Below are 95,330 nucleotides of genomic sequence, written 5' to 3'. Positions count from 1 at the left end.
ACACTGACGCCGAGACCGACTGCGCGCCGGCGCCATTGAAGGACACCGGGCTGGCGCTGCTGCCCGGGCTCACGGTGATGCCCACTGCGGCGTTGGCGGACGCGATCCGCGCCGGGGCGAAGGTCAACCCGCTGTGGCTGCCCGGGCCCGACCCCGAGTCAAACTACCGCCCGTCGGCGCGGCTGGCCCAGTTCGTGCGGCTGCGCGACATGTTCTGCCGCTTCCCGGGCTGTGACGTCCCCGCCGAGCGCTGCGACATCGACCACAGCGAGCCTTGGCCCTACGGACCGACCCACCCGTCGAACATGAACTGCAAATGCCGCACCCACCATCTCGGCAAGACCTTCGCCGAGGGCTGGCGGGAAGTGCAATCACCCGACGGCACNCGACCCACCCGTCGAACATGAACTGCAAATGCCGCACCCACCATCTCGGCAAGACCTTCGCCGAGGGCTGGCGGGAAGTGCAATCACCCGACGGCACGATCACCTTCACAGCACCCGGCGGCCGCACCTACACCACCCGGCCCGGCTGCGCGCTGTTCTTTCCGACCTTCCCCGCCACCACCGCCGACCTGCCGCTCCCGCCACCGATACCCCCACCCAACCCTCAACGTATCGCCAAGATGCCCACNTCCCCGCCACCACCGCCGACCTGCCGCTCCCGCCACCGATACCCCCACCCAACCCTCAACGTATCGCCAAGATGCCCACCCGCCGACGCCTACGCAGCGCGGACGATGCCGCGCGCATCAAAGCCGAACGCGCACACAACAAACAAGTCCGCGCAGCAGCCGACGACGCCCACCGGGCAGCTGGGGATGCCGCGCCACCGGATCACCCGCCCGGCCGTGACGATCCACCGTTCTGACGCCTCAGAGCTCGCCGAGATAGAACCGGGTGCCCTGATCGTCAGTGCACAGCGCGGACTTCCCGTACGCCTGCTGCGTCGGCTCGTCGATCACCGCACCCCCCGCCTCCCGGACCCGCACGACGGCAGCGTCGATATCGGTGACCGTCCACATGGGTACCGTCACCGCGGCGTCGCAGCCGCCGGCCGCACCCGACATCGGGTGGCAGTCCCGGACAGCCCAGCCGTCGGAGATCCGGCCCGGTTCGAAGGTCCAGGACAGCACGTGGCCGTAGAACGACCGGAAGCCGGCGGACTCCGTCGCCTCGTACGTGATGTAGGACAGGTCTGCGGGCCCCGATCCGTTCAGCGCTGGACGACCCTCGCCCGGCAGGGGAACGAACACACCGAACCGGCGTCCCTGCGGATCCACGGCCGTGAGCACTGCGCCGAAATCGAACTGTTCGACGTCGCCGATCGTGCCGCCGCCGTCGGTGATGGCCGCCCGCGCTGCGGCCAGATCGTCCACCGCGTAGCAGCAGAACAGCGTGTGCTCGTCCGGGACCGAGGAGAAGCCGATGCGCAGCCCGGGCTTCCGAACCCTCCCTGTCGCCGGTTCGTGCTGCCACCCCAGCACGTGTCCGTAGAACGCGGCCGCCCGCTGCGCGTCCGGCGTCCACACCGCCACGTACCCGGCATCGCCGTGCCGCATCGGCACCGCCGCGCCGGGCACCGGTCCGGTCAGCATCCACCGGTGCCCGAACGGGTCGACGATCGTGGCGTTGCGCCCACCATGGGCGTCATAGGGCTCACGCTGAACCTGGGCGCCGAGGTCGCGAGCGCGTCGCAGTGCCGCATCCACATTGGGCACCGCGAGCATCAGGCTCACCGAGACCTCCTGCGCCGCAGGTGCTTTCAGCCCGATCTCCGGGTACTCGTCGGCGAGGTAGAACACCCCGCCTGCGATCGCCAGCTCGGCATGGCCGATCCGGCTGTCGTCCATCACGATCGGGTCGCCGACGATGGCGGCCCCCAGCGCGTCGCCGTACCAGGCGAGGGCACGGCGAGCGTCGGTGACCGCGAGATACGGGATCGCCGCGGCCCGGGGCGTCGACGGGGCAGCCAGTTCTGCCAGGACGGTGTCGGTTCCGCTCATGCTCACTCCTCGGGTTCGCTCCGGTTGACGATCGAACAGGTCCGCGGCCGCCTCCAGTCGCGACCTCAGGCGTGCGGCGAAGGCCGGATCGGGGGCGACGGGAAGGTCGCCACCGCGCAGCACGTGCAACGGATCGAGGGATTCGCTCACGGCCTTTCTCCTTCCCGGTGGGGGTAGTTCTCCCGGAACGCGCGCCGGGCGCGCACCAGCAGCGCCTCGGTGGCGTGCACCGTGCGGCCCATCAACTCGGCGCACTCGCCGACCGAGCAGTCGTCCATGTAGCGCAGCGCCAACACGGTGCGGTGCTGCTCGTTGAGCCGCGCCAGCACCTGCTGGGCGACGATGCGGTCCAGTTCGGCGTCCCACTCGTCGGGTGGGTCGGCCGGTTCGGGCGCCTCGGCCACCGACACGGTGAACCGTCCGTGCCCCCGGCGGTAGTGGTCAGCCAGCTTGTGGCGCGCCACCCCGATCAGCCACCGCACCGTCACCGGCGGCGGCGTCGGCTTGCGGGCAGCGTCCATCGCGGCCAGGAAGGTCTCCGACGTCAGGTCTTCCGCCGTTCCGCGGTCACCGCAGCGCCGGACGAAGTACCCGTAGACGGCGGGTAGAGCCTCGTCGTACAGCGCGAGCAGCGCCCGTGGAGCGGGGTCGGCCTCGGGTTCGGCGCTCACACCTTCATCGTCGCCGTGGGCGGGCAGATTCCGACACCCGAGTTTCCAGCCCGGCCAGCCCGCCGGCCAGCAGATCGAACGCGTCACCCAGCGCCGCGGCCAGCGACACCGACTCGTCGGCCAGCCACTGCTCGTAGGCGGCCAGCGCCACCGCGAGCATCGTCCAGGCCGCGGTCTGCGGAATCAGATCCGCGGGGGAGATGCGCAGCCGAGCCGCCACGAACGACGCCACCACCGCCCGCCATCCCGCATACATCGTCATCGAATATGCCTGCAGTGCCTCGGTTTCCAGGATGAGCCGCATGCGCTGACGGTGCCGGTCGGCATCGTCGAAGTCGTTGAAGGCCAGCAGCGCCGCGCGCAGCGCCTCGTGCACCGGCGCCTCCGCATCGGTCGCGGCCAGCAGGCCCTTCATCAGGCCGAGATGGGCGTCGAAATCGCCCCACGGCAGGGCGTTCTTCGAGGGGTAGTACCGGAACAGCGTCCGGCGGGCGATGCCCGCCGCCGCCGCGACGTCGTCGACGCTGACATCGTCGAAGCCGCGCTCGGAGAACAGGTCGATCGCGACCGCGCTGATGTGCTCCCAGCTCGTGGACCGACGGCGGCCCACGCGTGCCCTGGCGGGCTGCATCGGCATCCCCCTTCCATTTAGGCACCCGGTGCCTTATTGTTGCGATCTGCGTCACAAATGTCGAGCCCATCCAACAGAAAGGCGAGTGCCATGGAGCCGAGTCAGCACACCGAGAACGACGAGCTCGTGACCGAGAGCCTGGTCGAAGAGGTCTCCATCGACGGGATGTGCGGGGTCTACTGATCATGACCGCGCCGACCTTCGATCCGGACCAGCGCTGGCGGCTGCATCCGCAGGTGGCCGTCCGGCCCGAGCCGTTCGGCGCGCTGCTCTACCACTTCGGGACCCGCAAGCTGTCGTTCCTGAAGAACCGGACGATCGTCGAGGTGATCAACTCGCTGGGTGATCACCCCGACGTTCGATCCGCTTGTCGCGCAGCAGGAGTCGAGGATTCCCAGCTGTCGCCCTACCTGCACGCGATGAGCGTGCTGGTCGCCTCGAACATGTTGATCGCAGGAGAGGACCGATGACCGTCACCGCCCCCGTGCCCCGCCTGGTCGACCAGTTCGAACGCGGCCTGGACGCACCGATCTGCCTGACGTGGGAGCTGACCTACGCCTGCAACCTGTCCTGCGTGCACTGCCTGTCCTCGTCGGGCAAGCGCGATCCGCGCGAGCTGACCACCCGCCAGTGCATGGACATCATCGACGAGCTCGAACGCATGCAGGTGTTCTACGTGAACATCGGCGGCGGCGAGCCGACCGTGCGCTCGGACTTCTGGGAGCTCGTCGACTATGCGACGGCCCACCACGTCGGGGTCAAGTTCTCCACCAACGGCGTGCGCATCACTGAAGAGGTCGCCGCCAAGCTGGCGGCCAGCGACTACGTCGACGTGCAGATCTCGCTGGACGGCGCCACCGCGGAGGTCAACGACGCGGTGCGTGGACCGGGGTCGTTCGCGATGGCGACGCGCGCGCTGGAGAACCTGCGCGCGGCGGGTTTCACGGACGCCAAGATCTCGGTCGTCGTGACGCGCCACAACGTGGACCAGCTCGACGATTTCAAGGCGCTCGCCGACGCCTACGGGGCGACGCTGCGCATCACCCGGCTGCGCCCCTCGGGCCGCGGTGCCGACGTCTGGGACGAACTGCATCCCACGCCGGCTCAGCAGGTGCAGCTCTACGACTGGCTGGTCGCCCACGGCGAACGCGTGCTGACCGGCGACTCGTTCTTCCACCTGTCGGGGCTGGGTGAACCCGGCGCGCTCGCCGGGCTCAATCTGTGCGGCGCCGGTCGGGTGGTCTGCCTGATCGACCCCGTCGGGGACGTCTATGCCTGCCCGTTCGCCATCCACGACACATTCCTCGCCGGAAACATTCTCACCGACAACGGTTTCCAGAGCGTCTGGCAGAACTCCGAGCTGTTCCGGGAGCTGCGCGAGCCGCAGTCGGCCGGGGCGTGCGGCAGCTGCGGGCACTACGACGCCTGCCGCGGCGGTTGCATGGCGGCGAAGTTCTTCACCGGTCTGCCGCTGGACGGTCCGGATCCCGAATGCGTGCAGGGGTACGGCGAACCTGCGCTGGCCCTGGACCGGGACAAGCCCAAGCCCAGCGTCGACCACTCCCGCAGCGGCGGCCGCACCCCCAAGGGCCCCGTCCCGCTCACCCTGCTGAGCGCCCCTCCGAAGAAATTCTGCAACGAAAGTCCTGTGTAGTCCCATGGCACGTGATACCTGGTTCGAAACCGTCGCCATCGCCCAGCAGCGGGCGAAGAAGCGGCTGCCGAAGTCGGCCTACTCCTCTCTGATCTCGGCCAGTGAGAAGGGCGTGACGGTCTCCGACAACGTCGAGTCGTTCGCCGAGCTCGGCTTCGCGCCGCACGTCATCGGGGCCACCGAGAAGCGCGACATGGCGACAACGGTGCTGGGACAGGACATTTCACTGCCCGTCATCATCTCGCCCACCGGCGTGCAGGCCGTCGACCCCGACGGTGAGGTGGCCGTCGCGCGCGCCGCCGCGGCCCGCGGCACCGCGATGGGGCTGTCCTCCTTCGCGAGCAAGCCCATCGAAGAGGTCACCGCGGTCAACGACAAGATCTTCTTCCAGATCTACTGGCTCGGCAGCCGCGACGACATCCTGGCGCGGATGGAGCGGGCCCGGGCGGCCGGGGCCAAGGGCCTGATCCTGACCACCGACTGGAGCTTCTCGCACGGTCGCGACTGGGGCAGCCCGAAGATCCCCGAGCAGATGGACCTCAAGACCATGATCCGGATGTCTCCGGAGGTCATCACCAAGCCGCGGTGGTTCTTCAGTTTCGCCAAGCAGCTGCGCCCGCCCGACCTGCGGGTTCCCAACCAGGGACGGCGCGGAGAGACCGGCCCGACGTTCTTCGAGGCCTACGGCCAGTGGATGGGCACCCCGCCGCCGACCTGGGAAGACGTCGCGTGGCTGCGCGAACAGTGGGGCGGCCCGTTCCTCCTCAAGGGCATGGTGCGTGTCGACGACGCGAAACGTGCTGTCGATGCCGGTGTTTCGGCGATCACGGTGTCCAACCACGGCGGCAACAACCTGGACGGGACGCCGGCGGCGATTAGGTGCCTGCCGGCCATCGCCGATGCGGTGGGCGATCAGGTGGAGGTTTTGCTGGACGGCGGCATCCGGCGCGGCAGCGACGTCGTCAAGGCGGTTGCTCTGGGCGCGCGTGCGGTGATGATCGGCCGGGCCTACCTGTGGGGTCTGGCCGCCAACGGACAGGCCGGTGTGGAGAACGTCCTGGACATCATGCGCGGTGGCGTCGACTCGGCGCTGATGGCGCTGGGCAAGTCCTCGATCCACGATCTGACCCGCGAGGACATCCTGATTCCCGACGGTTTCACCCGCACCCTGGGGGCGTGAGCGCCGCTTCCTCGGGCCTGGTACGTGCGGGGCAGAGGGGGCTGACGTGAAACCGTCGTCCGCCGGTGTGACGAACTGCGGGAAATCAACGGCCACGCATGCGCCAACAACTGGCGCACACCAGGTGAATTCGGCCTACCATGCTCGCGTGGCTTTTCCCCGCGAGCTCGGGAACTCAACGTCGAGGCAGCTGCAGAATTCGTCGCCCGCGCTGGTCGTCCCGGTTGGTTCCACCGAGCAGCACGGACCTCATCTGCCGCTGGACACCGACACTCGCATCGCGACCGCCGTGGCCGATGCGCTCGTGGCGCTGCTGCATGAGCGGACGTCCGACCCGTGGATGGTTGCTCCGGCAATCGGTTACGGCGCCAGTGGTGAGCACGAGGGATTCGCCGGAACCGTCTCGATCGGCACACCGGCACTGGCGGAACTGCTCGTCGAGTTCGCGCGATCGGCGTGCCGGTGGGCGTCGCGGGTGGTGTTCGTCAACGGCCACGGCGGCAACGTGGAGGCGCTGCGCCGGGCCGTGACGCTGCTGCGGTACGAGGGGCGCGACGCGGGCTGGTGCTCCTGCGTCGCTGCGCAGGCCGACGCGCACGCGGGCCACACCGAAACTTCTGTATTGCTACATATTTCGCCGCACGTCGTGCGCGATGACCTCCTGGTGGCCGGTAACCTTTTGCCGCTGACGGACTTGATGCCACAATTGCGCCGCGGGGGAGTCGCCGCCGTCAGTTCGCTGGGGATCCTGGGGGACCCCACGACGGCGACGGCGGAAGAAGGGGGCAGGATCTTTGCTGAGATGCTCGACGCGTGTCTGGGCCGCGTCACTCGGTGGGCACCTGACCGCGAGGGGATGTTGAGGTGAGCGGGCCGCGCCTGCCCGACGGCTTCGCCGTCCAGGTGGATCGACGCGTGCGCGTCCTCGGGGAGGGTGCCGCGCTGCTCGGCGGTTCGCCGACGCGCCTGCTGCGGCTGGCGCCGGCCGCGCAGACGATGCTCACCGGCGGCAGGCTCGAGGTGCACGACGCGGTCAGCGCACAGCTGGCCCGCACCCTGCTCGATGCCACCGTCGCCCACCCGCGGCCGTTGAGCGGGCCGTCGCACCGTGACGTCACGGTCGTGATCCCGGTGCGGGACAACCCAACTGGGCTCACCCGGCTGCTCACTGCGCTGCGCGGGCTGCGGGTGGTGGTCGTCGACGACGGCTCGGCGACACCGGTCAGCGACACCGACTTCCAGGACGTGCACTGCGACCTGAAGATCCTGCGGCTGGAGCGCAGCAGAGGCCCTGCCGCCGCGCGCAATGCCGGACTGGCGGCCTGCGACACCGACTTCGTGGCGTTCCTGGACTCCGACGTCGTGCCGCGCCGGGGCTGGCTCGAGGCGTTGCTGGGCCACTTCTGTGATCCGGCCGTCGCGCTCGCCGCGCCGCGGATCGTCGCGCTGCATCCCTCCGACAGTGTGGTGGCCCGCTACGAGGCCGTCCGCTCGTCGCTGGACCTCGGGCTCCGGGAGGCGCCGGTGGTGCCGTTCGGCACCGTGTCCTACGTGCCCAGCGCCGCCATCATCTGCCGGCGCAGTGCGCTGATCGAGGTCGGCGGCTTCGACGAGACCCTGACCTCCGGGGAGGACGTCGACCTGTGCTGGCGGCTCAACGAAGCCGGTGCCCGGCTGCGCTACGAGCCGATCGCGCTGGTCGCCCACGACCATCGCACCGAACTCCGAAAATGGTTCGCGCGCAAGTCTTTCTACGGGGGTTCGGCAGCCCCGCTGTCCATCCGCCATCCCGGCAAGACCGCCCCGCTGGTGATCTCGGGGTGGACGCTGGTGGTCTGGATGCTGGTCGCGCTGGGCTCGTGCTTCGGGTATCTGGCGTCGGCGGCGGTCGCTGCGATCACCGGCCGGCGGATCGCCAAGTCGCTGTCCAGCGTGCAGACCGAGCCCCTGGAGGTCGCCGTCGTCGCCGCGCAGGGGCTGTGGTCGGCGGCGCTGCAGCTGGCGTCGGCGATCTGTCGGCACTACTGGCCGGTGGCGCTGATCGCGGCGGTGCTCTCACGACGGTGCCGCCAGGTGGTGCTGGTGGCCGCGGTCCTCGACGGGGTGTTCGACTGGGCCACCCGCAGCCACGGCAGCGCCGACGACGACACCAAGCGGGTCGGGGTGCTCACCTACCTGCTGCTCAAGCGTCTCGACGACATCGCCTACGGACTCGGGCTGTGGACCGGGGTGGTGCGGGAGCGCCACGCCGGGGCGCTCAAGCCGCAGATCCGAACCTGAGGCCCGTTGGCTGACGTCCTGATCATCGGCGCCGGCAGCGCCGGATCCGTCCTGGCGGAGCGGCTCTCCGTCGACGAGCGCTGCCACGTCATCGTCGTCGAATCGGGACCCGCGCCCACCGATCCGCGCGTCCGCGACCAGATCACCGACGGACTGCGGCTGCCGCTGGGGCAGGCGAGCGCGGTCGCGCGGCGCTACACCGCCGTCCTCACCGAGGATCCCCGCCGCTCGGTGCAGATCATGCGCGGCGCGGTCGTCGGCGGATCCGGGGCGATCAACGGCGGATACTTCTGCCGGGCGCTGCCCGCCGACATCGACGGGTGGGCCTTGCCGGGGTGGGCCTGGGCCGACGTGTTGCCGCACTTCAAGGCCATCGAGCGCGACCTCGACTTCGAGGGAGAGCCGCACGGTACGGCGGGACCCATCACGGTGCGCCGGGTTGCCGAATTCGACGGCTGTACAGCGGCGTTCGTCCGCTCGGCCCGGGAAGCGGGCTTTGCGTGGGTCGAGGACCTGAACGGCTCGACCCGGCAGCGGACGGTGCCGCCGGGGGTCGGGGCGGTGCCGCTGAACATCGACCGCGGCACGCGGGTCGGACCCGGTGGGGCGTTCCTCGAACCGGCGATGCACCGGCCCAACCTCACGGTGCTCACCGACACCCGCGTGGGTCGGATCCGGTTCGACGGCCGCCGGGCGGTCGGGGCGGACGTCGTGGGACCGGATGGGCTCGCCACGCTGCGCGCCGATCGGGTGGTGCTGTGCGCCGGGGCCATCGGCTCGGCGCATCTGCTGATGCTGTCGGGCATCGGCCCCGCCGCCGTGCTGCGCGCCGCCGGGGTGCCGGTCGCGGTCGATCTGCCGGTGGGGGTCGACACGGTCGACCACCCGGAGTGGGTGCTCCCCGTCAGCTGGCCGGCCACCCATGGGGTCCCGCCGCTGGAGGCCGTGCTCACCACTGCCGACGGGGTGGAGATCCGGCCGTACACGGCGGGCTTCGGCGCGATGACCACGGGCCGTCGCGACGACCCGACCGATCAGCCCCACCTCGGGGTGACGTTGATGCGGCCGGCTTCGCGAGGGCGGATCACGCTCGCGTCGGACGATCCCGACCGCGACCCGGTGATCGAGCAGCGCTACGACAGCGCGCCCGCCGACGTCCGCCTGCTGCGCGACGGCACCGCCATCGCCCACGAAATCGCCGGTGACACAGTGCAATCAGAGCCCTCCTGGGCGACATCGCAGCATCTGTGTGGCAGCGCACGGATGGGTCTGGACACCGACGCGAGCGCCGTCGTGGACACCCGGTGCCGGGTGCGCGGCGTGGAGGGGCTGTGGGTGGTCGACGGGTCGGTGCTGCCGGCGATCCCCAGCCGCGGCCCGCATGCCACGATCGTGATGGCCGCGCACCGGGCTGCGGAGTTCATCGCCTGAACAGCTGTCTGCCGTCGCGGCCCGGCGCCCAGGCGGCGACGAACACGGCGCCGACGACCAGCAGGATCGACAGCACCAGCAGCGCCTGATCGGTGGCGTGCAAGAAGGCCGCCCGCGCGACCTCGGCCAGAGGTCCGCCCTGCGGGCCCAGGTGCTCGGCCAGTGCGAGCGCCGAGGCCAGCGAATCGGTGGCGGTGTGGCGGATCTGCTCGCCGAAGCCGGCGACCTGCGGCGTCAGCGAATTGCGGTAGGACGCGGCGAGAATCGAGCCCGCCACGGCGATCCCGACCGCGGCGCCGACCTCCCGCGTCGCGTCGTTGACCGCCGACGCGACGCCCTGCTTCTCGTCGGGCACCGCGTTCATGATCGCCGATGTCGTTGGGGCCGTGCACAATCCGATGCCGGCGGCGATGATCAGCATCGGCCACATCAGATCGAGGAACGTGGCGTCCACCTCGAGGAAACGCATGCAGAACAGTCCGACGGCCATCAGCAGCAGGCCGACGGTGACCGACAGCCGCAGGCCCACCTTCGGGAGGTAGAGGTGCATGGTGGCGCCGAGGATCAGCACCGGGACCGCCAGCGGGGACAGCGCGAACGCGGTCTGCAGCGCGGTGTAGCCCATCACCAGCTGCATGAACTGCATCTCGATGAAGAAGAAGCCGAAGTTGGCGATGAACAGGAACGTGATCCCGACGGCGCCGGTGGCGAAATCCGGCCGACGGAACAGCCGCACGTCGAGCAGCGGGTGGCGGCGCCGCAGCTGCACGATGGTGAACAGGACGGTCAGCACCACGCCGCCGGCCAGGGTGCCCAGCACCAGGGGATCGGTCCAGCCGCGGGCGGGCGCCTCCACGACCCCGAGCACGAACACCGCGATCCCGGTGCCGATCAGTGCGGCGCCCAGCCAATCGATGGGGGTGCGCGTCTGGTCGCGTGAACTGCCGATGGTGCAGGTGAGCGCGAACATCACCAGCGCCGCGGCGGCGAACGCGACGAAGATCGACTGCCACGAAAAGTGCTGCAGCAGAACGCCGGTACCGAGGAAACCGAAGATCGCCCCCGATCCGGCGACCCCGGCCCAGATACCGACGGCCTTGTTGCGCTCGGCCTTGCCGAACGCGGCCGTGAGCAGGGACAGGGTCGCCGGCATGATGAACGCCGCGCCGACGCCCGCCACGGCGCGGGCGGCGATCAGCTGGGTCGGACTGTTCAGCAGGATCGGAGCCGCCGAGGCCAGCGCGAAGATCGCGAGCCCCACCAGCAGCGCCCCGCGCCGGCCGTAGCGGTCCCCGAGCGCGCCGGCGGGCAGCAACAGGCAGGCCAGCGCCAGCGTGTAGCCGTCCACGATCCAGGTGAGTTGGCTCTGCGTCGCCGACGTCTGGACCGCGATGTCGGGCAGGGCCGCGTTGAGGGCGACCATCGACGAGATGACCATCAGCACGTCGACGCTCGCGACCGCCAGCAGCCAGCGACGTGCGCGTGGTGACAGGCGGGCGATCTCGGCGTCGATATCCTGATCTGACTGCGTGAGGGTGTCGGCCATGGGCTCTCTCTCGCCGGAGACTTTCGAGACTAACAGTCTCGTTGGGAGACCGATAGTCTTGTTCTTCCCGCTGTGGAGGTGGAGGAAACCATGACGGCCGCCAGTGGCGACCCGAGGCCGGCCCGGTCCCGCGCCCGTCTGCTCGACGCGGCAACGGCGCTGCTGAGGGCCGGCGGCCCCGGCGCGGTGACCATCGACGCGGTCACCCGGCAGGCCAACGTCGCGCGCGCCACCCTCTACCGCCACTTCCCGAGCGCGAATGATCTTGTGGCAGCGGCGTTCATGAGCCTGATTCCGCCGCCGCCGATGCCGCCGGAGTCGGGCACCCTGCGCGAGCGGCTCATCGCGATCGTCGGCGAATGGGCCACGTCCATCGCCGAGGTGCCGACGACACTGACCGCGATGGCGTGGCTGTCGCTCGGCCCGGACATCGCGGCGGTGCCGTCCGCGGGTCAGGGCGGCGCGCAGGTCCGGTCGCTGCGGGAGCGGATCGCCGAACAATACTCGGCGCCCTTCGACGCGATCTTCGACAGCCCCGAGGCTGTCGCGGAACTCGGGGCGGTGGACCGGGCCACTGCGTTCGCTCTGCTGATCGGCCCGCTTGCGTTCGGCAGGCTCAGCACGCTGATCGACTTCGACTACCGCGCCGTGGCGGTCGCCGCGGTCGACGGCTTCCTGGCGGTCAGCGCAGCGAGTAGCGGATCGGCAGGTGCTTGAGACCGCCGACGAACGTGGTGGCGGCCAGCTCGGGTTCGCCGGCCAGCTCGATCGACTCGAGCCGCGGCACCAACTCGGTGAAGAGGCTGTTCATCTCCATCCGGGCCAGCGCCGCGCCGAGGCAGAAGTGCACGCCGTAACCGAACGACACATGCCGGTTGGGGTCACGGGCGATGTCGAAGCGGAACGGTTCGTCGAAGATCTCCTCGTCGCGGTTGCCTGACACGTACGCCAGGTAGACGTTCTCGCCTTTGGCGATGGGCACCCCGCGCACCGTGGTGTCCTCGGCCGCGGTGCGCATGAACTCCTTGACCGGGGTGGTCCAGCGGATCATCTCCTCGACCGCGGTCGGCATCAGGTCGAGGTTGTCGCGCAGCCGGGCCAGCTCGTCCTGGTTCTCGATCAGCGCGAGCAGGCCGCCGGAGATCGCGTCCTTGGTGGTGTCATGGCCGGCGCTGGCGACGATCACGTAGTACGACGCGGTGTCGATGTCCGACATCGGCTCACCGTCGATCTTGCCGTTGGCGATCGCCGAGGCCAGATCGTCGGTCGGGTTCTCCCGGCGCGACGCGGTCAGCTTGGCGAAATAGGCGAAGAAGTCCAGCAGCACCGCCATCTGGTCTTCCGGGCTGACCCCGCGCTTGTACTCGTCGTCGTCGCCGCCGAACATCTCCTGGGTCAGCGAGTGCATGCGCCCGTAGTCCTCCTCGGGCAGCCCCAGCAGCGACATGATCACGTAGAGGGGGAACTGCACCGCGATGTCGGTGACGAAGTCGCACTCGGGGCCGATGTCCCGCATCCGGTCGACGTAGCGCTTGGCCAGTTCGTCGACGCGAATCTTCAAGTCCCGCATCGCTTTCGGGCGGAACCAGTCGGCGCCGATCGCGCGCACCTTGCGGTGGTGCGGATCGTCCATGTGGATCAGCGTGCGGATGCCCATGCCGGCCTCCATCTGGGCGGCCATGTAGTCGTCGGCGGCCGCCGTCGCCAGCAGCGGGCGCGGCTCGGACAGGAACAGGTCGTTGGCCCGTTCGATGGCCATGATGTCGGCGTGCTTGGTGATCGCCCAGAACGGACGGTACGGCGGGTTGTCCACCCACGCGACGGGCTCGTTGGCCCGCAGATGGGCGAGTGCTGCGTGCAGTCGGGCGTCGTCGGCATATGCCGTGGGGTCGGCCAGGACTTTGGCGGCGTCGTCCATCGTGCGTGGGGTCATGAAGTTCTCCTCCGAGGTACTTGACGCGTGTCAACTCCCACCATCTTATGTGACGGGCGCCACGTAGCGGAAGCACTTCGGCGACACGGCTAAGCTCGGATCTCGTGACGCCCGCAACGGTTCTTCGCCGGGTGCTGTGCGTCTGGTTCGCCGTCGCACTGGTCGCCGGATGCGCCGGTGGACGTGGTGAGTCGCCCCCGCCGCCACCGGCCGACCCGGCGCTGGCGCAGATCACGACGGGGACGCTGCGCGGCGTGGTCGCCCAGGATCATCGGCTGTTCGCCGGAATCCCTTATGCCGCACCGCCTGTCGGGCCCCTCCGGTTCGCCGATCCGCAGCCCGCCGCGCCGTGGCCGGGCGTGCGCGATGCGACGACGTTCGGGCCGCGATGCATGCAGAGCCTCAGCGGGGACATCGAACTCGGCCGCCAGACCGACGAGGACTGCCTCAGTCTCAACGTGTGGACCCCGACGGCCGCGTCGGCGAAGCCACGCCCGGTGATGGTGTGGATCCACGGCGGGGCCTTCGTCAACGGCAGCGGCAGGATCTACGACGCCCGGCGGCTGGCCGCGCGCGGCGACATCGTCGTCGTCACCATCAACTACCGCCTCGGCGCGCTGGGCTTCCTGGCCCATCCGGCCCTCGGGGCGCCCGGTCAGGTCGGCAACTACGGCCTGGCCGACCAGCAGGCGGCGTTGCGCTGGGTCCGCGACAACATCTCCGCGTTCGGCGGCGACCCCGGCCGCGTCACGGTCGCGGGGGAGTCCGCGGGCGGCATGTCGGTGTGCGACCACCTCGTCGCACCCGGCTCCCGCGGCCTGTTCTCCGCCGCGATCATCCAGAGCGGGCCGTGCCAGGCCCAGGCCGCATTGCCGGTCGCCCAGGACCGCTCCCTGGCCTACGCGGCCGGCCGCGGGTGCGCCGATCCGGCCCAGGCTGCCCGCTGTCTGCGCGCGCTGCCCGCCGACAAGCTGCGCGAGCCGGCGTGGTTCTACAACATCGGCGACGACGAGCTCACCGGCCCGGTGACCGGCACGGCCGCGCTGCCCCGCGACCCCATGAGCACCATTGGCAGTGCCGACGCCCAGCAGGTGCCGGTGCTGATGGGCACCACCCGCGACGAGTTCACGCTGTTCGTCGGCATGCAGTACGTCCGCGAGGGAGTCCGCTACACGCCGCAGGACTACCCGCGACTGCTGGCCGACGCCTTCGGCCGCAACGCGCCGGCAGTGGCGCAACGCTATCCCCTGGCCGCCTACCCGAGCGTCCCGCTGGCCTACTCCGCGGCCGTCACCGACGGGGTGTTCTCCTGCATCGGCGACCGGCTGGCGCGTGCGATCACCGGCGGTCCCGTCTACTTCTACGAGTTCAACGACCGCGCCGCGCCGGCGCCCGAGCCGCTGCGCACCCTGCCGTTCCCGGTCGGCGCCAGCCACTCGCTGGAGTTGCGGTACCTGTTCGACGTCGGGGGAGCGCTGCCCCTGGACCCGGCGCAGCAGAAACTCTCCGACGAGATGATCGACTACTGGTCGTCGTTCGTGAAGTCGGCGTCGCCCGACATCGACGGCCGGCCGCAGTGGGACGCGTTCGGCGACGGCAACCAGGTCATGTCCCTGCAACCCGACGGCAGCCGGATGATCGACTCCTTCGCCGACGAGCATCAGTGCGCGTTCTGGGCGGGGCTGAAGTAGTCGCAGGCCCCACCTCTTCACGTTCTGTACATAGAGTGCGAGTGAACCCCACCGAAAGGTGACTATGTGGGACGCGTGGTGCTCCACGACGCGGACTGCACCAGCCGAAGAGCCTTCCACCAGGGATTTGGAGCACGCCGGGATCTGAGGCATACTGTTCGGGTTGCCTTGAGCCGGGTTCGCCTGGCCGGGCATGCGACTGGCGCCCCTCGCGGGGCGCATCCGGTCCCCACCTCGATCTCGGGCGACACACCCGACCGCGGGGGCCGGTGAACCACAGACAGGTAAACAGCGGCGGCACAGCCAGGCCCTTCGAGGGCCCGTTAGTAGTGAGGTAGGAGAAGCGTGGCGGGACAAAAGATCCGCATCAGGCTCAAGGCCTACGACCATGAGGCGATCGATGCCTCTGCGCGCAAGATCGTCGAGACGGTCACCCGGACGGGCGCGAGTGTGGTCGGCCCGGTGCCGCTGCCGACCGAAAAGAACGTGTACTGCGTCATCCGCTCCCCGCACAAGTACAAGGACTCGCGGGAGCACTTCGAGATGCGCACTCACAAGCGGCTGATCGACATTCTCGACCCGACGCCGAAGACCGTTGACGCCCTGATGCGCATCGATCTGCCGGCCAGCGTCGACGTCAACATCCAGTAGGAGATTCCAGAAACCATGGCTAGAAAAGGCATTCTGGGCACCAAGCTGGGCATGACGCAGGTGTTCGACGAGAACAACAAGGTCGTGCCGGTGACGGTCGTCAAGGCCGGGCCCAACGTCGTGACGCGCATCCGCACCCCGGAGCGTGACGGCTACAGCGCCGTGCAGCTCGCCTACGGCGAGATCAGCCCCCGCAAGGTCACCAAGCCGGTGACGGGGCAGTTCGCCGCCGCCGGTGTCAATCCGCGCCGCCACCTCGCCGAGCTCCGGCTCGAGGACGAGGCCGCTGCCGCGGAGTACGAGGTGGGTCAGGAACTGACCGCCGAGATCTTCGCCGACGGCGCGTACGTCGACGTGACCGGCACCAGCAAGGGCAAGGGCTTCGCGGGCACCATGAAGCGCCACGGCTTCCGCGGCCAGGGCGCCAGCCACGGCGCGCAGGCCGTGCACCGCCGGCCGGGCTCGATCGGTGGCTGCGCCACCCCGGGCCGCGTGTTCAAGGGCACGCGCATGTCGGGCCGGATGGGTAGCGACCGCGTCACCACGCAGAACCTGAAGGTGCACAAGGTCGACGCCGAGAACGGCGTGCTGTTGATCAAGGGCGCCGTCCCCGGGCGCAACGGTGGACTGGTGGTTGTCCGCAGCGCAATCAAGCGAGGCGAGAAGGCATGACTGTGAATATTGATGTGCTGACACCGGCAGGCAAGAAGGACGGCTCGGTCGAGCTGCCCGCCGAGCTGTTCGATGTCGAGCCCAACATCGCGCTGATGCACCAGGTGGTGACCGCGCAGCTCGCGGCCAAGCGCCAGGGCACGCACGCGACCAAGACGCGCGGCGAGGTCTCCGGCGGTGGCAAGAAGCCGTACCGCCAGAAGGGCACCGGCCGCGCCCGTCAGGGTTCGACGCGTGCGCCGCAGTTCACCGGCGGTGGCGTCGTGCACGGCCCGCAGCCGCGCGACTACAGCCAGCGCACCCCGAAGAAGATGATCGCCGCCGCGCTGCGCAGTGCGCTGTCGGACCGGGCGCGCAACGAGCGCATCCACGCGGTCACCGAGTTGGTCGAGGGCCAGAAGCCGTCGACCAAGAGCGCCAAGTCGTTCCTGGCGACGCTGACCGATCGCAAGCAGGTGCTGGTGGTCATCGGCCGCGCCGACGAGACCAGCGCGCTGAGCGTGCGCAATCTGCCTGGCGTGCATGTGATCTCGCCGGACCAGTTGAACACCTACGACGTGCTCAAGGCCGACGACGTGGTGTTCAGCGTCGAGGCGCTCAACGCGTACATCGCGAGCGCGACCAAGAAAGACGAGGTGTCGGCCTGATGGCTACCGTGACCGATCCCCGCGACATCATCCTGGCCCCGGTGATCTCTGAGAAGTCCTACGGGCTCATCGAGGACAACGTGTACACGTTCGTCGTGCACCCGGACTCGAACAAGACGCAGATCAAGATCGCCGTCGAGAAGATCTTCAAGGTCAAGGTCGCGTCCGTGAACACCGCCAACCGGCAGGGCAAGCGCAAGCGCACCCGCACCGGCTTCGGCAAGCGCAAGGACACCAAGCGCGCCATCGTGACGCTGGCTGCGGGAAGCAAGCCCATCGACCTGTTCGGAGCGCCGGCGTAGCCGGCAGGGAGAACTAGACAATCATGGCAATTCGCAAGTACAAGCCGACGACCCCCGGTCGCCGCGGTGCCAGCGTCTCCGACTTCGCCGAGATCACTCGCGACCACCCGGAGAAGTCGCTGGTCCGTCCGCTGCACGGCAAGGGTGGCCGTAACGCCCACGGCCGCATCACCACTCGGCACAAGGGTGGCGGCCACAAGCGCGCCTACCGCGTGATCGACTTCCGTCGCCACGACAAGGACGGCGTCGACGCCAAGGTCGCGCACATCGAGTACGACCCGAACCGCACCGCGAACATCGCGCTGCTGCACTACCTGGACGGCGAGAAGCGCTACATCATCGCGCCGCAGGGTCTCAAGCAGGGTGCGGTCGTCGAGTCGGGCGCCAACGCCGACATCAAGCCGGGCAACAACCTGCCGCTGCGCAACATCCCTGCCGGCACCGTGATCCACGCTGTGGAGCTGCGGCCCGGTGGCGGCGCGAAGCTGGCCCGCTCGGCCGGCGTCAGCATCCAGCTGCTGGGCAAGGAGGGCACCTACGCCTCCCTGCGTATGCCCAGCGGTGAGATCCGCCGCGTCGACGTGCGCTGCCGCGCCACCGTCGGCGAGGTCGGCAACGCCGAGCAGGCCAACATCAACTGGGGCAAGGCCGGCCGCATGCGGTGGAAGGGCAAGCGCCCCACCGTCCGTGGTGTCGTGATGAACCCGGTCGACCACCCGCACGGCGGTGGTGAGGGCAAGACCTCCGGCGGTCGCCATCCGGTGAGCCCGTGGGGCAAGCCCGAGGGCCGCACCCGCAAGCCGAACAAGGCGAGCGACAAGCTCATCGTCCGTCGCCGGCGCACCGGCAAGAAGCGCTAGGGAGTAAAGCGATGCCACGCAGCCTGAAGAAGGGCCCGTTCGTCGACGACCATCTGCTCAAGAAGGTCGACGTACAGAACGAGAAGAACACCAAGCAGGTCATCAAGACCTGGTCGCGCCGGTCCACCATCATCCCGGACTTCATCGGCCACACCTTCGCCGTCCACGACGGTCGCAAGCACGTGCCGGTGTTCGTCACCGAGTCGATGGTCGGGCACAAGCTGGGCGAGTTCGCGCCCACCCGCACCTTCAAGGGTCACATCAAGGACGACCGGAAGTCCAAGAGGCGGTAATGACTACAGCGATTGAATATCCGTTCGCGACCGCGAAGGCACGGTTCGTGCGCGTGTCGGCCACCAAGGCCCGGCGCGTCATCGACCTGGTCCGCGGCAAGAGCGTCGAGGAAGCCCTCGACATCCTCCGCTGGGCGCCGCAGGCCGCCAGCGAGCCGGTCGCCAAGGTGATCGCCAGTGCTGCGGCCAACGCGCAGAACAACGAGGGGCTGGACCCGTCCACGCTCGTGGTCGCCACCATCCACGCCGACGAGGGCCCGACCGCCAAGCGGATCCGGCCCCGTGCGCAGGGTCGCGCATACCGGATCCGTAAGCGCACCAGCCACATCACCGTGATCGTCGAGAGCCGGCCGCCCAGGAACACGGGCAAGCAGGGTGCGTCCGCGTCTGCCGCGCGCGCACGTCGCGCGCAGGCCAGCAAGGCATCCAGCAACAAGGGAGGCTCGGAGTAGTGGGTCAGAAGATCAATCCGCACGGCTTCCGGCTCGGCATCACTACCGAGTGGAAGTCCCGGTGGTTCGCCGACAAGCAGTACGCCGACTACATCAAGGAAGATGTGGCGATCCGCAAGCTGCTGGCCACGGGCCTCGAGCGCGCCGGCATCGCCGACGTCGAGATCGAGCGCACCCGCGATCGCGTCCGGGTGGACATCCACACCGCGCGTCCGGGCATCGTGATCGGCCGTCGCGGCACCGAGGCCGACCGCATCCGCGCCGACCTGGAGAAGCTCACCAAGAAGCAGGTGCAGCTCAACATCCTCGAGGTCAAGAACCCCGAGTCGGTGGCCCAGCTGGTCGCCCAGGGTGTTGCCGAGCAGCTGAGCAACCGCGTGGCGTTCCGCCGTGCGATGCGCAAGGCGATCCAGTCGGCGATGCGCCAGCCCAACGTCAAGGGCATCCGGGTGCAGTGCTCGGGCCGCCTCGGCGGTGCCGAGATGAGCCGCTCGGAGTTCTACCGTGAGGGTCGGGTGCCGCTGCACACGCTGCGCGCCGACATCGACTACGGCCTGTACGAGGCCAAGACCACCTTCGGCCGGATCGGCGTGAAGGTGTGGATCTATAAGGGCGACATCGTGGGCGGCAAGCGCGAGCTGACCGCCGCGGCTCCGGCAGGTGCCGATCGGCCCCGCCGCGAGCGTCCGTCGGGCACCCGCCCGCGCCGTAGCGGCGCGTCGGGCACCACGGCGACGAGCACCGACGCTGGTCGAGCTGCCACGGAGAGCCCAGCAGAAGCACCCGCCGTCGCCGAGGCCACTATTGGCACCGAGGCTGCCGCGGGCGCATCCGCCCCGGAGAACACGGAGAGCTAGTCATGTTGATTCCCCGCAAGGTCAAGCACCGTAAGCAGCACCACCCCCGGCAGCGCGGCATCGCCAGCGGCGGCACCACGGTGAGCTTCGGTGACTACGGCATCCAGGCTCTGGAGCACGCGTACATCACCAACCGGCAGATCGAGTCCGCTCGTATCGCCATCAACCGGCACATCAAGCGTGGCGGCAAGGTGTGGATCAACATCTTCCCGGACCGTCCGCTGACCAAGAAGCCCGCCGAGACCCGGATGGGTTCGGGTAAGGGCTCGCCGGAGTGGTGGGTGGCCAACGTCAAGCCCGGCCGCGTGCTGTTCGAGCTGAGCTACCCCGACGAGGCGACCGCACGGGCCGCGCTGACCCGTGCCATCCACAAGCTGCCGATCAAGGCTCGCATCGTCACCAGAGAGGAGACCTTCTGATGGCAGTAGGAGTTTCGACGGGAGAGCTCCGTGAGCTCACCGACGAGGAACTGACCGACAAGCTCCGCGAATCCAAGGAAGAGCTGTTCAACCTGCGCTTCCAGATGGCGACGGGCCAGCTTGCCAACAACCGCCGGCTGCGGGTCGTCCGGCAGGAGATCGCACGGGTGTACACCGTGCTGCGCGAACGTGAGTTGGGTCTGGCCGCCGGACCCGGAGGTGAGGATTCCTAATGGCAGATACGCAGGCAGACGGCAAGCACACGCCGCGCACCGAGCAGCCGCGCGGCCGTCGCAAGACGGCCATCGGTTACGTCGTGTCGGACAAGATGCAGAAGACGATCGTGGTCGAGCTCGAGTCCCGCAAGTCGCATCCGTTGTACGGCAAGATCATCCGGACCACGACGAAGGTCAAGGCCCACGACGAGAACGAGGCCGCCGGTGTCGGCGACCGCGTTTCGCTGATGGAGACCCGCCCGCTGTCGGCCACCAAGCGCTGGCGCCTGGTCGAGGTGCTCGAGAAAGCCAAGTAGCACCGCCGATCGGACGACGATCGCGACAGCCCCCGCACGCCACCCGGCGGCGGGGGTTTTTGCGTGTCCGCAGCGTTCGCGGGGTGTACTGTCCGGCGCTATGACCACGGAGTTCAACGGCAAGATCGAGCTCGACATCCGGGATTCCGAGCCGGACTGGGGGCCGTTCGCGGCGCCGGTGGCCCAGCCCGACGCGCCCAATGTGCTCTATCTGGTGTGGGACGACATCGGGATCGCGACCTGGGACTGCTTCGGCGGTCTGGTGAACATGCCGGCGATGAGCCGCATCGCCGAGCGCGGCATACGTCTCACCCAGTTCCACACCACCGCGCTGTGTTCACCGACCCGCGCGTCGCTGCTGACCGGGCGCAACGCCACGACCGTGGGCATGGCGACCATCGAGGAGTTCACGGACGGTTTCCCCAACTCCAACGGGCGGATTCCGTTCGACACGGCGCTGCTGTCAGAGGTGCTCACCGAGAACGGATACAACACCTACTGCGTCGGCAAGTGGCATCTGACCCCGCTGGAGGAGTCGAATCTCGCGGCGACCAAACGGCACTGGCCGCTGGGCCGCGGCTTCGAGCGGTTCTACGGGTTCATGGGCGGCGAAACCGATCAGTGGTATCCCGAACTCGTCTACGACAACCACCCCGTGCCGCCGCCGGCGACACCCGAGCAGGGTTATCACCTGTCCAAGGACCTGGCCGACAAGACCATCGAATTCATCAGGGACACCAAGGTCATCGCCCCGGACAAGCCGTGGTTCACCTACCTGTGCCCGGGTGCCGGGCATGCGCCGCACCACGTGTTCGCCGAGTGGGCCGACCGCTACGCCGGCGTCTTCGACATGGGCTACGAGCGTTACCGCGAGATCGTGCTGGAGAACCAGAAGCGGCTCGGCATCGTGCCGCCCGACACCGAACTCTCGCCGGTGAATCCGTATTCCGACGTCTCCGGACCCAACGGGGAGCCGTGGCCGCCGCAGGACACCGTGCGCCCCTGGGACTCGCTCGGCGACGACGAGAAGCGGTTGTTCAGCCGGATGGCCGAGGTGTTCGCCGGGTTCCTGTCCTACACCGACGACCAGATCGGCCGTGTACTGGACTATCTCGAGGAGTCCGGCCAGCTCGACAACACGATCATCGTGGTGATCTCCGACAACGGGGCCAGCGGTGAGGGCGGACCCAACGGATCGGTCAACGAGGTCAAGTTCTTCAACGGCTACATCGATTCCGTCGAGGAGAGCCTGAAGCACTTCGATGATCTCGGCGGCCCGCAGACCTACAACCATTACCCGATCGGCTGGGCGATGGCGTTCAACACTCCGTACAAACTTTTCAAGCGCTACGCCTCCCACGAAGGCGGTATCGCCGACACCGCAATCATCTCCTGGCCCAACGGGATCAGCGCTCACGGCGAGGTGCGGGACAACTACGTCAACGTCGCCGACATCACGCCGACGGTGTACGACCTGCTGGACATCACCCCGCCCGCGACCGTGCGCGGGGTGGCGCAGAAGCCGTTGGACGGCGTGAGTTTCAAGGTGGCGCTGGAGAATCCGCATGCGCCCACCGGCAAGGAGACGCAGTTCTACACGATGCTGGGCACCCGCGGCATCTGGCACAAGGGCTGGTTCGCCAGTGCGGTGCACGCCGCGTCGCCGGCGGGCTGGTCGCATTTCGACGACGACCGCTGGGAACTGTTCCACATCGAGTCCGACCGCAGCCAGTGTCACGATCTGGCCGGCGAACACCCCGAGAAGCTCGCCGAACTGATCGATCTGTGGTTCGCCGAAGCAGGCAAGTACAACGGACTCCCGCTGGGTGATCTGAACATCATCGAGACGATGTCGCGGTGGCGGCCGTACCTCGCCGGGGAACGCTCGTCCTACGTCTACTATCCCGGCACCGCCGACGTGGGCATCGGCGCCGTGGTGGAACTGCGCGGCCGGTCGTTCGCCGTCCTCGCCGAGGTCGCCGTCGACGCGGACGGTGCCGAGGGTGTCATCGTCAAACATGGTGGTGCGCACGGTGGTTACGTGATGTACGTGCAGGGGAACCGGCTGCATTTCTGTTACAACTTCCTCGGCGAACAGGAGCAGACGCTGGCGGCGTCGGAGCCCCTCACCGCCGGCCTGCACACGCTGGGCTTCGCGTTCACGCTCACGGGGACCGCGGAGGGCAGTCACACCCCGATCGGTGACGCCGCGCTCTACGTCGACGAAACTCCGGTGGCCGACTACGGCGGGATGCGCGTGCACCCGGGCACTTTCGGCCTGGCCAGTGCGAGCCTGAGCGTCGGGGTCAACAACGGCTCGCCGGTCTCGCGGGCGTTCGCGGCGCCGTTCCCGTTCACCGGCGGCAGCATCGCCCAGGTGAAGATCGACGTCTCCGGTACGCCGTACGCCGACCTCGAACGCGACTTCGCCCGCGCCTTCGCCAGGGACTGACGTGATTCGCGGCATCCTGCCCGCTCTGCTGGTGTGCACCGTGATGCTCGCGCCGGCCTGCACCCGCAGCAGCGACGGTGCGGCCACCGCGCAGAGCGGTCAATCCAGCACGCCCGCAACATCTTCGACCACCACGGCGTCGGCCGCACCGCCGGTCGCCCCGGCCGACGACGTGCCCGGCGTGGTCCCGACGCCGGGAGCGTCACCCACCGACGAGGACTGCGCACCAGCGGCTCCGCCGGCCGTCCCGGTGGACGTGCGCATCGACGACCCGGCGGCGCCCACCGTGGTGGTCGGAGCGCCCCAAGAGTGGACCACCACACCGTCTCCGGACGGCGCGACGCTGACCGGACCCGAGAACATGTCGGCCACGGTCACGATCACCGCGACCCCGCTCGATGCCGCCGCCGCGTTCCGCGGCTACGCCGACGACCTGACCGCCAAGACCGAAATGAGCACGCTGAGCCTGCTTCCGGCCGAGACCTGCGGGTTCAGCGGACAGAAGCTGATGGGCATGCTGGGCGGGACGACGCCGGAGAATGTGGTGTACCAGGCCCGCATCGTGCACGTGCCCGGCTACCTGATCGCGGTGTACGTCGAGGCGCCGACCGATACCGCCGGCTTCGACGACGCCGCGGCGGTGCTGACGCAGGGACTGCGGATCGGCCTACCCTGAGCAGCATGCTGACCGACCTCGTCGACCTCGACGGCGGCCGGTACCGGATGGGATCGACCCAGTTCTATCCCGAGGAGGCGCCGGTGCACACGGTCACCGTCGCGCCGTTCGCGATCGAACGGCACCCCGTCACCAACACCCAGTTCGCGGCGTTCGTCGCCGACACCGGGTACCGCACGGTCGCCGAGATCCCGCCCGACCCGGCGCAGTTTCCCGGGGCTGCACCGGCCGACCTCGTGGCCGGCGCACTGGTGTTCCGGCCCACCCGCGGACCGGTCGATCTGCGGGACTGGCGGCAGTGGTGGGAATGGGTGCCCGGCGCGGACTGGCGGCACCCCTACGGGCCGGACAGCTCGGTCGAGGACAAGGCCGACCACCCGGTGGTGCAGGTCTGTTACACCGACGCACTGGCCTACGCCCGGTGGGCGGGCCGGCGGCTGCCCACCGAGGCGGAGTGGGAGTTCGCCGCGCGCGGAGGTGCGACGACGACGTATCCGTGGGGCGACGACACGGCCCCGGGCGGGCAGGTGATGGCCAACACCTGGCAGGGCGCCTTCCCGTACCGCAACACCGGCTGGGCCGGCACCTCGCCGGTCGGGACGTTCCCGCCCAACGGCTACGGCTTGGTCGACATGATCGGCAACGTGTGGGAATGGACCACCACCCGCTTCGCCGGCCATCACGCGCTCGCCGGCGACACCGAGTCGTGCTGCGGACCGTCCGGACCCGACCCCGCGGTGAGTCAGGTGCTCAAAGGCGGGTCGCACCTGTGCGCGCCGGAGTACTGCCACCGCTACCGGCCGGCCGCCCGGTCGCCCCAGTCACAGGACAGCGCGACCACGCACATCGGCTTCCGCTGCGCGCTCTGAGCCCGCCCTGACCAGCGATTTGGCGCATTCGCCGAGCTCACCTAGTATGTAGGGGTTGCCTAGGGCAGACCTCGGTTATCTCTGGATCTCGCATGTCAGAGAAAACCCTGCGTGCTCTTAGGGAACAAAGACCGCGCACGTCAGGGTCGGTAATCCTGCGTGCATACGAAAACCCAGGTCGAGGAGATCGAGTGATTCAGCAGGAATCGCGGCTGAAGGTCGCCGACAACACGGGCGCCAAGGAGATCTTGTGCATCCGCGTTCTCGGTGGCTCGTCGCGGCGCTACGCGGGCATCGGTGATGTCATCGTGGCCACCGTCAAGGACGCCATCCCCGGCGGCAACGTCAAGCGCGGCGACGTCGTCAAGGCCGTCGTCGTGCGCACCGTCAAGGAGCGCCGTCGCGCCGACGGCAGCTACATCAAGTTCGACGAGAACGCCGCCGTCATCATCAAGGCCGACAACGACCCGCGCGGTACGCGCATCTTCGGGCCGGTCGGTCGCGAACTGCGCGAGAAGCGCTTCATGAAGATCGTCTCGCTCGCCCCGGAGGTGTTGTAGATGAAGGTCCGTAAGGGCGACACGGTGCTCGTCATCTCCGGTAAGGACAAGGGCGCCAAGGGCAAGGTCCTGGTGGCCTACCCCGAGCGCAACAAGGTCCTCGTCGAGGGCGTGAACCGGATCAAGAAGCACACCGCACAGTCGGCCAACGAGCGCGGCGCGTCCTCGGGCGGCATCGTCACGCAGGAAGCGGCGATCGCGGTGTCCAACGTGATGCTGCTCGATTCCGACGGCAAGCCGACCCGCGTCACGTACCGCATCGATGACGAGACCGGCAAGAAGGTCCGCATCGCCAAGACCAACGGCAAGGACATCTGAGATGACGACTGCTGAGAAGACCCTGCCTCGCCTGAAGCAGCGCTACCGCGAAGAGATCCGCGACGCCCTGCAGAAGGAGTTCGGCTACGCCAACGTGATGCAGATCCCGGGTGTGGTCAAGGTCGTCGTCAACATGGGAGTCGGCGACGCCGCCCGTGACGCGAAGCTGATCAACGGTGCGGTCAACGACCTCGCCCTGATCACCGGCCAGAAGCCCGAGATCCGCCGGGCCCGTAAGTCGATCGCGCAGTTCAAGCTCCGCGAGGGCATGCCGATCGGCGCCCGCGTGACGCTCCGCGGCGACCGGATGTGGGAGTTCCTGGATCGCCTGATCTCGATCTCGCTGCCCCGTATCCGCGACTTCCGCGGTCTGAACGGCAAGCAGTTCGACGGCACCGGCAACTACACCTTCGGGCTGACGGAGCAGTCGGTGTTCCACGAGATCGACGTGGACAGCATCGACCGTCCGCGCGGCATGGACATCACCGTCGTCACCACGGCGACCAACGACGACGAAGGACGAGCGCTGTTGCGGGCGCTGGGCTTTCCGTTCAAGGAGAACTGAGCAATGGCAAAGAAGGCTCTGGTCAACAAGGCCAACAAGAAGCCGAAGTTCAAGGTGCGGGGCTACACGCGCTGCAACCGCTGCGGCCGGCCGCACGCGGTGTTCCGCAAGTTCGGCCTGTGCCGCATCTGCCTTCGCGAAATGGCGCACGCCGGCGAGCTGCCCGGCGTGCAGAAGTCCAGCTGGTAAGCCAGCCAACCACTACTAAAACAGTTGCGGCAGGCCCCGTTCGGGGAACCGCCGCGAGAAAGGTGAACCGGCTGTCATGACCATGACGGATCCGATCGCAGACTTCTTGACACGTCTGCGCAACGCCAACTCGGCGTACCACGACGAAGTGACCCTGCCCCACAGCAAGATCAAGGCCAACATCGCCGAGATCCTGAAGTCGGAGGGTTACATCACCGACTACCGCACCGAGGACGCCCGCGTCGGCAAGTCCCTCGTCGTGCAGCTCAAGTACGGCCCCAGCCGGGAGCGAAGCATCGCCGGCCTGCGCCGCGTGAGCAAGCCCGGTCTGCGGGTGTACGCGAAGTCCACCAACCTGCCCCGCGTTCTCGGCGGGCTGGGCGTGGCGATCATTTCTACGTCGTCCGGCTTGAGGACCGACCGCCAGGCTTCCCGCGAGGGTGTCGGCGGCGAAGTCCTCGCGTACGTGTGGTGAGGGGTAGATAAGACATGTCTCGCATTGGAAAGCAGCCGGTCCCGGTTCCTGCCGGGGTCGATGTCACGATCGACGGACGCAATGTGGCCGTCAAAGGCCCCAAGGGCACGCTGACCCTCGATGTCGCCGAGCCGATCGAGGTCTCGCGCGACGACGACGGCGCCATCGTGGTGACCCGCCCCAACGACGAACGGCGCAACCGCTCGCTGCACGGGCTGTCCCGCACACTGATCGCCAACCTGGTCGACGGTGTGACCCAGGGCTACACCACCAAGATGGAGATCTTCGGCGTCGGCTACCGCGTGGTGGCCAAGGGCAACGACCTCGAGTTCGCGCTCGGCTACAGCCACCCGGTGCTGATCACCGCTCCGGAGGGCGTCACCTTCGCGGTCGAGACGCCCACCAAGTTCTCGATCTCCGGTATCGACAAGCAAAAGGTCGGCCAGATTGCGGCCAACATCCGCCGCCTGCGGAAGAGCGATCCCTACAAGGGCAAGGGAATCCGCTACGAAGGCGAGCAGATCCGTCGCAAGGTCGGAAAGACGGGTAAGTAGCAAATGGCCACGAACACCAAAGAGAACGCCGGGCACACCCCGGTCGGCAAGAACATCTCCGAGACGCGGCGTACCTCGCGGCTGCGCCGGCATGCGCGCCTGCGCAAGAAGGTCTCCGGTACGGCCGAGCGTCCGCGCCTGGTGGTCAACCGCTCCGCGCGGCACATCCACGTGCAGCTGGTCGACGACCTGGAGGGCGTGACACTCGCCGCGGCGTCCTCGATCGAGGCCGACGTGCGGGCCGTGGAGGGCGACAAGAAAGCCGCCAGCGCGCGGGTGGGTCAGCTGATCGCCGAGCGCGCCAAGGCCGCCGGCATCGACGAGGTCGTGTTCGACCGCGGTGGGTACACCTACGGCGGACGGATCGCGGCCCTGGCCGACGCGGCACGCGAGAGTGGGCTGAAGTTCTGATGACTGTCAACGAGAGGACTGCATGATGGCCGAGCAGGCTGGCGCCGGTTCGGCGCAGGACAATCGCGGCGGTGGCCGTGACGGTGGCCGGGGCCGCCGTGACGACCGCGGCGGCCGGGGCGGACGCGACGACCGCGAGAAGAGCCAGTACCTGGAGCGCGTCGTCGCGATCAACCGCGTCTCCAAGGTCGTCAAGGGCGGCCGCCGGTTCAGCTTCACCGCGCTGGTGATCGTCGGCGACGGTAAGGGCATGGTCGGCGTCGGCTACGGCAAGGCCAAAGAGGTGCCCGCCGCGATCGCCAAGGGCGTCGAGGAAGCACGCAAGAACTTCTTCCGGGTTCCGCTGATCGGCGGCACCGTGACCCACCCGGTCCAGGGTGAGGCCGCGGCCGGTGTGGTCATGCTGCGCCCGGCCAGCCCCGGTACCGGTGTCATCGCCGGTGGCGCGTGCCGCGCGGTGCTGGAGTGCGCCGGCGTGCACGACGTGCTGGCCAAGTCGCTGGGCAGTGACAACGCGATCAACGTGGTGCACGCCACCGTCGCCGCGCTGAAGCTGTTGCAGCGCCCCGAAGAGGTCGCGGCCCGCCGCGGTCTGCCGATCGAAGATGTAGCGCCCGCCGGCATGCTCAAGGCCCGTCGTGAGGCTGAGGCCCTGGCCGCCGGCGCCGCGCGTGAGGGAACGGCGTAAGGAACATGGCAGAGCTCAAGATCACCCAGGTGCGCAGCACCATCGGTGCGCGCTGGAAGCAGCGCGAGACCCTGCGCACGCTCGGGTTGCGCAAGATCCGCCAGTCCGTGGTGCGCGAGGACAACTCGCAGACCCGCGGATTGATCAAGACCGTGCACCACCTCGTCACGGTCGAGGAGGTATAGCGACATGGCACCCATCAAGCTGCACGATCTCAAGCCGGCTCCCGGCGAGAAGACCGCCAAGACCCGCGTGGGTCGCGGTGAGGGCTCCAAGGGCAAGACCGCCGGTCGCGGCACCAAGGGCACCGGCGCCCGCAAGAACGTCCCGGTGGGCTTCGAGGGCGGCCAGATGCCGATCCACATGCGGCTGCCCAAGCTCAAGGGCTTCCGCAACCGGTTCCGCACCGAGTACGGCGTCGTCAACATCGGCGACCTCGGCAAGGCGTTCCCCGAGGGCGGCACCGTGGGCGTCGACGAGCTGGTGGCCAAGGGCCTGGTGCGCAAGAACGTTCTGGTGAAGGTTCTGGGCGACGGCAAGCTGTCGGCCAAGGTCGACGTCACCGCGCACAAGTTCAGCGGCAGCGCCCGCGAGGCGATCACCGCCGCGGGTGGCACCGCCACCGAACTGTAAGTCGTTCCACAGCTGAGAACCCCCGCTCCGGCGGGGGTTTTTGGTTGGTGGCCGGTAACGTCGGAGCCGTCCCGGGCGATGACCCACCCGACGGGGGAGAACAAGGAGCAGTCTCGATGAATCACCGGCGCACCGTTGTCACGGCGATTGTCGCCACCGGGATCGCCCTCGGTATGGCAGCACCGGCGCAGGCGCAGACGGCCGATCAGTGGTTCACCGACACCGTCGGCAAGATGAACATCCCCTTCGCGCCGGACACCGATCTTCCGCAGGTCGGCAAGCAGGTGTGCGAGATGCTGACCACATCGCTGTCGAGCAACTCCGTCAACCCGGTGCCCGCCGTGCGCGGCGTGCTCACCACGTTGACGAGCCGGGGCCTGGATCGCGCGCAGGCCGGCGGACTGCTCAAGGCGTCGGTGCAGGCCTACTGTCCGCAGCACGCGCGTTTCGTCGGGCGCTGACCCCCACCCGGGCGTCGGTACGCTCGGTGCCATGATCTCTGTGCTCTCCGGCGTGCCCGGATTCCTGCCCGGCCCGGATGACTTCCGCGAGCTGGCCCGCAAGGTCGACACCGCCCGCCACCAAGGGGTGCCCGCCGGCTGCATCCTCGAGATCGATCTGCAGCAGATGCCCCCGGAGACCGCCGGTTTCGACCCGGTCGCCGTGGTCTCCGGGATCCTCGGAGCCAGCCGCCCGCTGCTGCTGCGTGAGACCATCGCCGCCATCCACCGGGCCGCCGAGGATCCCCGGGTCGCCGGGTTGATCGCGCGGGTCCAGCTCGACGCCGCCCCGCCGGGACCGGTGCAGGAACTGCGCGCGGCGATCGCCGCGTTCACCGAACGCAAGCCGTCGCTGGCCTGGGCCGAGACCTACCCCGGCACGCTGTCGTACTACCTCGCCTCGGCGTTCGGCGAGGTGTGGATGCAGCCGTCGGGCACGGTCGGGCTGGTCGGCTTCGCCACCAGCGCGCTGTTCCTGCGCGACGCCCTCGACAAGCTCGGCGTCGAAGCTCAGTTCACCGCCCGCGGCGAGTACAAGTCCGCGGCGAACCTGTTCACCCAGGACGGCTACACCGAGGCGCACCGCGAGGCCGACACGGCGCTGGTGAACAGCCTGCGCGCCCAGGTGTGGGAGGCGGTGGCGGCGGCACGGAAGATCGATCCCACCGCGATCGACGGGCTCGCCGACCGTGCGCCCCTGCTGCGCGAGGACGCGGTGACCGCGGGACTGGTCGACCGGATCGGCTTCCGCGACGAGGCCTATGCGCGGATCGCGGACATGACGGGCGCCGCGGCGGACGGGGACGCCGACGGCGACGACGCACCGCCGCGGCTCTTCCTGTCCCGGTACGCGCGGACCAGCCGGCCATCGATGCCGACCCCGACGCTGCCGGGCCGCAAGGGCAAGCAGACGATCGCCGTCGTCACGTTGGCGGGGCCCATCGTGAGCGGCCGGGGCCGGCCGGTGTCGCCGTTCGGCGGCGCCAGCGCCGGCGGTGACACGATCGCCGCGGCGCTGCGGCAGGCCGGCGCCGATGACGATGTGGCCGCGGTGGTGCTGCGCGTCGACAGCCCCGGCGGCTCGGTCACCGGATCGGAGACGATCTGGCGGGAGGTGGTGCGGCTGCGCGAGCGCGGCACGCCGGTGGTGGCGTCGATGGGCGCCGTCGCAGCCTCCGGCGGTTATTACGTGTCGATGGCCGCCGACGCCATCGTGGCCAATCCGGGCACCATCACCGGGTCGATCGGTGTCGTGACGGGCAAGCTCGTCGCCCGTGACCTCAAGGACAGGCTCGGCGTCGGCTCAGGAACCGTGCGCACCAACGCCAACGCCGATGCGTGGTCGGTCAACGCGCCGTTCACCGAGGAGCAGCAGGCGCACGTGGAGGCCGAGGCCGACCTGTTCTACACCGACTTCGTCCACCGGGTCGCCGACGGTCGCCGGATGACCGCCGAGGCGGTCGACCAGGTGGCCCGCGGCCGGGTGTGGACGGGCGCCGACGCGCTCGAGCGCGGTCTGGTCGACGAGCTCGGCGGGCTCCGCACCGCCATCACCCGGGCCAAGGCGCTCGCGGGGATCGACGAGGACACCAAGGTGCACATCGCTCACCTGCCCGGCTCGTCGCTGCGGGACATGTTGCGGCCCAAGGCGTCGTCGCAGCCTGCCGCCGCATCGGTCTCGGAGATGGTGAGCGCGTTGGCCGTTCGCTCGCTGACCGACGTGGTCGATCAGTCCCGGCGTTCGCTCACCGGCGTCAACGTGCTGTGGCTGGGGGCGTCCCGGTACTGAGTTCGGCGCTCACGTAGACGATCTCACCGAGAGGGCCGTCCGGCGCGGCATCGCCGGGCGCGGGCAGCCCGAAACGGGCGAACAGTTCGTCGCGCGGCGTGCCACTGACCTGCCAGCCGACCGACCGCAGATAGTCCATCACCGGGGTGCGCTGCCCGGTGTAGACCAGCGAGGGCATGTCGATGTCCAGGCCGTGGTCGCGCAGCGGCGCCGACATGGCCCGCGCCTTCTCGGCGTCGAGGTCGACGATGCCCGGCGCCCACTCGGTGGCGATCGTGGATCCGGGCGCCGACAGCGCGGTGATCCGATCGAACAACTGATCCTGTGCCTCGGGCGGCAGGTAGATCAGCAGTCCCTCGGCCAGCCATGCGGTGCGGGCTGTCGGGTCGAAACCGTTGTCGCGCAACGCTGCCGGCCAGTCGTCGCGCAGATCGATCGGGATCGCGCAGCGCGTCGCGGTGGGCTGCGCGCCGAGCGCGGCCAGCGTGGAGGTCTTGAACGAGATCACCTCGGGCTGGTCGAGTTCGAACACGCAAACACCGTCCGGCCACGGAAGACGGTAGGCACGGGCGTCCAGACCCGAGGCCAGGATCACCACCTGCCGTGCGCCCGCGGCCGTCGACGCCAGCGCGCAGTCGTCGAAGAACCTGGTGCGCACCGCCATTCCGTTGACCATCGCCTCGGCCCGCTCGGGAGAGGCGTCGCCGAACACCGACAGGTCGAGTTCGCCGTCGATCATCATGGTGAAGAACTCGACGCCGACCGCCCGCACCAGGGGCGCGGCGAACGGATCGTCGATCAGGGCGCCGGGAGCCGCGCTCGCCATCGCCCGGCCCGCGGCGACCATCGTCGCCGTCGTGCCGACGCTGGACGCCAGATCCCACGAATCATCGCTGCTGCGTGCCATGTGCTACTCCCGGTGAGCTGACAGGTATCCGGAATCGCCGACCATCGCGATCAGCGAGTCGGTCGGCGGGTCGAAACCGTGGGCCGCGTACGCCTGGGTGTTGGGCAGCACGGTCACCTGCCAGCCGAGCTCACGCAGATGGTCGCCCGCCGCGGTGCGCGGGCCGGTGTAGAACAGCGAGGACAGGTCGATGTCGCTGCCGTGGCGGCGGCTCAGGGCGCTGAGCTGCTTCGCCCACTCGCCGGTGAGCGCTTTCGGGTCCATGTGCTCGGTGGCCAGCACGCTGCCCGGCGCGGACAGGGCACTGACGTGGTCCAGCAGCCGGTCCTGGGCCTCGGGCGGCAGGTAGATCAGCAGGCCCTCGGCGATCCACGCGGTGGGCGCATCGGCGTCGAAACCGTTGTCCTGCAACGCTGTGGGCCAGTCGTCGCGCAGGTCGACGCCGACGGCAATCCGGGTCGCCGTGGGCGTCACCCCGGCGTCTGCGAGCACCCGGGTCTTGAACTCGATAACGCTGGGCTGATCGAGTTCGAACACGCATGTGCCTGCCGGCCAGGGCAGTCGGTAGGCCCGGGTGTCCAGGCCGGAGGCCAGGATCACGACCTGCCGGACGCCGGCGTCGGCCGCGTCGGTCAGCACGTCGTCGAAGAACCGGGTGCGTACGGCGATGTGCTCGCGCATCTCCTCGGGGATGTCGGTCTTCCCGCGGGCCACCTCGACGAAGTGGGGGACGCCGACGGCCTCGACCAGCAGGTCGGCGTAGGGGTCGTCGATCAGCGGGCGGGGGCCGCGGCTCGCGAACGCCCGCGACGCCGCGACGGAGGTGGCGGTCGCCCCGACGCTGGAGGCGAGATCCCAGGTGTCGCCGTCGGTGCGGCTCACGACTTCACCGCCGTGAGCGCCAGCGAGTTCCGCAGCGGTGCCAGCGCCTCGCCGGTGCCGAACGTGCGCCCGTACCCGGCGAAGACCTCGGGGCGGGTCCGCGTGCTCACCTGCCAGCCCTGCCCGGACAGGTAGTCGGTCGGGGGAGTGCGCTCCCCGGGATAGAACAGATCGGCCACGTTCACGTCGAACCCGTGATCGGACCACTGCGCGCTCAGCGCGCGGGCTCGCTCACCGATGGAGGCGCCGGCGTCGGGATGGTATTCGGTGGCCAGCCGGCTGCCGGGCGCCGAGAGTGCGGTGATGTGGTCGAACAGGCGGTCCTGTGCGTCCGGTGGCAGGTAGACCAGCAGACCCTCGGCGCTCCACGCGGTCGGGACGGTCTCGTCGAAACCGTGGGCGCGCAGAGCGGCCGGCCAGTCGTCGCGCAGGTCCACGGCCACGGCCCGGTGGTGCGCCGACGGCGCGGCGCCGAGGTCGGCCAGGGCGGCGGCCTTGAATTCGAGGACCTGAGGCTGGTCGATCTCGAACACCGTCGTGCCGTCCGGCCAGGGCAGCCGGTACGCCCGTGAGTCCAGCCCCGAGGCCAGGATGACCGCCTGCCGGACCCCGGCCGCGGCGGCGTCGAGGAAGAAGTCGTCGAAGAACCGGGTCCGCACGGCCATCACGTCGGTCATCAGCCGCGCTGCCCCGGAGTCGTCGGAGTCGGCGAACGTGAGCGTCCCGTCGACCACCTTGGTGAAGAAGTCGATGCCGACCGCGCGCACCAGGGGAGCGGCGTACGGGTCGTCGATCAGCGGGTCGGGTTCCACGCTGGCGACGGCCCGCGCCGCGGCGACCATCGTCGCCGTCGACCCGACACTGGACGCCAGATCCCACCGGTCCCCTTCGGCGCGCGCCACGGCGGGGCTACTTCGCCGCGCTGACGTAGACGACGTCGGCGAAGCCCTCGTCCGGGTTCATCGGCGGGAGGCCGTAGCGGACCAGCAGGTCGGTGGTGGGCGCGCCGTCGGCGGTCCAGCCGTGCCCGCGCAGGTATTCGGCGACCTCCGCACGCTCGCCGAGGAAAACCAGCTCGGAGAAGTCGAGGTCGAAGCCGTGGCTGCGCCACTGATCGGTCGACTCCTTCATCTTCTCCCGCAGCTCCTCGGAGTCCCCTTCGTGGTGGGACGGCACGCCCTCGGCGGCCAGCCGGCTACCCGGCGCGCTGAGCTCGTCGATCTGGTCCAGTAGCCGGTCCTGCGCGTCGGGCGGCAGGTAGCCGAACAGTCCCTCGGCGATCCATGCGCTCGGGCGGCTCGGGTCGAAGCCCGCCTCGGCCAGGGCGGCCGGCCAGTCCTGGCGGAGATCGATCGCGACGGTGCGCAGCTCGGTGGTCGGCTGGGCGCCGAGCCCGGCCAGGGTCTGCTGCTTGAAGGCGATGACCTCGGGCTGGTCGATCTCGTAGAGCACCATGTCGGCCGGCCAGTCCAGCCGGTAGGCGCGGGCGTCGAGGCCGGAGGCCAGGATGACGGCCTGGCGGACGCCGGCGGCCACCGCGTCGGCGAAGAAGTCGTCGAAGAAGCGGGTGCGGGCGGCCATCCCGTCGGCGAAGCGGGTGATGCCGACGGGGGACTGGCCGCCATCGCCCGCGTCGAGGTCGGCCGGGGTGAGTTCGCCGGAGGCCAGCTTGGTGAAGAAGTCCACGCCCACCGCGCGGACCAGGGGTTCGGCGAAGGGGTCGCTGATCACCGGCTCGTCGGCCCGCGACGCCACGGCGCGCGCCGCGGCGACCATAGTGGCCGTTGCGCCGACGCTGGACGCGAGGTCCCAGGTGTCGTTGTCACTGCGTGCCATCGTCTGCTCCTCTCGGGAAGATCAAATTACTTAGCTGGGTTAACCAAGCTTCGGTGGCGACTGTACTCCTCGAACCTGACCGCAGGCTTTCGCATTCCTGCGCTCCCGGGATTCGGGCCAACCAAGATGCAACTGTTAGTCTCGTAGACTGTTCCAATCGCGTGACCTGCGCAGGCCCGTTGCCTGCCGGGGCCGTCGCGCACAAGACTTAACCGACGCTGGTCACGCCAGCCAAAGAGCACGCCGCGATCGACCCGGCCGTGCAGGAGGAAAGAGTGCTCTCGGCTTTCATCTCATCCCTGCGGACAGTCGACCTGAGGCGAAAGATCCTGTTCACGCTGGGCATCGTGATCCTCTATCGGGTCGGTGCCACGGTCCCGTCGCCCGGGGTCAACTACCCCAACGTGCAGCAGTGCATCGCCCAGGTCAGTGGCGGCGACTCCGCGCAGATCTACTCGCTGATCAACCTGTTCTCCGGCGGCGCGCTGTTGCAGCTGTCGGTCTTCGCCGTCGGCGTGATGCCCTACATCACGGCGAGCATCATCGTGCAGCTGCTCGGTGTGGTGATCCCGCGCTTCGAGCAGCTGCGTAAAGAGGGCCAGGCGGGTCAGGCGAAACTCACGCAGTACACCCGCTACCTGGCGGTCGCGCTGGCGATCCTGCAGTCCACCTCGATCGTGGCGCTGGCCGCCAACGGCGGGCTGCTGCAGGGCTGCACGCTCGACATCATCCAGGGCCAGAGCGAGGGCATGAACCTCTTCCGCCTGGTCATCATCGTGCTGGTGATGACCGCGGGCTCGGCGCTGGTGATGTGGATGGGCGAGCTGGTCACCGAGCGCGGCGTCGGCAACGGCATGTCGCTGCTGATCTTCGCCGGCATCGCGGCCCGCATCCCCAGTGAGGGCAAGACGATCCTGGACAGCCGCGGCGGCATGGTGTTCACGCTGGTCTGCATCGCGGCGCTGATCATCATCGTCGGCGTCGTGTTCGTCGAGCAGGGTCAGCGCCGCATCCCGGTGCAGTACGCCAAGCGGATGGTCGGCCGGCGCATGTACGGCGGCACGTCGACGTACCTGCCGCTGAAGGTCAACCAGGCGGGCGTCATCCCGGTGATCTTCGCGTCGTCGCTGATCTACATCCCGCACCTGATCACCCAGCTGATCCAGAGCGCCAGCGACAATCCCGGAAACGGCTGGTGGCAGACGTTCGTCGCCGACTACCTGACCAATCCGGCCGACCCGGTCTACATCGCGCTGTACTTCGGGCTGATCGTGTTCTTCACGTACTTCTACGTCTCGGTCACGTTCAACCCCGACGAACGCGCCGACGAGATGAAGAAGTACGGCGGGTTCATCCCGGGCATCCGGCCGGGCAAGCCCACCGCGGACTATCTGCGCTTCGTGCTGTCCCGCATCACGCTGCCGGGCTCGATCTACCTGGGCATCATCGCGGTCCTGCCGAACCTGTTCCTGGAGATCGGCAACACCGGTTCGGTGCAGAACCTGCCGTTCGGCGGTACCGCGGTGCTGATCGCGATCGGCGTCGCGCTGGACACCATCAAGCAGATCGAAAGCCAGCTCATGCAGCGCAACTACGAAGGGTTCCTCAAATGAGAATCGTGTTGTTGGGACCGCCCGGCGCGGGCAAGGGGACGCAGGCGCAGAAGCTGGCCGACAAGCTCGGGGTGCCGCACGTGTCGACCGGTGACCTCTTCCGCTACAACATCAGCAACAACACCGAGCTCGGGGTGGAAGCCAAGAAGTACCTCGACGCCGGAGATCTGGTCCCCGCGTCGCTGACCAACGCCCTGGTGGACGACCGCCTCGACGACGAGGACGCCAAGGCCGGGTTCATCCTCGACGGGTTCCCGCGCTCGGTCGAGCAGGCCGAGGCGCTGGACCAGATGCTGGCCAAGCGCAATCTGTCGCTCGACGCCGTGCTCGAGTTCCGGGTTCCCGAGGAGGAGCTGGTGTCCCGGCTCCAGGGCCGCGGCCGTGCCGACGACACCGAGGACGTCATCCGCAACCGGTTCAAGGTCTACCGCGACGAGACCGCACCGCTGCTGGACTACTACAGCGAGACCCTCACGACCGTCGACGCCGTCGGCGAGCTCGACGAGGTCTTCACCCGGGCGCTCAAGGCGCTCGGCCGCTAGATGGTCTCTCTACCCGGCTTGCGGGGCCGCAAGGTCGTTCCCCAGCGCACCGCCGGGGAGCTCGACGCGATGGCCGCCGCGGGCGCGCTGGTCGCCGCGGCGCTGCGGGCGGTCCGCGAGACCGCCGCACCCGGAGTGTCGACGCTCGAGCTCGACGCCGTCGCCGAGGCGGTGATCCGCGACGGTGGCGGCATCCCGTCGTTCCTCGGGTACCACGGCTTTCCCGCCACCATCTGCTCCTCGGTCAACGAGCGCGTCGTGCACGGCATCCCGTCGGCCGACGAACTCCTGGCCACCGGCGACCTGGTGTCGATCGACTGCGGCGCCATCCTGGACGGCTGGCACGGCGACTCCGCGGTCACGTTCGGTGTCGGCCCGCTGATCCCCGCCGACGAGGCGCTCTCCGCGGCCACTCGGGAATCGATGGAGGCCGGCATCGCCGCGATGGTGCCCGGCAACCGGCTCACCGACGTCTCCCACGCCATCGAGAACGGCACCCGCGCCGCCGAGAAGCGCCACGACCGCGCGTTCGGCATCGTCGCGGGTTATGGCGGGCACGGTATCGGCCGGCAGATGCACATGGACCCGTTCCTGCCCAATGAGGGCGCGCCGGGACGCGGGCCGCATCTGGCGCCCGGCTCGGTGCTCGCGATCGAACCGATGCTGACCCTCGGCACCGCCAAGACGCGTGTTCTCGACGACGAATGGACTGTGGTCACCACGGACGGCTCCCGGGCCGCACACTGGGAGCACACTGTCGCGGTCACCGATGACGGACCGAGAATTCTGACCCTCTGAGTGAACCGGACCGTCGCCGACACCGTGTAGTAGACGGAGGTTGGGGAATGGACGATCCGGAGGCCGCCATGATGCGCGTGCTCTACGACGAACACGCCGCCGCGCTGTGGCGCTACGCGCTGCGGCTGACCGGCGACCGCGCCCGCGCCGAGGACGTCGTGCAGGAGACTCTGCTGCGGGCATGGCGCCACCCCGAGGTCACCGCCGACGCGGACCGCTCGGCGCGGGCCTGGCTGTTCACCGTGGCCCGCAACATGATCATCGACGAGCGCCGCAGCGCCCGCTTCCGCAACGAGGCGTCGGATCCGGTGCCCGACGACGTCGCCGACCGCGCCTCGTCGGACGAGGTGGACGCGGCGCTGAACCGCATCCTGGTGGGCACCGCGCTCGCGCAGCTGTCCGAGGAACACCGCGCTGTCGTCCGGCGGGCCTACTACCAGGGCTGGACGACCGCGCAGATCTCCGCGGACCTCGGCATTCCGGAGGGAACCGTGAAATCGCGACTGCACTACGCCATGCGCGCCCTGAGACTGGGCCTTCAGGAGATGGGGGTGACCCGATGACCGTCGACGACCGCTACCTGACCTGGGACGCCGCGTACGTGCTGGGCGCGTTGAGCAGCGACGAGCGGCTCGAGTACGAGCGCCACCTCGAGAGCTGCACCCGGTGCCGCACCGCCGTCGCCGAACTCGGCGGCATGCCGAGCCTGCTGGGACTGCTCGACCTCGACGACGTGAACGCCCTCGACGACGAACAACCGGACCCGCCGCTGCGGCCCGAGGTGCGCGACGCCGTGCTGGCCAAGGTCCGCTGGCGCCGGCGTCGCTCCCGGTGGGTGAACTCGGCGGTGATCGGATTGGCCGCCGCGGTGCTGGCCGTCGGCGTCCTCCTGGTGGCCCGGCCGCAGATCATCGGGTTGCAGAATCGGCCAGACACCCAGAACACCGCCCAGATGATCGAGATGACGAAGGTGGCCCCCACCCCGATCAACGCGAGCATCGCGCTGACCAACTTCGGCTGGGGCACCCGCGTCGACATGGTGTGCACCTACGGCCAGTGGGGCAACAACGACGCGGCGCCGAAGGATCTCGGCATGGTGGTGCTCACCCGTGACGGGAACCGGTCGCAGATCGCGACGTGGCTCGGCGTACCGGGCGCGACCGCACTGCCCAGCGGCACCACCCCGATCCAGCGCGACGACATCGCCGCCGTGCAGATGGTGTCCGTCTCCGACGGAAAGGTGCTGCTGGAAAAGCAGCTCTGAACCAAACCGCCTCTGCCGTCGTGTCACCGGTGAAGGAAGGTGGTGCGGCATGGGCCAGGGGTATCGCGTCGTCGACGACATCGTCGACCGGTTGGTCGCCCGCGGGGTCCGGCACCTCTTCGGCGTCGACGGCGCGAACATCGAAGACCTCTTCGACGCCGCGGCCGGCCGCGAGGACATCGACATCATCCTGGCCAAACACGAATTCGGCGCTGCCGCAATGGCGGACGGCTACAGCCGCAGCGGAGCCGGGCTCGGCGTGGTCGCCGCCACGTCGGGCGGCGGCTGCCTGAACCTCATCCCCGGCCTCGGCGAGTCGCTGGCCCGCCGGGTGCCCGTTCTGGCGCTCGTCGGACAGGCCCCGACCCGGCTGGACGGCCGCGGCGCCTTCCAGGACACCAGCGGCGCTGACGGCGCTCTCGACGCCGAGGCGCTGTTCTCCGCGGTGTCGCTGTACTGCCGCCGCGTGACCCGGTCCGCCGACATCGTCTGCGCACTGGCCGAGGCATTGACCGCGGCCGCCACCGGTGGCCCCGCAGTGCTGTTGCTGCCCAAAGACATTCAGCAGTCCCTCCTGCCGCCGATCGTCGGGCTGCCGGCACCCCGACATCTGCGCGCGCCGCTTCCCGATCTGGCCGGCATCATCCTCGCGCTGCGCACGGCCGACGGGCCGGTGACCGTGATCGCCGGTGAGCAGGTCGCCCGCGACGACGCCCGCGCGGAACTGCGGATGCTCTGCGAAGCGCTCGGTGCGCACCCTGCGGCGGTGCCCGACGCGAAGGACGTCGCCCCCGGCGCCCCGGTCACCGGCGTGATGGGACACCCCGGCGTCGCGGCCGAACTCGGGCGCAGCGCAGCCTGCCTGCTCGTCGGCACCCGCCTGGACGTCACGGCTCGCGCCGGCCTCGACGACGCGCTGGCCGCGGTCCCCACCCTGTCGATCGGTTCGGCCGTGCCGTTCGTGGCGGCCACCCACTGCCGGGCCGATGACCTGCGCGCCGCCCTTCCCGCGCTCGCCGCCGCTGTCCGTCGGGGATCCGGATCTGCACGAAAACCGTTGCCCTTCAACGAACTGTCACCCCCGGCGACCGACGGTCCCGGAGTGCGGTACCGCGCCGCGCTGCACGCGATCGACGCCGCCCTGCCCGCGGGCGCCGACATCGTCGTCGACGCCGGCAACATCGGCGCGGCGGCCATCTACCACCTGCCCGCGCGCGCCGACGGCAGATTCCTCGTCGCCCTCGGTATGGGCGGCATGGGTTACAGCTTCGGCGCGGCCGTCGGCACCGCGGCGCACCGCGGCCGCCGCACCGTGGTGATCGCCGGCGACGGGTCCTTCTACATGCACGGCATGGAGATCCACACCGCGCTGCGCTATCGGCTGCCGATCACGTTCCTGCTCTTCGACAATCACGCACACGCGATGTGCGTGACCCGCGAGCACCTGTTCTACTCCGGCGGCGACGGCCGGAACCGCTTCGGACCCAGCCGGTTGGGCGCCGGTCTGGCCGCGATGTTCCCCGGGCTGCCCAGTGTCGACGTCGACACGGTGCAGGACCTGCCCGCCGCCCTGCGCACCGCCCTGGCCTGCGACGGCCCGTCGGTGGTCGCCGTTGAATGCTCGCCCGACGAAATCCCGCCGTTCGCGGCGTTTCTCACCCAGAAGGAGTCCCCGCATGTCGCTGCGCACGCTTGACGAGATCGACGGTCTGATCCGCATCGAGACGTCCCCGAAGGAACAGGCCACGCCGATCATCATGGAACGGATGCGGTCGGTGTACCCGCACGACCAGGTGTTCGGCACCTACTGCACGGTCAACGACTACATCGACTGCCCACCCGACGAACTCTTCGACTACCTCACCGACACCCGCTGTCTGGAGGAGTGGACGTACAGCCTGCGCGGCTTCACCCCGACCGACGAGCCCGGACTGTGGCTCGCCCACGACCGGCTGGGCGCGGGCCCTGGCGGTCCGGGCAGCGCGATCTACACCCGCACCGTCGCGCACCCCGAGGCGATGACCGTCGACTACCACTGCGCGTGGGACCAGGGCAAGCACCTGTGGATGATCTACCTGATGCGGGTCGTCGACGCGCAGGTCGTCTTCGACAAGCCCGGGTCGGTGGTGCTGTGGACGAACTGTCACCACCCGTTCTACGACCACAACCCCTATCCGGAGACCGCGCCCGCCGGCCGGCCGGTGTGGGTGGGTGACTTCTGGGACATGTTCGGGCCCGGCCACCAGCTCGAGCTGACGAACCTCAAGGTGATCGCCGAACACCGGCACCGCAACGGCCTTCCGGTCACGCCGGCATGGATGAGATGAGAACGCCGTGACCACAACCGAACCCGTGAGCCTGCTAGACGTGTCCGTGCATCTGCCCGGCGAGCCGATCGACGCCGAGTACTACGCGCAGTTCGCGGAGACCGACGAACTGCGGGAGAACCGGATGTTCCGCGCGCCGCGGCACCGCCACCACGTCGCACCCGGCACCACCGCGGCCGACATGGTCGAACGCGCCGCCGCCGGACTGCTCGAGCGCCACGGTGAGGACCTGGTCCGCGGTGCCGACGTGCTGATCACCCACACCCAGCTGCCCGACATGCCGTTCTACGGTGCGGGCGGGGCGATCGCCCACCGGCTCGGGATGAAGCCGCGGCACGTGATCGACCTGCACAATGGCGGCTGCGCGGCGTTCGTGCTGGGGTTGGGTCTGGCCCGCACGCTGCTCGCCGCCGGCGAGGGCCGCACCGCCCTGATCGCGGTCGTGCAGAACGCGGCGGGGCAGATCTTCGACCAGCCCACCATCCGGACCAAGGCACAGGCCGCGGTGCCCGGAGACGGCGCGGCGGTCGGTCTGGTCACCCGGTCGGAAGCCTCGCCGATCCTCGCCGTCGAATGCCGCACCTACGGCGAATACGCGGGCGACATGACCATCGCGGTCGATCCGCCACGGCTGTGGTGGCAGGCCGGCCCCGGTGAGGGATGCATCGGCTTCACCGAGGCCAAGATCACCAAGGTCCTGGCCCGCGGCAACCGCCAGGTGCCCGAGGTGAGTTACGCCGTCTGCGACCGGCTCGGCCTGGCGCCCGACGACATCGACCTGTTCGTCAGCAACCAGCCCAACCGGGTGTTCCTGCGCAACTGGCGGGAGGCGCTCGAGGTGCCCGCGTCGAGACACGTCGATACGTTCGACGAGTGCGGCAACCTGTTCGCCGCGGGCATCCCGGTGAACCTCGACCGGGCGGTCACCGACGGCCGCGTGCGGGCCGGGGACACCGTGCTGATGGCGGCCTTCGCGCACGCCGGCGACTTCGCCGGTGCGGCCGCCGTGCAGTGGGGCGGACGCCCCTGATGGCCGCGCGCGACACCGCGGCGGTGGCCGTGCTGCCCGACGCGGTGAACCCGTGTGCGTTGTCGCTCAACGAGAGTCCGTTCCCACCGCTGCCCGCGGTACGCGCCGCCGTGCGCGCCTCGTTGGACTCGCTGAACCGCTATCCGGAGTTCCTGCCGCACCGGCTTCGGTCGGTCATCGCGGGCCGCCTCGGGGTGGCTGCCGATCAGGTGGTGATCGGGGAGGGGGCGACGGGCGTGCTGATGCAGGTGCTGCATGCGCTGACCAGTCCCGGCGACACGCTGGTGACGTCGACGCCGACGTTCGATGGCTACCCGATCCTCGCGCGGATGGCTCGGCTGCGGCCGGTGACGGTTCCGCTCGACAGGCACGGCCACCACGACCTCGACGCGATGGCCGACGCCGCGGTCGGCGCACGGGTGGTGGTGGTGTGCCGCCCGCACAACCCGACGGGCACGGTGGAGCAGGTGAGCGCCCTCGAGCGGTTCCTGGGCCGGGTGCCCGCCGACACCGTGGTGCTGCTCGACGAGGCGTACGTGGAGTTCCTGGCTCCCGAACACCGCGTCGACGCCGTCGACCTGGTGCACCGGTTCGGCAACGTCGTGGTGGTGCGCACGTTCTCGAAAGCCTATGGGCTGGCGGGGCTGCGGGTCGGCTACGGCTTCTGCGCGCCGGCGCTGGGGCGGGCACTGTGGGCGATGCAGCTGCCGTTCGGGGTGTCGCTGCCCGCGCTGGTCGCCGTCGTCGCCTCCTATGAAGCGGAAAATCAACTGCGCCAACGGATCCGGACCATCACGGCGGAACGCCGGCGGCTGCAGATGAGGCTGCGCGCGATGGGCGTCTACACCACCGACGCGCAGGCGAACTTCGTGTACCTGCCCGGCGCCGCGGTGCGCTGGAGCGATGCGTTCGACGGCTCGGGCCTGCTGGTCCGACAGTACGACGACGGTGGCGTGCGCATCACCGTCGGTTCTCGGGCGTCGACGCGGGCGGTGATCCGCACCGTCGCAGCAGCGATGCGGTAAGAAGAGGCGTGGCCACCGAATCGGACGGGCGTTCGGAGCGACGGGATCCGATCGCCGCGGCGCGCGCCAACTGGGAGCGTTGCGGGTGGGGCGACGTGGCCGACGGCATGGTCGCGGTGACGTCGGTGATGCGCGCGCATCAGATCCTGCTGGCCCGTGTCGAGAACGCGTTGCGGCCTTACGACCTCAGCTTCTCGCGCTTCGAGCTGCTGCGGCTGCTGGCGTTCAGCCGTGCCGGCGCGCTGCCGATCACCAAGGCTTCCGACCGGCTGCAGGTTCACGTCACCAGCGTCACCCACGCGATCCGCCGACTGGAGACCGACGGGCTGGTCGAGCGGATTCCGCATCCGACCGACGGGCGAACCACGCTGGTGCGGCTGACGGATCTGGGCCGCTCCACCGTCGAGGACGCCACCGTCACGCTCAACAACGACGTCTTCGCCGACATCGGCATCACCGACGCGCAGTCGCGTGCGCTGGCCGAGTCGATCCGCGCGCTGCGCCACAGCGCCGGCGACTTCTAGCGGGGACTGCCACGGTTGAGTTCGCGGGCGACTAGTTGGTCGAGGGTGGCCGTTGGGGGTCGAACGGTTCGTACCACCACCAGTTTGCGCGTTCGCCGGTGGGTCCGCGGCAGGGTGCGACGTGGGGTGGGTCGGTGGTGGGTGGGCGGGCCAGGGATCGGTTGGTCAGGGGTCGGCCGGCGCGGTCGGTGACGACGAGCCGGTCGGCGGGTCCGGTGATGGTGANCGGTGGTGGGTGGGCGGGCCAGGGATCGGTTGGTCAGGGGTCGGCCGGCGCGGTCGGTGACGACGAGCCGGTCGGCGGGTCCGGTGATGGTGAGGGTGCCGCGGTGATGGGCGCGGTGGTGATAGGGGCACAGCAGTACCAGGTTGTCCAGGTCGGTGGGTCCGCCGTCTTCCCAGTGCCGCAGGTGGTGGGCGTGCAGACCGCGGGTGGCGCCGCAGCCGGGGACCGCGCAGCAGCTGTCGCGGTATTCCAGGGCGCGGCGTAGCCGGCGGTTGATCACCCGGGTGGAGCGGCCCGCGCCGAGGATCTGCCCGTCGCGGTGGAACCACACCTCGCAGGTGGCGTCGCAGGTCAGGTATTGCCGGTCGGCGTCGGACAGCAGCGGCCCCAGATGCAGCGCGGCCACCTTGTCTTTGACGTCGACGTGCACGACCACGGTGGTGCGCTGCCCGTGCGGGCGCGCCGCGGCGTCGGCGTCCCAGCCCGCGTCGATCAGCCGGAGGAACGCGTCGCCGGTGGTGGGCATCGGGGGGCGGGTGGCCGTGGGGTCGAGCGCTTTCCACTGCGCGATCAGGGCGTCTTTGTGGGATTGCAGCGCCGCCTCGAACGTCGCGGCCTCGACGTGCGGCAACCGGATCTGCCAGCAGGTGTACTGCTCGTCGGTGGTGTGGCTGATCGTGCACACCGGCTCGGGCTCGGGGACCACCTCAGCCTCGGCCTCAGGCTCGGGTTCCGGCTCGGGTTCCGGCTCGGGGTCGGGCTTGGGTTTCGGTTTGGGGGCGAGGTTGAGGGCGGTACGCAGCTGGCTGACGGTGGCGGTGCGGGCCAGCTCGGCGTAGTGGGCGTCGGAGCCCGTGGCGGCGCGCGCGGCGATGGCGCCGACCTGATCCAGGGAGAGCTGTCCTTGTTGCAGTCCGGCGACGCAGCGGGGGAACTCCTCGATCCGGTGGGCCACCGCGGCGAGGACTGTGGCGCGGGTCGGGGACACCCCGGTCTTCCAGGCCACCAGGTTCTGCACCGAGCGCGCACCCGTGGCGGCCCACAGCCCGTCGCGGTCGATCTCGGCGATGATCGACACGATGCGGCCATCGATCGCGTTGCGCTGCCCGGTCAGCTCGGCCAGCTCGTCGAACAACACGTCCAACCGCTCGTCGATACGCCGGGAGGCGACCAAAGACGTTGCCGGCGAGGACATGCCACCATCATGACAAAGGGGTCCGACAGAAATGGCGACCCAGATGACTGATCGGACGATTGCCGCCAGCCTCCCTATAGTTCCCTATCGTTCCCTCCATATCCCCATCAACGAATGATGCGGTATGGTGCAATCGTGACCCTAGCCGTCTACTCGGCCGAACAGGTGGCCGACATCCTCGGACTCCACGTGCGCACCGTTCGCGGATACGTCCGCAACGGTCGCCTCCCGGCCGTGCGGGTGGGCAAGCAGTACCGGATCGCCGAACGGGACCTGCGCGCCTTCACCGGCATGGGATCCGAGGAACCGGCCACCGCAGGGCCACAGGCCCACGCGTCGACCGTCGTCCACATCGAGAACGTCGACCGTCTGACGATGGACCGCATCACCACGCATGTCACCGCATCGGCGATCGGTGACGGCAGCCGGCCCGGAGCGCTCGACCTCCACTCGACTTACGACGAAACCGGTTGCCGCCTCACGGTTTTCATCACGGGTGATCCCAAATCCGCGGCAGTGGTGCTCGATCTGATCGGCGAGATGACTCGGAAGGAACAGGAGTGAGTACGACGATCTACCGCTCCGCATCCGGCAGGCATGCCGTTGAGCGCAGGTACCGAGAGCTCCTCCAAGACTGGACAGTGCCGCTGCATCATCGCGTCATCCCCACCCGCGAAGGCGAGACCTTCGTGCTGGCCTGCGGTCCCGAGGACGCGCCGCCGGTTGTCCTGCTACACGGTGCGGGGAGCAACAGCGCGATCTGGCGGGACGAGGCGCCGCGCTGGTCCTCCACCCGCAGGCTGTACATGGTCGACATCATCGGCGAGCCGGGCCTGAGCGCCGCGTCCCGTCCGTCCCTCGAGTCCGATGCGTACGCACGATGGCTCGACGACGTGCTCGACGAACTGGGCGTCGCCTCCGCAGCTTTCGTGGGTGTGTCGTTGGGTGGTTGGCTGGCAACCGATTTCGCGATTCGTCGGCCGAACCGCGTGGAACGACTGGCTCTGCGCGCCCCGGGTGGTATCGGCCGGCAACGCCATGCTGCCGTGCTCGCCGCGCTGATACTCATGCCGTTCGGCGACCGCGGCCGGAGTCTGGCGCTGCGGGTCGTTCTCGGGCCCGGAACCGTTCCCGACCCCGTCATGGAGTACATGCTGGTGATCCACCGCAACTACCGCCCTCGCCACGACACTCTTCCCGTCTTCACCGACGATGACCTGAAAGCTGTCACTGCACCGCTTTTCGTCGCGCTCGGGGCGGGTGACCGGATGCTCGACTCGCACGACACCGCTGCCCGACTGACGCGTCTGCAGCCGTCAGCAACCATCATGCTGCTCGACCGCGCGGGTCACGGGTCGTTCGACGATGGGAAGGCCCTGCACGCCTTCCTGAACCGCCAGGCGACACCATGACGACCCCGACGGAACCAGGGCAGTTTCGCGAGCAGCTGCGCCGCGACCTCCGACGCGCACTCGTGGCCCGCGACCAGGACAGGATCTCCGCTCTGCGCACGTTGATCGCAGCAGTCGACAACGCCGAGGCCGTGCCGGTGAACGACGACGCCCTGCGGTGGACCGACGGACCCATCGCCGGGTCCGCCAGTGGAGTCCGGTCGACCGAGGTGCCCCGACGTCAACTCGCGATGACCGACGTCCACGCCGTGCTCCGAGACCTCATCGGCGAGTACGACACCCACACACGGGACTACCGGTCGATGGGCAGGCACGACGCGGCCGATCGACTGCGGCGCAGAGCCGACACGCTGCGCGGCTATCTCGATTCGTGGGCGACTCGCTAGCGGGCCGGGAGCGGGATCGTCGCGGTGACCGTGGTGCCGGCACCGGGACGCGAGCGGATGTTCAACCGGCCACCGACGATCTCGGCGCGCTCGGCCATCGACAGCAGGCCGTAGCCGCCCATCTCGTCGCTGCCCAGCGGACGCTCGAGGGTGTCGAAACCCACGCCGTCGTCGGCGATCTCGAGCCGGGCGATATCGCCGTGCGGGCCGCGGTCCAGCGAGAAGGTCAGCCGGGCCCGCGTCGCGTGTGCGTGCTTGACGACGTTCTGCAGGCACTCCTGGGCGATCCGATACAGCGCGAGCTCGATGTGGTCGGGCAGCCGGGTGTCGGCCAGATTCACGTCGATGCCGATCTGCGGAATGGACCGCGCCAGGCTGGCCAGCCCGCCGGACAGGCCGAGGTCGTCCAGCACGGGTGGCCGCAGCCCGCTGATCGCGGCACGGGCCTCCTGCAGCGTCAGGTCGGCCAGCTCGCGGGCCCGGTCGAGCTGCTCGGTCAGCGCGGCGCGGTCGTCGGGGGACTTCGCCGCCTGCGCCGCCGCGTCCAGCCGGTAGGACAGCGTCACCAGGCGCTGGGAGATGCCGTCGTGGATGTCGCCGGCCAGCCGCCGCCGCTCGATCTCCTGCGCCTCGATCACCTGCTCGACGAAGTTCTCGTGCGCGCGTTCGCGGGCCACCAGCTGGCGGTGCAGCCGCGCCTGGTGCATGGCTCCGGCGATCAGCCGGCCGATCACCAGCAGCAGCTCGACGTCGCGGTCGCCGAAGTCGCGCTCGGCGACGGTGTGCACGTTGAGCACGCCGACCAGCCCACCCGGCGTCGACTCCATCGGCACGGACACCATCGACGTGAAATCCCGCCCGCGCAGCGACTCGAACGGCAGATACCGTGGGTCGGACTCCTTGTCGCGGCGGATCACCACAGGTTCCAGATGGCTGGCCACCCAGCCCGAAATACCTTGTCCCAGAGGCAATCTGATCTTGCCGACCTCTGCGTCGAACGGCGGGGTGGCGCCGGCCAGCGTCAGTGAGCGTTCCGTGTCGTCGAGGACGTGCACAAAACACACGTCGCTGTCGGTGGCCGCGGTGATCATCCGCGCCGCCGCGGCGGCCAACGGCTCGACACCGGGACCGCGCGACGCCGCCTGGATGAGTTCGCGCAGCAGCGCCAACTCCCGGTCGGCGGTCAGCACCGCCCGCGACGGCGTGCTCACTGGTAGATGCCTTCACGGAGGGCGGTCGCCACCGCGCCGGTTCGGTCGCTGACCCCGAGCTTGCGGTAGATGGAGCTGAGGTGGGTCTTGACGGTCTCGTCGCCGATCACCAGCTTGGCCGCGATGGCCCGGTTCGACAGCCCGTTGACCACGAGAGCGAGGATCTCGCTCTCACGCTGGGTGAGGCCCTGGCGCGCGCCCGGCCAGAATTCGTCGCGCTGCAGCCGGGCCGCGGTGTCGACGGCGCGCGCGGCCATACCCGGATCGATCGCGGTCGCGCCGCTGTGCACGAACTCCAGCTGCCGCACCAACTCCTCGCTGCTGATGCTCTTGAGCAGATACCCCGACGCGCCGACCCGCAGCGCCTGGAACAGGTACTGCTCGTCGTCGTAGACCGACAGCATCACCACCCGCCGGTCGGGATCGCGTTTCCGCAGCTGCTGGCAGACGTCGAGCCCGCTGGAGCCCTGCATCCGCACGTCACACAGCACGATGTCGGGGTCGAGGTCGGCGACCACGCTCATCACCTTGTCGGCGCCGACCGCCTGCCCGACGACGGTCACCCTGCTGTCGAACGCGGCGAGCATCGCCTTGAGCCCCTCGATGACCATCTCGTGGTCGTCGACCAGCACGATCCGCACCGGTTCGCGATCCAGACGGGTGGTCATGGCCCTCACCTTAGAGGCGCGGCCCGCCGCTTCCGGCCAAGTTGGCGCGGCGAATCCCCCGCACGGGGGAGGCGGACGCGGTGTGACCTGAGACACGATTCTCGTCATGCAGCCCACGCAGCAGAAGACATGGCGAGCCGGTCGGTTCTGGTGGGATTGGCCGCGCCCGGGCGACGCCGCGGTGCCGTCGCTGCGCGCAGTCGTGTTCGACCTGGACGCGCTCGCCGACATCGAGTGCGCGGGTCACCGGCCCGCCTTCAACAGGGCGTTCGCCGAGCTGGGCCTCGACATCGTCTGGTCCGAGGCGCGCTACCGGCAGCTGATGGCGCTCAGCGACGAGCGCCGCCGGGTGGCCGCGGAGCTGCGCAAACGGGGGATCAGCTCCGAGTGCGACGTGCTCGCCGAACTGCTCGTCGACGAGATCTGCGCGACCAAGGACATGATCCTCGCCGAGACGATCCTCGACGCCGACATCACCGCCCGGGCCGGGCTGGTGGATCTGATCACCGAGGCGTACGCGGCCGGGATCAGTGTCGGCATCGTCAGCTCGGGCAATCACTCCTGGGTGGCGCCGCTGGTGCGTCAGCTCGTAGGGGAGGGCGTGGTCGCGGCGATCGTCACCGCCTCCGATGTCCCCGGGGGCTCCGCCGCCAATCTCTACCGGGCCGCTCTGGCCGAGTTGGGGGCCGCCCCGCACGAGGCGCTCGCATTCGCCGGATCGCCGGCGAGCCAGCGCATGGCCGCGGCCGCGGGGCTGCCGACGGTTCTGACCGGCGCCACCGCCGAGGCCGCTCCGCTGCGCGTCGTCGACTGTCAGCGGGTGCGCGACCAGTGGCGCGTCGCGCACCCGGTGACCGCCGCCTGATCGGTTCAGCCGCGCAGCATCTCGATGACCGCGCTGAAGTCCTTGTCGGCGTGGTCTTCATTGAACGTCCGGTAGATCTCGGCGGCGTGGCTGCCCAGCGGAGCCGACGAGCCCGTCGACGCCACCGCGGCCATCGCGAGCCCGAGATCCTTGTTCATCAACGCCGTCGCGAACCCCGGCTTGAAGTCGTTGTTGGCCGGTGACGTCGGAACCGGCCCCGGCACCGGGCAGTTGGTGTGCACCGCCCAGCAGTTGCCGGTCGCCCCGGTGATCACGTCGAACAGCGACTGCGCGGGCAGGCCGAGCTTCTCGGCCAGCACGAACGCCTCACCGATCGCGATCTGCTGCACCGCGAGCACCATGTTGTTGCACAGCTTGGCGGCCTGCCCGGCGCCGGAGTCGCCGCAGTGGATGATCTTGCCCGCCATGGGTTCCAGCACCGGGCGAGCGGCGTCGACTGCTTCTTTGGTGCCGCCGAGCATGAACGCCAGCGTGCCGGCCGTCGCTCCCTTGATGCCGCCCGACACCGGGGCGTCGATCTGCGCGAGTCCGCGCTCGCCGGCCTGAGCGTGAATCGTGCGGGCGTCGTCGACGGAGATCGTCGAGGTGTCGATCAGCAGCGCACCGTCCTTGGCGGCGGGCAGCACCTCGGTGTACGCGGCCTTGACGATGTCGCCGTTGGGCAGTGACGTGATCACCACGTCGGCGCCGGCGGCCGCCTCGGCGCCGCTGGAGTAGACCGCCGCACCCTTCTCCGCCGCGGCGTCACGGAGCGTGACCACCGGATCGAAACCGTGCACCGTGTGCCCGGCCGCCACCAGGTTCGCCGCCATCGGCCCGCCCATGTTGCCCAGTCCCAGGAACGCGATCGTCGTCATCTGAGCTCTCCCGTCACGAGGCGCGGGCCCGGGCGGCGGCTGCTCGCCCGATCACCACGCGCATGATTTCGTTGGTGCCCTCCAGGATTCGATGCACCCGCAGATCGCGGACGATCTTCTCCAGTCCGTATTCGCGCAGATAGCCGTAACCGCCGTGCAACTGCAGCGCCTGGTCGGCGACGTCGAAGCACACATCGGTGACGTAGCGCTTGGCCATCGCGCACAACTCCACCCGGTCGGGATGGTCGTCATCGAGTGCCGTCGCGGCCCGCCACAGCATCATCCGCGAGGTCTCCAGCGCTGTGGCCATGTCGGCCAGAGTGAATCGGATCGTCGGCTCGTCGAGCAGCGCGCCGCCGAACGCCTGCCGATCGGCCAGATAGCCGACGGCCTTGTCGTAGGCCGCCTGGGCGCCGCCCAGCGAGCAGGCCGCGATGTTGATGCGGCCGCCGTTGAGGCCCTTCATCGCGATGCCGAAACCCGCACCCTCGCCGTCGGTTCCACCGAGCATCGCCTCGGCCGGCACCCGGGCGCCGTCGAGGATCACCTGCCGGGTGGGCTGGGCGTTCCAGCCCATCTTCTGCTCTTCGGCGCCGAAACTCAGCCCTGGCGTGTCCTTGTCGACGACGAAGGCCGAGATGCCCTTGGGCCCCTCGGTTCCGGTGCGTGCCATCACGATGTAGACGTCGGACGAGCCGGCGCCGGAGATGAACTGTTTGACGCCGTCGAGCACCCACTCGTCACCGGACCGAACGGCCTTGGTGCGCAACGCGCCCGCGTCCGAGCCGGCCCCCGGTTCGGTGAGGCAGTAGCTGGCGATGGCATCCATCGATGCCAGCCGCGGCACCCACGCCTTGCGCTGCTCCTCGGTGCCGAAGCTGTCCACCATCCAGGCGCACATGTTGTGGATCGACAGGAACGCCGCGACAGTCGGATCGGCGGTCGCGAGCATCTCGAAGATGCGCACGGCGTCGATGCGTCGCAAGCCGCTGCCGCCGACGTCCTCGCGGCAGTAGATCGCGGCCATGCCCAGTTCGGCCGCCTCCCGCAGCACGTCGGTCGGGAAGTGGTGCGTCTCGTCCCATTCCAACGCGTAGGGCGCGAGCCGCTTTTCGGCGAAGGCCGCCGCGGTCTCGGCGATCACCCGGTCGTCGTCGTCGAGACTGAACAGGTCCACAGGCGCTATTTCATTGTCGGGATGACGAACTCGGCGCCATCCTTGATGCCGGAGGGCCACCGCTCGGTGACGGTCTTGACCTTGGTGTAGAACTGGATCGACGCGGGGCCGTGCTGGTTGAGGTCGCCGAAGCCGGACCGCTTCCAGCCGCCGAACGTGTGGTAGGCCACCGGAACCGGGATCGGCACGTTGACACCCACCATGCCGACCTGCACTCGGGACACGAAATCGCGGGCGGCGTCGCCGTCCCGGGTGAAGATCGCCACCCCGTTGCCGTATTCGTGCTTGGTCGGAAGGCTCAGCGCCTCTTCGTAATCCGCAGCGCGCACGATGCACAGCACCGGGCCGAAGATCTCGTCGGTGTAGATGCTCATGTCGGGGGTGACGTGGTCGAACAGCGTGGGCCCGATGAAGTAGCCGTTCTCGAGGCTCTGATCGTCGAAGCTCAGTTCGTCGGTGGTGCGCTCGCGGCCGTCGACGACGAGCTCGGCTCCGGCGTCGACCCCCTGGGCGATGTAGCTCTTGACGCGTTCCAGGGCGGCGGCGGTCACCAGGGGGCCGTAGTCGGCCTTCGGGTCCAGGCTGTGGCCGACGCGCAGCTGGTTGACGCGTTCGACCAGCCGCGCGCGGAGACGGTCGGCGGTCTCCTTGCCGACGGGCACGGCGACGCTGATCGCCATGCAGCGCTCACCGGCACTGCCGTAGCCGGCGCCGATCAGCGCGTCGACGGCCTGATCGAGGTCGGCGTCGGGCAGCACGATCATGTGGTTCTTGGCGCCGCCGAAGCACTGCGAGCGCTTCCCGTGGGCGGCGGCGGTGGCATAGATGTACTGCGCGATGTCGGAGCTGCCGACGAAGCCCACGGCCTGGATGTCGGGGTGGGTGAGGATCGCGTCGACGGCCTCCTTGTCGCCCTGCACGACCTGGAAGACCCCAGCGGGCAGGCCTGCCTCCAGGAACAGCTCGGCGAGCCGGAGCGGGACCGAGGGGTCGCGCTCGGAGGGCTTGAGGATGAACGCGTTTCCGCAGGCGAGCGCGGGGCCCGCCTTCCACAGCGGGATCATCGCGGGGAAGTTGAACGGCGTGATGCCGGCGACGACGCCGAGGGGCTGACGGATCGAGTAGACGTCGATGCCCGAGCCGGCGCCCTCGGTGAACTCGCCCTTGAGCAGGTGCGGGATCCCGATGGCGAACTCGATCACCTCGATGCCGCGCTGGATGTCGCCCTTCGAGTCGGCGACGGTCTTGCCGTGCTCGATGGACAGCAGTTCGGCCAGCTCGTCGGTGTTGGCGTTGACCAGCTCGATGAACTTCATCATCACGCGGGCGCGGCGCTGGGGGTTCCAGGCGGCCCATTGCTTCTGCGCCTCGACCGCCGAGGCGACCGCGGTGTCGACATCGGCCTTGCTGGCGAGCAGCACCTGTGCCTGCACCTCGCCGGTGCTGGGATTCATCACGTCGGCCGTCCGGGCCGACGCCAGCTCGCTGCGCTTGCCGTCGATGAAGTGGGGGATCCGAGTGGTCTTCCGAGTGCTCATGTGACGCCTTCCGACTGGTCGATACTTGCATATCCTAGTAATGCGGTGCGGGCTCTGACAAGGGATGTGAGGAGTCGGGGACGCGAAGGGGTGGACGCACTACTCGAGCGAGGTGAGCACCTGGCGCAGGGCTCTCAGGCTGGCTTCGGACCGCCAGTCTCTCCGGCTACCACCGGGTGCCGTCGAGCCCCGGAATCACGCACCGCCCGTCGGCAGCCACTCGGCCGATCAGCATGCCGTCGTACCCCGTGCACGAGGAGTTGAGCGGCTCGCAGGTGTTGATGGACGTGATCACCTTGTCGGGGCCGCAGGCGGAGCCGGGTGCCGGGGGCTCGGCGTTGGCGATGGGGGTGCCGAAGCTCAGCGTCAGCATCGCGGCGGCAGCAAAGACGAGTGGGCGGGTCGCGTCAAACATGATCGATACCTCCGGCGGATGGACCCCGACTCCCAGTAAAACGGATGACGGTGTCATTCGGTTCACTTTGCGGTGCTCTGGCGCAGAGGGCCGCCACGCACAGAGATTCACAGCCGACGCCAACGCCGCTCTCATCCCCGGTTCCTAGCGTCGGTGACCATGCCCGGAACCGTCCCGCCCGATCCGTCGCCGATCGAGATCCTCACGGCGGTCCTGTCCACCTTCGCCGCGTCACTCCCGGTGGCCATCGGCATCGCCGTGGCGTTCCTGGCCGTGCGCGACGGCCCCGTCGCAGCGCGGATACGCACGCTGGCGTTGCCGGCCGCGGTGGTGGTGGCGGGCAGCGCGGTGCTGCAGTTCTGCACCGCCCGGACACCCTCGCCGGGTCAGACCGCGACGTTCGCGGCGGCCGTGGCCGGTCTGGTCCTGCTCCGGTGGCGGCCGTCGCCGTGGCCGGCCGCCGGCACCGCGGTCGCCGGTGCACTCGGCGCGCTGATTCCCGTCATGCCGTCGTCGCTCGCCGCTCTGCCCCGCGCACTGCTCACCGCCACCCACGTCCTCGGGGCGCTGATCTGGGTCGGAGGGTTGATCGTGCTGGCCGCGGCGGGCCTGCTCAGCCGGCGGGACCGTAACGACGCTCCTGGCGCCCACGACTGGGCCCGGACCTGGGAACGCTTCAGCGTGCTGGCGCTGTGGTGCGTCGGCGCGATGATCGTCTCCGGGGCGTGGCTCGCCTGGACGCACGTCGGCACGCCGGCTCAGCTGATCACCACGCCGTACGGATGGCATCTGTCCGTCAAGCTGGTGCTCGTCGGCGCACTGCTGGCAGCGGGCGCCTACAACACCCGGGTGCTGCTGCCGCGCCTCCGCGCCGCGCAGGCCGACGGCGACACCCGGACGGCACTGCGGCTGGCCGTGCACCACTTCCCGGGCGTGGTCGCGGGCGAGGCGGCCGTCGCGGTCGCCGTCCTCGCCGTCGTGCCGTTCCTGCGCGGGTCGGCCCGTACCCAGGCCGGGGGACCGGCGGCCGGCCCGTTCGACCTGACGGTGTTCGGCTGCGGCGCTGTGCTCGTCGCGCTCACCGCGGCGGCGCTGTGGGCCGGGACCCGAGTGCCGACACGAACGCCCGGGACTCCTCGAACGACGGAAGCAGTCCGCTCGTCTGCGCCTGGGCAAGCGTCGGTGCCGCCCGGTCTCGGTCGGACAGGATGAGCTCCCCGTCGAACGGCCACTCGATGCCCAGCGCCGGGTCCAGCGGGTTGACGGTGTGCTCGCGCGCCGGGTCGTAACCCGCCGAGCACAGGTAGGTCACCACCGAATCGTCCTGCAGCGCAAGGAAAGCGTGCCCCAGGCCCTCGGACAGGTAGACGGCGCGGTGGTCGTGGTCGTCCAGGGTGACCGCATCCCAGCGACCGAAGGTCGGTGAGCCGACCCGGATGTCGACCACGACGTCGTACACCGCGCCCCGCACGCACGTCACGTACTTGGCCTGGCTCGGCGGTACCTGCGCGAAGTGCACACCGCGCAGCACCCCGGCCCGCGACACCGAGCAGTTGGCCTGCCGCAGGTCCAGCCGGTGCCCGGTCATCGCGGTGAAATCCGCGTCGGTGAACCACTCGAAGAACGCGCCGCGCGGATCGGCGTGCACCACCGGCGTCAGCTCCCACGCTCCGGCGACGGCCAGCTCGCGGACCCTCATCCCTCACGCACCCGGTAGCGCGCTTCCACTGCGTCCTTCAGTGGCGCCCACCAGGATTCGTTGTCCCGATACCAGGCGATGGTGTCCCGCAGCCCGGCCTCGAAGTCGGTGTGCGACGGGGTCCAGCTCAGCTCGTCGCGCAGCGGCGACGGGTCGATCGCGTAGCGCAGATCATGCCCGGCCCTGTCCGTGACGTGGTCGAAGTCGTCGGGGGAGCGGTCCATCAGGCGCAGGATCGTGCGCAGCACCGTGAGGTTGTCGCGTTCGCCGTCGGCGCCGATCAGGTAGGTCCGGCCGATCGTGCCGTCGGTCAGGATGCGCCACACCGCGCTGTTGTGGTCCTCGACGTGGATCCAGTCGCGCACGTTGGCCCCGGCCCCGTAGAGCCGCGGTCGCCGCCCGGTCAGGATGTTGGTGATCTGGCGCGGGATGAACTTCTCGACATGCTGATAGGGGCCGTAGTTGTTCGAGCAGTTCGACAGCGTCGCGGCGACACCGTAGGACCGCACCCAGGCGCGCACCAGCATGTCGGACGCGGCCTTGGTCGACGAGTACGGGCTCGACGGGTTGTACGGCGTCGCCTCGGTGAACCGGACCGGGTCGCCCAGCGGCAGGTCGCCGTACACCTCGTCGGTCGAAATGTGGTGCAGCCGAACGCTGTTGCGTCGCACCGCTTCGAGCACCGTGAAGGTGCCCAGCACGTTCGACCGGACGAACGGCTCCGGATCGGCCAGCGCGTTGTCGACGTGGGTCTCGGCGGCGAAGTGCACGACGGCGTCGGACTCGGCGACCAGCTTCTCGACGAGCGCGGCGTCGGTGATGTCGCCCTCGACCAGCCGCATGTCGTCACCCACCGGAGTCAGCGACTCGCGGCTACCGGCGTAGGTGAACGCGTCGAGCACCGTGACGCGCACGTCGTCGCGTTCCCGCACCGTGGCATGGACGAAGTTGGCGCCGATGAAGCCGGCGCCTCCGGTGACCAACAGTCGCATGACTGTCGACCCTATCGGGCGCAAAGGATCTTGACCGGCCGGCGTCTGTGGTCTGCTGTCACGGCGGCAGCGTGACGAAGGGGGACAGGACATGCGGACAGCGGCAGTGATCGGCGTATTCGCGGCGGTGGCGATCGGGCTGACCGGGTGCGGGTCGGGGGAGAACAGCGACTCCGCCCCGTCGTCGGCGAGCGCCACGTCGGCCGCGCCTGCCGCCGCGCTCACCATCGCCGAGTACCTCGAGCAGAACGACATCACCCAGACCATGGTCAAACGCAGCGACCCCGGGGCGCCCCAACTGCACCTGCCGATGCCCGCGGGTTGGGCGGACGTGGGCCGCAACACCCCGAAGGACGCCTACGGCGCCATCTACCTGCAGGCCGCCGGCCAGACGCCGAACCCGCCCGCGATCATCGCGCGGATGGCGCGCCTCGACGGCGATGTCGACGCCGCCAAGCTGCTCGAGTACGCGCCCACCGCCGTGACGCGGGCGCCCGGGTGGGACGGCCCCCTGACGGGGCAGCCGAGCACCCTCGGCGGGTTCGACGCGGTGCAGATCGCCGGCACCGCGACGATCGACGGGGCCCCGACCTTCGTCGCGCGCAAAACCGTCGTGATCACCGGGCCGAAGAACGTCTATCTTCTCGCGCTCGACGCGCAGGGACCGCTCGACAAGAAGCAGTCGATGACGGCCGCGATGGCCGTGATCGACGAGCAGACGACGATTCAGCCCTGACCCAGCCCCAGCGGGCCCGCCAGTTCCTCGAGCGTCGACAGCAGTTCGTCACCGCCGCCGAGCACCTGGATCGCGACGTGGTCGGCCCCGGCCTGCAGATGCTCGGTCAGCCGCGCGGCGATCTGGTCGGGGGAGCCGTACGCGACGACCGCGTCGATGAAGCGGTCGCTGCCGGGCCGGTCGAGGTCGTCGTCGGTGAACCCGAGGCGCTTCCAGTTGTTCACGTAGTTCGACAGGCCCAGGTAGAAGTCGACCGTCTGCCGTCCGATGTCGCGGGCCGCGGCGGCGTCGTCGGTGAGCACCACCTTGTGCTCCGGCGCGAGAAGCACGGTGGGGCCGAGCAGTTCGCGAGCCTGGCCGGTGTGCACCGGTGTGGTCAGGTACGGGTGGGCGCCCGCGCTGCGCTGGGCGGCCAGCTTGAGCACCTTGGGTCCGAGCGCGGCCAGCACCCGCCGGCTCGTCGGCACCTTCGCGCTGTCGAGCACGTCGAGGTAGTCGACCAGCGCCTGGTAGGGCTTGGTGTACTGCTGGGTGTGTTCGGGATGGCCGACGCCGACGCCGAGCAGGAAGCGTCCCGGAAACGCCTTCTCGATGCGGTGGTAGGACTCGGCCACCTCGGCCGCGTCGGCGGTCCAGATGTTGACGATGCCGGTCGCGACCTGCAGCGTCTCCGTCTTCTCCAGGAGGGGTTCGACGAACGCCAGATCGGCCGCCGGCGAGGCGCCCACCCACACCGTGCCGTAGCCCAGCTTCTCGATGTCGGCGGCCTGCTCGGGCGTGACCGGCGCGCCGGTCCACACGCCGAAGCGTCCCAGGGCGGGCTTGAGCGACGGACCTTCGGTCATTTCTGCTCCTCGCATCGGTTCATGTCAGTCCCAGCGGACCGGCCAACTCGGCCAGGCCACCGACCAGCGTGTCGGCCGACGTCAGCACCTGCACGGGCACGTGGTCGGCGCCGGCGTCGAGGTGTTCGGTCAGGCGCGCGGCGATCTGGTCGGGGGTGCCGTAGGCGACCACGGCATCCACCAGACGGTCACTACCCGGTTTCGCGACGTCTTGATCATCGAAGCCGAGCCGCTTCCAGTTGTTCACGTAGTTGGCCAGGTCCAGATAGACGGCCAGCGCCTTGCGGCCGACCTCGCGCGCCCGCTCGGGATCGGTGGTCAGAACCACCTTGTGCTCGGGTGCCAGCAGCGCCTCGGGCCCGATCAATTCGCGGGCGCGGGCGGTGTGTTCCGGAGTGGTCAGGTACGGGTGCGCCCCGGCGGAGCGGGCCGCCGACAGCTGGAGCACCTTGGGGCCGAGCGCGGCCACCACGCGCCGTTCCCGCGGCACCCCGTACGCGTCGAGCTTGTCGAGGTAGTCGGTGAGCGCGTCGATCGGCTTGCGGTACTCCTGCTGCGCCTCGGGGTGGCCGACGCCGATGCCGAGCACGAAGCGGTCGGGATGCGCGGCCTGGATCCGGTGGAAGGACTCGGCGACCGGGCCGGGGGCGGCGGTCCAGATGTTCACGATGCCGGTGGCCACCGCAAGCGTGGTGGTCGCGTCCAGCAGGGGCTCGACCCACTCGAGTTCGGCGGGTGGGGAGCCGCCGACCCAGACGGCGCCGTAGCCCAGCGCCTCGATCTCCGCGGCCTGGGTGGGGGTGACGCCGCGGCCGAACGATCCGAACCTGCCCAGCGCGGGCTTCACGCGGTGGCCTGCTGCGGGGCCGGCGCCTCCAACGGCAGGCACACGATGAACCGGGTGTCGCCAGGCTGCGACTGCACCGACAGGTTGCCGTGGTGCTTCTCGACGACGATGCGCCACGCGAGGTCCAGGCCGAGCCCGGTGCCCTCGCCGAACGGCTTGGTGGTGAAGAACGGCGTGAAGATGCGCTCCTGGATGTCCTCGGGGATTCCCGGCCCGTCGTCGCAGATCTCCACCCGCACCGTGGTCTCGTTCTCCCGCATGGTCCGGATCGTCAGGTTGCCGTGGCCGTTCATCGCCTGTATCGCGTTGTCGATGATGTTCGTCCAGACCTGGTTCAGATCGCCCGGGTAGCAGAGCAATTCGGGCAGGGAGGTGTCCTTGTCCCAGTGCAGGGCGACCGGCTTGTCCTTGCCGAGCTTGTCCCCGAAGATCGTCTTGATCGTGCTGAACAGCAGCTCGTGCACGTTGGCGCTCTGGTATTCGGCGCGGTCCATCTGCGAGTACTGCTTGGCGCCCGCCAGCAGCGCCGAGATCCGCTTGCTCGCCTCGGCGATCTGGTTCATCAGCAGTTCGGTGTCGATCGTGTACTTCAGCCAGCCGATCGCGCCGGGCAGGGTGGCCGAGCAGTCGATGTCGTCGATGGACGCCTCCACCCGCTCCAGCCAGTCCACGTCCAGTCCGGCCTCGACGAACGTCGGCGCGTAGTCCCACGCGCTGGCGATGCCGTGCTCGTCGAGCCAGTCGCCGATCTGGTCTTCGCGGTCGGAGGTCTCCAGCGCGGTGAGCTCCTGGGACTTCGACTTGGCCACCTGCTCGGCCACCTCGTCCTGGATGCTCACCAGCACCTTGAGCGCGGCCGGGGTGAACTTGCCGTCGGCGAGCATCGCCAACTTGTGCCGCATCTTGCCCACGCCTTCACGCAGGTCGGCGACCGCGCGCGCCGTCGCACCGGCCGGGTTGTTGAGCTGATGGGTCAGGCCCGCCGACAGCTGGCCGAGGGCGAGCAGCTTCTCCCGCTGACCGAGGATCTGGCGCTGCCGCAGCCCGCCGACCATGTGCCCCTCCAGCAGGTGCACCGCCATCGGGAATTCCTTCTGCATGAACTCGGCGAAGGCGTTCGCGTCGAGGACGAAGAACTTCGACGGCCGGGTGACCCGCACCGACGCCTGGTAGACGTGCTCCTCGCCCGGGATGTAGGCCGACCATGCGCCGCAGTAGACGCCGCGCTGGGAGGTCCGGTTGGTCTCGATGTCCACGCCGCCGGAGCGCTTCGACATCACCAGCTCACCCTCGATCAGCACGTAGAAGCAGGTCGCGGGGTCACCCTCGGTATGGATGGGGCCGGGCTCGAACGTGGCGATGTGGCCGTTGGCGCACAGCGTCGCGAGCTGGTCGTCGTTGAGGTGCTCGAACAGGAACAGGGTGCGCAACTCGTCGGGAAGGCACTTCTCGCCCATGTCGGATCCTTCCTGATTGCCCAATCAGCCGTGACGTAGTGAAACGCGATCAGCCCGGAGTTGATTCCGCCCCTGGAAAATCATGTCTCGGCCAGGTAGCGGTGCACGAGCATGACGGCCATCGACCCTTCGCCGACCGCGGCGGCCACCCGTTTGGCGGACTCGGAGCGGACGTCGCCGGCGACGAACACACCGGGCACGCTCGTCTCCAGGTGGTGCGGCGGGCGATCCAGCGTCCAGCCGCTGATGTCGCGCAGGTCCGGGCCCGCGACGATGAACCCGTGGTCGTCGCGGACCACCACGCCGTCGAGCCAGTCGGTGCGGGGTTCGGCGCCGATGAAGATGAACATGCGGCCGCAGGCGAACTCCTCGCGCTCACCGGTGTCGGTGTGCTCCAGGCAGATGCCCTCCAGATGGCCGTTGCCCTTCACCGCGTGCACGACGGTGTTCGGCATCTCCTTGATGTTGTCGCGGGACCGGATCTGCTGGATCAGGTAGTGCGACATGGAGTCCTCGAGCGTGCGCCGGATCACCAGGGTCACCGACTTCGCGGTGCGCGACAGGTACATCGCGGCCTGCCCGGCCGAGTTCGCGCCGCCGATGACGTAGACCTCGTCGTCGTCGCATTCGGAGGCCACCGACGTGGTCGCGCCGTAGTAGACCCCGGCGCCGGTCAGATCCGCGCATCCTTCTGCGGGCAGCTGCCGGTACTCCACGCCCATCGCCAGGATGACGGCCCTGGTGCCGATGGCGCGGCCGTCGGACAGGTGCACCGTGCGGGCGACGCCGTCGACCTCGAGGGCGACGACCTCGGCGGCGGTGATCAGCTCGGCGTCGAACTTCTCGGCCTGGCGGCGGGCCCGTTCGGCCAGCTGCGCGCCGGACAGGCCGTCGGGGAAACCGAGGTAGTTCTCGATGCGGGAGCTCTGGCCGGCCTGCCCGCCGGTCGCGGTGCGCTCGATGAGCACGGTCCTGAGGCCCTCGGACGCGCCGTACACCGCGGCGGCCAACCCGGCGGGGCCGCCGCCGATGACCACCAGGTCGTAGAAGTCTCCGGACGGCGTGGTGGTCAGTCCGAGCGTCGCGGCCAGCTCGGCGTCGGTGGGGTCGATCAGCGTCTCGCCCTGCTCGGTGATCACCACCGGCAGCGTCATCCCGTCCTGGCCCGCGGCCTCCAGCAGTGCCGCGCCTTTGGGCTCGTCGGACCGGAACCAGCTGTAGTACAAGCGATTTCGGGCAAGGAACTCGCGCACCTCGGAGGATCGGGCGTTCCACGGGTGACCGATGATCTTGGTGTGCGGGATCGCGCGTTCGCCGGTGGCGCGCCAGGCCTCGATCAGCGCGTCGATCACCGGGTAGAGCTTCTCCTCCGGCGGATCCCACGGCTTGAGCAGATAGTGGTCGAGGTCGACGACGTTGATCGCGTCGATCGCGGCGTGGGTGTCGGCGTACGCGGTGAGCAGCACGCGGCGGGCCATCGGGAAGATGTCCATCGCCGCTTCGAGGAATTCGATGCCGCTCATCTGCGGCATCCGGTAGTCGGCGACGAACACGGCGACGGTCTCGCCGCGCAGCTTGAGTTCGTTGAGGGTTTCCAGCGCGTCCGGCCCCGATTCGGCGCGGACGATGCGGAACTTCTCGCCGTAGTGGCGGCGAAGGTCGCGGGCGACCGCGCGGGAGACCGCGGGGTCGTCGTCGACGGTCAAGATCACGGGTTTACGGGGCGCTGCGGCAGGGCCTGTCATCGAGACCAATTATGCGCCCGCTGTCCAGCCGATATCGGCTCAGCCCACTCCGGCCGGATGCTCGGTGCGGATGGCGTCGACGACCTGGCTACGGTGCGTTCGCTGGGCGCGCGCGGCGATGCCGCGCATCATCTTCTGCTCCATCACGAAGTGCGGGATGTCGAACCAGATGTGCCCGACCGGTCTGCCGCTGCCACGCACCAGCAGCCGGGTCCAGTTCTGCTCGCGTCGCAGCACGAAGGACCAGCAACCGGACGCCTTGTCGCCGCGTTGCAGCCGCTCGTAGTCGGCGGGGGAGACCAGCACGAGGTGCGATCCGGGTTCGACCGCCGCGACGATCTGGCGTGCCCCGGGTCCGTAGCGGCGCGCCAGCCAGATCGTGTCGCCGACGTCGAGTCGCTGCCATTCGGGGCGGATCTCGTCGGCGTTGTGAATGTCGGCGCCTACCGCGCGTTCGAGCAGTGAGTAGCTGTAGAACCCGCCGCGGCCCTCGCCGAGCTGGACCAGCCAGGCCCACACGTCGCGGCGCGGGGCGTCGATCGTGAGGGCCCGGGTGGTCCGGCACGCATCGGGGGCGACGAGCTCGTCGCCGGGCAGGGTGGCCCGCACCTCGTCGGGGCGCGCACCCCAGGTGTACATCCAGGGCGCGACGTGACGGCGATACAGGGCGGCGACACCCACGACCGCCATCACATCGGCGAGAACCGGTCGCTGCCGTCCCATGGTGGTCTCCTCTGCACGTGGGGGGAGGCCGCGGCCCCGGGGCGGGGTGTGGGACGCACCCGGGGCCGCGACCAGGTCACCCGGCCGACTCGACCGCGACAAGCCTCTCGGGGGTCACCGGTTCCTCGAGGGGAACGGTGACGGTGAGGATGCCCTTGTCGTAGCTGGCGGTGATGGCCGCTTCGTCGGCGCCGGACGGCAACGTCACCGAGCGGGTGAACGAGCCGTAGCTGAACTCCGAGCGCCCGTGCGCATCCTTGGTGTCGGTGCGCTCGGCCGTGATCGTGAGCACGCCGTCGCCGACGATGACGTCGACGTCCTCCGCGGGATCGATACCGGGGAGCTCGGCGTGCAATTGGTATGTGCCGTCGGCGATGTCGTCTTCGACCTTGATGCCCCACGCCTCGCCCATGGGGTCCATCCGACCACCCGCGCTCCGGCGCGCACTAGGGACCGAAGTCCCACAGAGGGGGGCCGTTGGTCGGCGGGACCCGTGCCGGCCCGCGAGAGGACCACTGGCCCTAGCCGCGGCGACCTGCGGCCGACCACGCTGGGGAGATGACCGACAGACTGGTGACGATGCTCGCCGCAGCCGGGGTGCTCTACGCGGCCCGCCGCTATTTCCGCGACTGGGGTACGACGAAAGCCGAAGCCGGTGCCTCGCTGCCGGGCGACGACCTGGTGCGCGCGCCGCTGCTGCAGGCCACCGAGGGCGTGTCGATCGACGCCCCGGCCGAGCAGGTGTGGCCCTGGCTGGTGCAGATGGGCCAGGACCGCGGCGGCCTGTACAGCTTCGAGGCGATGGAGAATCTCGTTGGGCTGCAGTACCGCAACGCGGACACAGTGCATCCGGAATGGCAACACCTCACGGTCGGGGACACGGTCCGGTTGGTGCCGAGGCGCTGGCTCGGCATCACCGACGGTGTCGCGCTGCGCGTCGTCGACATCGTCGAGGGGCGCACCGTCGTGCTGCGTGCCGAGTCCGCGCGCCGGGCCTGGGATGTGGTGTGGTCGTTTCACCTCTCGCCGCGCGGCGACGACCAGTGCCGCCTGCTGATCCGATCCCGGCTGGCGTTGCGCCATCCGGGGGAAGTGGTGTTCGCGGAGCTGTTCGGGCCGGCGCGCGCCCTGGTCACGCGCGGCATGCTGATCGGGATCAAGCGGCGGGCCGAACGGGCGCGCCAAGCCGAGGCGTCGGCGGCGACGGCCAGCGCGCGGTTGCACGGAGTCAGCTGACGAGTCAGGCCGCGACCGTGACGTCGAGCGACAGCATGTCGGCGATCGCGTGGGCCTGCGACCAGGCGCCGTCTTGGATCGACCGGCACAGTTCGTCGACCAGGGGAGTCTGCACCTCGAGCGGGGCGAGCCATGTCGACACGGTGGCGGTGATCTCGTCGGCGGTGACGCGGACGGTGCGTTCGCGGTGCAGCCGATCGGTGAGCAGGTAGGTCGGGGAGGCCGGGTGCGCGTGACGTGCCAGTCGGCTCATCGACTTCATCGTCGGCTCCCCTCATCGCGATCCTTCGATCACACCACCGGGCCGAAGCGGGCGTTAAGGCCGAAATAGCCCTATCGATGAGTGCTTTGGTCCTTCGGTGCTCTCTAGAGACACGGTGTGAGCAGCCGGGCGGTTCGAAGCAGGTCGCCCCACGTCTGCTCGACCACCTGCGTCGCCGTCGGATCGGCGTCGGCGCCGGTGTCGCACTGGGTTGCGGCGAGAAGGGCCTCGGCGAGTCGCAACGGAGCGACGTTGTGACGCTGGGCGGTACGCACGATATCGCCGAAAGCATCATCGAGACTGCACTGCCGCAGGACCGCCACCACGCCTTCGGCCGCGCACAGGGTGCGGCGCCCGTCGCGACGCGTCGGAATCACCGCCATGAGCCGTCCGCATCGTCGTCGATGAGGTGGACCGCGGCCTCCTCGGCCGATGCGGCACCGCCGTCGATGCCCACGTCCTCGGCCACCATCTCCGCCTCGTCGTCCTCCCCGAAACCCCGGTCCGGCGCCAGCAGCCGGCCGGCCCGTCTGCGGCCCACCTCGTCTCGGCGCGGGAACTCGTCGGCGCGTTCGGACTCGTCCGAGAGCTGCTGCTCGGCATCGTCGAACAACACGTTCACCCGCGCCGCCGGGTCCGGTTCCTCCTCGGCGAGCCGTTGCTCGAGGGTCTCGAAGGAGCCGAAAGCTCCCGGTGCGTAGGGCTGTTCGGGTGGGGAGTAACCCTCGTCGAGGAGATCTGCACCGCCCCGGTCGATCAGCGTGTCCTCCGGCTCGAGTTGATTCTCCGGATCGATGTCGTACTCACCTGCCGCGGGTCCGGTCACGTGATTCCTCATGGTCATGTGTCCACTGTGGCCACCCGATCCGCCCCGAGATAGGGACTATCGGCACTCGTTGTGCCAGCTCTTGACTCCTGCGTGATGGGCCGGTGATTCGTAACGTCGCTGGCATCAACTGCGTCAGGAGACGGCGATGTCCGATGGGATCTGTTCGGCGGGAGTGGTGGTCGGTGCGGACGGATCGCCGTCGGCGATGGCGGCGGTTCGGTGGGCCGTCGCCGAGGCGCGCATGCGTCGCGTGCCGCTCGGGGTCGTGCATGTCGCCTCAGAGGACGCAGCCGAGGCGGCCCTCGACGGCATCGTCTCCGACGCGGTGTCCGCCGCCTCGGCGGAGGCGGCCGGCGAAGAGCTCGAGATCGGCAGCGCGCGGCTTGCCGGGGACCCGGTGTCGACGCTCACCGACCTGTCTGCGAACGCGGCGATGGTCGTGCTCGGGCGCCACGGCGGCTCCACGCGAATGCATCGTCTGCTCGGGTCGGTGAGCGCCGGGGTGCTGCACCACGCCCGGTGTCCGGTGGCGGTGGTGCACGCCGATCCCACGGTGTCGGCGAGCGCCAGGCGCCGGCCCGTCCTGGTCGGCGTCGACGGGTCACGCCACTCGGTGCAGGCCGCGGAGATCGCGTTCGAGGAGGCGGCGTGGCGCGGCGTGGACGTCGTCGCGATGTATGTGTGCGACGGGGTCGGGGGCCCGTCGGCCAACCGGGCCGAGGTGGCGGCGAAGCAGGAGGAGGCGGAATACCAGCTCGACACGGCGTTGGCACCGTTGTGTGAACGTCACCCCGGCGTGGCGGTGCACCGGTTGATCCGCTTCGAGAGCCCGGCCCGCCAGTTGCTCATCCAGGGCGAGCGCGCCCAGCTGGTGGTCGTCGGCAGTCACGGCCGCGGTGCACTGGCCGGTGTTCTGCTCGGTTCGGTGAGCACCGCGGTGGTGCGCGACGTGCGCGCCCCGGTGATCGTCGCGCGCCGCACCTGAGCGACCGGTCAGGTGCGGTCAGTGGCTGGTGATCGACTTCGGAGAACAGATTGCTCTGACGAAGCTGACGATGGCGTGCTCCGGCAGATGCCGGGCGATGTCGGCCTCGCTGACGATTCCGACGAGGCGGTGATCGTCGATCACGGGGAGCCGGCGGACCTGGTGCTCCTCCATGACGTTGAGCATGTCGTCGATTCCGTCGTCTGCATCGACGTGATAGGTGAGCCCCTGCGCGAGCTCCCCGGCGGTCATCGCGTCGGGATCATGGCCCGCCGCAAGGCATTTGATCACAATGTCGCGATCGGTGATCATTCCGTGCAGCCGCTCGTCGTCCCCGCAGATCGGCAGTGCCCCGACCCCCAGTTCGGCCATGTGCCGCGCCGCGGCGGTCAATGTCTCGTGTTCTCCGACGCAGGTGGCGCCGGCATGCATGATGTCTCGGGCAGTGGTCACGGTGTTCTCCTCCGGTACCGGAGCGCTGGGCGTGCGCCTCGTCTGTCCCATGGTCGGCCGGCCGGCCACGAGGGTCTAGGGCAGTTGGACCCTTGCCGTCAGATGGTCGACGAACCAGTCCCTGGCCAGCACGGCCACCCTTTCCAGGGCGCCCGGCTCCTCGAACAGATGAGTGGCGCCGGGGACGACGGCCACTGTGCAGTCGGCGGCCTCCATCGCCTGTTGCGCCCGGCGGTTGAGATCCAGCACCTCGAGGTCGCGGCCACCGACGATCAGCAGGGTCGGCGCGGTGATGCGTGACAGTGCCGAGCCGGCGAGGTCCGGCCGGCCGCCGCGAGACACCACGGCCGAGACCGCCACGCGGGGATCGGCCGCGGCGGCCACAGCGGCGCCACCGCCGGTGCTGGCGCCGAAATAGCCGACTCGCAGCGTCCTGGTGGCGGGCTGACCGGCCAGCCACAGGGTGACGTCGACCAGTCGGGACGCCAGCAGCCCGATGTCGAAGACATTGGCCCGATCTCGCTCCTCGTCGGGTGTCAGCAGATCGAACAGGAGCGTGGCGATGCCCGCCTGGTTGAGCACCTCGGCGACGTAGCGGTTGCGCGGACTGTGTCGGCTGCTGCCGCTGCCGTGGGCGAACACCACGATCCCCAGCGCGTGTGCGGGGACGATCAGGTGACCGGCCACCGTGGCACCCGCAACCCGGACCTCGACGTCCTCGTCGCGCCGTTGCATCAGCGTCCTATCGATTCTCGGCGTGGTCGGTGATCGTCGACAGGGCGTCGGTCTGCGGGTACCGCAGCACCGCGGCGACCCCGTCGGCCACGGCGAGGTCCTGGTCTGCGATCACCACCGCCGCGTCGGTGGCGATGGCGACGAACGGCAGGACCTCGTCGGCCAGGGCGACCCGGCGCGGCGCCTCGCCGAACTGCGACAGGGCGTCGGCGTCCGGCGCGACCACGGTCGGGTCGTCGCCGGCCACCAGCGTCGCGTTTCCCAGGTCGCCGATGATCAGGGTCTCCACCGCGCCGTCTCGCAGCGCCGTGCAGACCGCCGGCAGCCCCTGCACGGCCAGGCCCGACTCGCGCCCGGTCTCCGACTGGTACCGGGCCACGACCATGGCGACCCGGTCGCGACAGCGCCGGGCGATTTCGGCGTCGAGCAGACCGGCGAACTCGCGCTCGTCAGCGCGCCCGCCCTCCGCGCGGGCAGGAAGTGAGACGACGCGGGTGGCGATGCGGTGCGGCAATTCTGACAGCACATCCGACCGGGACCGGACCTCGCCGCAGACGAACACGAGTTCGGCATGGGTTCGATCGGCCAGTTCGGTGATCCGATCGACGATGGCCCGCACGTTCATCCGCACCGCCTCCTCGGCGCTGTGCTGCGTGTCGCCGNCGTCGAGTGCGCCGGCGACGGCGCGCCCGTCGACGTGGCCGTTCCAGCCTGCGCTGGCGCACTTGTGGACGGGAAAGCCCCCGCCCGCGACGGTCTCGTGGTCGACGGCGCGATCGCGGTGGACCGTCAGGTCTGCGCCCAGGTGGTCGACCGCCGCAAAGAGGTACGGCGGTCGTGCCGCCTCCGCGGTGAGCAGCGGCAGGACGTAGGGATAGTCGGAAACCCGCAACACGGTCACCGACGGAGGGCTGACGAGCGGCTCGTCGACGAGCACCCCCTCCCCACCTGCGATGACCGCCTGCCCGCGCCGATGCGGTCTGGGTCGGTGGGTCAGCACGGCCCGCTCGACCGCCTCGATCGTGCGGCCGGCGACGTGACAGTCCTCCAGGTGCTCACGGATGGCGCCCCACCGCGCCGTGTCGTCCCGGGTGTCTCCGGTGCCGTCGAGATACAGCGACACGAACGGGCCCGGCGCGCCGGCGAGGGCGCGGAGGTGCTCAGTGGTCATGGTCGTCCTCTTTTCGAAGGGGTCGCCACCGAGAGCGCGGCGAAGTGGTCGATGCCGAAGCGCTCGAAGGCACGTCGCCGACGCGCAGACAGCTGCGGCGCCGCGATCGCGGCGTCGACGACGTGCGGGTCGACGAGGTCGAGGGACTCGCCATGGACGGTCACCGTGGCCCGGCCGGCTGCCATCACGTTGCGCAACCAGTCGACCCCGGCGCCGTATGGCAGCGGGATGAGGACGCCGTCGGGCGTGCGCTCGGCCACCACGGGCGTTGCGTAGGACCTGCCGGAACGGCGCCGGGTGTGGCGGATCACCGCCGCATACCAATGCGTGCGGCCCGCGACCAGCAGCATCGCCGGGTTCAGTACGTGTTTGTTGAATTGCCGTACGGCGTCGCGGGCGGGCTCGGTGATGGCGGGCATGTGCTCATGGTGGGCCGTGAAGGGTCTCGTCACAGAGCCGAGCGGACTCTGCGCCCGGGGACTTAGGGCACCGGTCGACCAGCGTGTGACCTTGGTCTCTATTTCCGGCTCGGGCGGTGACAAACGATGGGCTCCGACGCCTGCCGAAAGGACCTGCCATGACACCGACGGAACCCCTCGACACGCCCGAGGCGGCACTCGACGACATCGCCTGGGACTTCCTCTCGTCGGAGTTCGCCGGCCGGACCTACGCGGACTGGCCGCTGGACCGCCGGCTCGACGTGTTCCTGCGCCACCGCGGCTACCGCGCGCTGCATGACGACGGGTCGGCCTATGGGGATCTGCTCGACCGCGTCATGGACAACATCTCGGTGGCCGTCCGCGCCGGCACGCTTTCCGTGAACGCGCGCCGATGACCGCGGCGACGTCGCTGATCCGCAAGACCGACGACGACTGGCGCGTTCACCCGAACTTCACCGACTACGACGGCACCCGCGCCGCGTTCAGCTGGGCGACGGCCCCCCGGGTGTGTGCCGGCATGGCCGACGGCGGGTGCAACATCGCCTACGCGGCCGTCGACCGCCACGCGCACGGACCGATGGCCTCGCACACCGCGCTGCGGTTCGTCGCCGCCGAAGGCTGGGACGGCGACCTGGCCACCCGCGAGCTGAGCTACGCCGAACTGGCGCGGCTCGCAAGACGTTTCACGAATGTGCTGCGGGAGTTGGGGGTCGGCAAGGGCGATCGGGTGTTCACGATGATGAGCCGATGCCCGGAACTCTACGTGACGATCATGGGTGCGCTGCGCAACGGCAGCGTGGTCTCCCCGCTGTTCTCCGCGTTCGGTCCCGAGCCGATCGCCACACGCCTGTCCCTCGGGGAGGCCGAGGTGCTGGTGACCACCCGTGCGCATTATGTGCGCAAGGTGGCCAAGATCCGCGAGCAGCTGCCCTCGCTCACCCACGTTCTGCTCATCGACGACGGCATCGCAGACGGTGACGAGCCCGGCACACTGAGCTTCTGGCGCTGCATGGATGCGGCCTCCGATAAGGCGCCGATCACCCACACCACAGCCGACGACCCGGCCCTGCTGCACTTCACCAGCGGAACCACCGGCACCCCGAAGGGCGCGCTGCACGTGCACGGCGCCGTCACGATGCACTACGTGACGGGACTGTACGCCCTCGATCTGCACGCCGACGACATCTATTGGTGTACAGCAGATCCCGGATGGGTCACCGGGATGTCCTACGGGGTGATCGCGCCGCTTCTGCACGGTGTCACGTCGATCGTCGACGAGGCGGACTTCGACGCGGAGCGCTGGTACCGCATCCTGGCAAGCCAGGGCGTGACGGTCTGGTACACCGCGCCGACGGCCATCCGGATGCTGATCAAGGCGGGGCCGGAGTTGGCGGCCCAGTTCCGTTTTCCCCGTTTGCGTTTCGTGGCGAGTGTCGGAGAGCCGCTGAACGCCGAGGCGGTGTGGTGGGGCAAGCGCGTGCTGGGTCTGCCGATCCACGACAACTGGTGGCAGACGGAGACCGGCGGGATCATGATCGCCAACACGCCGGCGTTCGACATCAAGCCCGGCTCGATGGGCCGGCCGTTGCCCGGGGTCACCGCGTGCGTGGTGCGCCGCAACGACGACGGCACGGTGTCGGTCATCGACGAACCCGACGTCGAAGGCGAACTCGCGCTCACACCGGGTTGGCCGTCGATGTTCCGGACCTATCTGCATGCAGAGCAGCGGTACCGCAACAGCTTCGCCGACGGTCTGTACCTGACCGGTGACCTGGTCAAGCGCGATGTCGACGGCTACTACTGGTTCGTCGGCCGCGCCGACGACGTCATCAAATCCGCCGGCCACCTGATCGGTCCGTTCGAGGTGGAGAACGCGCTCACCGACCATCCCGCCGTTGCCGAGGCGGCCGTGATCGGCGTGCCCGACCCCACCGTCGGCGAGGTGGTCAAGGCGTTCGTTGCCCTCAAAGACGGCTACCCGGCCGACGATGACACGATGCGCTCGCTGATGGCACACGCCCGCAAGCGACTCGGGGCCGCCGTGGCGCCCAAGGTCATCGAGTTCACCGACGCACTGCCCCACACCCGTAGCGGAAAGATCATGAGGCGGCTGCTCAAGGCGCGCGAACTCGGTCTGCCCGAGGGCGACACCTCCACGATGGAGACCGCCTCATGATCGACCGCGATGTCGCCACCCCGCTGCTGTCCGACATGATCCGGGTGCGGCTCATGGAGGAGAAGTGCGCCGAGCTCTACAGCGCGGCCAAGATTCGCGGCTTCCTGCACCTGTACGTCGGCGAGGAGGCCGTCGCCGCCGGATCGCTGCGCGCCCTGGAGGCCGAGGACGCGGTGGTGGCCACCTACCGCGACCACGCCCACGCGCTGTTGCGGGGCATCCCGATGACCAACATCATGGCCGAGATGTTCGGCAAGCAGGAGGGGTGCTCGCGCGGCCGGGGCGGCTCGATGCACCTGTTCGACGCGCGGACCCGCTTCTACGGCGGCAACGCCATCGTCGGCGGCGGGCTGCCGCTGGCGGTGGGCCTCGCGCTGGCCGACGCGCAGCTGGGCCGATCTCGGGTCACCGCATGCTATTTCGGCGAAGGCGCGGTCGCCGAAGGGGCCTTTCACGAGTCGATGAACCTGGCCGCGCTGTGGCACTTGCCCGTGCTGTTCTGCTGCGAGAACAACTACTACGCGATGGGCACCGAGATCGCGCACGAGCAGGCGCAGACCGATATGACCGAGAAGGCGGCGTCCTACCGCATCCCGGCGCTGGCCGCCGACGGCATGGACGTGCTGGCCTGCCGGGCCGCCGCCGAGGAAGGGGCATACCACGTCCGCAGCGGGGGCGGCCCTTTCTTTCTGGAGTTCCGCACCTACCGGTTCCGGCCGCATTCGATGTTCGACCCCGAGTTGTACCGCTCGAAGGAGGAGGTCGAGCACGCCAAGGAGCGGGATCCCATCCGCGCCTTCACCGAGCGGTGCGTCGCAGCCGGCGCGCTCAGCGAGGACGACGTCGCCGACATCCGCGCGGCCGCCGAGGACGAAGTGACCGGCGCTGTGGCCTATGCGGAGGCCGGCACATGGGAACCGGTCGACGATCTCACCCGAGACGTCCTGACCCCGGCGGAGGCACTTCGATGACCAAGACGACCTACCGGACCGCCGTGCACGACGCGATCCGCGACGCGATGACCGCCGACGACCGGGTGCTGCTGATGGGGGAGGACGTCGGCGCCTACGGCGGAACCTACGCCGCGTCGAAAGGGCTGCTGGCCGAATTCGGCCCGGATCGCATCCGCGACACCCCGCTGTCGGAACTGGGCTTCGTCGGTGTCGGCATCGGCGCCGCACTGGGCGGCCTTCGTCCCATCGTCGAGGTGATGACCGTCAATTTCAGCCTGCTCGCGCTCGATCAGATCGTGAACACCGCTGCGGCGCTGCGCCACATGTCGGGCGGTCAGTTCTCGGTGCCGCTGGTGGTCCGGATGGCCACCGGCGCGGGACGTCAACTCGCCGCGCAGCATTCGCACAGCCTGGAGTGCTGGTTCGCCCATATCCCGGGCATCAAGGTGGTGGCCCCGGCGACGGTCGAGGATGCCTACGGCATGCTCGGCGCCGCGCTGGCCGATCCCGACCCGGTGGTGATCTTCGAGCACGTGCAGCTCTACAACGTCTCCGCCGACGTGGAAACCGCGGCGCCGACTGATATCTCGGGGGCGGCGATCCGCCGCGCCGGGTCCGACGTCACGGTGATCACCTACGGCGGCTGCCTGCCCAAGGTCCTCGACGCCGCCGACGAACTCTCGCTGGGCGGCATCGACTGTGAGGTGATCGACCTGCGTTCGTTGCGCCCGCTGGACACCGACACGTTCGTCGAGTCGGTCCGCCGCACCCATCGCGCGGTCGTCGTCGACGAGGGCTGGCGCACAGGCAGTCTCGCGGGCGAGGTCAGCGCGCAGATCATGGAGAACGCGTTCTACGACCTCGACGCCCCGGTCGCGCGGGTCTGCACCGCCGAGGTGCCGATCCCGTACGCCAAACACCTCGAGCAGGCCGCGTTGCCGCAGCCCGAGACCATCGTCGCGGCGGTGAAAGCCATTGTGGGACAGCCGGCATGATCGAGTTCGCGATGCCGGCCCTGGGCGCCGACATGGACGAGGGCACGTTGAACGAGTGGCTGGTCAAGCCGGGCGACACCGTCTCGCGCGGCCAGATCGTCGCGGTCGTGGAGACCACGAAGGCCGCCGTGGAGATCGAATGCTGGCAGGAGGGCGTCGTCGGCGAACTGCTCGTGCCCGTGGGGCAGACCGTCTCGGTCGGAACGCCGTTGGCCACGTTGCTCGCCCCCGGTGAGGCGCCCGCCGAACGGCCCGCGGAGCGCGTCCCGGCGCCGGTGACGGCCGTCGACGCGCCTGCTCCGAGTGTCCCCGCCCCGCAACCGCGGACGCCACCACCACCACCACCGGCCGGCCCGCACCATCGTCGGTGGGTGTCCCCGGCGGCCCGTCGGCTGGCCGTGTCCCTCGGTGTCGACGTCGAGTCGCTCACCGGTACCGGTCCGCAGGGCGCCGTGGTCATCAGCGACGTCGAACACGCCGCCGCGCACGTGCAGGCCGCCGCCCCGGAGGTGGTGCCGGTGGCGCCTGCCCCAGCGGTTTCGGCCAAGGAGGCCGCCGCCCGCCGCGGTGCGGAGATGCGCAAGTCGATCGCGGCGGCGATGAGCAGGTCCAAGCGTGAGATCCCGCACTACTACCTGGCCGACGAGATCGTCCTCGACCCGGCGCTGAGCTGGCTCAACGAACGCAACGCGGCGCGCTCCATCACCGAACGGGTCCTGCCGGCGGTGCTGTACCTGAAGGCCGTCGCGCTGGCCGCACACCGGTTCGGGGAGTTCAACGGGTTCTGGCGCGATACCGGCTTCGCGCCCGGCGACGCCGTGCACGTCGGGGTGGCGATCTCGTTGCGCGGTGGTGGTCTGGTCGCGCCCGCGATCCACGACGTGGCGGGCAAGAAGCTCGGCGAGCTGATGGCCGACCTGAGCGACCTCGTCGCGCGGGCCCGCGCCGGATCGTTGCGCAGCTCGGAGATGTCGGACCCCACCATCACCGTGACCAACCTCGGCGACCAGGGCGTCGACTCGGTGTTCGGCGTCATCTACCCGCCGCAGGTGGCGCTGGTCGGATTCGGCAGACCCGCCCAGCGAGTCCGCGCCGTCGACGGCGGAATACGGATCGCGACGACGGTCCACGCGAGTCTGGCGGCCGATCATCGCGCCAGCGACGGCCACCGCGGCGCGCTGTTCCTTTCCGCGATCAACGACCTTCTCCAACAACCCGACCTGCTCGAGAACTGAGGCACGCCATGAAGACCACCCACGAGATCCGCGATGACGTGCTCTCGGTGCTGACCGCGATCGCTCCGGAGGTCGAGCCCGACGAGATCAGCGACGACGTGCTGCTGCGCGACCAGGTGGATCTGGACTCGATGGACTGGCTGAATTTCCTTCTCGGCATTCACAAGAGGTTCGACGTGGACATCCCCGAGGCCGACTATCAGCGGTTGCGCACGCTCGACGACCTCGTGCACTACGTCGAGGCCAAAGCCGCGTTCTGACCCCGAACGACCCCGTGGTCGCATCCACGGCAAGTTCCCAGCGGGATCGCTTGTTCGTGTCTGCGTGAAGGAGGACACTCGACGTGACCGGTGAACGACGCCTCGGCGCGCCGTCGTCCGGTCGCATCGGAGGTGTCGATCACCAGTGAACACCGACCCGTCGCTGTTGCAGGTGGCCCTGGAGATCGGATCGGATCTCGACCCCTACCTCGACCTCGATGGCACGCTGCAGCGGTTCGTCCGTGCGGCGATGGTGATGACCCGGGCGCGGTTCGGCGCCATCGGGGTCTGGGATGCCGACGGCATGCTCGCGTCGTTCGTCCACGACGGGATGGATGACGACGCTGTCGGGAAGATCGGCCATCTGCCCGTGGGTAAGGGCTTGCTCGGGCTGCTGCGCGAGCATCCGCAGCCCGTGCGAATCGCCGATCTCGGCGAGCATCCCGAATCGGCGGGATTTCCCCAGCACCATCCGGACATGCGGGCGTTCCTCGGTGTGCCGATCGTCATCCGCGGAGAACCGTACGGCGGTCTGTACGTCGCCGACGACCGTCCCGGCCGCACGTTCACCGAGGACGACGAGGCCACCGGGCGTGCGCTGGCGTCGGTCGCGGCGGTCGCCATCGACAACGCGCGGCTGATCGAGCAGGTGCGCGAGGCCGCCCGCTGGACCGCGGCCAGCCGGGAGATCACCGCCGCGCTGCTCTCGGACTCGGATCCGCACGTGCGGCCCCTGCATCTCATCGCCAGCCGCGCCCGCCACCTGGCCGGCGCCGAGCAGGTGATCGTCCTGGTTCCGGACGACCCGGTCCAGCCGGGCGCGTCGGTGGACACGTTGGTGGTGTCCGCTGCTTCCGGACGATACGCCGATGACGTTCTGGGACAGCATATTCCGGTCGAAGGATCGACAACGGGGGCAGTGTTCCGGTCCGGCGAGCCGGTCATCACCGAGACGTTCCGGCGGCCGATCCAGTCCTTCACCGAGCTGGGTGAACGATCCGCGATCGTCGTGCCGCTGCGTTCGGACGACGTCACCCTGGGAGTCATCGCGGTGGCGCGCGATGCCGGCGCGCCGCGCTTCGACGAGAGCCACCTCGAGTTGGTGCAGGATTTCGCCAACCACGCCGCGATCGCGCTGACGATCGCGCGGGCCCGGCGGTCGAGCACCGAGCTGGCCATGCTCGCCGACCGGGAGCGGATCGCCAGTGACCTGCACGATCAGGTGATCCAGCGGGTGTTCGCCGTCGGCATGGACCTCCAAGGCGTCATCGCCCGGCTGCGCTCGCCTGAACTGGCCGGCCGGCTGACGCGCTCGGTCGACGAATTGCAGGCCGTCATCAACGACATCCGCTCCACGATCTTCGACCTCGGGCACCCGCTGGAAGCTCACGGGGGATTCGCCAAGCGCATCCAGGACGCCGTCGCATGTCTCACCGAGGATCGCGAGATCAGTGCGACGCTGATCATGTCGGGGCCGATGAGCGTGGTGCCGGAGACGCTGGCCGATCACGCCGAAGCCGTTGTCGTCGAAGCGCTGAGCAATGCCGTGCGCCACTCCGGTGCGCACGCGGTCACGGTGGAGGTGGCCGTCGGCGACGACCTTCGGGTCGAGGTGACCGACGACGGGCACGGAATACCCGCGGACAATCAACGGCACAGCGGGCTGGCCAATCTCGCCCGCCGTGCGCACAGTGCCGGTGGAGATCTTGCGATCACCGCACCGCCCGACGGCGGCACGTGCGTCACGTGGAGCGCTCCGCTCTCCGACATCTGACAGACTCCGACCATGACGTCCTCGTCGATGCGCGCATGGCGGGTCCGCACCCCGGGTCCGGTGCGCACCCGTCCGCTCGAACTCGTCAGCGCCGATGTCCCTGAGCCCGCGGCGGGCGAGCTGCTGATCGCCGTGCACGCGTGCGGGGTGTGCCGCACGGACCTGCACGTCACCGAAGGTGATCTGCCTGTGCACCGGCCCCACGTCACCCCCGGTCACGAGGTGGTGGGCGAGGTCGTGGCGCTCGGTCCGGACGCGGGGGAGGAGTTCAGGACCGGTGACTGGGTGGGGGTGGCGTGGCTGCGGCACACCTGCGGGCACTGCCGGTTCTGTCTCCGGGGGCAGGAGAACCTGTGTCCCGAGTCGCAGTACACCGGGTGGGACGCCGACGGCGGCTACGCCGAATTCGTTACCGCGCCTGCTGATTTCGTTCATCGCCTGCCCGAGGGGTATTCCGACAGCGAGCTGGCGCCGCTGTTGTGCGCGGGCATCATCGGGTTCCGCTCGCTGATGCGGGCCGACTTGCCCGCCGGGGGCCGCCTGGGCATCTACGGATTCGGCGGCAGCGCCCACATCACCGCGCAGGTGGCGCTGGCGCGGGGCGCCGAGGTACACGTGATGACGCGCGGTGAGAGCGCCCGTGAGCTGGCCTTGGCGCTCGGGGCGGCCTCGGCACAGGGCGCGGCCGACGCTCCTCCCGTGAACCTCGACGCGGCAATACTTTTCGCGCCGGTCGGGGACCTGGTGCTGCCCGCCCTGGAGGCGCTCGACCGCGGGGGAACGCTGGCGATCGCCGGTATCCACCTCAGCGACATTCCGCCGCTGAACTACCAGACGCACCTGTTCCAGGAACGGCAGGTGCGCTCGGTCACCTCGAACACCAGGGCCGATGCGCGCGAGTTCCTGGAGTTCGCCGGGCGGCACCGCATCGAGGTCACCACCCCGGAGTATCGCCTGGATCAGGCCGATGTCGCGCTGGACGATCTGAGCTCGGGCCGCATCGCGGGCGCGGCTGTACTTCTGATCTGACTACAGCGAGTCGATCGCGGTCCGCAGCTTCGCGGCGACATCGTCGGCGATCGACCGCATCTCGGCCTCGCCGGTCACGTCGACGAGCACCTGCGGATCCATCGCCTCGACGAGCACGTCGCCGTCGGCGCCGGGATCGGCGCGCACGACCACGTTGCACGGCAACAGCAGCCCGATCTGGCGGTCGATCTCGACGGCCCGGTGAGCCAGCGGCGGATTGCACGCACCGAGGATCACGTACTGTTCCATGTCCTCACCGAGCTTGGCTTTGAGTGTCGCCTGCATGTCGATCTCGGTCAGCACGCCGAAGCCCTGTTCCGCGAGTGCCTCTCGGGTGCGGGCGAGCGCGTCGTCGAACGACGTGTGCAGCACGGTCGACAGTGCGAATCCCATGTCGCGTCCTTCCGTCGATGTGATTATCGCGCGCTCACCAATTGCGAGACCACGGTTTGCGCATCACATTTCGCTCCGCGGTTGTACGGAAGCCGAGCGAGCAGCATGCCCATGGCGCAGGTGTCGGTCACCGCTGCGAACGTCAGGCCCGCCCCGATGGCGAATGCCACCCACTGCGCGCCGGGCACCACGAGGCTCGCCAGCACGCTGAGGGCGACGATGAGCCCGGCGGCCAGACGCACCTGGCGTTCGAGGTCCCACTTCGGCGCGCCGCGCTCGACCGCGAAGCCACCGGCCTGCCAGGCGGTGATGCCGCCGACCTTCATCTTGCATATTCCATGAGGTATCCCCAACCTGGGGCCGCGGGAAACCACGTTCGCAGAAGCGGGACCAACGGCCCTAAAACCTGGCGGGCGGCCGTCCTAGCGTTGACTGGCATGGACTACGGCATCCTCGTCGGGATCGACGGGTCCCAGGAGTCGGCGACCGCCGTCTGCTGGGCCGCTGACGAGGCCCGCCGGCACGGCGTTCCGATCACGCTGATGACCGTGGTGACGCCCGCCGTCGCGGGGGGCGAGCGGGAGAACGCCGAAGACACCCTGGCGCATGCCCGCGCGCTGGTGCTCGCCGACTCCGATCCCGCCCGTGTTCCGGACATCCGCTGCGAACTCCGCTGCGGCACGGTGCTGCCCACGCTCGTCGCGGTGTCCCGGCAGGCGCGGATGGTGGTGGTCGGCAGCCGGGGACGCGGCGCACTGGGCCGGCTGCTGATGGGTTCGGTCAGCACCGGTCTGCTGCATCAGGCGCACTGTCCGGTCACCGTTGCGCACAGTCGGTACGGCCGGTTGCCCGCCCCGGCGTCACCTGTCGTGGTCGGTATCGACGGCTCGCGCGCCTCGGAGGCGGCGACGGCGCTGGCGTTCGACGAGGCGGCCGTGCGCGGCGTGGATCTCGTTGCGGTGCATGCCTGGTCGGACATCGCCGCACTGCCGTACGAGAGCGCCCAGTGGAGTGCGCACGAGGAGTCGGCCGCTGAGGTGCTCGCCGAACGTCTCGCCGGATGGCAGGAGCGCTACCCCGACGTCCGGGTGCTTCGCCGGCTCGAATACGACGCGCCCGCGCGGTGGTTGATCGTGGAATCGCAGCGCGCGCAGTTGGTGGTGGTCGGTAGGCACGGCCGCGGTGGGTTCGCCGGCATGCTGCTCGGATCGGTGAGTTCGACGGTGGTGCAATCTGTCGACGTTCCGGTGACCGTGGTGCGGCCGTGACACGTGCGCGGACGATCCCGGTGTCGTTGTGCCACTCTTACCGGTGACCAATGTCTCCTGTGGTGGTTCGTCGGCGCGGATAGCGTCGCGAGGATGGAACCCGCTGCGCCGCTGCGAGCCGCCCTGGGGCCGTTGGCCAGGACGGGTGGCTACTACGCGCGGTCGTGGCGCGACTACCTCGGATCCGCACCGAACCAGATGCCGCTTGCCCGGCCGACGCTCGCCCTGGCTGCCGAGGCGCTGCGCGACGAGGTGGTGCTTCTCGGTCTGCGGGCCCGCCGCCCGCTGAGTGATCCGGTGGCGTTCGCGCGTATCCACGAAGAAGTTGGTGCGGCTCTTGACTTTTACGATGGCCGCGGCTTGCTCGATGATCCTCGCCGCTTCTTCACCGCGCCGCGCCGGCTCACCGGCGTCGAGGTACATCCGGTGCAGCGCGGCAACCGTTCCTACGAACGACTTCGGTGGGGCAGCGACTACCGCCCCCTGCCCGGTGAGCCCGGTGGTGACCGCTGGCTCGAGTATCGATCAACCTCACGCGGTTACGGCCTGATGCTGCGTCACTCGGAGCCGCGGCCGTGGCTGGTGTGCATCCACGGTACGGAGATGGGCCGCGCGGCAATCGACCTGGCGCTCTTCCGGGCGTGGCAGCTCCACGAACAACTGGGCCTCAACGTCGTGCTTCCGGTGCTGCCCATGCACGGACCACGGTCGAAGCGGTTGCCCAAGGGGGCGGTGTTCCCGGGCGAGGACCTGCTCGACGACATCCACGCGACAGCACAGGCGGTGTGGGACATCCGCGCTCTGCTGGGCTGGGTACGACGACAGCAGCCCGCGGCGCAGGTGGGCGTCTACGGACTGTCCCTGGGCGGATTCATCGCGGCGCTCGTCGCCGGTCTGGACGGCGACCTCACCTGCGCGATCCTCGGCGTGCCGGTGGCCGACCTGATGGAACTGCTGGGCCGTCATTCCGGACTGCGCCCCGATGATCCGCGGCTCGCCACCATCGCCCTCGCGGCCCCGCTGGGCCGGATGATCTCGCCCTTGTCGCTGCCGCCGCAGGTGCCGAAGGCCGGCCGCTTCATCTACGCCGGCCTCGCCGACCAGGTGGTGCACCCGCGGGAGCAGGTGCATCGGCTCTGGGAACACTGGGGCGGGCCCGACATCGAGTGGTACCGCGGCGGACACGCGGGGTTCTTCCAATCGCGTCCGGTGCAACGCTTCGTGACCAGCGCCCTGGTGCACTCGGGCTTGGTCAGCGTCGGCGCCGCACCCGACAGCGCCGCGGGCTGATCCGGCCCTTCATACCTACGGGGGTATGATTGGACACTACCTAGCGCGGTCCGCCCTCGTCGTCGGCGAGCAGCTGATGCAGGGTGTCCGAGGTCGTGCGGGCCGCCGAGGAGAACGGCTCGAGCACGATGTCCACGCCCGCGGCGCGCAGCTGTTCCGCGTCATGGCGGGTGTGCGCGGTCAACGCGACGGTCCCGGCGAACCCGTGGTGGCGGAGGCCTTGCAGCAGCGCGAGATTGGTGCGCAGCGTCGGAATGGCGCTGACGACGTACTTCGCCCGGTCCAACGGCAGCGCCTCGAGGAGACCGATGTCCTCCGCGCTGCCGAAGGTCGCTGTGACGCCGCGGTCATGGTGGGAAGCGATGCCGTGCGGATCGAAATCGATGCCGAGGACGCGGTGACCGGCATTGCCCAACAGCTCCGCGAGATGGCTGCCGAAACGCCCCAGCCCGAAGAGGATCACGTCGACGTCGTCGCCGGGCTCAGCCTGCTGTGCCCGCCCGCTGTGCCGGCGTTCGAGAACGGACAGCCAGCGCTGCACGCGCTCGAAGATCTGGTGGTCGTAGGTGGTCATGTACGTCGACGCGGTGATGGTGATCAGACCGACCACGGTGATCAGGCTGACGGTGGCGTTGGTGATGTGCCCCAGACTCGACCCCAGCGCCGCGAGGATCAGGGAGAACTCCGAGATCTGTGCGGCGGGCACGGCCACGAGGAAGCCCACCCGCACCGGATAGCGCATCGCCGCCATGATCGCGACGATGATCAACGGCTTGACGAGCAGGACGAAGGCCGACAGGACCGCCGCTTCCACGAGTTGCTCAGCAGCGTCGGTGAATTCGAGACCCGCTCCCAGGGTGATGAAGAAGAACAACAGCAGGAAGTCGCGCAGGCTGACCAACCGCGCGCCCAAAGCATCGCGAAACGGAGTGCTGGCCAACGAGACCCCGGCCAGAAACGCCCCGACTTCCGCGTTGAAGCCGAGCCATTCACTACCGGCGGCCACCGACACCGCATAAGACACCCCGAAAAGCACCAGAAGCTCCTGCGACCGGGCGATCTGCGGCATCAACCAGGGGAGTACGAACCGCATCAGGAGCCACAGGACGATCAGCAGCACAGCGCCCCTGCCGATCACCGCTGCGATGCCGGATCCCACACCGCCTGCCCGGTCCCGCCCGAAGGCTGTCAGCGCGATCATCACCAGCACCACGACCATGTCCTGCACGATCAGCAGACCCAGCACGATCCGTCCGTGCAACTGGTCGAGCTCGCGCTTGTCGGAGAGCAACTTGACGATGATGATCGTCGACGAAAAGGTCAGCGCGACGGCCACATACAGCGCGGTCACCGTCCCCATGCCGAGCGCGAGCGCGGTCAGGTATCCCAGGGTCGCGGTGACGACCACTTGCCCCAGCCCGGTCGCCACCGCCACCGGGCCGGTGCTGCGGATCATGTGCAGATCGAGGCGCAAACCCACGAGGAACAACAGGATCGACAACCCGAGTTCGGCGAGCAGTTCCAGGGTGTCGGCGGTGGACACCCAGGACAGACCGACTGGCCCCACGGCCACGCCGACCAAGATGAAGGCCACGATCAGGGGTTGACGAAGCTTGATCGCGATCAGGCCCGCGACCGTCGCGATGACCAGGATGACGGCGAGAGTGGGAAAGGCGTGCAGATCCATACCGAGCAGTCGTCGCGTCAGCCCGAGCGGGCGACGATCACCGGTATCCGGGCGGCCTGGACGACGGCGCTGCTCACCGAGCCGAGCAGCGCGCCCGCGACGGCGCCCTCGCCGTGGCTGCCGACCACCAGCAACTGCGCCCCCTCGGCGCGTTCGACCAGTCGGTGAGCGGGCTGATCGGGGACGGCGACCGGTTCGACGGTCACCTGGGGGAACCGCTGCCGCCAGCCGGCCAGCTGCTCGGCCAGTTCCCGCTCGACCCCTGGCCGCAGTTCCTCCCAGTCGAAGCCGGGCAGGTCGAACGCCCCCGGGGACCACCAGGCGTGCACGGCGACGAGGGTGACACCCCGCCGGGCGGCTTCGATGAAGGCGATCTCCACCGCGGTCCGCGAGGCGGCCGAACCGTCGAACCCGACGACGACGGGCGCATCGGTGGCCGGGGGCGGTTCGTCGTGGACGACCGCCACCGGTCCGTGCGCGCGGTGTATCAGTCCGGTGCTGACGCTGCCCAGCACGGTGCGGGCCAGTGCGCCGCGTCCGCGCGACCCGACGACGACGATCCGGGCCGTGCGGGACGCCTCGACCAGCGCCGCCGTCGGCGGGACGACGGCGAACTCCGCCCTCACCGGGACAGCTCCTTGGGTGCGGTCCCCGGCGATCCGCTCGGCGTCGTCGAGGATGTCCTTGCCGATCTGGCGCTGCCACTCCAGCAATCCGGTGGGTAGCGGCGCGATCGGCCACATGCCGATCGGCGGTGTCGCCGCATACAGGACGGCCAGCGGTGCGCCGTGGCGCACCGCCTCGTCGGCCCCCCACTCGAGCGCCGCCTGCGACGATGGTGAATCGTCGACGCCGACAACCACTTCCGGGACATTGACAGCGGTGCTCATCTCTCGGCGCCCTCTTTCGTCGCAGCCGGCACAGACAGCCGGATCATCCGTTCGCCACGCTGGGATGGATCATCGCCAGCGCGGGGCGACCCGACCGGGGGCGGCGCGCCGCCGCGGCCAGACAGGCCAGGGCCTTCTTGATGCCGAAGGCGATCTCGTCGACATCGGCGGCGTCGTCGTCGCTGCTGATCCCGAAGACGAGGTCGTCGCCGTCATTCAGGATGGCCACCGCGGTGCGAAGGCGCAATGTCAGTGCCGGAACGGGGAGCACCCGCACCACCGCGCGACCCATCAGCGTCTGCGCCCGCGCGGCAACGGCTGTGTCCGTAGCGGTGTCCATGGTCACCGCCACCAGGCCGCGCCGCGGCAGGCCGGTGAGCAGATCGACGGCGCCGCGTAGCGCACCGCCACCGATCCGCTGCCGGCCGACCCTGGCCCGGAGGAGTCGCCGCTGCACTGTGAGCAGTTGCGCGACCCGATCCGCTTCGTCCACCGGCAGGGCTGGCAGCATTCCGGAGACACGCAGCGAGTCATGACGAGGTTCCTCGCCGCGGCGCAGCAGCGCGGCGCGGAAGCTGTCGGTGATCGCCGCCAGCGCGACGTCGTCGAGAGCGACGCCGAAGGTCCGGCAGATCGGTGCGACCCCGGACAGCGGAACCTCCACAGCGCTGAACCGACGAGTGCCGGTCACGGGCCGGCCCAGCCGGTTCCCCGCAGTGCGCGCCGCGGCCTCGAGCATCCGTGCCGCGCGGGCCCAGCCCGGTGCTGCGCGGTGCTCGCCGGAGTACGGCAGGGCGGCGGCGGCGCCGAAGTCGGTCGCAGCGGTGAGCATGCGCACGGCCGCGGAGCTGTCGGCGATGTTCGGGTCCACTGTCAGCAGGACCGCCCAGCGGCCGCGGGCGAGGCCCTCGATCACCCAGTACTGCCACAGCGGTCGCCTGTCGTCCGGCGGCATCCTGATCGCCTGCGCGACGAACTCGAACAGGTCCTCGTCGCCGCCCGGATGCGGCAGCGCGGCGCGCCGCAGGCCGCCGGATAGGTCGGCTGCGATTCCTAGGAGATACGGAACCACCAGGAGACGCTCACCCAGTCCCTCGCTCAGCGCGTCGGCGTCCGGGATCGGGCCTTCGAGAACCAGCACGGCGCCGGCGGCGAGATCGGTGTGCCGGTCGGCGTCCTGCGCGTCCACGCCCCCACTATCAGTGCCGGCGGGCCGGTGCGGCAGAGGCAGAGGTCCCTTGCGATCGGGACCTTTGCTCGCGCCCTTGCCCCCGCGCAGCCGTATTGCGGCCATACTGGACTGATGGTCACCGTGTTCCTCGTCGACGATCACGAAGTGGTGCGGCGCGGTCTGATCGACCTGCTCAGCGCCGACCCGGAACTCGACGTGATCGGCGAGGCGGGTTCGGTGTCCGAGGCCCTCGCCCGCATTCCGGCCCTGCAACCCGATGTCGCCGTGCTCGACGTGCGCCTGCCCGACGGCAACGGCGTCGAACTGTGCCGTGACCTGCTGTCCCGATTGCCGGAGCTGCGGTGCCTGATGCTGACGTCGTTCACCTCCGACGAGGCCATGCTCGACGCGATCCTGGCCGGCGCCAGCGGCTACGTCATCAAGGACATCAAGGGCATGGAGCTGGCCAAGGCGGTCAAGGAGGTCGGCGCGGGACGGTCGCTGCTGGACAACCGCGCCGCCGCCGCGCTGATGGCGAAGCTTCGCAACGCCGCCGAGCGCACCGATCCGCTGTCGGGGCTCAGTGAGCAGGAACGGGTGCTGCTGGATCTGCTGGGCGAGGGCCTGACCAACAAGCAGATCGCGGCGCGGATGTTCCTCGCCGAGAAGACCGTGAAGAACTACGTGTCGCGGCTGCTGGCGAAACTGGGCATGGAGCGGCGCACCCAGGCCGCGGCGTTCGTCTCCAAGCTGGACCGGCCGCACCGGGCCACAGACGAGTAGCACGCTGCACATTCAGCGATTTTGGGGCTGCCTGCCGAGCAGGTAGTATGGATCGACGGTGCGGTTTGCGCGCCGACTTCTTGCGTGCCCTGTCGGGAATTCCCGAGATCCGGCTCACGTTGCTAGTCGGACCGGAAGCTGTGCCGACCAGGCCAACACGCCGACACGAAACGAAAAGCAAGGATCGCTAAAGAGTATGGCCAAGAAAGACGGTGCCATCGAGGTCGAGGGTCGCGTTGTCGAACCCCTGCCCAATGCGATGTTCCGCATTGAGCTGGAGAACGGACACAAAGTCCTCGCCCACATCAGCGGCAAGATGCGGCAGCACTACATCCGCATCCTCCCGGAGGACCGCGTCGTGGTGGAGCTCTCTCCCTACGACCTGTCCCGCGGCCGCATCGTGTACCGCTACAAGTAACCACACCGACGAGAAGAAGGATCGACGACAGCCGTGAAGGTGAACCCGAGCGTCAAGCCGATCTGCGACAAGTGCAGGGTGATCCGCCGGCATGGGCGGGTCATGGTGATCTGCTCCGATCCCCGCCACAAGCAGCGGCAAGGCTGACAAGAGCTCAGCCCGCACACACAACTGAATGACGAACTCCCAGTACCACTGAGCGGATAGGCCGCTCGACAGCGATGAGCGCTCGCGCGAAGAGCAAACATCCACGTCCGGCACGGAGGCCGGACCCCGGTACGAGCCCGGGAACGGACTGGGACCAGACCTCCGCATAGAGAAGGAAACACCCTGTGGCACGTCTCATGGGCGTCGATCTCCCGCGCGACAAGCGCATGGAGATCGCGCTGACCTACATCTACGGCATCGGCCGTACCCGCTCCCAGGAGATCCTGGAAGCCACCGGCATCAGCCGGGACCAGCGCACCAAGGACCTGACCGACGATCAGGTGACCCAGCTGCGCGACTACATCGAGGGCAACCTCAAGGTGGAGGGCGATCTGCGCCGCGAGGTGCAGGCCGACATCCGCCGCAAGATCGAGATCGGCTGCTACCAGGGCCTGCGCCACCGTCGCGGCCTGCCGGTGCGCGGCCAGCGGACCAAGACCAATGCGCGCACCCGCAAGGGCCCCAAGCGCACCATCGCCGGCAAGAAGAAGGCCAGGTAACCCGAGATGGCACAAGCCAAGAAGGGCGCACCCAAGAAGGGTGCCGCCAAGACCCGCCGCCGGGAGAAGAAGAACGTCCCGCACGGCGCCGCGCACATCAAGAGCACGTTCAACAACACGATCGTGTCGATCACCGATCCCCAGGGCAACGTCATCGCGTGGGCCTCGTCGGGTCACGTGGGCTTCAAGGGCTCGCGTAAGTCGACGCCGTTCGCCGCCCAGCTCGCCGCCGAGAACGCTGCCCGCAAGGCGCAGGAGCACGGCGTGAAAAAGGTCGACGTGTTCGTCAAGGGCCCGGGTTCGGGCCGCGAGACCGCCATCCGCTCACTGCAGGCCGCCGGCCTTGAGGTGGGCGCCATTTCCGACGTCACCCCGCAGCCGCACAACGGCTGCCGTCCGCCCAAGCGGCGCCGGGTCTAGGGGAGGAAGAAACACTCATGGCTCGTTACACCGGACCCGTCACCCGCAAGTCGCGCCGCCTCGGCGTCGACCTCGTCGGTGGAGATCAGTCGTTCGAGAAGCGCCCCTACCCGCCCGGCCAGCACGGCCGTGCGCGGATCAAGGAGAGCGAGTACCGCCAGCAGCTGCAGGAGAAGCAGAAGGCCCGCTTCACCTACGGCGTCATGGAGAAGCAGTTCCGTCGGTACTACGAGGAGGCCAACCGCCTCCCCGGCAAGACCGGTGACAACCTGCTGCGCATCCTGGAGAGCCGGCTCGACAACGTCGTCTACCGCGCCGGCCTGGCCCGTACCCGCCGGATGGCGCGCCAGCTGGTCAGCCACGGCCACTTCACCGTCAACGGTGTGAAGGTCGACATCCCCAGCTACCGCGTCGCGCAGTACGACATCATCGACATCAAGGACAAGTCGATCAACACGCTGCCCTTCGAGCTGTCTCGGGCCAATGCGGGCGACCGCCCCATCCCGGGCTGGCTGCAGGTCGTCGGCGAGCGTCAGCGCATCCTCGTGCACCAGCTGCCCGAGCGTGCGCAGATCGACGTGCCGCTCACCGAGCAGCTCATCGTCGAGCTCTACTCGAAGTAAACGTCTGCAGGCCATCCGGTCCTGCAGATCACCTAACGGCATCAAATAGCGGTTGCCGAGAAGGAGAAGAACACCATGCTGATTTCTCAGCGCCCCACCCTGAGCGAAGAGGTCATCGCCGAGAACCGCTCCCAGTTCGTCATCGAACCGCTGGAGCCGGGCTTCGGTTACACCCTCGGAAACTCGCTGCGCCGCACGCTGCTGTCGTCCATCCCGGGCGCGGCCGTCACCAGCATCCGCATCGACGGTGTGCTGCACGAGTTCACCACCGTGCCGGGGGTCAAGGAAGACGTCACCGACATCATCCTGAACCTCAAGGGCCTCGTCGTGTCCTCCGAGGAGGACGAGCCCGTCACCATGTACCTGCGCAAGCAGGGCCCGGGTGAGGTCACCGCGGGCGACATCGTGCCGCCGGCCGGCGTCACCGTGCACAACCCCGACATGCACATCGCGACGCTGAACGAGAAGGGCAAGCTCGAGGTCGAGCTCGTCGTCGAGCGCGGCCGCGGCTACGTGCCCGCCGTGCAGAACAAGGCGTCCGGCGCGGAGATCGGCCGTATCCCGGTCGATTCCATCTACTCGCCGGTGCTCAAGGTGACCTACAAGGTCGAGGCCACCCGCGTCGAGCAGCGCACCGACTTCGACAAGCTGATCCTCGACGTCGAGACCAAGAGCTCCATCAGCGCGCGTGATGCACTCGCCTCGGCGGGTAAGACGCTGGTCGAGTTGTTCGGTCTGGCACGGGAACTCAACGTCGAGGCCGAGGGCATCGAGATCGGGCCGTCGCCGGCCGAGGCCGACCACATCGCCAGCTTCGCGCTGCCGATCGACGACCTGGACCTGACGGTGCGCTCGTACAACTGCCTCAAGCGCGAGGGTGTGCACACCGTGGGCGAGCTCGTGGCCCGCACGGAGTCCGATCTGCTGGACATCCGCAACTTCGGCCAGAAGTCCATCGACGAGGTGAAGATCAAGCTGCACCAGCTGGGTCTCTCGCTCAAGGACAGCCCGGCCAGCTTCGATCCGTCCGAGGTCGCCGGTTACGACGTCGCCACCGGCACCTGGAACAGCGACGCCGGCTACGACCTGGACGACAGCCAGGACTTCGCCGAAACCGAACAGCTCTAAAGAACATCCGTCCCGGCCCTACCTGATACGGGGGTCGGCCCCACATAGGAGATAGTCGCAATGCCCAAGCCCACCAAGGGCCCTCGCCTCGGCGGGTCGTCCTCACACCAGAAGGCGCTACTGGCCAACCTGGCCACGTCGCTCTTCGAGCACGGCCGTATCAAGACCACCGAGCCCAAGGCGCGGGCATTGCGGCCCTATGCGGAAAAGCTCATCACCCATGCCAAGAAGGGCACGCTGCACAACCGGCGTGAGGTGATGAAGAAGATCCGCGACAAGGACGTCGTGCACACCCTGTTCGCCGAGATCGGCCCGTTCTACGCGGATCGCGCCGGCGGCTACACCCGCATCATCAAGGTCGAGAACCGCAAGGGCGACAACGCCCCCATGGCGGTCATCGAACTGGTGCGGGAGAAGACCGTGACGTCGGAGGCCAACAGGGCCCGCCGGAGCCGCTCCGGCGGCGACATCGAGTCGGGCGCGGCCGGTGCCCAGAAGGTCGCGGCCGCTGCCGCGCCGCAGGCTGCGGTCGAGCCCGAGGCCACCGAGGGGCCGAGTGCCGAAGAGGTCGAGGCCATCGAGGAGACCCCGATCGCCGAGGACGCCGCGATCGAAGAAGCCCAGACCGCGGAGGCCGAGGCCGAGGTCGAGGCCGAGGAGTCCGGCGACGACAAGGCCGACGACAAGGCCGACGACGCCAAGTAGCAGTTCCATGAACGAGCCCGTCATCGATTCCGGTGGCGGGCTCGTTCGTCTGCGCCTCGACATCGCCTACGACGGAACCGATTTCGCGGGATGGGCCACCCAAGCCGGTCAGCGGACGGTGGCCGGGGTGCTGGACGACGCGCTGGGCACGGTGTTCCGCACCGCGGTGGTGACCCGCGCGGCCGGCCGCACCGACTCCGGGGTGCACGCCACCGGGCAGGTGGCGCACGTCGACGTTCCCGCCGCAGCGCTGCCGCACGCTTATCCGCGGACCCCCCGTTCCGGGGACGAGGAATTCGGGCCGCTGGTGCGACGACTGGGCCGGATGCTGCCCGAGGACGTCCGCATCACTCAGATCGTGCGCGCCGCACCGGGTTTCGATGCGCGCTTCTCGGCGCTGCGGCGCCACTACGCGTACCGGTTGTCCACCGCACCGTTCGGTGTGACACCGCAGGACGCGCGGTTCGTGACGGCCTGGCCGCGGCCGCTCGACGTCGACGCGATGTCGGCGGCAGCCCGCGGACTGCTGGGGCTGCGCGATTTCGCGGCGTTCTGCCGGCATCGCGACGGCGCGACGACGATTCGCGATCTGCAGCGTCTCGACTGCGTGCGCGCCGCCGAGCGCATCTCGATCCACGTCAGCGCCGATGCGTTCTGCTGGAACATGGTGCGCTCCCTGGTGGGGGCACTGCTCGCGGTCGGCGAACACCGCAGGGACGCCGCATGGTGTGCGTCGCTGCTCACCGAGACACGGCGCTCCAGCGATTTCGCTGCGGCACCGGCCCGGGGGCTGACACTCGTCGGCGTCGACTACCCACCCGACGACGAACTCGCCGCGCGCACCGTCATCACCAGGGATCTGCGCAGCGCCGACGAGATCCGCTAGATACGGCCGGCCACGAAGTCGGCGGCCTGGTTCACCATCCCGGCCTTGATGTAGGCGGGGGCCAGGTGGTCGGGCCAGTAGTCCTGCCAGTTGTTGGGATCGGTCGGATTGCAGATCGGATCGTCGCCGTGGCACAGCTCGATGATCCTGTCGCGCAGCGCCGGGTTGGTGAAGTTCGCGATCGGCCCGACCCATTGGCTGCCGTTGCCGAACAGCGTGATCGCGGCGATCTGCCGGTCAGCGCCGTCGGGCATCGGGTTCTTGAAACCGAACGCGGCGATCGGGACTGCCACCACAACGTCGGTCACCGCGGCGCCCAACGAGTAACCGCCCAACACCAGCTTGGTGTCGGGGCAGGCGCCGGTCATGTAGGAGACGCGTTGGCTCATGTCGTTGGCGCCGATGTCGACCTGGGTGTCGGCGGGGTACTTCACCGCGTAAAGTCGGACGTTCTTCCCGGTCTTGTCGCGCACCGCGGACGCCAGCGCGTTGCCGATCTGGCCGGCGCCGGGCGATTCGAGACGGCCGCGGGCGAAGATCAGTTCGGCCTGCGGGCACGATTCCGCCGACGCGGCCGGGGCGGTGGGTCCGACGAGCCCCGCGACCACCGCCGCGGCGGCGAGCAGCGACCCGAGAGTGCGGCGTCGACCCTTCAGCGAGACAGTCACCTCGCCGATGATAGACACTCAGCGGGACCGGCGTCAGGGTTCTTCGGCGTCGGTCAGACCCGGCCCGCCGCGAATCCGGCGGCCTGCGGGATGAATTCGGACGATTCGTAGTGGGTGTGCGCGAACGGGTTTCGACCGTCCGAGCAGATCGGGTCGCCGTCGGCGCACAGGTCGATGGCTTTGCCGGCGAACGAGCCCGCCGCCGAAACCGGATTGCCGAACTTGGTCGCCGGATTGCCGAATACCGCTACTGCCGCGACATTTCCGTTCAATCCCGACGCCAACGGGGGAGCCGATCCGATGTCGCCGATCTTGTTGCCCAGCGGGGGAACTCCGGCCAGCATGTCGACGACGGCGGCGCCCTGGGAGTATCCGCCGAGCACGATCCGGGTGTCGGGGCACTGCGCGGCCATCGACGCGATCCGGCCGGCGGCGTCGGTGGCGCCGACGGCGGTGTTGAGGAAGTCGTAGCTGGCGGGGTAGTTGACGCCGTAGGTCGTCACGGTGCGCCCGCCGAGCTGATTGGCCAGCGCGTCGGTCAGCGCCTGACCGACGCGGCCGACACCGGGCGGCTCGCTCGTTCCGCGGGCGAACACCACCTCGACGTCCGGGCACGGCTGGGCCGAGGCGGTCGAGGGGAGGACGACGGAGGCGGCCGGCGTGATCACCGCGAGGGCAACGGCCGCACGCAGCAGGCGGTTCAGTCGGTCGATGCGCACAAGACACCGTAACGCATAGCTGGGCTACAGAAGTCCCGCGACGAATCCGGCCGCCTGGTCGGTGAGGCCGGACCGGGCGTAGTTGCTGTGCGCCGGGACGTCGTTCCCGCCCGAGCAGACCGGATCACCCGGGGTGCACAGGTCGATAGAGCGCGACCCCCAGACCGGACTCGAGGTCAACGGGAGCCCGATCTTGGCCGACGGGTTGCCGAACACGGCGATGGCGGTGACGTGGTCGGGAGCGTTCGGCGGCAGCGGGGCGGTGAACCCGGCGCCGGGCACGGGCACCGCCGCGACGACGTCGATCACCGCGGCGCCCTGCGAGTAGCCGCCGAGCACCAGTCGGGTGTTCGGGCAGTTCGCGATCATGTACTGGATGTGGCCGCTGGCGTCGTTGGCGCCGGCGGCGACCTGCAGGAAGTCGTAGGTCGCCGGGTAGTTGACGGCATAGGTGCCGACCGAGCGGCCGCCGACGCGGCCGCTCAGCGCGTCGACGAAGGAGGAGCCGACGCGACCCAGGCCGGGCGGCTCGTCGGTGCCGCGGGCGAAGACGACCTCGATGTCGGGGCAACCCTGCGCGTGAGCGACGGGTGCCGCAACGGCGGGCGCGAACACGAGCGCCGTGCTGGCGAACAGGGCCGCGGCGAGCGCCGGCCCGCGGCGGATATCAAGATCGATCGTCACCCCGACGATGTTAGTTCACCTAGCGGGGCATCCGGCCATGTCGCGGTGTTGGTCTCGTCGAGGTGATCGCCGCGGTCGCCCAGCCGGGCCAGCGCCAGGCCGGCCAGCACGATCAGCCCGCCGACGGCCTGGGCCGCGGTGACGGCCTCGCCCAGCAGCACCCACCCCGCCAGCACCGCGAACAGCACCTCGGACAGACCGACCAGGGAGGCGAACCGCGGCTTGAGCCGGGCGATGCCGACGATGCCGAGGGTGTAGGCGATCGCGGTGGGAAGCAGGGCCAGCGCCACGACGGGCAGCACCCAGGACGTGGTCCAGCCGGCCACCACGGTGTCGGTGGCGGTGAACGTCAGCGGCATCAGACCGGACACCCCGAGCAGTGCAACGGTTACCGCACCGACGATCAGGCCCGCCGCGGCCAACGTGATCGGGTGCAGCGCGGATCCGCCGGACTCGGCGGCGGATTCGTCACTGGGACCCGTGACCTTCTCCGACATCAGGAAGTAGCAGGCCGCGCACACGGCCGCGGCCGATGCCCACCCGACACCGACCAGGTTGATGTCGACTGCAGAGAAGCCGTGCGGGCCCACCAGTCCGAGCACCGCGGTGATGCCGGTGACCGCCAGCGCCACGCCGCCGAGGGTGAGGGTCGTGGGCCGGCGCCGGGTGGTCGCCCACAGCCAGCCGACCACCAGGATCGGCGCGGTGTACTCGAGCAGCAGCGCCACGCCGACGGACAGGTGGGCGACGGCGTTGAAGTAGAACAGCTGGGCCCCGGCGATCGGGATCAGCCCGTAGGCGACGACGGTGCGCAGGTGGTGGCGCGCCTCGCGGAGCCAGCCGGGATGTGCGACGGTGGCGAACACGGCCATCGCGAGCGCGCCGCCGGCCAGCCGGGCGGTGACCGCCGCCGTCGGGCTCCAGCCCGCCGTCATCAGCGCCTTGGCGAACGGCCCCGAGCAGCCGAAAGCGAACGCCGAGCCGAGCGCGAAGAGGAGACCGCTACGAAACCGCGACGTGGCGGTGGGCACGCTGATGGGCACAGTCATGGGTGCACCTCCGGGTTCGACAGCCTCAACAGCAAAGACATGAGTAAAATCAACTTTGGTCATGACGCTACCGCTGAAAGGAGTCATGAGTCAAATGCTTTTCAGTCATGACACCGAGCTCACCCTCCGGGCGGCGGGAGTGCTGATCAACTCCGATCGGGTGGACGGCGAACACCTCGGTGACCTGCACGCACTCGACGAGTACCTGGACAGCTTCGGGTGGACGGGACGGCGCGATCACGACGCCGCCGAACTCGGGTCGGTGCACCGGTTGCGCGCCCGGCTGGGCGCGATCTGGGAAACCGCCGGCGACGAGGTCCGGGCGGTCGGTCAGGTGAACGCGCTGCTGGCCGATACCCGCGCCGCGCCCTGGCTGACACGGCACCCGGAGATGCCCGAGTGGCATCTGCATCTGGCGTCCATCCACGATCCGCTGTGGCAGCGCATGGGCGCCGAGATGGCGATGGCTCTGGCCGACCTGATCCGCTCCGGCGAACTGCGCCGACTCAAGGTGTGCGCGGCGCCGGACTGCGACGCCGTGCTGGTCGACCTGTCCCGTAACCGATCGGGCAAGTTCTGCGACACCGGCAACTGCGGCAACCGGCAGCACGTCGCCGCCTACCGCGAACGCCGCAACAACAAGTGATCCGACCCCCCGCGCGGCGTCGTTACGCTCGCTCGAGGGGGTGTGATGCGGCAACCGACCACGCGGCTGCAGGTCAGCGGTCACCGGTTCCTGGTGCGCAGGATGGAGCACGCCCTTGTGCGCGGCGACGCCGGGATGCTCGACGATCCGCTTCGCGCACAGTCTCTTTCGCTCATCGTGGGCGCGGTGTTGACGGGCGTCGCGGTCGCGGTCTGCGCGGTGCTCGCGCTGGTGCGGCCCGCCGCCGACATCGGGGATGCGGCCGTGATCATGGTCCGCGAGAGCGGCGCGCTGTATGTCCGGGTCGACGGCACGCTGCATCCCGTGGTCAACCTGACCTCCGCGTGGCTGGTGGCGGGCAACGCCGCGCCGCCGCGGATGGTGTCCCAGGAGGCGGTGGATCGGGTGCGGCGGGGCGCTCAGATGGGGATTCCCGGTGCACCGCAGTACATCTCCGTCCCGCTACCCGCCGAGTCGTCGTGGACGGTCTGCGACGACGGCAACGCGACCACCGTGATCGCGGGTCCGCTCGCCGACGGTGCCGCGCCGCCGGAGCGCGGGCTGCTCGTCAGGCCACTGGGCGCCGGTGCGGCACTGACCTATCTGCTCTACGACGGCCGCCGGGCCCGGGTCGACCTGCGGCATCCCGCGGTTGTGCGGGCATTGCACCTCGACCACGTTGAGCCACAGCTGGTCTCGCCGGCTGTACTGGCCGCGATCCCCGAGGCGCCGGCGATCGTGCCGCCGCACATCCCGCAGCGGGGCACGGCAGGGCCGGGACGGCTGCGTGACCGTCCCGTCGGCTCGGTCGTCTCGGTGCAGGCTGCCGGGCGCGGGCCCGATCTGTTCGTCGTGCTCGCCGGTGGCCTGCAGCGGATCGGCGAGGTGACCGCGGACCTGATCCGCTACACCGATGCGCGCGTCGGTGATGAGATTCCCTCGGTGCGCCCGGATCTCGCGGGCGAGCTTCCCGTCGTCGACACCCTGCCGGTCAGCACGTACCCCGACCGCGCAGGCGTCGGCCGAGCATCGGTGGTGTGCGCCCGGTGGCAACCGGCATTCGACGAGACCGGTTCGCACACAGACGTTCTCGTCACCGACACGGTCCCGGTGCCCGACGACGCGGTCACGCTGGCCCAGGCCGACGGCGCCGGCCCCGCCGTCGATGCGGTCGCGATGCCGCGAGGCCACTGCGCGTTCGTCCAGGCCGTGGCGCTCGGAAGCGGACCGGACAGCGTGGGGCCGCTGTTCCTGCTCAGCGATGCGGGCGTGCTGTTCGGCCTCGAGAACACCGACACCGCCGCCCGGCTCGGCCTGCCGCTGCGCGCCGGGGCGGCGCCGTGGCCCGTCCTCGCGGTGCTGCCGCGCGGGCCCGACCTGAGCGTCCAGGCCGCGTCAACCCGCAGAGACGTCATCGCCGCGCGGCCGTGACCGGCGCAGCGCCGCGCAGAGCACCGCCACCCCGCCGACCAGTCCCGCGCAGAGCAGGATGCCCCGGGCCGGTGCGGCGGCG

111 protein-coding genes and 7 pseudogenes are annotated in these 95,330 nt (G+C 69.5%); 76 read left to right on the top strand and 42 right to left on the bottom strand.

Annotation, left to right across the window (positions count from 1 at the left end; genetic code table 11):
• Nucleotides 1-385 (top strand): annotated as a pseudogene (locus tag MCHUDSM44219_RS29555) (HNH endonuclease signature motif containing protein); the annotation flags it as partial.
• 249 nt (nucleotides 386-634) lie between these two features.
• A pseudogene (locus MCHUDSM44219_RS31160) lies at nucleotides 635-870 on the top strand (hypothetical protein); the annotation flags it as partial.
• A gap of 4 nt (nucleotides 871-874) precedes the next feature.
• Here MCHUDSM44219_RS31160 and MCHUDSM44219_RS18180 read toward each other — a convergent pair.
• From MCHUDSM44219_RS18180 to mftR, 3 genes are read right to left on the bottom strand one after another with little or no spacing between them, the layout of a single operon-like run.
• On the bottom strand, nucleotides 875-2,155 hold the full coding sequence (locus tag MCHUDSM44219_RS18180; protein WP_048419646.1) for a VOC family protein: 1,281 nt from the start codon (nucleotides 2,153-2,155) through the stop codon (nucleotides 875-877).
• Nucleotides 2,152-2,676 carry an RNA polymerase sigma factor gene (locus tag MCHUDSM44219_RS18175; protein ID WP_048419645.1) on the bottom strand — a complete coding sequence of 175 codons (525 nt, stop codon included), beginning with the start codon at nucleotides 2,674-2,676 and terminating at the stop codon, nucleotides 2,152-2,154. Before MCHUDSM44219_RS18175 ends, MCHUDSM44219_RS18180 begins: the two co-directional genes overlap by 4 nt.
• 4 nt (nucleotides 2,677-2,680) lie before the next feature.
• Nucleotides 2,681-3,307 carry a mycofactocin system transcriptional regulator MftR gene (gene mftR, locus MCHUDSM44219_RS18170; RefSeq protein ID WP_048419658.1) on the bottom strand — a complete coding sequence of 209 codons (627 nt, stop codon included), beginning with the start codon at nucleotides 3,305-3,307 and terminating at the stop codon, nucleotides 2,681-2,683.
• Between the two features lie 90 nt (nucleotides 3,308-3,397).
• Between mftR and mftA the strand changes: the two genes are divergently transcribed.
• The 7 genes from mftA to mftG all read left to right on the top strand — a co-directional run bounded on the left by mftA (nucleotide 3,398) and on the right by mftG (nucleotide 9,852).
• Nucleotides 3,398-3,490 (top strand): mycofactocin precursor MftA, encoded by a 93-nt coding sequence (mftA, locus tag MCHUDSM44219_RS29075; protein WP_073682527.1) that lies wholly within the window; start codon nucleotides 3,398-3,400, stop codon nucleotides 3,488-3,490.
• Between the two features lie 2 nt (nucleotides 3,491-3,492).
• Nucleotides 3,493-3,777: a mycofactocin biosynthesis chaperone MftB gene (mftB, locus tag MCHUDSM44219_RS18160; RefSeq protein WP_048419644.1), complete on the top strand. Its 285-nt coding sequence runs from the start codon at nucleotides 3,493-3,495 to the stop codon at nucleotides 3,775-3,777.
• Entirely contained in the window at nucleotides 3,774-4,961 is a 1,188-nt protein-coding gene (gene mftC, locus MCHUDSM44219_RS18155; protein WP_048419643.1) for a mycofactocin radical SAM maturase, read from the top strand. The genes mftB and mftC overlap by 4 nt, the downstream gene beginning before the upstream one ends.
• Before the next feature lie 4 nt (nucleotides 4,962-4,965).
• Nucleotides 4,966-6,141, top strand: a complete 1,176-nt coding sequence (mftD, locus tag MCHUDSM44219_RS18150) for a pre-mycofactocin synthase MftD (RefSeq protein WP_048419642.1) — start codon at nucleotides 4,966-4,968, stop codon at nucleotides 6,139-6,141.
• Between the two features lie 124 nt (nucleotides 6,142-6,265).
• Nucleotides 6,266-7,009 (top strand): mycofactocin biosynthesis peptidyl-dipeptidase MftE, encoded by a 744-nt coding sequence (gene mftE / locus MCHUDSM44219_RS18145; protein WP_048419641.1) that lies wholly within the window; start codon nucleotides 6,266-6,268, stop codon nucleotides 7,007-7,009.
• Nucleotides 7,006-8,421: a mycofactocin biosynthesis glycosyltransferase MftF gene (mftF, locus tag MCHUDSM44219_RS18140; protein WP_048419640.1), complete on the top strand. Its 1,416-nt coding sequence runs from the start codon at nucleotides 7,006-7,008 to the stop codon at nucleotides 8,419-8,421. Before mftE ends, mftF begins: the two co-directional genes overlap by 4 nt.
• Before the next feature lie 6 nt (nucleotides 8,422-8,427).
• Nucleotides 8,428-9,852, top strand: coding sequence for a mycofactocin dehydrogenase MftG (gene mftG, locus MCHUDSM44219_RS18135; RefSeq protein ID WP_048419639.1), 1,425 nt, complete (start codon nucleotides 8,428-8,430; stop codon nucleotides 9,850-9,852).
• Here the strand turns inward: mftG and MCHUDSM44219_RS18130 are convergent.
• Nucleotides 9,842-11,398, bottom strand: a complete 1,557-nt coding sequence (locus MCHUDSM44219_RS18130; RefSeq protein ID WP_048419638.1) for an MFS transporter — start codon at nucleotides 11,396-11,398, stop codon at nucleotides 9,842-9,844. The genes mftG and MCHUDSM44219_RS18130 overlap by 11 nt on opposite strands.
• A 90-nt stretch (nucleotides 11,399-11,488) precedes the next feature.
• Here MCHUDSM44219_RS18130 and MCHUDSM44219_RS18125 point away from each other — a divergent pair, with 90 nt between their 5' ends.
• Nucleotides 11,489-12,115 (top strand): TetR/AcrR family transcriptional regulator, encoded by a 627-nt coding sequence (locus MCHUDSM44219_RS18125; protein ID WP_048419657.1) that lies wholly within the window; start codon nucleotides 11,489-11,491, stop codon nucleotides 12,113-12,115.
• Here the strand turns inward: MCHUDSM44219_RS18125 and MCHUDSM44219_RS18120 are convergent.
• A complete protein-coding gene (locus tag MCHUDSM44219_RS18120; protein WP_048419637.1) occupies nucleotides 12,081-13,331 on the bottom strand; it encodes a cytochrome P450 in 1,251 nt (416 codons plus the stop codon). The two genes, MCHUDSM44219_RS18125 and MCHUDSM44219_RS18120, sit on opposite strands and share 35 nt — an antisense overlap.
• Before the next feature lie 104 nt (nucleotides 13,332-13,435).
• On the opposite strand from MCHUDSM44219_RS18120, the gene MCHUDSM44219_RS18115 reads away from it, so the two are divergent.
• From MCHUDSM44219_RS18115 to sppA, 27 genes are all read left to right on the top strand, one after another.
• Complete coding sequence (locus MCHUDSM44219_RS18115) at nucleotides 13,436-15,022, top strand: carboxylesterase/lipase family protein (RefSeq protein WP_048419636.1); 1,587 nt, start codon at nucleotides 13,436-13,438, stop codon at nucleotides 15,020-15,022.
• A gap of 345 nt (nucleotides 15,023-15,367) precedes the next feature.
• On the top strand, nucleotides 15,368-15,673 hold the full coding sequence (rpsJ, locus tag MCHUDSM44219_RS18110) for a 30S ribosomal protein S10 (protein ID WP_003883485.1): 306 nt from the start codon (nucleotides 15,368-15,370) through the stop codon (nucleotides 15,671-15,673).
• Nucleotides 15,674-15,688: 15 nt separating this feature from the next.
• Nucleotides 15,689-16,345: a 50S ribosomal protein L3 gene (gene rplC / locus MCHUDSM44219_RS18105; protein ID WP_048419635.1), complete on the top strand. Its 657-nt coding sequence runs from the start codon at nucleotides 15,689-15,691 to the stop codon at nucleotides 16,343-16,345.
• Complete coding sequence (gene rplD, locus MCHUDSM44219_RS18100) at nucleotides 16,342-16,992, top strand: 50S ribosomal protein L4 (RefSeq protein ID WP_048419634.1); 651 nt, start codon at nucleotides 16,342-16,344, stop codon at nucleotides 16,990-16,992. The genes rplC and rplD overlap by 4 nt, the downstream gene beginning before the upstream one ends.
• Entirely contained in the window at nucleotides 16,992-17,294 is a 303-nt protein-coding gene (rplW, locus tag MCHUDSM44219_RS18095) for a 50S ribosomal protein L23 (protein ID WP_048419633.1), read from the top strand. Before rplD ends, rplW begins: the two co-directional genes overlap by 1 nt.
• A gap of 23 nt (nucleotides 17,295-17,317) precedes the next feature.
• Entirely contained in the window at nucleotides 17,318-18,154 is an 837-nt protein-coding gene (gene rplB / locus MCHUDSM44219_RS18090; RefSeq protein ID WP_043405766.1) for a 50S ribosomal protein L2, read from the top strand.
• Between the two features lie 11 nt (nucleotides 18,155-18,165).
• Nucleotides 18,166-18,447, top strand: coding sequence for a 30S ribosomal protein S19 (gene rpsS / locus MCHUDSM44219_RS18085; protein ID WP_011739061.1), 282 nt, complete (start codon nucleotides 18,166-18,168; stop codon nucleotides 18,445-18,447).
• Nucleotides 18,447-18,899: a 50S ribosomal protein L22 gene (gene rplV, locus MCHUDSM44219_RS18080; RefSeq protein WP_048419632.1), complete on the top strand. Its 453-nt coding sequence runs from the start codon at nucleotides 18,447-18,449 to the stop codon at nucleotides 18,897-18,899. The genes rpsS and rplV overlap by 1 nt, the downstream gene beginning before the upstream one ends.
• The gene (gene rpsC / locus MCHUDSM44219_RS18075) at nucleotides 18,899-19,756 is read left to right on the top strand and encodes a 30S ribosomal protein S3 (protein ID WP_048419631.1); all 858 of its coding nucleotides are present in this window, start codon (nucleotides 18,899-18,901) and stop codon (nucleotides 19,754-19,756) included. Before rplV ends, rpsC begins: the two co-directional genes overlap by 1 nt.
• 2 nt (nucleotides 19,757-19,758) lie before the next feature.
• Entirely contained in the window at nucleotides 19,759-20,175 is a 417-nt protein-coding gene (gene rplP / locus MCHUDSM44219_RS18070) for a 50S ribosomal protein L16 (protein WP_048419630.1), read from the top strand.
• Nucleotides 20,175-20,408: a 50S ribosomal protein L29 gene (gene rpmC, locus MCHUDSM44219_RS18065; protein ID WP_048419629.1), complete on the top strand. Its 234-nt coding sequence runs from the start codon at nucleotides 20,175-20,177 to the stop codon at nucleotides 20,406-20,408. The genes rplP and rpmC overlap by 1 nt, the downstream gene beginning before the upstream one ends.
• Nucleotides 20,408-20,707 (top strand): 30S ribosomal protein S17, encoded by a 300-nt coding sequence (gene rpsQ / locus MCHUDSM44219_RS18060; protein ID WP_048419628.1) that lies wholly within the window; start codon nucleotides 20,408-20,410, stop codon nucleotides 20,705-20,707. Before rpmC ends, rpsQ begins: the two co-directional genes overlap by 1 nt.
• A gap of 100 nt (nucleotides 20,708-20,807) precedes the next feature.
• Nucleotides 20,808-23,159: an arylsulfatase gene (locus tag MCHUDSM44219_RS18055; protein ID WP_048419627.1), complete on the top strand. Its 2,352-nt coding sequence runs from the start codon at nucleotides 20,808-20,810 to the stop codon at nucleotides 23,157-23,159.
• A gap of 1 nt (nucleotide 23,160) precedes the next feature.
• Complete coding sequence (locus MCHUDSM44219_RS18050) at nucleotides 23,161-23,835, top strand: hypothetical protein (protein ID WP_053081294.1); 675 nt, start codon at nucleotides 23,161-23,163, stop codon at nucleotides 23,833-23,835.
• A 5-nt stretch (nucleotides 23,836-23,840) separates the two neighbouring features.
• Nucleotides 23,841-24,704, top strand: a complete 864-nt coding sequence (locus tag MCHUDSM44219_RS18045; protein WP_048419626.1) for a formylglycine-generating enzyme family protein — start codon at nucleotides 23,841-23,843, stop codon at nucleotides 24,702-24,704.
• Between the two features lie 191 nt (nucleotides 24,705-24,895).
• Nucleotides 24,896-25,264, top strand: a complete 369-nt coding sequence (gene rplN, locus MCHUDSM44219_RS18040; protein WP_003883432.1) for a 50S ribosomal protein L14 — start codon at nucleotides 24,896-24,898, stop codon at nucleotides 25,262-25,264.
• Nucleotides 25,265-25,582, top strand: coding sequence for a 50S ribosomal protein L24 (rplX, locus tag MCHUDSM44219_RS18035; RefSeq protein WP_048419625.1), 318 nt, complete (start codon nucleotides 25,265-25,267; stop codon nucleotides 25,580-25,582).
• Between the two features lies 1 nt (nucleotide 25,583).
• Entirely contained in the window at nucleotides 25,584-26,147 is a 564-nt protein-coding gene (gene rplE / locus MCHUDSM44219_RS18030) for a 50S ribosomal protein L5 (RefSeq protein WP_048419624.1), read from the top strand.
• 3 nt (nucleotides 26,148-26,150) lie between these two features.
• On the top strand, nucleotides 26,151-26,336 hold the full coding sequence (locus tag MCHUDSM44219_RS18025) for a type Z 30S ribosomal protein S14 (RefSeq protein ID WP_011778599.1): 186 nt from the start codon (nucleotides 26,151-26,153) through the stop codon (nucleotides 26,334-26,336).
• Between the two features lie 76 nt (nucleotides 26,337-26,412).
• Nucleotides 26,413-26,811, top strand: a complete 399-nt coding sequence (gene rpsH / locus MCHUDSM44219_RS18020; RefSeq protein ID WP_048419623.1) for a 30S ribosomal protein S8 — start codon at nucleotides 26,413-26,415, stop codon at nucleotides 26,809-26,811.
• A gap of 14 nt (nucleotides 26,812-26,825) precedes the next feature.
• Nucleotides 26,826-27,365: a 50S ribosomal protein L6 gene (gene rplF / locus MCHUDSM44219_RS18015; protein ID WP_043405801.1), complete on the top strand. Its 540-nt coding sequence runs from the start codon at nucleotides 26,826-26,828 to the stop codon at nucleotides 27,363-27,365.
• A 3-nt stretch (nucleotides 27,366-27,368) separates the two neighbouring features.
• Entirely contained in the window at nucleotides 27,369-27,776 is a 408-nt protein-coding gene (gene rplR / locus MCHUDSM44219_RS18010; RefSeq protein ID WP_048419622.1) for a 50S ribosomal protein L18, read from the top strand.
• Between the two features lie 25 nt (nucleotides 27,777-27,801).
• A complete protein-coding gene (gene rpsE / locus MCHUDSM44219_RS18005) occupies nucleotides 27,802-28,464 on the top strand; it encodes a 30S ribosomal protein S5 (RefSeq protein WP_048419655.1) in 663 nt (220 codons plus the stop codon).
• A 5-nt stretch (nucleotides 28,465-28,469) separates the two neighbouring features.
• The gene (gene rpmD / locus MCHUDSM44219_RS18000; protein WP_048419621.1) at nucleotides 28,470-28,649 is read left to right on the top strand and encodes a 50S ribosomal protein L30; all 180 of its coding nucleotides are present in this window, start codon (nucleotides 28,470-28,472) and stop codon (nucleotides 28,647-28,649) included.
• 4 nt (nucleotides 28,650-28,653) lie between these two features.
• Nucleotides 28,654-29,097: a 50S ribosomal protein L15 gene (rplO, locus tag MCHUDSM44219_RS17995; RefSeq protein WP_048419620.1), complete on the top strand. Its 444-nt coding sequence runs from the start codon at nucleotides 28,654-28,656 to the stop codon at nucleotides 29,095-29,097.
• Nucleotides 29,098-29,213: 116 nt separating this feature from the next.
• Entirely contained in the window at nucleotides 29,214-29,558 is a 345-nt protein-coding gene (locus tag MCHUDSM44219_RS17990; RefSeq protein WP_048419619.1) for a DUF732 domain-containing protein, read from the top strand.
• Between the two features lie 31 nt (nucleotides 29,559-29,589).
• Complete coding sequence (gene sppA, locus MCHUDSM44219_RS17985) at nucleotides 29,590-31,386, top strand: signal peptide peptidase SppA (RefSeq protein ID WP_048419618.1); 1,797 nt, start codon at nucleotides 29,590-29,592, stop codon at nucleotides 31,384-31,386.
• Here the strand turns inward: sppA and MCHUDSM44219_RS17980 are convergent.
• From MCHUDSM44219_RS17980 to MCHUDSM44219_RS17965, 4 genes are read right to left on the bottom strand one after another with little or no spacing between them, the layout of a single operon-like run.
• Nucleotides 31,352-32,293 (bottom strand): class I SAM-dependent methyltransferase, encoded by a 942-nt coding sequence (locus MCHUDSM44219_RS17980; protein ID WP_048419617.1) that lies wholly within the window; start codon nucleotides 32,291-32,293, stop codon nucleotides 31,352-31,354. The two genes, sppA and MCHUDSM44219_RS17980, sit on opposite strands and share 35 nt — an antisense overlap.
• A 3-nt stretch (nucleotides 32,294-32,296) precedes the next feature.
• Nucleotides 32,297-33,175 (bottom strand): class I SAM-dependent methyltransferase, encoded by an 879-nt coding sequence (locus tag MCHUDSM44219_RS17975; protein WP_048419616.1) that lies wholly within the window; start codon nucleotides 33,173-33,175, stop codon nucleotides 32,297-32,299.
• Nucleotides 33,172-34,077, bottom strand: coding sequence for a class I SAM-dependent methyltransferase (locus MCHUDSM44219_RS17970; RefSeq protein ID WP_048419615.1), 906 nt, complete (start codon nucleotides 34,075-34,077; stop codon nucleotides 33,172-33,174). The genes MCHUDSM44219_RS17975 and MCHUDSM44219_RS17970 overlap by 4 nt, the downstream gene beginning before the upstream one ends.
• Before the next feature lie 7 nt (nucleotides 34,078-34,084).
• Nucleotides 34,085-35,011: a class I SAM-dependent methyltransferase gene (locus tag MCHUDSM44219_RS17965; protein WP_048419614.1), complete on the bottom strand. Its 927-nt coding sequence runs from the start codon at nucleotides 35,009-35,011 to the stop codon at nucleotides 34,085-34,087.
• Nucleotides 35,012-35,286: 275 nt separating this feature from the next.
• Between MCHUDSM44219_RS17965 and secY the strand changes: the two genes are divergently transcribed.
• The 10 genes from secY to MCHUDSM44219_RS17915 are packed head-to-tail and all read left to right on the top strand — an operon-like array spanning nucleotide 35,287 to nucleotide 44,134.
• Nucleotides 35,287-36,624 carry a preprotein translocase subunit SecY gene (secY, locus tag MCHUDSM44219_RS17960; protein WP_048419613.1) on the top strand — a complete coding sequence of 446 codons (1,338 nt, stop codon included), beginning with the start codon at nucleotides 35,287-35,289 and terminating at the stop codon, nucleotides 36,622-36,624.
• Nucleotides 36,621-37,166, top strand: coding sequence for an adenylate kinase (locus MCHUDSM44219_RS17955; protein WP_048419612.1), 546 nt, complete (start codon nucleotides 36,621-36,623; stop codon nucleotides 37,164-37,166). Before secY ends, MCHUDSM44219_RS17955 begins: the two co-directional genes overlap by 4 nt.
• Nucleotides 37,167-37,964: a type I methionyl aminopeptidase gene (gene map, locus MCHUDSM44219_RS17950; RefSeq protein WP_048419611.1), complete on the top strand. Its 798-nt coding sequence runs from the start codon at nucleotides 37,167-37,169 to the stop codon at nucleotides 37,962-37,964.
• A 47-nt stretch (nucleotides 37,965-38,011) separates the two neighbouring features.
• A complete protein-coding gene (locus MCHUDSM44219_RS17945; RefSeq protein WP_048419610.1) occupies nucleotides 38,012-38,527 on the top strand; it encodes a sigma-70 family RNA polymerase sigma factor in 516 nt (171 codons plus the stop codon).
• Nucleotides 38,524-39,228 (top strand): zf-HC2 domain-containing protein, encoded by a 705-nt coding sequence (locus tag MCHUDSM44219_RS17940; protein ID WP_048419609.1) that lies wholly within the window; start codon nucleotides 38,524-38,526, stop codon nucleotides 39,226-39,228. Before MCHUDSM44219_RS17945 ends, MCHUDSM44219_RS17940 begins: the two co-directional genes overlap by 4 nt.
• 49 nt (nucleotides 39,229-39,277) lie before the next feature.
• On the top strand, nucleotides 39,278-40,924 hold the full coding sequence (locus MCHUDSM44219_RS17935) for a thiamine pyrophosphate-binding protein (protein WP_048419608.1): 1,647 nt from the start codon (nucleotides 39,278-39,280) through the stop codon (nucleotides 40,922-40,924).
• Nucleotides 40,905-41,555 (top strand): hypothetical protein, encoded by a 651-nt coding sequence (locus MCHUDSM44219_RS17930; protein ID WP_048419607.1) that lies wholly within the window; start codon nucleotides 40,905-40,907, stop codon nucleotides 41,553-41,555. Before MCHUDSM44219_RS17935 ends, MCHUDSM44219_RS17930 begins: the two co-directional genes overlap by 20 nt.
• Before the next feature lie 25 nt (nucleotides 41,556-41,580).
• A complete protein-coding gene (locus tag MCHUDSM44219_RS17925) occupies nucleotides 41,581-42,585 on the top strand; it encodes a 3-oxoacyl-ACP synthase III family protein (protein WP_236695507.1) in 1,005 nt (334 codons plus the stop codon).
• Nucleotides 42,585-43,610 carry a pyridoxal phosphate-dependent aminotransferase gene (locus MCHUDSM44219_RS17920; RefSeq protein ID WP_048419654.1) on the top strand — a complete coding sequence of 342 codons (1,026 nt, stop codon included), beginning with the start codon at nucleotides 42,585-42,587 and terminating at the stop codon, nucleotides 43,608-43,610. Before MCHUDSM44219_RS17925 ends, MCHUDSM44219_RS17920 begins: the two co-directional genes overlap by 1 nt.
• An 8-nt stretch (nucleotides 43,611-43,618) precedes the next feature.
• A complete protein-coding gene (locus MCHUDSM44219_RS17915; RefSeq protein ID WP_048419605.1) occupies nucleotides 43,619-44,134 on the top strand; it encodes a MarR family transcriptional regulator in 516 nt (171 codons plus the stop codon).
• Between the two features lie 31 nt (nucleotides 44,135-44,165).
• On the opposite strand, the pseudogene MCHUDSM44219_RS31155 reads toward MCHUDSM44219_RS17915, so the two are convergent.
• Together MCHUDSM44219_RS31155 and MCHUDSM44219_RS17910 are read right to left on the bottom strand one after the other, a co-directional pair.
• Nucleotides 44,166-44,359, bottom strand: a pseudogene (locus tag MCHUDSM44219_RS31155) (HNH endonuclease); the annotation flags it as partial.
• Nucleotide 44,360: 1 nt separating this feature from the next.
• Nucleotides 44,361-45,555 (bottom strand): HNH endonuclease signature motif containing protein (locus MCHUDSM44219_RS17910; RefSeq protein WP_236695506.1); only part of this gene is annotated, 1,195 nt, incomplete at its 3' end.
• A gap of 135 nt (nucleotides 45,556-45,690) precedes the next feature.
• On the opposite strand from MCHUDSM44219_RS17910, the gene MCHUDSM44219_RS17905 reads away from it, so the two are divergent.
• From MCHUDSM44219_RS17905 to MCHUDSM44219_RS17895, 3 genes are read left to right on the top strand one after another with little or no spacing between them, the layout of a single operon-like run.
• Nucleotides 45,691-46,119 carry a helix-turn-helix domain-containing protein gene (locus MCHUDSM44219_RS17905; protein WP_053081292.1) on the top strand — a complete coding sequence of 143 codons (429 nt, stop codon included), beginning with the start codon at nucleotides 45,691-45,693 and terminating at the stop codon, nucleotides 46,117-46,119.
• A complete protein-coding gene (locus MCHUDSM44219_RS17900; RefSeq protein ID WP_048419604.1) occupies nucleotides 46,116-46,967 on the top strand; it encodes an alpha/beta fold hydrolase in 852 nt (283 codons plus the stop codon). The genes MCHUDSM44219_RS17905 and MCHUDSM44219_RS17900 overlap by 4 nt, the downstream gene beginning before the upstream one ends.
• A complete protein-coding gene (locus MCHUDSM44219_RS17895; RefSeq protein ID WP_048419603.1) occupies nucleotides 46,964-47,353 on the top strand; it encodes a GatB/YqeY domain-containing protein in 390 nt (129 codons plus the stop codon). The genes MCHUDSM44219_RS17900 and MCHUDSM44219_RS17895 overlap by 4 nt, the downstream gene beginning before the upstream one ends.
• On the opposite strand, the gene MCHUDSM44219_RS17890 is transcribed toward MCHUDSM44219_RS17895, so the two are convergent.
• The gene (locus MCHUDSM44219_RS17890) at nucleotides 47,350-48,564 is read right to left on the bottom strand and encodes a GAF domain-containing sensor histidine kinase (RefSeq protein WP_048419602.1); all 1,215 of its coding nucleotides are present in this window, start codon (nucleotides 48,562-48,564) and stop codon (nucleotides 47,350-47,352) included. The two genes, MCHUDSM44219_RS17895 and MCHUDSM44219_RS17890, sit on opposite strands and share 4 nt — an antisense overlap.
• Nucleotides 48,561-49,232 (bottom strand): response regulator, encoded by a 672-nt coding sequence (locus tag MCHUDSM44219_RS17885; RefSeq protein ID WP_048419601.1) that lies wholly within the window; start codon nucleotides 49,230-49,232, stop codon nucleotides 48,561-48,563. Before MCHUDSM44219_RS17885 ends, MCHUDSM44219_RS17890 begins: the two co-directional genes overlap by 4 nt.
• Nucleotides 49,233-49,338: 106 nt before the next feature.
• Here MCHUDSM44219_RS17885 and MCHUDSM44219_RS17880 point away from each other — a divergent pair, with 106 nt between their 5' ends.
• The gene (locus MCHUDSM44219_RS17880; protein WP_048419600.1) at nucleotides 49,339-50,097 is read left to right on the top strand and encodes an HAD family hydrolase; all 759 of its coding nucleotides are present in this window, start codon (nucleotides 49,339-49,341) and stop codon (nucleotides 50,095-50,097) included.
• A gap of 5 nt (nucleotides 50,098-50,102) precedes the next feature.
• Here MCHUDSM44219_RS17880 and mmsB read toward each other — a convergent pair whose 3' ends face one another.
• The 4 genes from mmsB to MCHUDSM44219_RS17860 form a co-directional block, all read right to left on the bottom strand.
• Complete coding sequence (gene mmsB, locus MCHUDSM44219_RS17875; RefSeq protein ID WP_048419599.1) at nucleotides 50,103-50,975, bottom strand: 3-hydroxyisobutyrate dehydrogenase; 873 nt, start codon at nucleotides 50,973-50,975, stop codon at nucleotides 50,103-50,105.
• 13 nt (nucleotides 50,976-50,988) lie between these two features.
• Nucleotides 50,989-52,152, bottom strand: coding sequence for an acyl-CoA dehydrogenase family protein (locus MCHUDSM44219_RS17870; protein ID WP_048419598.1), 1,164 nt, complete (start codon nucleotides 52,150-52,152; stop codon nucleotides 50,989-50,991).
• A 5-nt stretch (nucleotides 52,153-52,157) separates the two neighbouring features.
• Nucleotides 52,158-53,690, bottom strand: coding sequence for a CoA-acylating methylmalonate-semialdehyde dehydrogenase (locus tag MCHUDSM44219_RS17865; RefSeq protein WP_048419597.1), 1,533 nt, complete (start codon nucleotides 53,688-53,690; stop codon nucleotides 52,158-52,160).
• Between the two features lie 166 nt (nucleotides 53,691-53,856).
• On the bottom strand, nucleotides 53,857-54,105 hold the full coding sequence (locus MCHUDSM44219_RS17860) for a hypothetical protein (RefSeq protein ID WP_048419596.1): 249 nt from the start codon (nucleotides 54,103-54,105) through the stop codon (nucleotides 53,857-53,859).
• Nucleotides 54,106-54,264: 159 nt separating this feature from the next.
• Here MCHUDSM44219_RS17860 and MCHUDSM44219_RS31635 point away from each other — a divergent pair.
• A pseudogene (locus MCHUDSM44219_RS31635) lies at nucleotides 54,265-55,074 on the top strand (copper resistance D family protein); the annotation flags it as partial.
• Between the two features lie 109 nt (nucleotides 55,075-55,183).
• On the opposite strand, the gene rfbC reads toward MCHUDSM44219_RS31635, so the two are convergent.
• Together rfbC and rfbB are read right to left on the bottom strand one after the other, a co-directional pair.
• The gene (gene rfbC, locus MCHUDSM44219_RS29070; protein WP_048419595.1) at nucleotides 55,184-55,804 is read right to left on the bottom strand and encodes a dTDP-4-dehydrorhamnose 3,5-epimerase; all 621 of its coding nucleotides are present in this window, start codon (nucleotides 55,802-55,804) and stop codon (nucleotides 55,184-55,186) included.
• Complete coding sequence (gene rfbB, locus MCHUDSM44219_RS17845; RefSeq protein WP_048419594.1) at nucleotides 55,801-56,796, bottom strand: dTDP-glucose 4,6-dehydratase; 996 nt, start codon at nucleotides 56,794-56,796, stop codon at nucleotides 55,801-55,803. The genes rfbC and rfbB overlap by 4 nt, the downstream gene beginning before the upstream one ends.
• 91 nt (nucleotides 56,797-56,887) lie before the next feature.
• Here rfbB and MCHUDSM44219_RS17840 point away from each other — a divergent pair, with 91 nt between their 5' ends.
• A complete protein-coding gene (locus tag MCHUDSM44219_RS17840; RefSeq protein ID WP_048419593.1) occupies nucleotides 56,888-57,532 on the top strand; it encodes an LpqN/LpqT family lipoprotein in 645 nt (214 codons plus the stop codon).
• Here MCHUDSM44219_RS17840 and MCHUDSM44219_RS17835 read toward each other — a convergent pair.
• The 6 genes from MCHUDSM44219_RS17835 to MCHUDSM44219_RS17810 all read right to left on the bottom strand — a co-directional run bounded on the left by MCHUDSM44219_RS17835 (nucleotide 57,523) and on the right by MCHUDSM44219_RS17810 (nucleotide 63,570).
• A complete protein-coding gene (locus tag MCHUDSM44219_RS17835; protein WP_048419592.1) occupies nucleotides 57,523-58,377 on the bottom strand; it encodes an LLM class F420-dependent oxidoreductase in 855 nt (284 codons plus the stop codon). The genes MCHUDSM44219_RS17840 and MCHUDSM44219_RS17835 overlap by 10 nt on opposite strands.
• A 19-nt stretch (nucleotides 58,378-58,396) precedes the next feature.
• The gene (locus tag MCHUDSM44219_RS17830; protein WP_082162267.1) at nucleotides 58,397-59,224 is read right to left on the bottom strand and encodes an LLM class F420-dependent oxidoreductase; all 828 of its coding nucleotides are present in this window, start codon (nucleotides 59,222-59,224) and stop codon (nucleotides 58,397-58,399) included.
• Nucleotides 59,221-60,681 carry an ATP-binding protein gene (locus MCHUDSM44219_RS17825; protein ID WP_048419590.1) on the bottom strand — a complete coding sequence of 487 codons (1,461 nt, stop codon included), beginning with the start codon at nucleotides 60,679-60,681 and terminating at the stop codon, nucleotides 59,221-59,223. Before MCHUDSM44219_RS17825 ends, MCHUDSM44219_RS17830 begins: the two co-directional genes overlap by 4 nt.
• A gap of 80 nt (nucleotides 60,682-60,761) precedes the next feature.
• On the bottom strand, nucleotides 60,762-62,426 hold the full coding sequence (locus tag MCHUDSM44219_RS17820; RefSeq protein ID WP_048419589.1) for an NAD(P)/FAD-dependent oxidoreductase: 1,665 nt from the start codon (nucleotides 62,424-62,426) through the stop codon (nucleotides 60,762-60,764).
• A gap of 39 nt (nucleotides 62,427-62,465) precedes the next feature.
• Entirely contained in the window at nucleotides 62,466-63,149 is a 684-nt protein-coding gene (locus MCHUDSM44219_RS17815) for a hypothetical protein (RefSeq protein ID WP_048419588.1), read from the bottom strand.
• A 76-nt stretch (nucleotides 63,150-63,225) separates the two neighbouring features.
• Nucleotides 63,226-63,570: an Hsp20/alpha crystallin family protein gene (locus tag MCHUDSM44219_RS17810; RefSeq protein WP_048419587.1), complete on the bottom strand. Its 345-nt coding sequence runs from the start codon at nucleotides 63,568-63,570 to the stop codon at nucleotides 63,226-63,228.
• A 137-nt stretch (nucleotides 63,571-63,707) separates the two neighbouring features.
• On the opposite strand from MCHUDSM44219_RS17810, the gene MCHUDSM44219_RS17805 reads away from it, so the two are divergent.
• Entirely contained in the window at nucleotides 63,708-64,385 is a 678-nt protein-coding gene (locus MCHUDSM44219_RS17805) for an SRPBCC family protein (protein ID WP_048419586.1), read from the top strand.
• A gap of 4 nt (nucleotides 64,386-64,389) precedes the next feature.
• Here the strand turns inward: MCHUDSM44219_RS17805 and MCHUDSM44219_RS17800 are convergent, their stop codons facing one another.
• The 3 genes from MCHUDSM44219_RS17800 to MCHUDSM44219_RS17790 form a co-directional block, all read right to left on the bottom strand.
• On the bottom strand, nucleotides 64,390-64,638 hold the full coding sequence (locus MCHUDSM44219_RS17800; RefSeq protein WP_236695505.1) for an Rv2628 protein family: 249 nt from the start codon (nucleotides 64,636-64,638) through the stop codon (nucleotides 64,390-64,392).
• Nucleotides 64,639-64,751: 113 nt separating this feature from the next.
• On the bottom strand, nucleotides 64,752-65,030 hold the full coding sequence (locus MCHUDSM44219_RS17795) for an ANTAR domain-containing protein (protein WP_048419584.1): 279 nt from the start codon (nucleotides 65,028-65,030) through the stop codon (nucleotides 64,752-64,754).
• Nucleotides 65,021-65,491: a DUF5709 domain-containing protein gene (locus tag MCHUDSM44219_RS17790; protein ID WP_048419583.1), complete on the bottom strand. Its 471-nt coding sequence runs from the start codon at nucleotides 65,489-65,491 to the stop codon at nucleotides 65,021-65,023. Before MCHUDSM44219_RS17790 ends, MCHUDSM44219_RS17795 begins: the two co-directional genes overlap by 10 nt.
• Nucleotides 65,492-65,621: 130 nt before the next feature.
• Here MCHUDSM44219_RS17790 and MCHUDSM44219_RS17785 point away from each other — a divergent pair, with 130 nt between their 5' ends.
• On the top strand, nucleotides 65,622-66,461 hold the full coding sequence (locus MCHUDSM44219_RS17785; protein WP_048419582.1) for a universal stress protein: 840 nt from the start codon (nucleotides 65,622-65,624) through the stop codon (nucleotides 66,459-66,461).
• A gap of 18 nt (nucleotides 66,462-66,479) precedes the next feature.
• Here the strand turns inward: MCHUDSM44219_RS17785 and MCHUDSM44219_RS17780 are convergent, their stop codons facing one another.
• The 5 genes and pseudogenes from MCHUDSM44219_RS17780 to MCHUDSM44219_RS17765 form a co-directional block, all read right to left on the bottom strand.
• Nucleotides 66,480-66,914 (bottom strand): CBS domain-containing protein, encoded by a 435-nt coding sequence (locus MCHUDSM44219_RS17780; protein WP_048419651.1) that lies wholly within the window; start codon nucleotides 66,912-66,914, stop codon nucleotides 66,480-66,482.
• Nucleotides 66,915-66,993: 79 nt separating this feature from the next.
• Nucleotides 66,994-67,640, bottom strand: a pseudogene (locus MCHUDSM44219_RS17775) (dienelactone hydrolase family protein); the annotation flags it as partial.
• A gap of 16 nt (nucleotides 67,641-67,656) precedes the next feature.
• A pseudogene (locus MCHUDSM44219_RS31145) lies at nucleotides 67,657-68,311 on the bottom strand (baeRF2 domain-containing protein); the annotation flags it as partial.
• A 1-nt stretch (nucleotide 68,312) separates the two neighbouring features.
• On the bottom strand, nucleotides 68,313-68,820 hold a 508-nt coding region (locus MCHUDSM44219_RS31140; protein ID WP_461786656.1), incomplete at its 3' end, for a baeRF2 domain-containing protein.
• Complete coding sequence (locus tag MCHUDSM44219_RS17765) at nucleotides 68,817-69,239, bottom strand: PNPOx family protein (protein WP_048419579.1); 423 nt, start codon at nucleotides 69,237-69,239, stop codon at nucleotides 68,817-68,819. The genes MCHUDSM44219_RS31140 and MCHUDSM44219_RS17765, both read right to left, overlap by 4 nt.
• Before the next feature lie 158 nt (nucleotides 69,240-69,397).
• Here MCHUDSM44219_RS17765 and MCHUDSM44219_RS17760 point away from each other — a divergent pair, with 158 nt between their 5' ends.
• The 8 genes from MCHUDSM44219_RS17760 (at nucleotide 69,398) to MCHUDSM44219_RS17725 (ending at nucleotide 77,682) form a co-directional block, all read left to right on the top strand.
• Complete coding sequence (locus tag MCHUDSM44219_RS17760; protein WP_048419578.1) at nucleotides 69,398-69,655, top strand: hypothetical protein; 258 nt, start codon at nucleotides 69,398-69,400, stop codon at nucleotides 69,653-69,655.
• Complete coding sequence (acsA, locus tag MCHUDSM44219_RS17755) at nucleotides 69,652-71,436, top strand: acetate--CoA ligase (RefSeq protein WP_048419577.1); 1,785 nt, start codon at nucleotides 69,652-69,654, stop codon at nucleotides 71,434-71,436. The genes MCHUDSM44219_RS17760 and acsA overlap by 4 nt, the downstream gene beginning before the upstream one ends.
• Nucleotides 71,433-72,407 (top strand): pyruvate dehydrogenase (acetyl-transferring) E1 component subunit alpha, encoded by a 975-nt coding sequence (pdhA, locus tag MCHUDSM44219_RS17750; protein ID WP_048419576.1) that lies wholly within the window; start codon nucleotides 71,433-71,435, stop codon nucleotides 72,405-72,407. The genes acsA and pdhA overlap by 4 nt, the downstream gene beginning before the upstream one ends.
• Complete coding sequence (locus MCHUDSM44219_RS17745; protein WP_048419575.1) at nucleotides 72,404-73,384, top strand: alpha-ketoacid dehydrogenase subunit beta; 981 nt, start codon at nucleotides 72,404-72,406, stop codon at nucleotides 73,382-73,384. The genes pdhA and MCHUDSM44219_RS17745 overlap by 4 nt, the downstream gene beginning before the upstream one ends.
• A complete protein-coding gene (locus MCHUDSM44219_RS17740; protein WP_048419574.1) occupies nucleotides 73,381-74,619 on the top strand; it encodes a dihydrolipoamide acetyltransferase family protein in 1,239 nt (412 codons plus the stop codon). The genes MCHUDSM44219_RS17745 and MCHUDSM44219_RS17740 overlap by 4 nt, the downstream gene beginning before the upstream one ends.
• 8 nt (nucleotides 74,620-74,627) lie before the next feature.
• Nucleotides 74,628-74,879, top strand: coding sequence for an acyl carrier protein (locus MCHUDSM44219_RS17735; protein WP_048419573.1), 252 nt, complete (start codon nucleotides 74,628-74,630; stop codon nucleotides 74,877-74,879).
• 145 nt (nucleotides 74,880-75,024) lie between these two features.
• Entirely contained in the window at nucleotides 75,025-76,653 is a 1,629-nt protein-coding gene (locus MCHUDSM44219_RS17730) for a GAF domain-containing sensor histidine kinase (RefSeq protein ID WP_048419572.1), read from the top strand.
• Between the two features lie 12 nt (nucleotides 76,654-76,665).
• Nucleotides 76,666-77,682: a zinc-binding alcohol dehydrogenase family protein gene (locus MCHUDSM44219_RS17725; protein WP_048419571.1), complete on the top strand. Its 1,017-nt coding sequence runs from the start codon at nucleotides 76,666-76,668 to the stop codon at nucleotides 77,680-77,682.
• On the opposite strand, the gene MCHUDSM44219_RS17720 is transcribed toward MCHUDSM44219_RS17725, so the two are convergent.
• A complete protein-coding gene (locus MCHUDSM44219_RS17720) occupies nucleotides 77,683-78,075 on the bottom strand; it encodes a DUF302 domain-containing protein (protein ID WP_048419570.1) in 393 nt (130 codons plus the stop codon). It abuts the gene before it with no gap.
• Between the two features lie 23 nt (nucleotides 78,076-78,098).
• Nucleotides 78,099-78,392, bottom strand: a pseudogene (locus MCHUDSM44219_RS17715) (YgaP family membrane protein); the annotation flags it as partial.
• 120 nt (nucleotides 78,393-78,512) lie between these two features.
• On the opposite strand from MCHUDSM44219_RS17715, the gene MCHUDSM44219_RS17710 reads away from it, so the two are divergent.
• Complete coding sequence (locus tag MCHUDSM44219_RS17710; RefSeq protein WP_048419569.1) at nucleotides 78,513-79,343, top strand: universal stress protein; 831 nt, start codon at nucleotides 78,513-78,515, stop codon at nucleotides 79,341-79,343.
• Nucleotides 79,344-79,436: 93 nt separating this feature from the next.
• Complete coding sequence (locus MCHUDSM44219_RS17705) at nucleotides 79,437-80,633, top strand: alpha/beta hydrolase family protein (protein ID WP_048419568.1); 1,197 nt, start codon at nucleotides 79,437-79,439, stop codon at nucleotides 80,631-80,633.
• 40 nt (nucleotides 80,634-80,673) lie between these two features.
• Here the strand turns inward: MCHUDSM44219_RS17705 and MCHUDSM44219_RS17700 are convergent, their stop codons facing one another.
• The 3 genes from MCHUDSM44219_RS17700 to MCHUDSM44219_RS17690 are packed head-to-tail and all read right to left on the bottom strand — an operon-like array spanning nucleotide 80,674 to nucleotide 84,399.
• Nucleotides 80,674-82,320, bottom strand: coding sequence for a cation:proton antiporter (locus tag MCHUDSM44219_RS17700; protein ID WP_048419567.1), 1,647 nt, complete (start codon nucleotides 82,318-82,320; stop codon nucleotides 80,674-80,676).
• A 17-nt stretch (nucleotides 82,321-82,337) separates the two neighbouring features.
• The gene (locus MCHUDSM44219_RS17695) at nucleotides 82,338-83,210 is read right to left on the bottom strand and encodes a universal stress protein (RefSeq protein ID WP_048419566.1); all 873 of its coding nucleotides are present in this window, start codon (nucleotides 83,208-83,210) and stop codon (nucleotides 82,338-82,340) included.
• A gap of 43 nt (nucleotides 83,211-83,253) precedes the next feature.
• A complete protein-coding gene (locus MCHUDSM44219_RS17690; protein ID WP_053081290.1) occupies nucleotides 83,254-84,399 on the bottom strand; it encodes a wax ester/triacylglycerol synthase domain-containing protein in 1,146 nt (381 codons plus the stop codon).
• Between the two features lie 114 nt (nucleotides 84,400-84,513).
• Between MCHUDSM44219_RS17690 and dosR the strand changes: the two genes are divergently transcribed.
• The 9 genes from dosR to truA all read left to right on the top strand — a co-directional run bounded on the left by dosR (nucleotide 84,514) and on the right by truA (nucleotide 90,051).
• Nucleotides 84,514-85,164, top strand: coding sequence for a hypoxia response regulator transcription factor DosR/DevR (gene dosR, locus MCHUDSM44219_RS17685; protein WP_048419565.1), 651 nt, complete (start codon nucleotides 84,514-84,516; stop codon nucleotides 85,162-85,164).
• Between the two features lie 196 nt (nucleotides 85,165-85,360).
• Nucleotides 85,361-85,582: a translation initiation factor IF-1 gene (gene infA, locus MCHUDSM44219_RS17680; protein ID WP_003418601.1), complete on the top strand. Its 222-nt coding sequence runs from the start codon at nucleotides 85,361-85,363 to the stop codon at nucleotides 85,580-85,582.
• A gap of 33 nt (nucleotides 85,583-85,615) precedes the next feature.
• The gene (gene rpmJ, locus MCHUDSM44219_RS17675) at nucleotides 85,616-85,729 is read left to right on the top strand and encodes a 50S ribosomal protein L36 (protein ID WP_003879483.1); all 114 of its coding nucleotides are present in this window, start codon (nucleotides 85,616-85,618) and stop codon (nucleotides 85,727-85,729) included.
• Between the two features lie 185 nt (nucleotides 85,730-85,914).
• A complete protein-coding gene (gene rpsM, locus MCHUDSM44219_RS17670; RefSeq protein WP_014814332.1) occupies nucleotides 85,915-86,289 on the top strand; it encodes a 30S ribosomal protein S13 in 375 nt (124 codons plus the stop codon).
• A gap of 6 nt (nucleotides 86,290-86,295) precedes the next feature.
• Nucleotides 86,296-86,709: a 30S ribosomal protein S11 gene (gene rpsK / locus MCHUDSM44219_RS17665; protein ID WP_043405918.1), complete on the top strand. Its 414-nt coding sequence runs from the start codon at nucleotides 86,296-86,298 to the stop codon at nucleotides 86,707-86,709.
• 17 nt (nucleotides 86,710-86,726) lie between these two features.
• On the top strand, nucleotides 86,727-87,332 hold the full coding sequence (rpsD, locus tag MCHUDSM44219_RS17660) for a 30S ribosomal protein S4 (RefSeq protein ID WP_043405921.1): 606 nt from the start codon (nucleotides 86,727-86,729) through the stop codon (nucleotides 87,330-87,332).
• Nucleotides 87,333-87,407: 75 nt separating this feature from the next.
• Nucleotides 87,408-88,460, top strand: a complete 1,053-nt coding sequence (locus MCHUDSM44219_RS17655; protein ID WP_048419564.1) for a DNA-directed RNA polymerase subunit alpha — start codon at nucleotides 87,408-87,410, stop codon at nucleotides 88,458-88,460.
• A gap of 60 nt (nucleotides 88,461-88,520) precedes the next feature.
• The gene (gene rplQ / locus MCHUDSM44219_RS17650; protein ID WP_048419563.1) at nucleotides 88,521-89,165 is read left to right on the top strand and encodes a 50S ribosomal protein L17; all 645 of its coding nucleotides are present in this window, start codon (nucleotides 88,521-88,523) and stop codon (nucleotides 89,163-89,165) included.
• A 7-nt stretch (nucleotides 89,166-89,172) separates the two neighbouring features.
• Nucleotides 89,173-90,051, top strand: a complete 879-nt coding sequence (gene truA / locus MCHUDSM44219_RS17645; RefSeq protein WP_048419562.1) for a tRNA pseudouridine(38-40) synthase TruA — start codon at nucleotides 89,173-89,175, stop codon at nucleotides 90,049-90,051.
• Here truA and MCHUDSM44219_RS17640 read toward each other — a convergent pair.
• The 4 genes from MCHUDSM44219_RS17640 to MCHUDSM44219_RS17625 are packed head-to-tail and all read right to left on the bottom strand — an operon-like array spanning nucleotide 90,048 to nucleotide 93,171.
• On the bottom strand, nucleotides 90,048-90,719 hold the full coding sequence (locus MCHUDSM44219_RS17640) for a cutinase family protein (RefSeq protein ID WP_413783622.1): 672 nt from the start codon (nucleotides 90,717-90,719) through the stop codon (nucleotides 90,048-90,050). The two genes, truA and MCHUDSM44219_RS17640, sit on opposite strands and share 4 nt — an antisense overlap.
• 53 nt (nucleotides 90,720-90,772) lie before the next feature.
• A complete protein-coding gene (locus MCHUDSM44219_RS17635; protein ID WP_413783621.1) occupies nucleotides 90,773-91,438 on the bottom strand; it encodes a cutinase family protein in 666 nt (221 codons plus the stop codon).
• A gap of 24 nt (nucleotides 91,439-91,462) precedes the next feature.
• Nucleotides 91,463-92,122 carry a cutinase family protein gene (locus MCHUDSM44219_RS17630; protein ID WP_048419561.1) on the bottom strand — a complete coding sequence of 220 codons (660 nt, stop codon included), beginning with the start codon at nucleotides 92,120-92,122 and terminating at the stop codon, nucleotides 91,463-91,465.
• Nucleotides 92,119-93,171: an EamA family transporter gene (locus tag MCHUDSM44219_RS17625; RefSeq protein ID WP_048419560.1), complete on the bottom strand. Its 1,053-nt coding sequence runs from the start codon at nucleotides 93,169-93,171 to the stop codon at nucleotides 92,119-92,121. The genes MCHUDSM44219_RS17630 and MCHUDSM44219_RS17625 overlap by 4 nt, the downstream gene beginning before the upstream one ends.
• A 94-nt stretch (nucleotides 93,172-93,265) precedes the next feature.
• Here MCHUDSM44219_RS17625 and MCHUDSM44219_RS17620 point away from each other — a divergent pair, with 94 nt between their 5' ends.
• Together MCHUDSM44219_RS17620 and eccB are read left to right on the top strand one after the other, a co-directional pair.
• Nucleotides 93,266-93,817, top strand: coding sequence for a CGNR zinc finger domain-containing protein (locus MCHUDSM44219_RS17620; RefSeq protein ID WP_048419559.1), 552 nt, complete (start codon nucleotides 93,266-93,268; stop codon nucleotides 93,815-93,817).
• Between the two features lie 45 nt (nucleotides 93,818-93,862).
• Nucleotides 93,863-95,248 carry a type VII secretion protein EccB gene (gene eccB, locus MCHUDSM44219_RS17615; RefSeq protein ID WP_048419558.1) on the top strand — a complete coding sequence of 462 codons (1,386 nt, stop codon included), beginning with the start codon at nucleotides 93,863-93,865 and terminating at the stop codon, nucleotides 95,246-95,248.
• Nucleotides 95,249-95,330 lie beyond the last annotated feature (82 nt).

It is taken from the genome of Mycolicibacterium chubuense (assembly GCF_001044255.1).
Lineage (GTDB): Bacteria > Actinomycetota > Actinomycetes > Mycobacteriales > Mycobacteriaceae > Mycobacterium > Mycobacterium chubuense.
Note: the sequence above shows the minus strand (reverse complement) of the source record. Positions and strands in the feature narration are given on the sequence as shown.

What these genes read in the sequence shown, in the direction of transcription:
- mftR (WP_048419658.1), bottom strand. Translation starts at nt 3,307, where the DNA reads ATGCAGCCCGCCAGGGCACGCGTGGGCCGCCGTCGGTCCACGAGCTGG.
- mftA (WP_073682527.1), top strand. Translation starts at nt 3,398, where the DNA reads ATGGAGCCGAGTCAGCACACCGAGAACGACGAGCTCGTGACCGAGAGC.
- mftB (WP_048419644.1), top strand. Translation starts at nt 3,493, where the DNA reads ATGACCGCGCCGACCTTCGATCCGGACCAGCGCTGGCGGCTGCATCCG.
- mftC (WP_048419643.1), top strand. Translation starts at nt 3,774, where the DNA reads ATGACCGTCACCGCCCCCGTGCCCCGCCTGGTCGACCAGTTCGAACGC.
- mftD (WP_048419642.1), top strand. Translation starts at nt 4,966, where the DNA reads ATGGCACGTGATACCTGGTTCGAAACCGTCGCCATCGCCCAGCAGCGG.
- MCHUDSM44219_RS18130 (WP_048419638.1), bottom strand. Translation starts at nt 11,398, where the DNA reads ATGGCCGACACCCTCACGCAGTCAGATCAGGATATCGACGCCGAGATC.
- MCHUDSM44219_RS18125 (WP_048419657.1), top strand. Translation starts at nt 11,489, where the DNA reads ATGACGGCCGCCAGTGGCGACCCGAGGCCGGCCCGGTCCCGCGCCCGT.
- MCHUDSM44219_RS18120 (WP_048419637.1), bottom strand. Translation starts at nt 13,331, where the DNA reads ATGACCCCACGCACGATGGACGACGCCGCCAAAGTCCTGGCCGACCCC.
- rplC (WP_048419635.1), top strand. Translation starts at nt 15,689, where the DNA reads ATGGCTAGAAAAGGCATTCTGGGCACCAAGCTGGGCATGACGCAGGTG.
- rplD (WP_048419634.1), top strand. Translation starts at nt 16,342, where the DNA reads ATGACTGTGAATATTGATGTGCTGACACCGGCAGGCAAGAAGGACGGC.
- rplW (WP_048419633.1), top strand. Translation starts at nt 16,992, where the DNA reads ATGGCTACCGTGACCGATCCCCGCGACATCATCCTGGCCCCGGTGATC.
- rplB (WP_043405766.1), top strand. Translation starts at nt 17,318, where the DNA reads ATGGCAATTCGCAAGTACAAGCCGACGACCCCCGGTCGCCGCGGTGCC.
- rpsS (WP_011739061.1), top strand. Translation starts at nt 18,166, where the DNA reads ATGCCACGCAGCCTGAAGAAGGGCCCGTTCGTCGACGACCATCTGCTC.
- rplV (WP_048419632.1), top strand. Translation starts at nt 18,447, where the DNA reads ATGACTACAGCGATTGAATATCCGTTCGCGACCGCGAAGGCACGGTTC.
- rplP (WP_048419630.1), top strand. Translation starts at nt 19,759, where the DNA reads ATGTTGATTCCCCGCAAGGTCAAGCACCGTAAGCAGCACCACCCCCGG.
- rpmC (WP_048419629.1), top strand. Translation starts at nt 20,175, where the DNA reads ATGGCAGTAGGAGTTTCGACGGGAGAGCTCCGTGAGCTCACCGACGAG.
- rpsQ (WP_048419628.1), top strand. Translation starts at nt 20,408, where the DNA reads ATGGCAGATACGCAGGCAGACGGCAAGCACACGCCGCGCACCGAGCAG.
- MCHUDSM44219_RS18055 (WP_048419627.1), top strand. Translation starts at nt 20,808, where the DNA reads ATGACCACGGAGTTCAACGGCAAGATCGAGCTCGACATCCGGGATTCC.
- MCHUDSM44219_RS18045 (WP_048419626.1), top strand. Translation starts at nt 23,841, where the DNA reads ATGCTGACCGACCTCGTCGACCTCGACGGCGGCCGGTACCGGATGGGA.
- rplX (WP_048419625.1), top strand. Translation starts at nt 25,265, where the DNA reads ATGAAGGTCCGTAAGGGCGACACGGTGCTCGTCATCTCCGGTAAGGAC.
- rplE (WP_048419624.1), top strand. Translation starts at nt 25,584, where the DNA reads ATGACGACTGCTGAGAAGACCCTGCCTCGCCTGAAGCAGCGCTACCGC.
- MCHUDSM44219_RS18025 (WP_011778599.1), top strand. Translation starts at nt 26,151, where the DNA reads ATGGCAAAGAAGGCTCTGGTCAACAAGGCCAACAAGAAGCCGAAGTTC.
- rpsH (WP_048419623.1), top strand. Translation starts at nt 26,413, where the DNA reads ATGACCATGACGGATCCGATCGCAGACTTCTTGACACGTCTGCGCAAC.
- rplF (WP_043405801.1), top strand. Translation starts at nt 26,826, where the DNA reads ATGTCTCGCATTGGAAAGCAGCCGGTCCCGGTTCCTGCCGGGGTCGAT.
- rplR (WP_048419622.1), top strand. Translation starts at nt 27,369, where the DNA reads ATGGCCACGAACACCAAAGAGAACGCCGGGCACACCCCGGTCGGCAAG.
- rpsE (WP_048419655.1), top strand. Translation starts at nt 27,802, where the DNA reads ATGGCCGAGCAGGCTGGCGCCGGTTCGGCGCAGGACAATCGCGGCGGT.
- rpmD (WP_048419621.1), top strand. Translation starts at nt 28,470, where the DNA reads ATGGCAGAGCTCAAGATCACCCAGGTGCGCAGCACCATCGGTGCGCGC.
- rplO (WP_048419620.1), top strand. Translation starts at nt 28,654, where the DNA reads ATGGCACCCATCAAGCTGCACGATCTCAAGCCGGCTCCCGGCGAGAAG.
- MCHUDSM44219_RS17990 (WP_048419619.1), top strand. Translation starts at nt 29,214, where the DNA reads ATGAATCACCGGCGCACCGTTGTCACGGCGATTGTCGCCACCGGGATC.
- sppA (WP_048419618.1), top strand. Translation starts at nt 29,590, where the DNA reads ATGATCTCTGTGCTCTCCGGCGTGCCCGGATTCCTGCCCGGCCCGGAT.
- MCHUDSM44219_RS17980 (WP_048419617.1), bottom strand. Translation starts at nt 32,293, where the DNA reads ATGGCACGCAGCAGCGATGATTCGTGGGATCTGGCGTCCAGCGTCGGC.
- MCHUDSM44219_RS17965 (WP_048419614.1), bottom strand. Translation starts at nt 35,011, where the DNA reads ATGGCACGCAGTGACAACGACACCTGGGACCTCGCGTCCAGCGTCGGC.
- MCHUDSM44219_RS17955 (WP_048419612.1), top strand. Translation starts at nt 36,621, where the DNA reads ATGAGAATCGTGTTGTTGGGACCGCCCGGCGCGGGCAAGGGGACGCAG.
- map (WP_048419611.1), top strand. Translation starts at nt 37,167, where the DNA reads ATGGTCTCTCTACCCGGCTTGCGGGGCCGCAAGGTCGTTCCCCAGCGC.
- MCHUDSM44219_RS17945 (WP_048419610.1), top strand. Translation starts at nt 38,012, where the DNA reads ATGGACGATCCGGAGGCCGCCATGATGCGCGTGCTCTACGACGAACAC.
- MCHUDSM44219_RS17940 (WP_048419609.1), top strand. Translation starts at nt 38,524, where the DNA reads ATGACCGTCGACGACCGCTACCTGACCTGGGACGCCGCGTACGTGCTG.
- MCHUDSM44219_RS17935 (WP_048419608.1), top strand. Translation starts at nt 39,278, where the DNA reads ATGGGCCAGGGGTATCGCGTCGTCGACGACATCGTCGACCGGTTGGTC.
- MCHUDSM44219_RS17930 (WP_048419607.1), top strand. Translation starts at nt 40,905, where the DNA reads ATGTCGCTGCGCACGCTTGACGAGATCGACGGTCTGATCCGCATCGAG.
- MCHUDSM44219_RS17920 (WP_048419654.1), top strand. Translation starts at nt 42,585, where the DNA reads ATGGCCGCGCGCGACACCGCGGCGGTGGCCGTGCTGCCCGACGCGGTG.
- MCHUDSM44219_RS17895 (WP_048419603.1), top strand. Translation starts at nt 46,964, where the DNA reads ATGACGACCCCGACGGAACCAGGGCAGTTTCGCGAGCAGCTGCGCCGC.
- MCHUDSM44219_RS17885 (WP_048419601.1), bottom strand. Translation starts at nt 49,232, where the DNA reads ATGACCACCCGTCTGGATCGCGAACCGGTGCGGATCGTGCTGGTCGAC.
- MCHUDSM44219_RS17880 (WP_048419600.1), top strand. Translation starts at nt 49,339, where the DNA reads ATGCAGCCCACGCAGCAGAAGACATGGCGAGCCGGTCGGTTCTGGTGG.
- mmsB (WP_048419599.1), bottom strand. Translation starts at nt 50,975, where the DNA reads ATGACGACGATCGCGTTCCTGGGACTGGGCAACATGGGCGGGCCGATG.
- MCHUDSM44219_RS17865 (WP_048419597.1), bottom strand. Translation starts at nt 53,690, where the DNA reads ATGAGCACTCGGAAGACCACTCGGATCCCCCACTTCATCGACGGCAAG.
- MCHUDSM44219_RS17860 (WP_048419596.1), bottom strand. Translation starts at nt 54,105, where the DNA reads ATGTTTGACGCGACCCGCCCACTCGTCTTTGCTGCCGCCGCGATGCTG.
- rfbC (WP_048419595.1), bottom strand. Translation starts at nt 55,804, where the DNA reads ATGAGGGTCCGCGAGCTGGCCGTCGCCGGAGCGTGGGAGCTGACGCCG.
- rfbB (WP_048419594.1), bottom strand. Translation starts at nt 56,796, where the DNA reads ATGCGACTGTTGGTCACCGGAGGCGCCGGCTTCATCGGCGCCAACTTC.
- MCHUDSM44219_RS17840 (WP_048419593.1), top strand. Translation starts at nt 56,888, where the DNA reads ATGCGGACAGCGGCAGTGATCGGCGTATTCGCGGCGGTGGCGATCGGG.
- MCHUDSM44219_RS17835 (WP_048419592.1), bottom strand. Translation starts at nt 58,377, where the DNA reads ATGACCGAAGGTCCGTCGCTCAAGCCCGCCCTGGGACGCTTCGGCGTG.
- MCHUDSM44219_RS17825 (WP_048419590.1), bottom strand. Translation starts at nt 60,681, where the DNA reads ATGGGCGAGAAGTGCCTTCCCGACGAGTTGCGCACCCTGTTCCTGTTC.
- MCHUDSM44219_RS17820 (WP_048419589.1), bottom strand. Translation starts at nt 62,426, where the DNA reads ATGACAGGCCCTGCCGCAGCGCCCCGTAAACCCGTGATCTTGACCGTC.
- MCHUDSM44219_RS17815 (WP_048419588.1), bottom strand. Translation starts at nt 63,149, where the DNA reads ATGGGACGGCAGCGACCGGTTCTCGCCGATGTGATGGCGGTCGTGGGT.
- MCHUDSM44219_RS17810 (WP_048419587.1), bottom strand. Translation starts at nt 63,570, where the DNA reads ATGGACCCCATGGGCGAGGCGTGGGGCATCAAGGTCGAAGACGACATC.
- MCHUDSM44219_RS17805 (WP_048419586.1), top strand. Translation starts at nt 63,708, where the DNA reads ATGACCGACAGACTGGTGACGATGCTCGCCGCAGCCGGGGTGCTCTAC.
- MCHUDSM44219_RS17800 (WP_236695505.1), bottom strand. Translation starts at nt 64,638, where the DNA reads ATGAGCCGACTGGCACGTCACGCGCACCCGGCCTCCCCGACCTACCTG.
- MCHUDSM44219_RS17795 (WP_048419584.1), bottom strand. Translation starts at nt 65,030, where the DNA reads ATGGCGGTGATTCCGACGCGTCGCGACGGGCGCCGCACCCTGTGCGCG.
- MCHUDSM44219_RS17790 (WP_048419583.1), bottom strand. Translation starts at nt 65,491, where the DNA reads ATGACCATGAGGAATCACGTGACCGGACCCGCGGCAGGTGAGTACGAC.
- MCHUDSM44219_RS17785 (WP_048419582.1), top strand. Translation starts at nt 65,622, where the DNA reads ATGTCCGATGGGATCTGTTCGGCGGGAGTGGTGGTCGGTGCGGACGGA.
- MCHUDSM44219_RS17765 (WP_048419579.1), bottom strand. Translation starts at nt 69,239, where the DNA reads ATGCCCGCCATCACCGAGCCCGCCCGCGACGCCGTACGGCAATTCAAC.
- MCHUDSM44219_RS17760 (WP_048419578.1), top strand. Translation starts at nt 69,398, where the DNA reads ATGACACCGACGGAACCCCTCGACACGCCCGAGGCGGCACTCGACGAC.
- acsA (WP_048419577.1), top strand. Translation starts at nt 69,652, where the DNA reads ATGACCGCGGCGACGTCGCTGATCCGCAAGACCGACGACGACTGGCGC.
- pdhA (WP_048419576.1), top strand. Translation starts at nt 71,433, where the DNA reads ATGATCGACCGCGATGTCGCCACCCCGCTGCTGTCCGACATGATCCGG.
- MCHUDSM44219_RS17745 (WP_048419575.1), top strand. Translation starts at nt 72,404, where the DNA reads ATGACCAAGACGACCTACCGGACCGCCGTGCACGACGCGATCCGCGAC.
- MCHUDSM44219_RS17740 (WP_048419574.1), top strand. Translation starts at nt 73,381, where the DNA reads ATGATCGAGTTCGCGATGCCGGCCCTGGGCGCCGACATGGACGAGGGC.
- MCHUDSM44219_RS17735 (WP_048419573.1), top strand. Translation starts at nt 74,628, where the DNA reads ATGAAGACCACCCACGAGATCCGCGATGACGTGCTCTCGGTGCTGACC.
- MCHUDSM44219_RS17725 (WP_048419571.1), top strand. Translation starts at nt 76,666, where the DNA reads ATGACGTCCTCGTCGATGCGCGCATGGCGGGTCCGCACCCCGGGTCCG.
- MCHUDSM44219_RS17720 (WP_048419570.1), bottom strand. Translation starts at nt 78,075, where the DNA reads ATGGGATTCGCACTGTCGACCGTGCTGCACACGTCGTTCGACGACGCG.
- MCHUDSM44219_RS17710 (WP_048419569.1), top strand. Translation starts at nt 78,513, where the DNA reads ATGGACTACGGCATCCTCGTCGGGATCGACGGGTCCCAGGAGTCGGCG.
- MCHUDSM44219_RS17705 (WP_048419568.1), top strand. Translation starts at nt 79,437, where the DNA reads ATGGAACCCGCTGCGCCGCTGCGAGCCGCCCTGGGGCCGTTGGCCAGG.
- MCHUDSM44219_RS17700 (WP_048419567.1), bottom strand. Translation starts at nt 82,320, where the DNA reads ATGGATCTGCACGCCTTTCCCACTCTCGCCGTCATCCTGGTCATCGCG.
- MCHUDSM44219_RS17695 (WP_048419566.1), bottom strand. Translation starts at nt 83,210, where the DNA reads ATGAGCACCGCTGTCAATGTCCCGGAAGTGGTTGTCGGCGTCGACGAT.
- dosR (WP_048419565.1), top strand. Translation starts at nt 84,514, where the DNA reads ATGGTCACCGTGTTCCTCGTCGACGATCACGAAGTGGTGCGGCGCGGT.
- infA (WP_003418601.1), top strand. Translation starts at nt 85,361, where the DNA reads ATGGCCAAGAAAGACGGTGCCATCGAGGTCGAGGGTCGCGTTGTCGAA.
- rpsK (WP_043405918.1), top strand. Translation starts at nt 86,296, where the DNA reads ATGGCACAAGCCAAGAAGGGCGCACCCAAGAAGGGTGCCGCCAAGACC.
- rpsD (WP_043405921.1), top strand. Translation starts at nt 86,727, where the DNA reads ATGGCTCGTTACACCGGACCCGTCACCCGCAAGTCGCGCCGCCTCGGC.
- MCHUDSM44219_RS17655 (WP_048419564.1), top strand. Translation starts at nt 87,408, where the DNA reads ATGCTGATTTCTCAGCGCCCCACCCTGAGCGAAGAGGTCATCGCCGAG.
- rplQ (WP_048419563.1), top strand. Translation starts at nt 88,521, where the DNA reads ATGCCCAAGCCCACCAAGGGCCCTCGCCTCGGCGGGTCGTCCTCACAC.
- truA (WP_048419562.1), top strand. Translation starts at nt 89,173, where the DNA reads ATGAACGAGCCCGTCATCGATTCCGGTGGCGGGCTCGTTCGTCTGCGC.
- MCHUDSM44219_RS17625 (WP_048419560.1), bottom strand. Translation starts at nt 93,171, where the DNA reads ATGACTGTGCCCATCAGCGTGCCCACCGCCACGTCGCGGTTTCGTAGC.
- MCHUDSM44219_RS17620 (WP_048419559.1), top strand. Translation starts at nt 93,266, where the DNA reads ATGCTTTTCAGTCATGACACCGAGCTCACCCTCCGGGCGGCGGGAGTG.
- eccB (WP_048419558.1), top strand. Translation starts at nt 93,863, where the DNA reads ATGCGGCAACCGACCACGCGGCTGCAGGTCAGCGGTCACCGGTTCCTG.